107 protein-coding genes and 1 pseudogene (1 of these 108 only partly in view) are annotated in these 115,343 nt (G+C 42.0%); 68 read left to right on the forward strand and 40 right to left on the reverse strand.

What is annotated here, in order from left to right:
• Positions 1-75: 75 nt before the first annotated feature.
• The gene (gene mutS, locus F2B13_RS09070) at positions 76-2,658 is read right to left on the reverse strand and encodes a DNA mismatch repair protein MutS (protein WP_149275442.1); all 2,583 of its coding nucleotides are present in this window, start codon (positions 2,656-2,658) and stop codon (positions 76-78) included.
• 289 nt (positions 2,659-2,947) lie between these two features.
• On the opposite strand from mutS, the gene F2B13_RS09075 reads away from it, so the two are divergent.
• The gene (locus F2B13_RS09075) at positions 2,948-3,484 is read left to right on the forward strand and encodes an RNA methyltransferase (RefSeq protein WP_149274769.1); all 537 of its coding nucleotides are present in this window, start codon (positions 2,948-2,950) and stop codon (positions 3,482-3,484) included.
• A 145-nt stretch (positions 3,485-3,629) separates the two neighbouring features.
• Here the strand turns inward: F2B13_RS09075 and folK are convergent, their stop codons facing one another.
• Positions 3,630-4,775 carry a 2-amino-4-hydroxy-6-hydroxymethyldihydropteridine diphosphokinase gene (folK, locus tag F2B13_RS09080; protein ID WP_149304037.1) on the reverse strand — a complete coding sequence of 382 codons (1,146 nt, stop codon included), beginning with the start codon at positions 4,773-4,775 and terminating at the stop codon, positions 3,630-3,632.
• 362 nt (positions 4,776-5,137) lie between these two features.
• Between folK and sppA the strand changes: the two genes are divergently transcribed.
• From sppA to F2B13_RS09095, 3 genes are all read left to right on the forward strand, one after another.
• Positions 5,138-6,901, forward strand: a complete 1,764-nt coding sequence (sppA, locus tag F2B13_RS09085; protein ID WP_149274771.1) for a signal peptide peptidase SppA — start codon at positions 5,138-5,140, stop codon at positions 6,899-6,901.
• The gene (locus F2B13_RS09090; protein WP_149274772.1) at positions 6,902-7,612 is read left to right on the forward strand and encodes a queuosine precursor transporter; all 711 of its coding nucleotides are present in this window, start codon (positions 6,902-6,904) and stop codon (positions 7,610-7,612) included.
• A gap of 143 nt (positions 7,613-7,755) precedes the next feature.
• Positions 7,756-10,485 carry an AsmA-like C-terminal region-containing protein gene (locus tag F2B13_RS09095; protein WP_149304038.1) on the forward strand — a complete coding sequence of 910 codons (2,730 nt, stop codon included), beginning with the start codon at positions 7,756-7,758 and terminating at the stop codon, positions 10,483-10,485.
• Positions 10,486-10,504: 19 nt separating this feature from the next.
• Here the strand turns inward: F2B13_RS09095 and F2B13_RS09100 are convergent, their stop codons facing one another.
• From F2B13_RS09100 to F2B13_RS09110, 3 genes are all read right to left on the reverse strand, one after another.
• Positions 10,505-11,158: a TVP38/TMEM64 family protein gene (locus tag F2B13_RS09100; protein ID WP_149304039.1), complete on the reverse strand. Its 654-nt coding sequence runs from the start codon at positions 11,156-11,158 to the stop codon at positions 10,505-10,507.
• Between the two features lie 93 nt (positions 11,159-11,251).
• Positions 11,252-12,250, reverse strand: a complete 999-nt coding sequence (locus F2B13_RS09105; RefSeq protein ID WP_149304040.1) for an NADP-dependent oxidoreductase — start codon at positions 12,248-12,250, stop codon at positions 11,252-11,254.
• A gap of 98 nt (positions 12,251-12,348) precedes the next feature.
• The gene (locus tag F2B13_RS09110) at positions 12,349-13,143 is read right to left on the reverse strand and encodes a DUF2797 domain-containing protein (RefSeq protein ID WP_149304041.1); all 795 of its coding nucleotides are present in this window, start codon (positions 13,141-13,143) and stop codon (positions 12,349-12,351) included.
• A 98-nt stretch (positions 13,144-13,241) separates the two neighbouring features.
• Between F2B13_RS09110 and F2B13_RS09115 the strand changes: the two genes are divergently transcribed.
• Both F2B13_RS09115 and F2B13_RS09120 read left to right on the forward strand, forming a co-directional pair.
• Positions 13,242-14,756, forward strand: coding sequence for a GH3 auxin-responsive promoter family protein (locus tag F2B13_RS09115; protein WP_149274776.1), 1,515 nt, complete (start codon positions 13,242-13,244; stop codon positions 14,754-14,756).
• A gap of 72 nt (positions 14,757-14,828) precedes the next feature.
• A complete protein-coding gene (locus F2B13_RS09120) occupies positions 14,829-15,392 on the forward strand; it encodes a dienelactone hydrolase family protein (protein ID WP_149304042.1) in 564 nt (187 codons plus the stop codon).
• Here the strand turns inward: F2B13_RS09120 and clpX are convergent.
• The 7 genes from clpX to F2B13_RS09155 all read right to left on the reverse strand — a co-directional run bounded on the left by clpX (position 15,389) and on the right by F2B13_RS09155 (position 22,573).
• Positions 15,389-16,624, reverse strand: coding sequence for an ATP-dependent Clp protease ATP-binding subunit ClpX (gene clpX / locus F2B13_RS09125; RefSeq protein WP_149274778.1), 1,236 nt, complete (start codon positions 16,622-16,624; stop codon positions 15,389-15,391). The genes F2B13_RS09120 and clpX overlap by 4 nt on opposite strands.
• An 88-nt stretch (positions 16,625-16,712) precedes the next feature.
• Positions 16,713-17,393, reverse strand: coding sequence for an ATP-dependent Clp endopeptidase proteolytic subunit ClpP (gene clpP, locus F2B13_RS09130; protein WP_149274779.1), 681 nt, complete (start codon positions 17,391-17,393; stop codon positions 16,713-16,715).
• A gap of 102 nt (positions 17,394-17,495) precedes the next feature.
• Positions 17,496-18,818, reverse strand: coding sequence for a trigger factor (gene tig / locus F2B13_RS09135; protein ID WP_149274780.1), 1,323 nt, complete (start codon positions 18,816-18,818; stop codon positions 17,496-17,498).
• A gap of 99 nt (positions 18,819-18,917) precedes the next feature.
• Positions 18,918-19,265 carry a phage holin family protein gene (locus F2B13_RS09140; RefSeq protein WP_149274781.1) on the reverse strand — a complete coding sequence of 116 codons (348 nt, stop codon included), beginning with the start codon at positions 19,263-19,265 and terminating at the stop codon, positions 18,918-18,920.
• 79 nt (positions 19,266-19,344) lie between these two features.
• The gene (locus F2B13_RS09145) at positions 19,345-20,958 is read right to left on the reverse strand and encodes an SGNH/GDSL hydrolase family protein (RefSeq protein WP_149304043.1); all 1,614 of its coding nucleotides are present in this window, start codon (positions 20,956-20,958) and stop codon (positions 19,345-19,347) included.
• Between the two features lie 128 nt (positions 20,959-21,086).
• The gene (locus F2B13_RS09150) at positions 21,087-21,860 is read right to left on the reverse strand and encodes an alpha/beta fold hydrolase (protein ID WP_149304044.1); all 774 of its coding nucleotides are present in this window, start codon (positions 21,858-21,860) and stop codon (positions 21,087-21,089) included.
• On the reverse strand, positions 21,857-22,573 hold the full coding sequence (locus tag F2B13_RS09155; protein WP_149274784.1) for a pyridoxine 5'-phosphate synthase: 717 nt from the start codon (positions 22,571-22,573) through the stop codon (positions 21,857-21,859). The genes F2B13_RS09150 and F2B13_RS09155 overlap by 4 nt, the downstream gene beginning before the upstream one ends.
• 92 nt (positions 22,574-22,665) lie before the next feature.
• Here F2B13_RS09155 and F2B13_RS09160 point away from each other — a divergent pair, with 92 nt between their 5' ends.
• From F2B13_RS09160 to F2B13_RS09190, 7 genes are all read left to right on the forward strand, one after another.
• Positions 22,666-23,322, forward strand: a complete 657-nt coding sequence (locus tag F2B13_RS09160) for a CBS domain-containing protein (protein ID WP_149274785.1) — start codon at positions 22,666-22,668, stop codon at positions 23,320-23,322.
• A 95-nt stretch (positions 23,323-23,417) separates the two neighbouring features.
• The gene (locus F2B13_RS09165; protein WP_149304045.1) at positions 23,418-24,299 is read left to right on the forward strand and encodes an NAD kinase; all 882 of its coding nucleotides are present in this window, start codon (positions 23,418-23,420) and stop codon (positions 24,297-24,299) included.
• Between the two features lie 103 nt (positions 24,300-24,402).
• On the forward strand, positions 24,403-25,101 hold the full coding sequence (gene porG / locus F2B13_RS09170; protein ID WP_149304046.1) for a type IX secretion system protein PorG: 699 nt from the start codon (positions 24,403-24,405) through the stop codon (positions 25,099-25,101).
• 51 nt (positions 25,102-25,152) lie between these two features.
• Positions 25,153-25,893: an isoprenyl transferase gene (locus F2B13_RS09175; protein ID WP_149274788.1), complete on the forward strand. Its 741-nt coding sequence runs from the start codon at positions 25,153-25,155 to the stop codon at positions 25,891-25,893.
• 4 nt (positions 25,894-25,897) lie between these two features.
• Positions 25,898-28,522, forward strand: a complete 2,625-nt coding sequence (locus F2B13_RS09180) for a BamA/OMP85 family outer membrane protein (protein WP_149274789.1) — start codon at positions 25,898-25,900, stop codon at positions 28,520-28,522.
• Positions 28,523-28,613: 91 nt separating this feature from the next.
• The gene (locus F2B13_RS09185) at positions 28,614-29,450 is read left to right on the forward strand and encodes an OmpH family outer membrane protein (RefSeq protein ID WP_149274790.1); all 837 of its coding nucleotides are present in this window, start codon (positions 28,614-28,616) and stop codon (positions 29,448-29,450) included.
• Between the two features lie 116 nt (positions 29,451-29,566).
• The gene (locus F2B13_RS09190; RefSeq protein ID WP_149274791.1) at positions 29,567-30,076 is read left to right on the forward strand and encodes an OmpH family outer membrane protein; all 510 of its coding nucleotides are present in this window, start codon (positions 29,567-29,569) and stop codon (positions 30,074-30,076) included.
• A gap of 54 nt (positions 30,077-30,130) precedes the next feature.
• Here F2B13_RS09190 and F2B13_RS09195 read toward each other — a convergent pair whose 3' ends face one another.
• The 4 genes from F2B13_RS09195 to gcvP all read right to left on the reverse strand — a co-directional run bounded on the left by F2B13_RS09195 (position 30,131) and on the right by gcvP (position 35,737).
• Positions 30,131-30,985 carry a glycosyltransferase gene (locus F2B13_RS09195; RefSeq protein ID WP_149304047.1) on the reverse strand — a complete coding sequence of 285 codons (855 nt, stop codon included), beginning with the start codon at positions 30,983-30,985 and terminating at the stop codon, positions 30,131-30,133.
• A 62-nt stretch (positions 30,986-31,047) separates the two neighbouring features.
• Complete coding sequence (locus F2B13_RS09200) at positions 31,048-31,575, reverse strand: class I SAM-dependent methyltransferase (protein ID WP_149304048.1); 528 nt, start codon at positions 31,573-31,575, stop codon at positions 31,048-31,050.
• Positions 31,576-31,663: 88 nt separating this feature from the next.
• Entirely contained in the window at positions 31,664-32,719 is a 1,056-nt protein-coding gene (locus F2B13_RS09205; RefSeq protein WP_149304049.1) for a 3-oxoacyl-ACP synthase III family protein, read from the reverse strand.
• 168 nt (positions 32,720-32,887) lie between these two features.
• Positions 32,888-35,737, reverse strand: coding sequence for an aminomethyl-transferring glycine dehydrogenase (gcvP, locus tag F2B13_RS09210; protein WP_149304050.1), 2,850 nt, complete (start codon positions 35,735-35,737; stop codon positions 32,888-32,890).
• Positions 35,738-35,863: 126 nt separating this feature from the next.
• Between gcvP and F2B13_RS09215 the strand changes: the two genes are divergently transcribed.
• Positions 35,864-36,688, forward strand: coding sequence for a UbiA prenyltransferase family protein (locus tag F2B13_RS09215; protein ID WP_149304051.1), 825 nt, complete (start codon positions 35,864-35,866; stop codon positions 36,686-36,688).
• Between the two features lie 227 nt (positions 36,689-36,915).
• Here F2B13_RS09215 and F2B13_RS09225 read toward each other — a convergent pair whose 3' ends face one another.
• The 5 genes from F2B13_RS09225 to F2B13_RS09245 all read right to left on the reverse strand — a co-directional run bounded on the left by F2B13_RS09225 (position 36,916) and on the right by F2B13_RS09245 (position 42,733).
• Positions 36,916-37,470: a sigma-70 family RNA polymerase sigma factor gene (locus F2B13_RS09225; protein ID WP_149275444.1), complete on the reverse strand. Its 555-nt coding sequence runs from the start codon at positions 37,468-37,470 to the stop codon at positions 36,916-36,918.
• 291 nt (positions 37,471-37,761) lie between these two features.
• Positions 37,762-38,283, reverse strand: a complete 522-nt coding sequence (locus F2B13_RS09230) for a 5' nucleotidase, NT5C type (RefSeq protein WP_149274798.1) — start codon at positions 38,281-38,283, stop codon at positions 37,762-37,764.
• Between the two features lie 265 nt (positions 38,284-38,548).
• Entirely contained in the window at positions 38,549-40,576 is a 2,028-nt protein-coding gene (locus F2B13_RS09235) for a M3 family metallopeptidase (protein WP_149304052.1), read from the reverse strand.
• A 431-nt stretch (positions 40,577-41,007) separates the two neighbouring features.
• Complete coding sequence (gene purE / locus F2B13_RS09240) at positions 41,008-41,499, reverse strand: 5-(carboxyamino)imidazole ribonucleotide mutase (protein ID WP_149304053.1); 492 nt, start codon at positions 41,497-41,499, stop codon at positions 41,008-41,010.
• Between the two features lie 61 nt (positions 41,500-41,560).
• On the reverse strand, positions 41,561-42,733 hold the full coding sequence (locus F2B13_RS09245) for a 5-(carboxyamino)imidazole ribonucleotide synthase (RefSeq protein ID WP_149304054.1): 1,173 nt from the start codon (positions 42,731-42,733) through the stop codon (positions 41,561-41,563).
• A 288-nt stretch (positions 42,734-43,021) separates the two neighbouring features.
• Between F2B13_RS09245 and F2B13_RS09250 the strand changes: the two genes are divergently transcribed.
• The 5 genes from F2B13_RS09250 to F2B13_RS09270 all read left to right on the forward strand — a co-directional run bounded on the left by F2B13_RS09250 (position 43,022) and on the right by F2B13_RS09270 (position 48,054).
• Complete coding sequence (locus F2B13_RS09250) at positions 43,022-44,128, forward strand: adenylate kinase (protein WP_149274802.1); 1,107 nt, start codon at positions 43,022-43,024, stop codon at positions 44,126-44,128.
• An 84-nt stretch (positions 44,129-44,212) separates the two neighbouring features.
• Positions 44,213-45,646: an alkaline phosphatase D family protein gene (locus F2B13_RS09255; RefSeq protein ID WP_149274803.1), complete on the forward strand. Its 1,434-nt coding sequence runs from the start codon at positions 44,213-44,215 to the stop codon at positions 45,644-45,646.
• Positions 45,647-45,736: 90 nt separating this feature from the next.
• Complete coding sequence (gene obgE / locus F2B13_RS09260) at positions 45,737-46,738, forward strand: GTPase ObgE (RefSeq protein ID WP_149274804.1); 1,002 nt, start codon at positions 45,737-45,739, stop codon at positions 46,736-46,738.
• Between the two features lie 193 nt (positions 46,739-46,931).
• The gene (locus F2B13_RS09265; protein ID WP_149274805.1) at positions 46,932-47,450 is read left to right on the forward strand and encodes a DUF4136 domain-containing protein; all 519 of its coding nucleotides are present in this window, start codon (positions 46,932-46,934) and stop codon (positions 47,448-47,450) included.
• 244 nt (positions 47,451-47,694) lie between these two features.
• Positions 47,695-48,054: a hypothetical protein gene (locus F2B13_RS09270; RefSeq protein WP_149274806.1), complete on the forward strand. Its 360-nt coding sequence runs from the start codon at positions 47,695-47,697 to the stop codon at positions 48,052-48,054.
• Between the two features lie 80 nt (positions 48,055-48,134).
• Here F2B13_RS09270 and F2B13_RS09275 read toward each other — a convergent pair whose 3' ends face one another.
• From F2B13_RS09275 to F2B13_RS09295, 5 genes are all read right to left on the reverse strand, one after another.
• Complete coding sequence (locus tag F2B13_RS09275; protein ID WP_149274807.1) at positions 48,135-49,148, reverse strand: transglutaminase domain-containing protein; 1,014 nt, start codon at positions 49,146-49,148, stop codon at positions 48,135-48,137.
• Positions 49,148-49,882: a carboxypeptidase-like regulatory domain-containing protein gene (locus tag F2B13_RS09280; RefSeq protein WP_149274808.1), complete on the reverse strand. Its 735-nt coding sequence runs from the start codon at positions 49,880-49,882 to the stop codon at positions 49,148-49,150. Before F2B13_RS09280 ends, F2B13_RS09275 begins: the two co-directional genes overlap by 1 nt.
• Before the next feature lie 164 nt (positions 49,883-50,046).
• Entirely contained in the window at positions 50,047-56,109 is a 6,063-nt protein-coding gene (locus tag F2B13_RS09285; protein WP_149304055.1) for an alpha-2-macroglobulin family protein, read from the reverse strand.
• A gap of 329 nt (positions 56,110-56,438) precedes the next feature.
• A complete protein-coding gene (locus F2B13_RS09290; RefSeq protein ID WP_149304056.1) occupies positions 56,439-57,224 on the reverse strand; it encodes an SDR family oxidoreductase in 786 nt (261 codons plus the stop codon).
• A 55-nt stretch (positions 57,225-57,279) separates the two neighbouring features.
• Positions 57,280-57,597: a cupin domain-containing protein gene (locus F2B13_RS09295; RefSeq protein ID WP_149274811.1), complete on the reverse strand. Its 318-nt coding sequence runs from the start codon at positions 57,595-57,597 to the stop codon at positions 57,280-57,282.
• Positions 57,598-57,845: 248 nt separating this feature from the next.
• On the opposite strand from F2B13_RS09295, the gene F2B13_RS09300 reads away from it, so the two are divergent.
• The 7 genes from F2B13_RS09300 to F2B13_RS09330 all read left to right on the forward strand — a co-directional run bounded on the left by F2B13_RS09300 (position 57,846) and on the right by F2B13_RS09330 (position 65,351).
• Positions 57,846-59,204: a UDP-N-acetylmuramate--L-alanine ligase gene (locus tag F2B13_RS09300; RefSeq protein ID WP_149274812.1), complete on the forward strand. Its 1,359-nt coding sequence runs from the start codon at positions 57,846-57,848 to the stop codon at positions 59,202-59,204.
• Positions 59,205-59,489: 285 nt separating this feature from the next.
• Positions 59,490-60,188: a RadC family protein gene (gene radC / locus F2B13_RS09305; RefSeq protein ID WP_149304057.1), complete on the forward strand. Its 699-nt coding sequence runs from the start codon at positions 59,490-59,492 to the stop codon at positions 60,186-60,188.
• Positions 60,189-60,306: 118 nt separating this feature from the next.
• Positions 60,307-61,602 (forward strand): polysaccharide deacetylase family protein, encoded by a 1,296-nt coding sequence (locus F2B13_RS09310; RefSeq protein ID WP_149274814.1) that lies wholly within the window; start codon positions 60,307-60,309, stop codon positions 61,600-61,602.
• The gene (locus F2B13_RS09315; protein WP_149274815.1) at positions 61,595-62,284 is read left to right on the forward strand and encodes a YjjG family noncanonical pyrimidine nucleotidase; all 690 of its coding nucleotides are present in this window, start codon (positions 61,595-61,597) and stop codon (positions 62,282-62,284) included. Before F2B13_RS09310 ends, F2B13_RS09315 begins: the two co-directional genes overlap by 8 nt.
• A gap of 101 nt (positions 62,285-62,385) precedes the next feature.
• A complete protein-coding gene (locus tag F2B13_RS09320; protein WP_232622933.1) occupies positions 62,386-62,889 on the forward strand; it encodes a hypothetical protein in 504 nt (167 codons plus the stop codon).
• Positions 62,886-64,316, forward strand: a complete 1,431-nt coding sequence (locus F2B13_RS09325; protein WP_149274817.1) for a DUF5723 family protein — start codon at positions 62,886-62,888, stop codon at positions 64,314-64,316. The genes F2B13_RS09320 and F2B13_RS09325 overlap by 4 nt, the downstream gene beginning before the upstream one ends.
• 84 nt (positions 64,317-64,400) lie before the next feature.
• Entirely contained in the window at positions 64,401-65,351 is a 951-nt protein-coding gene (locus F2B13_RS09330) for a hypothetical protein (RefSeq protein ID WP_149274818.1), read from the forward strand.
• Positions 65,352-65,408: 57 nt separating this feature from the next.
• Here the strand turns inward: F2B13_RS09330 and F2B13_RS09335 are convergent, their stop codons facing one another.
• Positions 65,409-66,683, reverse strand: a complete 1,275-nt coding sequence (locus F2B13_RS09335; protein WP_149274819.1) for a replication-associated recombination protein A — start codon at positions 66,681-66,683, stop codon at positions 65,409-65,411.
• 132 nt (positions 66,684-66,815) lie between these two features.
• On the opposite strand from F2B13_RS09335, the gene F2B13_RS09340 reads away from it, so the two are divergent.
• Entirely contained in the window at positions 66,816-67,562 is a 747-nt protein-coding gene (locus F2B13_RS09340) for a rhomboid family intramembrane serine protease (protein WP_149274820.1), read from the forward strand.
• A gap of 55 nt (positions 67,563-67,617) precedes the next feature.
• Here the strand turns inward: F2B13_RS09340 and rlmB are convergent, their stop codons facing one another.
• The 4 genes from rlmB to F2B13_RS09360 form a co-directional block, all read right to left on the reverse strand.
• Positions 67,618-68,364 carry a 23S rRNA (guanosine(2251)-2'-O)-methyltransferase RlmB gene (gene rlmB, locus F2B13_RS09345; protein WP_149274821.1) on the reverse strand — a complete coding sequence of 249 codons (747 nt, stop codon included), beginning with the start codon at positions 68,362-68,364 and terminating at the stop codon, positions 67,618-67,620.
• A 108-nt stretch (positions 68,365-68,472) separates the two neighbouring features.
• Entirely contained in the window at positions 68,473-69,483 is a 1,011-nt protein-coding gene (locus F2B13_RS09350; protein ID WP_149274822.1) for a DUF3179 domain-containing (seleno)protein, read from the reverse strand.
• A 121-nt stretch (positions 69,484-69,604) separates the two neighbouring features.
• On the reverse strand, positions 69,605-71,029 hold the full coding sequence (locus tag F2B13_RS09355) for a SusD/RagB family nutrient-binding outer membrane lipoprotein (RefSeq protein WP_149274823.1): 1,425 nt from the start codon (positions 71,027-71,029) through the stop codon (positions 69,605-69,607).
• Between the two features lie 10 nt (positions 71,030-71,039).
• Positions 71,040-74,291, reverse strand: a complete 3,252-nt coding sequence (locus F2B13_RS09360) for a SusC/RagA family TonB-linked outer membrane protein (RefSeq protein WP_149274824.1) — start codon at positions 74,289-74,291, stop codon at positions 71,040-71,042.
• Positions 74,292-75,106: 815 nt separating this feature from the next.
• On the opposite strand from F2B13_RS09360, the gene rpsL reads away from it, so the two are divergent.
• The 38 genes and pseudogenes from rpsL to ctlX all read left to right on the forward strand — a co-directional run bounded on the left by rpsL (position 75,107) and on the right by ctlX (position 100,291).
• Entirely contained in the window at positions 75,107-75,481 is a 375-nt protein-coding gene (rpsL, locus tag F2B13_RS09365) for a 30S ribosomal protein S12 (RefSeq protein ID WP_010519393.1), read from the forward strand.
• Between the two features lie 67 nt (positions 75,482-75,548).
• Complete coding sequence (rpsG, locus tag F2B13_RS09370) at positions 75,549-76,025, forward strand: 30S ribosomal protein S7 (RefSeq protein ID WP_149274825.1); 477 nt, start codon at positions 75,549-75,551, stop codon at positions 76,023-76,025.
• A 6-nt stretch (positions 76,026-76,031) separates the two neighbouring features.
• Positions 76,032-78,158 carry an elongation factor G gene (fusA, locus tag F2B13_RS09375; RefSeq protein ID WP_149274826.1) on the forward strand — a complete coding sequence of 709 codons (2,127 nt, stop codon included), beginning with the start codon at positions 76,032-76,034 and terminating at the stop codon, positions 78,156-78,158.
• 13 nt (positions 78,159-78,171) lie between these two features.
• The gene (rpsJ, locus tag F2B13_RS09380; RefSeq protein WP_007094989.1) at positions 78,172-78,477 is read left to right on the forward strand and encodes a 30S ribosomal protein S10; all 306 of its coding nucleotides are present in this window, start codon (positions 78,172-78,174) and stop codon (positions 78,475-78,477) included.
• A gap of 220 nt (positions 78,478-78,697) precedes the next feature.
• Entirely contained in the window at positions 78,698-79,321 is a 624-nt protein-coding gene (rplC, locus tag F2B13_RS09385) for a 50S ribosomal protein L3 (RefSeq protein WP_149274827.1), read from the forward strand.
• A complete protein-coding gene (rplD, locus tag F2B13_RS09390) occupies positions 79,321-79,953 on the forward strand; it encodes a 50S ribosomal protein L4 (protein WP_149274828.1) in 633 nt (210 codons plus the stop codon). The genes rplC and rplD overlap by 1 nt, the downstream gene beginning before the upstream one ends.
• A 3-nt stretch (positions 79,954-79,956) precedes the next feature.
• Positions 79,957-80,247 carry a 50S ribosomal protein L23 gene (gene rplW / locus F2B13_RS09395; RefSeq protein WP_149274829.1) on the forward strand — a complete coding sequence of 97 codons (291 nt, stop codon included), beginning with the start codon at positions 79,957-79,959 and terminating at the stop codon, positions 80,245-80,247.
• Positions 80,248-80,256: 9 nt separating this feature from the next.
• Positions 80,257-81,081, forward strand: a complete 825-nt coding sequence (rplB, locus tag F2B13_RS09400; RefSeq protein WP_149274830.1) for a 50S ribosomal protein L2 — start codon at positions 80,257-80,259, stop codon at positions 81,079-81,081.
• A 13-nt stretch (positions 81,082-81,094) separates the two neighbouring features.
• Positions 81,095-81,373 (forward strand): 30S ribosomal protein S19, encoded by a 279-nt coding sequence (rpsS, locus tag F2B13_RS09405; RefSeq protein ID WP_149274831.1) that lies wholly within the window; start codon positions 81,095-81,097, stop codon positions 81,371-81,373.
• Positions 81,374-81,376: 3 nt separating this feature from the next.
• Positions 81,377-81,784, forward strand: a complete 408-nt coding sequence (gene rplV, locus F2B13_RS09410) for a 50S ribosomal protein L22 (RefSeq protein WP_149274832.1) — start codon at positions 81,377-81,379, stop codon at positions 81,782-81,784.
• A 1-nt stretch (position 81,785) separates the two neighbouring features.
• The gene (rpsC, locus tag F2B13_RS09415; RefSeq protein ID WP_149274833.1) at positions 81,786-82,505 is read left to right on the forward strand and encodes a 30S ribosomal protein S3; all 720 of its coding nucleotides are present in this window, start codon (positions 81,786-81,788) and stop codon (positions 82,503-82,505) included.
• 19 nt (positions 82,506-82,524) lie between these two features.
• Positions 82,525-82,953: a 50S ribosomal protein L16 gene (gene rplP, locus F2B13_RS09420; protein ID WP_149274834.1), complete on the forward strand. Its 429-nt coding sequence runs from the start codon at positions 82,525-82,527 to the stop codon at positions 82,951-82,953.
• An 8-nt stretch (positions 82,954-82,961) separates the two neighbouring features.
• Complete coding sequence (gene rpmC, locus F2B13_RS09425) at positions 82,962-83,153, forward strand: 50S ribosomal protein L29 (protein WP_149274835.1); 192 nt, start codon at positions 82,962-82,964, stop codon at positions 83,151-83,153.
• 13 nt (positions 83,154-83,166) lie between these two features.
• A complete protein-coding gene (gene rpsQ, locus F2B13_RS09430) occupies positions 83,167-83,427 on the forward strand; it encodes a 30S ribosomal protein S17 (protein ID WP_149274836.1) in 261 nt (86 codons plus the stop codon).
• 2 nt (positions 83,428-83,429) lie between these two features.
• Entirely contained in the window at positions 83,430-83,798 is a 369-nt protein-coding gene (gene rplN, locus F2B13_RS09435) for a 50S ribosomal protein L14 (RefSeq protein ID WP_149274837.1), read from the forward strand.
• A gap of 10 nt (positions 83,799-83,808) precedes the next feature.
• Entirely contained in the window at positions 83,809-84,123 is a 315-nt protein-coding gene (gene rplX / locus F2B13_RS09440) for a 50S ribosomal protein L24 (protein WP_149274838.1), read from the forward strand.
• Positions 84,124-84,125: 2 nt separating this feature from the next.
• The gene (gene rplE / locus F2B13_RS09445) at positions 84,126-84,677 is read left to right on the forward strand and encodes a 50S ribosomal protein L5 (RefSeq protein ID WP_149274839.1); all 552 of its coding nucleotides are present in this window, start codon (positions 84,126-84,128) and stop codon (positions 84,675-84,677) included.
• A gap of 1 nt (position 84,678) precedes the next feature.
• A complete protein-coding gene (gene rpsN, locus F2B13_RS09450; protein ID WP_121849999.1) occupies positions 84,679-84,948 on the forward strand; it encodes a 30S ribosomal protein S14 in 270 nt (89 codons plus the stop codon).
• Positions 84,949-84,979: 31 nt separating this feature from the next.
• A complete protein-coding gene (gene rpsH / locus F2B13_RS09455) occupies positions 84,980-85,378 on the forward strand; it encodes a 30S ribosomal protein S8 (RefSeq protein ID WP_149274840.1) in 399 nt (132 codons plus the stop codon).
• 105 nt (positions 85,379-85,483) lie between these two features.
• Positions 85,484-86,026, forward strand: coding sequence for a 50S ribosomal protein L6 (rplF, locus tag F2B13_RS09460; protein WP_149274841.1), 543 nt, complete (start codon positions 85,484-85,486; stop codon positions 86,024-86,026).
• 9 nt (positions 86,027-86,035) lie between these two features.
• The gene (gene rplR, locus F2B13_RS09465) at positions 86,036-86,392 is read left to right on the forward strand and encodes a 50S ribosomal protein L18 (RefSeq protein ID WP_149274842.1); all 357 of its coding nucleotides are present in this window, start codon (positions 86,036-86,038) and stop codon (positions 86,390-86,392) included.
• Positions 86,393-86,400: 8 nt separating this feature from the next.
• The gene (rpsE, locus tag F2B13_RS09470; RefSeq protein WP_149274843.1) at positions 86,401-86,925 is read left to right on the forward strand and encodes a 30S ribosomal protein S5; all 525 of its coding nucleotides are present in this window, start codon (positions 86,401-86,403) and stop codon (positions 86,923-86,925) included.
• A gap of 11 nt (positions 86,926-86,936) precedes the next feature.
• Positions 86,937-87,119 (forward strand): 50S ribosomal protein L30, encoded by a 183-nt coding sequence (gene rpmD / locus F2B13_RS09475; RefSeq protein WP_149274844.1) that lies wholly within the window; start codon positions 86,937-86,939, stop codon positions 87,117-87,119.
• Positions 87,120-87,132: 13 nt separating this feature from the next.
• On the forward strand, positions 87,133-87,585 hold the full coding sequence (rplO, locus tag F2B13_RS09480; protein WP_149274845.1) for a 50S ribosomal protein L15: 453 nt from the start codon (positions 87,133-87,135) through the stop codon (positions 87,583-87,585).
• Between the two features lie 13 nt (positions 87,586-87,598).
• On the forward strand, positions 87,599-88,942 hold the full coding sequence (gene secY, locus F2B13_RS09485; RefSeq protein WP_149274846.1) for a preprotein translocase subunit SecY: 1,344 nt from the start codon (positions 87,599-87,601) through the stop codon (positions 88,940-88,942).
• Position 88,943: 1 nt separating this feature from the next.
• Complete coding sequence (gene infA / locus F2B13_RS09490; protein ID WP_013305172.1) at positions 88,944-89,159, forward strand: translation initiation factor IF-1; 216 nt, start codon at positions 88,944-88,946, stop codon at positions 89,157-89,159.
• A gap of 25 nt (positions 89,160-89,184) precedes the next feature.
• Complete coding sequence (ykgO, locus tag F2B13_RS09495) at positions 89,185-89,301, forward strand: type B 50S ribosomal protein L36 (protein WP_013305171.1); 117 nt, start codon at positions 89,185-89,187, stop codon at positions 89,299-89,301.
• A gap of 2 nt (positions 89,302-89,303) precedes the next feature.
• The gene (gene rpsM / locus F2B13_RS09500) at positions 89,304-89,678 is read left to right on the forward strand and encodes a 30S ribosomal protein S13 (RefSeq protein ID WP_149274847.1); all 375 of its coding nucleotides are present in this window, start codon (positions 89,304-89,306) and stop codon (positions 89,676-89,678) included.
• A gap of 9 nt (positions 89,679-89,687) precedes the next feature.
• A complete protein-coding gene (gene rpsK, locus F2B13_RS09505) occupies positions 89,688-90,092 on the forward strand; it encodes a 30S ribosomal protein S11 (protein WP_149274848.1) in 405 nt (134 codons plus the stop codon).
• Positions 90,093-90,182: 90 nt separating this feature from the next.
• The gene (rpsD, locus tag F2B13_RS09510) at positions 90,183-90,788 is read left to right on the forward strand and encodes a 30S ribosomal protein S4 (RefSeq protein WP_149274849.1); all 606 of its coding nucleotides are present in this window, start codon (positions 90,183-90,185) and stop codon (positions 90,786-90,788) included.
• An 18-nt stretch (positions 90,789-90,806) separates the two neighbouring features.
• Positions 90,807-91,799 carry a DNA-directed RNA polymerase subunit alpha gene (locus F2B13_RS09515; RefSeq protein WP_149304058.1) on the forward strand — a complete coding sequence of 331 codons (993 nt, stop codon included), beginning with the start codon at positions 90,807-90,809 and terminating at the stop codon, positions 91,797-91,799.
• Between the two features lie 61 nt (positions 91,800-91,860).
• Positions 91,861-92,305, forward strand: a pseudogene (rplQ, locus tag F2B13_RS20620) (50S ribosomal protein L17); the annotation flags it as partial.
• Positions 92,306-92,722: 417 nt separating this feature from the next.
• The gene (carA, locus tag F2B13_RS09525) at positions 92,723-93,844 is read left to right on the forward strand and encodes a glutamine-hydrolyzing carbamoyl-phosphate synthase small subunit (RefSeq protein WP_149274852.1); all 1,122 of its coding nucleotides are present in this window, start codon (positions 92,723-92,725) and stop codon (positions 93,842-93,844) included.
• A 116-nt stretch (positions 93,845-93,960) separates the two neighbouring features.
• A complete protein-coding gene (eno, locus tag F2B13_RS09530) occupies positions 93,961-95,253 on the forward strand; it encodes a phosphopyruvate hydratase (RefSeq protein ID WP_149274853.1) in 1,293 nt (430 codons plus the stop codon).
• 122 nt (positions 95,254-95,375) lie between these two features.
• Positions 95,376-96,911 (forward strand): glycogen synthase, encoded by a 1,536-nt coding sequence (locus F2B13_RS09535; protein WP_149274854.1) that lies wholly within the window; start codon positions 95,376-95,378, stop codon positions 96,909-96,911.
• A 118-nt stretch (positions 96,912-97,029) separates the two neighbouring features.
• Positions 97,030-98,316 carry a citrate synthase gene (locus F2B13_RS09540; protein WP_149274855.1) on the forward strand — a complete coding sequence of 429 codons (1,287 nt, stop codon included), beginning with the start codon at positions 97,030-97,032 and terminating at the stop codon, positions 98,314-98,316.
• 117 nt (positions 98,317-98,433) lie between these two features.
• Complete coding sequence (locus F2B13_RS09545) at positions 98,434-99,348, forward strand: dimethylarginine dimethylaminohydrolase family protein (RefSeq protein WP_149304059.1); 915 nt, start codon at positions 98,434-98,436, stop codon at positions 99,346-99,348.
• Positions 99,349-99,361: 13 nt separating this feature from the next.
• Positions 99,362-100,291: a citrulline utilization hydrolase CtlX gene (gene ctlX, locus F2B13_RS09550; RefSeq protein ID WP_149304060.1), complete on the forward strand. Its 930-nt coding sequence runs from the start codon at positions 99,362-99,364 to the stop codon at positions 100,289-100,291.
• Between the two features lie 53 nt (positions 100,292-100,344).
• On the opposite strand, the gene F2B13_RS20390 is transcribed toward ctlX, so the two are convergent.
• The 7 genes from F2B13_RS20390 to F2B13_RS09575 all read right to left on the reverse strand — a co-directional run bounded on the left by F2B13_RS20390 (position 100,345) and on the right by F2B13_RS09575 (position 107,525).
• Positions 100,345-100,497 carry a hypothetical protein gene (locus F2B13_RS20390; protein ID WP_198439729.1) on the reverse strand — a complete coding sequence of 51 codons (153 nt, stop codon included), beginning with the start codon at positions 100,495-100,497 and terminating at the stop codon, positions 100,345-100,347.
• Between the two features lie 195 nt (positions 100,498-100,692).
• Entirely contained in the window at positions 100,693-102,834 is a 2,142-nt protein-coding gene (locus F2B13_RS09555) for a TIM-barrel domain-containing protein (RefSeq protein ID WP_198439730.1), read from the reverse strand.
• Positions 102,835-102,859: 25 nt separating this feature from the next.
• Positions 102,860-102,982 carry a hypothetical protein gene (locus tag F2B13_RS20725; RefSeq protein ID WP_262713820.1) on the reverse strand — a complete coding sequence of 41 codons (123 nt, stop codon included), beginning with the start codon at positions 102,980-102,982 and terminating at the stop codon, positions 102,860-102,862.
• A gap of 156 nt (positions 102,983-103,138) precedes the next feature.
• Positions 103,139-104,617, reverse strand: coding sequence for a BCCT family transporter (locus F2B13_RS09560; protein ID WP_149274859.1), 1,479 nt, complete (start codon positions 104,615-104,617; stop codon positions 103,139-103,141).
• A 43-nt stretch (positions 104,618-104,660) separates the two neighbouring features.
• Entirely contained in the window at positions 104,661-105,614 is a 954-nt protein-coding gene (locus tag F2B13_RS09565; protein WP_149304061.1) for a hypothetical protein, read from the reverse strand.
• Complete coding sequence (locus F2B13_RS09570; protein WP_149274861.1) at positions 105,611-107,038, reverse strand: SDR family oxidoreductase; 1,428 nt, start codon at positions 107,036-107,038, stop codon at positions 105,611-105,613. The genes F2B13_RS09565 and F2B13_RS09570 overlap by 4 nt, the downstream gene beginning before the upstream one ends.
• 61 nt (positions 107,039-107,099) lie before the next feature.
• Entirely contained in the window at positions 107,100-107,525 is a 426-nt protein-coding gene (locus F2B13_RS09575) for a hypothetical protein (RefSeq protein WP_149274862.1), read from the reverse strand.
• Between the two features lie 157 nt (positions 107,526-107,682).
• On the opposite strand from F2B13_RS09575, the gene argS reads away from it, so the two are divergent.
• The 3 genes from argS (at position 107,683) to F2B13_RS09590 (ending at position 112,164) form a co-directional block, all read left to right on the forward strand.
• A complete protein-coding gene (argS, locus tag F2B13_RS09580) occupies positions 107,683-109,482 on the forward strand; it encodes an arginine--tRNA ligase (RefSeq protein ID WP_149274863.1) in 1,800 nt (599 codons plus the stop codon).
• 113 nt (positions 109,483-109,595) lie between these two features.
• Entirely contained in the window at positions 109,596-111,263 is a 1,668-nt protein-coding gene (locus F2B13_RS09585) for an FAD-dependent oxidoreductase (RefSeq protein ID WP_149274864.1), read from the forward strand.
• A gap of 82 nt (positions 111,264-111,345) precedes the next feature.
• A complete protein-coding gene (locus F2B13_RS09590; RefSeq protein ID WP_149274865.1) occupies positions 111,346-112,164 on the forward strand; it encodes a zinc-dependent peptidase in 819 nt (272 codons plus the stop codon).
• Between the two features lie 48 nt (positions 112,165-112,212).
• Here F2B13_RS09590 and F2B13_RS09595 read toward each other — a convergent pair whose 3' ends face one another.
• A complete protein-coding gene (locus F2B13_RS09595; RefSeq protein WP_149274866.1) occupies positions 112,213-113,229 on the reverse strand; it encodes a 2-hydroxyacid dehydrogenase in 1,017 nt (338 codons plus the stop codon).
• Between the two features lie 149 nt (positions 113,230-113,378).
• Positions 113,379-115,343 carry the 3' portion of a TonB-dependent receptor gene (locus F2B13_RS09600; RefSeq protein WP_149274867.1) on the reverse strand. The gene runs 555 nt beyond the window's last position, so only the last 1,965 of its 2,520 coding nucleotides appear in the window; its start codon lies off the right edge, out of view — the gene reads right to left on this strand; it ends in the stop codon at positions 113,379-113,381.

Here is a 115,343-nt window from a genome sequence, read left to right on the forward strand (position 1 = left end):
ACAATTCTATAAAAGACAAAGAAAAATTAATCGAAAAACATTTCCTTAGTTTATAAAGTAAAGGCACCGATAGTCTTACGAAGTCGCTTTTTTATTTTTGGTCAGCAACCTTTTGATTTCGTTCAATTTCATCAAGGCTTCTACTGGGGTGAGCGTGTTGATGTCTAAGTGTATGATTTCTTCCTTGATTTCCTCGAGCAAGGGGTCGTCAAGGTGAAAGAAGCTCAGTTGCATATCGTTCTGGGCCGATTGTAATTTCTCGGTCAGTTCTTCGCTGGAATGGGATTGTTCGAGTTTTTTTAGAATTTTGTTCGCCTTGTGAATCACCTGCTGTGGCATGCCGGCCATTTTCGCCACATGGATACCAAAACTGTGTTCACTGCCGCCCGGGGTCAGTTTTCTCAAAAAGAGCACATTGTCTTTTAATTCCTTGACCGAAACGTTGTAGTTTTTAATACGTTCGAAAGTGACGCTCATTTCATTAAGTTCATGGTAATGCGTGGCAAAAAGCGTCTTGGCACGGGCCGGATGTTCATGTAGGTACTCGGAAATCGCCCAGGCGATCGAAATACCGTCATAGGTACTCGTTCCGCGACCTATTTCGTCGAGCAAGACCAGACTTCGCTCTGAAAGATTGTTCAAAATAGAGGCAGTTTCGTTCATCTCGACCATAAAAGTAGATTCGCCCATTGAGATATTGTCACTGGCGCCCACTCTAGTAAAAATTTTATCGACCACCCCGATCTGGGCAGAGCTCGCAGGAACAAAACTCCCCATTTGGGCCATCAGGACGACCAAGGCGGTCTGCCGCAAAATAGCGGACTTACCGCTCATGTTCGGCCCCGTAATCATAATGATCTGTTGCTCTTCACGGTTGAGGAGAACATCATTGGCAATATATTCCTCCCCTAGGGGCAGTTGCTTTTCAATGACCGGATGGCGCCCGTCTTTAATATTAATTTCGGTGGAATCATTGATTATTGGTTGGGTATAGCGGTTCTCCCTGGCCAACTGGCTAAACCCGCAGAGACTGTCGAGTTGTGCAATCTGTTGGGCGTTGTTTTGTACGGGAGAAATGTACTCTTGCATCCATACGATCAACTGGGAAAAAAGTTGCTGCTCAAGGGTAAGAATACGCTCTTCCGCACCCAATATCTTGGCCTCGTATTCTTTGAGTTCCTGGGTAATGTACCGTTCGGCGCTCACCAAGGTCTGCTTACGGACCCACTCTTCGGGCACCTTGTCTTTATGGGTATTGCGTACCTCGATATAATACCCGAAAACATTGTTCGAGGCTATTTTTAAAGAGGTGATGCCGGTGCGTTCGGTTTCGCGTTCGAGCATTTGGTTGAGGTAGTCCTTTCCTGAAAAGGCGATGTTGCGAAGGTCGTCGAGCTCTTCGGAATAGCCATCGGCAATGGTCTTGCCCTTCAAGATATTTACAGGGGCCTCCTCGCAGATCATTTCTTTGATTTTGGCCCGAAGTTCATCACAGGAGTGCAATCGATCGGCAATGGCCCGCAAGGCCTCGTTGGGGCAATCTGAAATCAATTGCTTGATAGGGAGCAGGGCCTCGAGGGAATTTTTGAGCTGTACGACTTCCTTCGGATTGATCTTTCCGGTGGCTACCTTCGATATCAAGCGTTCGAGATCGCCCATTTGCTTGATATGGTGCTGTATCTTCTTTAGAAGGGGGTCGTTTTCGTATAAATAGGATACGACTTGATGGCGGCGCCTTATTTTCTCCACGTTTTTTAAGGGCAATGCCAACCATCGCTTTAGCATGCGCCCGCCCATGGGGGAGAGCGTTTTGTCGATAATGTCTATGAGGGTAACCGCATTTTGGTGGTTCGAATGGTAGAGTTCGAGGTTTCTGATGGTAAACCGATCCATCCAGACATATTCTTCCTCGGCTATACGTTTGAGGGTGTTGATGTGCTGAAGGCGTCGATGTTGGGTTTCCGAAAGATAATGTAACACCACCCCGGACGCCACGATACCATGAGACAGATGGTCTACGCCAAAACCTTTTAGGGTATTGGTCTTAAAGTGATCTGTAAGGGTTTCACGGGCATAATCGTCTTGAAAGACCCAATCTTCCATGAAAAACGTATGGAACTGGTTGCCGAAAAGCTCTTGAAACTCTTTTCTATGGGTTTTGGACACCAGTACTTCGTTAGGGGCGAAATTTTGCAAAAGCTTATCGATCTGTTCATCGGTACCTTCCGAAACCAAAAACTCGCCGGTGGAAATATCGACGAACGAAATACCCAGAAGGCTACGGCCAAAATGTACGGCGCACAAAAAATTATTCGCTTTGGCATGCAATATATCGTCGTTCATGGCCACCCCGGGCGTAACGAGCTCGGTAACGCCCCGCTTCACGATGGTCTTGGTCATTTTAGGGTCTTCCAACTGGTCACAGATGGCCACGCGCTGCCCGGCCTTCACCAATTTGGGAAGGTAGGTATTCAGCGAATGGTGCGGAAAACCCGCCAACTCGGTTCGGTCGCCACCATTATTTCGGTGGGTCAGGATAATGCCCAATATCTTGGAGGCTTTTACGGCATCTTCCCCAAAAGTTTCATAGAAGTCGCCCACACGAAAAAGCAATAGCGCATCAGGATACTTCGTCTTGATGGTATTGTATTGTTGCATTAAAGGGGTGACCTTCTTTGTTTTATTCTTTTTTCCCAAAGCGATTTGAATGGTTTATTTTTGCACCGACATGTCGTAAAACGAATGTACTATTTTCTCTTGGGAGCATAAATGATTGTTGATATTTTGGGATAAGTTTTACGAGGCCTCTCAACAGTACAACACCCCTTGTGGCACCAAGCGTCGAGAAGATCATGGCATACGGTAGCGGTAGCCTTTCAAAGAGGGCATGGATACGCCCCGAATTGTTAATTGGGGCGTCAATAACCGAATAATCAGTGATTCCTATATGAGAAAACTGAAGAATGAAGAACTTGGGCGATTGGATGTGGCGGCTTTTAAAAAGGCCGACAAAACGCCCCTCGTTCTCGTACTTGACAATATAAGGAGCCTCAATAATATTGGCTCGGTTTTTCGCACGGCGGATGCATTTTTGATTGAAAAAATTTACCTCTGCGGTATCACGGCTACCCCGCCCCACAAGGATATTCGAAAAACTGCCCTTGGAGCGACCGAAAGCGTCGCTTGGGAGTACCATGGCAGTAGCCTTGAAATCGTCAATCGTCTTAAAGATCAAGGCTATCGGGCCATGGCCGTCGAGCAGGCCGAGAGGGCTGTCATGCTTAATGATTTTAAGGCCGCTTCCTCAGCGAAATATGCGCTTATTTTCGGCAATGAGGTCAAAGGAGTGTCTCAAGAAGTGGTCGACGTATGCGACAAAGTCATCGAAATTCCCCAGTCCGGTACCAAGCATTCCCTCAATATTGCGGTAAGCGTTGGGGTCGTGGTTTGGGACTTCTGGTCAAAATTGAAGAGGTTGACCTAAAAAATATGCCCGACCATGTTCAAGAGTAGGCATCATTTGCCCAAAAGTTCTTTCATAATCGTTTTCAAGAGCTCCGATCGAGAGGGCAGCATTTAGGGCACTCGCCAAAATTTTTCGTCAAGACCCGGAACAAAGGTGCTTTAGATTATTTAAAGGGAAGGTGTACGGCAAATTTTACGATTTGGTCGATGATGGCTTCGTAGTCGTCTTGTCGTTCGACGAAATCAAGCTCACCAAGTTCGATGACCAGCTTGTTCTGCTCAGGATATCCCCTTAAGAATTCAAAATACCCCTTGTTGATTTTTTCAAGATATTCGGGTGCGATATTCTGCTCATAATCCCGCCCCCTTTTTTTAATATTTGCCAGCAAACGTTCGGTGGTCTGATAGAGATACACGTATATTTTGGGCTTTTTTACTTCCTTGTACATGAGGTCGAACAACTTACGATAAAGCTTGAACTCTTCTTGCTGCAGGGTAATGCGTGCGAAAATCAACGATTTATAGATGTCGTAATCACTGACCATAAAGTTTTTGAAAAGGTCATATTGAGAAGTATCGTCCGTAAACTGCTGATACCGATCGGCCAAAAAGGACATTTCCAATGGGAAGGCATATCGGGATTGATCTTCGTAGAACTTGGGTAGAAAAGGGTTGTCGGCAAATCGCTCCAATACCAATTTGGCGTTGTAGTGTTCGGCCATTTTATGGGCCAAGGTGGTTTTTCCCGCACCTATGTTCCCCTCGATAGCGATAAAATTGGTTTGCGTAAATAAATCTTCCTTGTTTTTGTAGAGGCGAAAGCCAGTTTTTTCAAGCTTTCCCTTGTCCCTACATTCTTGCAAAAGATTTCGGGTGTCTTTGTTCAACACCGGGTGGTAGTACTGGGGGGCGATGTCCGCCAATGGTCGCAAGACAAATTTTCGATAGGGTAGTTCCGGATGCGGGATGACCAGATGGTCGGAAACAAAGGTTTCCTGCCCGTAATAAAGCAGGTCTATATCTATACATCTCGGTTGATATCCCTCCTCTTCAAATCGCACACGACCTAACTCCTTTTCGATCTTCAAAACCTGCTCCAAAAGCTTTTGGGGTCTTAAATCCGTTTCGAGCGCAATACAAATATTCATAAAATCATCGGACTCAAAGCCCCAGGCCTCTGTCTTGTAGACCGCCGAAATACGCTGAATATCGCCCGCTGTCTTTTGAAGTGCAAAAAGGGCCTCTTGCAGATTGTTCAAGGGGTCTCCCAAATTGCTTCCTAAAGATAGATACGCCGTTTTTCCTTCCATTTTGGCTAAGATAAATTCAGGGTAGTCCGTGCTTCTATGATACCCGTTTGCATCCAATGACTATCGATGATGCTACAACGACAGGGAGCTTTTAAAAAATAAAGGATACTACGGGTGACAATTGGCATATAAAAAGTGGTCGCAAAAGGTTTTGATTTGCCTCTTAAACAAAATACGTAAAAGAATTCGACATTGGTTATCTTTGCTCAAAAATACAAACTCGGTTTTTCATTGAAAAACGCCTTCGTATTTTTTTATTTGGTTTAAACGCTACATGGTGGGTGCCTCCGCGTGAAAAAAATAAGGTGTAACGAACAATGTTTTCCTAGAAGACAAGGCACCAACTTTATAAATCGGTTTTAATGAATTTTTTAAGAAATTTTCTGGCGGCTATTTTGGGGTGTATGGTTGCTTTTGGTATTATGTGTATCATGTTCGTGATCTTTATAGGCCTTATCGGCAGTACCGAAAATGTGGTGGTTGTTAAGAAGAATTCTGTGTTGAAACTACAGCTTCAACGGCCAATAAACGATTATGTCGGTGATAATACCATGGATCCTTTTACCGGTGCCTTTTTCGAACAGGCCCAAGGTCTTGACGAGATAATTCATGCGATATCGGTGGCCAAGACAGATGATGATGTTAACGGTATTAGTATAGACAACAACTTTATCATGGCAGGTCTGGCACAGACCCAGGCGATTCGTAAGGCATTACAGGATTTTAAGGAAAGTGGAAAGTTCATATATACGTATGGTGATTTTTACATGCAGAAGGATTATTACCTGGCAAGCGTGGCCGATTCCGTTTTCCTGAACCCCGTTGGTACACTTGATTTTAGGGGTCTTTCTTCGGAAGTACTTTTTTTTAAGGATTTTCAGGAGAAGACAGGGGTCAAGATGGAAGTCATTCGACATGGTAAATATAAAAGTGCCGTTGAACCTTTTATAGCCAATGAAATGAGCGAGGCCAATAGAACACAGATCAAGACCTTGATCACTTCGCTATGGAATTCTATGGTCGAGGATATTTCGGAAGGTAGGCACATAGCCCCCGATAACCTAAACACTATTGCCGATACCTTGGGGGGGAGAACTCCGGAATACGCCAAGGCATCAGGACTGATAGATGATGTGATTTTTTATGATGAATATGAAAAGAAGCTCAGAAATGCCCTTGGTATTGGTACTGATGATGAATTGAATATCGTCTATCTCGAAGATTATGTATTTCGTTCCAACAAAAAAGTAACTAAAAAAGGAAAGGATAAGATCGGTGTGGTCTTCGCACAAGGTGAAATATTTTACGGTGAAGGCGGTCCCGATATCATTGGCCAGGGCATTATAACCAAAGCGCTTATCAGGGCCCGGGAAGATGATGATGTGAAAGCTATAGTCTTGCGTGTAAATTCCCCTGGCGGTAGCGCATTGACCTCCGATATTATATGGCGGGAAATCGAAATTACAAAGGCCGTTAAGCCTGTTGTTGTATCTATGGGCAACGTGGCCGCTTCTGGAGGCTATTATATCGCCGTGGGGGCCGATAAGATTTATGCCGAACCTACTACCATAACCGGTTCTATAGGAGTCTTCGGAACCGTACCCAATATGGCGGATTTGGCCGATAATTTAGGCATTAATGCAGAGCAGGTCGGCACCAACAAAAATTCGATAGAATATTCCTTTTTCGAACCCATGTCCGATGATTTTAGAAACCTGGTTCAAGAAGGTATCGAGAGTACCTACGAGACGTTTCTAAAGAGAGTTTCCCAAGGACGCAATATTTCGATATCGGAAGCCGACAGCCTGGCTCAAGGCCGGGTATGGAGTGGGGTGGATGCCAAGCGTATCGGCTTGGTAGACGAACTTGGCAATTTGGAAAGTGCTATTGAAGAGGCCGCCCGTATGGCCGGACTCTCTACCTATGGCATTAAAAAATTCCCTAAATATAAATCGGGCTTCGAACGTCTACTCGAGAATATGGGCGGGGCCAGCGCCAAAGCGGGTGAAAAAATCATCAAGGAAGAGATCGGGCAAGATACGTATACCATACTGAAGCAGATCAAATCAGCGATGGAGCAGGAGGGTGTACAGGCCAGAATGCCCTATATCCTTAACATACAATAAATGACCCAAAAAGATAAAAAACTGGCCTACCGAATTTATCTCTATTTAGGGGCACTTTTTATCACTTCCCTGGTTGTTTCAAACCTGATTTTTCAAAAGTTTTTCTATTGGAATCCGTTTGGGGATTTGACCGTGTTTGGGGTCTCCCTATTTGAGATTTCCGTGGGGATCTTGCCTTACCCGATTACCTTTCTGATTACCGATCTGATTTCTGAAATGTATGGTCGAAAAAAGGCCAATCAAATCGTGACGGCCGGTATTTTTGCTTCCTTATTTTCCATGTCGATTATCTTGGTCGCGGAGGCCGCCCCGGCTATTGCATCGTCTCCGATCAACGATGCTACCTTTACGCAGGTTTTTGCGCTATCGCCAATTGCCGTTTTGGCCTCAATGATCGCCTACTTGTTCGCTCAGTATGTCGATATTGCGATTTATCATTTTTGGAAGCATTTGACCAAGGGCAAATACCTATGGTTGCGCAACAATTTTTCTACTTTTCTATCACAGTTTATAGATACGTTTACCGTGGTGGGCCTATTATGCGTTTTTGAGGTACTGCCTTGGAACCTTTTTTTCGGTTTGGTCGTAAGCGGATTTCTTTTCAAGGTATTTATTGCCGCTATGGATACGCCCTTTCTTTATTTTTTTGTCTATATCATGAGAAAACGATTTAAGTTGGCCATAGGGGAAGAAATCGACCTTGATATATAATATTCCTTTCTTTTTTGAGTTGTATCGATACAGCCAAGAATCCGGATAAAAAAGCCAAGAATAGCCCTGCTTTTTTCCTAGTTTTCAACGTACATCTGAAGTGAAAATTTCACCTAAGGTTCGAAATTACTGATGCTAATATTATGAAGAAGAGAATACTTAAGATTGTAGGAATCGTTGTGATACTGGTGATAGCCATATTGGTAGCCATTCCCTTTTTTCTGGAAGCCAAAATTGGCGATCTGATAAAAAACAACGTCAATACTAATGTAAATGCTACTTTGAACTTTGCCGATGCGGATCTAAGCCTTATCAGCCATTTCCCGAATGCGGAGCTGGGCCTTGACGGGGTGGTTTTGACCAACAGGGCACCTTTTGAGGGAGATACGCTTTTCGCTTCTAAAAACGTACGATTGACCATGGGTATAGGTGAACTTTTCAAGGGAGCTGGTGACCCGATTGCCATACGCAACCTCGAGATCGAAGGTGCGAATTTGCACATTATTGTGAACGAAGACGAAATAGCCAATTACGATATCGCAAAAGAGTCGGAAGCTTCCGCTACTACTGAGCCGGAGTCTGAAGGCTTTAGTTTTGACCTTCAATCGTATGAAATTACCGATTCCAAGGTGGCCTACGAAGATAGGGCTGCCAAGGTGTTTTTGACGGTTTCGGATATTCGGCATCGCGGAAATGGCGATTTGTCCGCAACTACATCTGAATTGGATACCAAGACCGAAGCGTTGGTCACCTTTGATTTTGACAGTACCAACTATTTAAACCGAAATCGTGTAAGTCTTGAGGCCCTTATCGGTATAGATCTGAAAGAGAATAAATATACCTTTTTAAAGAATGAGGCGTTAGTGAACCAACTGCCCTTGGTATTCGATGGTTTTGTAAAAGTGAACGAGACCAATCAAGAAATCGATATAAATTTTAAAACCCCTTCATCGGATTTCAAGAATTTTTTAGCGGTCATGCCCGAAGCATATTCCAAAAACGTGGAAGAGGTTCAAACTACGGGAAATTTTACCGTGGTAGGCAGTTTTAACGGGATAGTCGATGAAGCACATATTCCGAAATTTAATATCGACATCAGCTCGGAAAAAGCTTCGTTCAAATACCCTGATTTGCCGAAATCCGTCGAGAATGTGTTTATCGATATAAAAATCAGGAACACCTCTGGTATTGCCGAAGATACGTATGTCGATATCGATCGGCTCTCTTTTATGATCGATCAAGACCGATTCGATATGACGGCCAAGATCAAGGAATTAATGGGGAATACCAAAGTGAACGCCCATATTGATGGAACTATGAACTTGGCCAATATCTCGCAGGCCTATCCCGTGCCAGCCGAGCTCGATCTGAAAGGCATATTGACTGCCGATGTGACTACGCGTTTTGATATGGCCTCCGTTGAGAAAAAGCAATATCAGAATACCCAAACGACCGGAAAAGTTAGCCTTAGGGATTTTGAATACAGGTCATCGGAAATTCTTAATCCGGTCAAATTGCAGACTGCTGCTATGACCTTTGATCAAAAATCCGTACAACTTAATGAGCTTAAAGGCAGCACGGGGAGTACCGATTTTAATGCTACAGGCACCATCGATAATGTATTGGGTTTCATGTTTAATGACGAAAAAGTAAAGGGAAACTTCAATCTCGTTTCAAATACCTTCGCTTTAAATGACTTTATGGTTGAGGAAGGGGTTACCAATTCCGACGACAATGAGGGCAACAAAAATGGTAAACCGGTCTCGAACGAGGGTGCCATTAAGATTCCAGCTTTTTTAGACGCGAATATCAATGCTACCGCTTCTACCGTATTATACGACAATTTATCGCTAGAAAACGTTCAGGGAAACCTTCGTATTCAAGACGAAACGGCAAGACTTACCAATATGACCTCTTCGATTTTCAATGGTAAACTCGCCTTGAACGGTGAGGTTTCCACAAAAAATGAAATCCCCACCTTTGCCATGAAGCTTGGTATGCAACAAGTGGAAATCGATCAGACGTTTAAGGCGCTCGAGCTGTTCGAAGTATTGGCGCCCATTGCCCAGATTTTACGGGGGCAATTGAACTGCGACATAGTGCTATCAGGTAATCTTACCGATAATCTCTTGCCCGATCTGCTTACCCTGAGCGGCAATATAATCGCCGATATCATGACTAGGGACATAAATACTGAAAGTGCCCCTTTGCTTGCTGCCTTGGATAGTAAACTGGACTTTATCGATTTAGAGGATTTGAACCTCAAAGATCTAAAAACCAAACTATCTTTCGATGAAGGCCTGGTCAAGGTCAAGCCCTTTACCCTGAACTATAAGGATATTGCCATCAATGTAGACGGAAGTCATACGTTTGATAGGAAATTGAACTATCAGGCCACTTTTGAAGTTCCGGCCAAGTACCTGGGCAGTGAAATAAATAAATTGATTACGGAAATCGGGGAAGATGATCTGAACGAGTTGACTATTCCGGTAGTCGCAAATATTGGGGGTAATTATTCGAGCCCTTCGGTAACGACCGATCTGACATCCGGTGTTAAGGCCTTAACAAATCAATTGGTAGAAATTCAGAAACAGAAGCTATTGAATAAGGGAAAAGAAAAGGCAAGAGACCTTATTGGCGATGTGCTGAGCAAAAATAAACGGGAAACCGATTCAACGTCGCAAAGGGATACTGAAAAAGAGGATGTAAAAGAAGTATTAGGAGGTATTTTAGGAGCTGGCAAAAAAGACACTATACAAATAAAAAAGGACTCTACGGACGCCCCAACGAGCAATGAGGAGGTCGTCAAGGAGAAAGCCAAGAGTATTTTGGGAGGTCTTCTTGGAGGTAAGAAGAAAGACAGTACCAATTAAGAGTTCAAAATGGGTATAGTTACGTTTGACGTCTCTTGTCCCACCAAACGTAGCCTAAAAAAAGGAGTAAGGAAACGATTGAGCCCCATAACAGACCTGTCTTTAAGCTGTCGGTACTTTTACCCAGAATAGCGATAAAAAGGGTCAACGGTGCGATACCCACAAGTGTGGCTGCGATGAACTTCCAGTAGCCCATTCTTAAAATCCCTCCAACGAAACTTATGGCATCGTTGGAGAGAAAAGGGTTTAGTCGTGTAATAATGACCGCCCAAAAACCATAATCCTCTAGAAATTTAGAAACCTTTTTTTCCGTTTTTTGACCAATAATACGTTCGACGCGGCCCTTCCCTAAAAAGCTGCCTATAAAATAGCCTACAGAGGAGGCGCTGAACACGGACAAAAGTATGATTAGGCTTCCCCATAGCGGTCCATATGCCAATATGGAAACGACCATAAGGGCTATTGTGGGTACAATGATCAAAAACATTTGTGCGACCATGGCAATAACGAGTACGGGTGGGCCCCATGCTCCGAAGTCACTTACCCATGCTTGAATTTTTTGTTGATCTCCACTTGCCAGTACGCGCCATGCTTCATCGAAAAAATGTGCGATACTGGGCACCGTAAAATATCCGATGACACAGATACCTAGTAAGCCCAGGGACAAGAACATGGGCCATCTGCTTTTATTTTGGGAATCTTTCAAGTGTGCTTTAATTTCTTCGATTAAGGCCTAGCGGCCTTTGCAAGGTGCGTTGTTCTGGTTTCAATAAATCTTAACCAACATTTTTCCCTTATTCTTTCCGTCAAATAAATCGATAAATGCCTGAGGTATATTTTCAAAACCTTCTACGATCGTTTCTTCATAGGTAAGACTTCCTTCCTTTAACCAATCGGCTAGTTGCTGTATGGCCGGGCCGAACTTTGAAGCGTGGTCCCGTACTAAAAACCCTTGGATCAATACGGTTTTTCTAATCAGAATACTTTCGTACCTCGGCCCACGGGGCGTCTCCGTTTCATTATAGAGCGATATCGCACCACAGCTGATGACACGGCCATTTTTATTAATGTTGGCCATAGCTGCATCAAGGGTTTCCCCACCTACATTATCGAAATACACGTCAACACCGTTCGCACATAATTCGGAAATGGCCTGTTGCATATTTTGGGTAGTCTTATAATTGATGCCGGCATCAAAGCCGAACTTTTCTTTCATCAAGTTTATTTTCTCATCGCTGCCGGCAATCCCGATAACATGGCACCCTTTTATTTTACCGATTTGCCCCACGGTACTGCCCACGGCTCCAGAAGCTCCGGAAACCAAAAGAGTTTCCCCTTTTTTAAGATGACCTATTTGGTCGAGGCTTATGTAGGCAGTGAGCCCGGTAAGCCCTAAAATACCTAGGTGTGCAGATAGTGGGGCCAGCTCCTCGCTTACCTTGTTCAAGCCACTGCCCGTGGAAACATTAAAGGTCTTCCAGGGTAGCATCCCACTTACAAAATCACCTTCGGCAAAGTTCTTGTTCTTCGATGTGACTACTTCGGCAACTATACCCGATTCTATAGGTTCACCAAGTTTGAAAGGTTCTATGTACGATGGAATATCGCGCATTCTACCTCTTAGATAGGGGTCTACAGACACAAATTTTGTTTTTAGAAGTAGCTCCCCTTCTTTCAGGGTTGCTAATTCTTCCTCCGTAAATTTAAAATCGCCCAGTTGGGGCCTTCCTTCAGGTCTATTTTTAAGTAGTATCGTTTTGTTCATTCTTTGTTTTTTATTTTTTAAGATAAGCGGGTTGTACAAAAATTATTAGCCCAATCCATTTTATTATGGTTGCGGGTTGGCTCAAATCAGAGCGTTTCTTAACGGATCTCCAGCGAAACATAATATCCTTCGTTACCGCGTACATTGAAGACGGTGCCGTCACCGAAAATAAAATATTGCCCTTTTATGCCTTTGAGAATGCCCTCATACGCAGGTTGTTTATCGAGATTTAGACTTTTCACCTTGACCGGATACTCCAATACGGGAAAATCAAGATGGGTCTCGGTACGGTTCCTAATGAAATATTGCTTGGCCTCGGAAGGAATATATTCTTCCAAACGGTTGCGCCACGCGACCAAATCTTCGTCCTTCACATCATTGGTCAACATTTTTCTCCAATTGGTTTTGTCCGAAATATGGTCTTTAAGGGCGACCTCCGTTATTCCGGCCAAATATCGGTTGGGTACTTCGACAATTTCAATAGCTTCGTGCGCACCCTGGTCGATCCAGCGGGTAGGAACCTGTACTTTTCGGGTTACCCCGACTTTTATTGAGCTTGAATTGGCAAGATAAACGATGTGGGGTTGCAGCTGTACTTTTTTTTCATAGTCTAAATCTCTATCTTCTTCGCCTAAATGGGCTTTGCTAAGCTCTGGTCGCATAATCCAATCTCCTGCGGAAGGAATCTCGAAAAAGCAAGTTTTGCAGAATCCTTGTCGATAAATCGGACGGTCTAGACCGCAATTCAGGCATTGGAATTTGATAAAATTGATCTTTAGGTTTTTGTTCAGGGCTTGATTTACGTTCAAAAAATCGTTCTCGAAAACCATATAATACTGTATAGGGTTCCCTATTTCTGTTTTCATTTTTCGTAGTACTCCTTCGTACAGCATATTCGGGTAGGTTTTATGTAGAATTTGAAAATGATGGTTTAATAGGCTATTTTTAGCGGCTAGCTTTATGCAGCCTCAACACCAAAGATATCCAAAAAATGACGATTCCTTTGTTTAATTCGATTGCTTCCTGGTTGCTAAAAAAGCGATATCATCAGATTGAACTTTTTTTGAAATACCCTGCCGAGGTACAGGAGGAAGTGCTGTTTCAATTATTGGAAATTGCCGAGGATACCGAATATGGCAAAAAATACGATTTTACTTCCATAGAGAGCTATGAAGCTTTCCGGCAAAGGATGCCCATAGTGTCCTACGAGGAAATTGAAGGGGATATAGAGCGCACCAGAAGGGGGGAACAAAATGTATTTTGGCCGACCGGTATTAAGTGGTTTGCCAAAAGTAGCGGTACGACCAATGCGAAGAGCAAGTTCATTCCGGTAAGTAGTGAAGCTTTGGAAGATTGCCATTATAAATCGGGAAAAGATTTGCTTTGTCTCTATTTGAATAACAATGAAGATTCACAACTTTTTACCGGTAAAAGCCTCAGATTGGGAGGGAGTAAAGAGTTATATGAAGACAATGGTTCATTTTTCGGAGATCTTTCCGCTATTTTGATCGACAATATGCCTTTATGGGCCGAATTTAGTAGCACGCCAAGTAGCAAAGTTTCCCTGATGAGTGAGTGGGAAAGCAAATTAAGAGCTATCATTAAAGAAAGCACCCAAGAAAATGTGACAAGTCTGGCAGGGGTGCCCTCGTGGATGTTAGTGCTTCTCAATAATGTGATTCAGGAAACCGGTAAGGATAATCTTTTTCAGATATGGGAAAATTTGGAGGTTTACTTTCATGGAGGTGTCAGTTTTAGCCCCTACAAAGAGCAATATCGAAAGTTGCTGCCCCGTAAAAATTTCAGATATTATGAAATTTATAATGCTTCCGAAGGTTTTTTTGCCATACAAGATCGTAACAATGCGGATGATCTTTTGTTGATGCTGGATTATGGAATTTTTTATGAGTTTGTCCCCATGCAGGATTATGGTACCGAGGCGCAGAAAGCCATTCCGTTATGGGAAGTTCAATTGAATATCAATTACGCTATTATTATCACAACGAACTCCGGGCTTTGGCGGTACAAAATTGGGGATACGGTACGCTTTACCTCTATTGACCCCTATCGTATCAAGATTACCGGTAGAACCAAGCATCATATCAACGTATTCGGTGAAGAGCTCATTATAGAAAATGCCGAAGAGGCACTCAAGAATGTTTGTATGAAAACAGGGGCGCAGATAAAAGACTACACGGCCGGCCCCATATTCATGGCAGGTGCGGAAAAAGGGGGGCATGAATGGATTATCGAGTTTCGAAAACCTCCTGAAGACGTCGATTATTTTACCGAATTTTTAGATAATGCGCTCAAATCGCTCAACTCGGATTATGAGGCAAAAAGGTACAACAACATCACTTTGAAACTGCCAAAAGTACATATTGCTAGAGAAAACCTTTTCTACGATTGGCTCAAGGCCAAGGATAAGCTGGGCGGACAACACAAAATTCCTCGATTATCGAATAAAAGGAACTACATCGAAGAATTACTTCACATGAACAAATAATTGTGGGTTTTTCCCGTTTAATTTTCAAATTGGTTCGATAAACTTGACCTGACCCAATTAAATTGTAAAGTTATGGCGGAAAGACTCGTGATTTTATCCGATATGTGGGGATCCAAAAAAGGACTTTGGATAACCTCATACCTAGGGTATCTACAACAATATTTTGACATCACTTTTTATGATTGCCAAGAACTGGGTGATTTAGAGGTTGCCGTGAGTTCTGAAGAAAATATTCATCATGCCTTTGTAAACGGAGGTATTGACACCGCGGTAGCACACCTTCTGAAAAAGGAAAATGAACCGGCGCATTACCTCGGTTTTAGCGTTGGAGGAGCCATAGCCTGGAAAGCTAATAACATGGGGGTTCCCATGAAATCATTGTATGCCGTTTCGGCCACTAGGGTTAGGGTTGAAACTCAAAAGCCCAATTGCCCCATCAGGTTATTGTTCGGTGACCAAGATATCTACAGGCCGAAATCAACATGGTATGAAAAAATGGGCATTGAAAGGGAACTCATCAAAAATTTTGGGCATGAGATGTACACCGATGAAAAGATGATTAAAAAAGTTTGTCTTGATCTTTTGAATCTGGTTACCCAAAAAAACAGATATGGAAGCAAAGAAAAAGCAGTTTAAGAAACTGCTTTTAACTTTTTAATCGTCTCGTAAGACAGCTTATTTTCTGCGTAGGGTTTAGTTACTTTAAACTCGGTTTCCCCATTACTTGGCATTTCGAACATGGCATCCGTAAAGATGGCCTCGCATAACGAACGCAAGCCTCTTGCCCCTAACTTGTACTCAATGGCCTTGTCCACTATGTAATCTAACGCCTGTTCGGTGATGGTAAAACTGATATCATCCATTCCGAACAGTTTTTCATACTGTTTAATGATGGCATTTTTAGGTTCGGTCAAGATGGCACGAAGCGTTTTTTTATCCAAAGGATTCATATGGGTCAAAACCGGAAGCCTTCCTATTATTTCGGGAATGAGACCAAATTCTTTCAAGTCTTTTGGAATGATATATTGCAAAATATTCTTTTGGTCGAGCCCGTCATCTATTTTGGCAGCACTATAACCTATGGCTTGAAGATTCAATCTTTTAGTTATGGCTCGTTCAATACCATCGAAGGCTCCGCCTGCGATAAAGAGAATATTTTCGGTGTTGACCTCAATAAACTTTTGATCAGGATGCTTCCTGCCTCCTTTCGGGGGAACATTAACAACGGTTCCTTCCAATAATTTGAGCAGGCCTTGCTGAACTCCTTCCCCTGAGACGTCCCGGGTTATTGAAGGGTTATCGCTCTTTCGGGCTATTTTGTCAATTTCATCGATAAAGACGATACCGCGTTCTGCCTTTTCGACATTATAGTCTGCCGCTTGCAATAGACGCGTAAGTATACTTTCTACATCTTCACCGACATACCCTGCTTCGGTCAATACGGTCGCATCGACGATGGCCAAGGGAACGTTTAGCATCTTTGCAATGGTTTTGGCAATAAGGGTTTTCCCTGTACCTGTTTGCCCAACCATGATGATATTACTTTTCTGGATTTCGATGTCGTCTTCTTTCGATTTAGGCTGTAAAAGCCTTTTGTAATGATTATAGACGGCGACTGACATTACTTTTTTGGTCCGCTCTTGACCGATTACAAAAGTATCTAGGAAAGCCTTGATATCAAGGGGTTTTTTAAGGGTAAGCTCTGCCGAAAGGTCATTTGATTTGCTCTGTCTTGACTCTTCCGCGACTATACCATGGGCCTGTTCGATACATCGGTCACAAATATGCGCATCCAACCCCGCGATCAATAGATTGGTCTCAGGCTTTTTTCTTCCGCAAAATGAACATTCTAAATTTTCTTTTGGCATCTCATATCTTTTTCATTACTCCTAACGCAGATAGCCGTATTTTATTTATAGGCTATATAGAAACATATTTTTCTTTCATTGGTCGAGATTACTTTTTATCCCTTACCAATAGTTCATCAATCATGCCATACTTGAGAGCTTCCTCAGCTTTCATCCAGTAATCGCGGTCACTATCTTCATTTACCTTTTCTATGGTCTGGCCAGAATGGCTCGCGATGATTTCGTACAGTTCTTGTTTTAATTTCAATATTTCCCGAGCCGTAATTTCTATGTCGCTCGCTTGCCCTTGAGCACCTCCCATGGGCTGGTGGATCATTACCCTTGAATGGGTCAGACCGCTTCGTTTTCCTTTTTCACCCGCACAAAGCAAAACAGCTCCCATAGATGCCGCCATACCTGTACAAATGGTCGCTACGTCGGGTGCAATGAATTGCATAGTGTCGTAAATCCCTAGACCGGCATACACACTACCGCCAGGAGAATTGATATAGATTTGAATATCTTTAGAAGAATCGGTGCTCGCCAAAAATAACAGCTGTGCCTGAACAATATTAGCGACCTGTTCGGTAATTCCCGTACCTAAAAAGATGATACGGTCCATCATCAGTCTTGAAAAGACATCCATAGCGACTGCGTTCATTTGTCTTTCTTCAATGATGTTGGGTGTCAAATTGACGGGATACATACTGCTAACAATGGTGTCGTAATACGTACTGCTGATACCTTGGTCCTTTATCGCGTAATTTTTGAATTCTTTTCCGTAATCCATATGTATATTTTCGAAATTTAAATACCCGAAGGTAAAAGATAAAAAAAAGTGCCGAAAAAACTGTTTTTCGGCACTGTAAAGATACTTATAATTTTTTTTAAACTATCCGTAAACTTCTTTTACAAAATCTTCATAGTTCACCTCTTTCGTCTTCAAGTTCACCTTTTCCTTGTAGAGATTGAGTAACTTTTGGCTCATAAGTTGCTCAGACAAACGCTTGACCTCGTCCTGGTTCCCCAATACTCTTGCGGCAATGTTGTCTAACTCTTCTTCTTTCGGGTTTAATTGCCCATACTGAGCCATTTGCGACTTAATGAAACCTTTGGCAAATTCCTTTAATTCATCGAATTGGATTTCAATGCCGTTCTCTTTTATGATTTTGCCCTCGATCAATTGATAGCGTAAACCTTTTTCAGACTTTTCGTATTCTTCGCTAGCTTGCTCTTCTGACAAAGGCGTTTCCCCGGTCATTTGAATCCACTTAGTAAGAAAATCCGTGGGAAGTTCGAATTTTGTGGTATCGATGAAATATTCTGTAATATCGTTGAGCAGTTTTTGATCGGACTGTTGCTCAAACTGTTTTTCCGAGTCTTCCTTGATTCTCTCTTTCAGCTCTTTTTCGGAACTGACTTCGTCTTTTCCGAAGAGCTTATCGAAAAGTTCTTGATCTAAATTGGCTGGCTGGCGCTCATTGATTTCTTCGATGGTAAAATCGACTTCAATGTCAAGGTTTTCCGCTTTGTCTTGCGAGATTCCCAATACGCTAGAAAGAAGATAATCTTCTTTGAAAAGGCCTTTTGAGTTTAGGTGTACGGTATCGCCAACCTTTTTACCTTTCAAGTCTTTTAAGGCTTGCTTGCTTTCGATTTTGTCAAGCTCCAGAGTGGCTTTGTTATCAACTTCCTCCGTTTCATTCTTAAAGGTTCCAGTAACCTCTTCGTGACCTGAGATTTCATCTTTGCTTACCAGTTTGCCATACTGTTTTTGAATACGCTCTACCTGCTCATTGACCATTTTTTCATCGGCAACGATTTTGTAATGCGTAATCGGCTTTTTGGTTTGTAGCGGTACTTCGAAATCGGGGGCAAGCCCTAGCTCGAATTCGAAAGCTAGTTCTTCTTTGTCCCAATCGAAATTGTCTTGTTGTTTAGGCAAGGGATTGCCGAGCACATCGAGCTTCTCCTCGGTCAGGTATTTATTGAGGTTGTCTTGAAGCAATTTATTCACTTCATCTACCAATACGGCTTTTCCATATTGTTTTTTAATAAGGCCCATAGGTACATGCCCTTTTCTAAAACCGGGTATGTTGGCTTGCTTTCTATAGTCTTTTAAGATACTCTCTACCTTGTCTTGATAATCGTCTTTCGTGATGGCTACTTTGACGACTGCGTTCAAATCGTCGATCTGCTCTTTTGTAATGTTCATCTAAAAATCATTTTTATTTCCCTAAAACAGGGTTGCAAAAATACTACATTAAATATACCCTAGCAAGTTTTTAAACTGTTGAAATTCAAAGAACCGCTACTAACTTTTATCCTCTTTAAGAAGTGAAAATAGAATGGATTGGAGAAAGGAAAGTAATAGGCTGAAAAGTAGAGCCCACCATATTCCATCAACGGTAAAGCCACTTATTAAATGGTCTGCCAGCAAAATGATGATAGCATTGATAATCAATAAGAAAAGTCCGAAAGTGAGTATGGTCACGGGTAAAGTGAGAATAATCAATATGGGCTTGACTATGAAGTTTAACAGGCTTAAAACTAGCGCTACGATGATAGCGGTCAAATAGGTATCGACCGATACATGTGGAAGTATTTTCGATAGAACGACAACTGCTAGAGCGCTCAAAAGAATGCGTAGTAAGAATCTCATGGATCAGAATATAAATGGTTGAACGAAAAAAAGATGCTACACGATGTAACACCCTTTAAAAGTAAGCTTTTTTGAAATATCAATTGATGTAGAGCCCCGTATATTGCAGAGGGTCGACCTTTGGAAGTTCGGCATCATAGGTCTCTTCAATAGCTTTGATAAATTCGTTGGCTACGATAGCGTAACCCCTGGGCGATAGATGGATGCCATCTAGGGAAAATGCACCCCCTACAGCAAATTGAGCCGTTACCGTACTGCCGTTATTAAGTGTAATCCCGTCCGTTGAAACGGTGTTCAAGAGGTTCTTTATATCGACTAGGGCGAGCCCATATTGCTGGGCCAGACTATTTATGGAAGCATTGTAGTTATCGGTTGCCGCAGTAATCAGCATCTGTTCATCCGGGGTGAGCACCCATTGGTCTTCCATAGGGTAGGTAATGCCATTGACTGAAAGCTGCCCGGCATCTGCAGCGGGTAGACCCAACCCCTGTAGCGTTGCAAAAGCGGTTTCATTTATCTCGGCGATTTCGTTCCTTGCAGACAGTACAATAAGGTCGTTTTCATTGGCCTGTCGGGCCTGACCGTACAAGAAACCTACCACGCCCGCTGTACCGGCATCTACACCAAAAGCCATCAGGGTACTCGTTATCTGGGCTGACAGGTCTTCGAGCGATTCGTCTTTTATTACCAAGGCGCTTGCAGCGTCTGTTGCGAATTCTATGGACCTTTCAGGAACCCCCAAAAATGTAAAAACTTGATTCAACTGAGAAAAGGTTGCATTCAACGCGGGTATCTGAGGTGCAAAATCAGGGTTAGTAGGATCTAGAGGGGCATAGGGTACGGTCGTAAAATAGGGAACCTTGGTTACGTCGACCAAATTGGCAACAGCCCCAGTGGCTCCATTGGCCGTAAGCGTTTGTAATAATTGCTCATAGACCAAATGAAATAACCCCGGATCTGTGATATCGTTTGATCCGTAGGCGGCTGCATTAGGGTCGCCTGTGCGATCGACTCCATTGCCGCCCGATATAGCAAAGCTCAGTATGTCATTGCTTCCTATCCAAAGTGAAAAGAAGGTCGGGTTTTGTGCAACGGCATCTCCAATAATCGTAGCCGATGGGGAGGAGGCAAATCTTACATAGTAAGGGTTCGCGGCACCAATGGCCAAGGCGTCTAAGCTACCATATCCCTCAGCTGCCAAATGGTAAATTTTTGCTCCAGGAACCCCCATATTATTAAAAGGCCCTCCCAATAGGTTTGAAACTTCGGTCGTTCCCGTTACCTCCAGGCGCATGGGGCTGGGAACAGAATTCGGATCATTCGGGTCAACGTTCGCAAAGGAGAGAATATACCTGTTCTCAAAACCGGGAAGCAAATTTCCGCCAAGGGTTAAACTTCCTAAATTATCGGCCATAAGGGGTTGGTCGAACGACCCGCCACCAACTTCGGCAAAACTAGTGGCCAACATGTTGGGAAAGGAAGCCAGCTGCCCGTCCATAAAAAGGGCTCCATCCGAGTAACCGGCCGTTAAAGAATTGCCTACGGCTACATAGGTTGAAAAATCAGCAGAGCCACTGGTATAGTTCGTCGGTGTCGGTTCCGAAGGTCCCTGATCATTGGGCGCATTGTCGTCGTTGCTACAGGAAGCAAAAAAGATGCCTGAAAAGGCAAGTAAAATCAATAGCTTTTTCATCAATTTTCTCTGATATAAATAAAGGTTGAGGAGCTGTAAGTACAGCCAAATCAAAATTAACCAAAATTATGGCACCTACAATTAATTGCACCAAAAAATTATGCATGCATAATAAAAAGGGCTCCTTATTAGGAATTCAGAAAAGAGAGGGATTTTTCAAGGAATTGCTCTGGATTTTCAGCGTGCAACCAATGGCCTGCATTAGAGACGGTCTCTAGAATAGCGTGGGGAAAGTGTTTTTTAATCTCAGGAAGATCGCTCTCTACAATATATTCGGAACGGTCGCCCCTTAGAAATAGGGTAGGCCCGGTATAACGGTCCGTCGTATTGATATTTTCACCGATCTCGTTCATTTTTTCGCTCAAAACGTCCAAATTGAAACGTAGGCCGAGCTTTCCTTTTTCAACCCAATACAGGTTTTTTAACAAGAATTGCCTAACCCCCCAATCACTTATGCGCTCCTTAAGGATATCATCGGCCTCGCTCCTCGATTTGATGGTGTCGAAATCCAAAGTGTTCAGTCCATCGATGATCCATTGGTGATGTGGGGGGTAATATTTCGGTGCAATATCGGCTACAATTAATTTTTCTGTTTTTTCCGAAAAACTACAGGCGAACTGCATGGCCGTTTTACCACCCATGGAATGCCCCAATATAATGGCCTTTTCCAAGCTGTGATCGTTCATATAGCCTTCAAGGTCGTTCGACAGAACTCCATAATCGAAATCAGAAGACCAAAAGCTTTTGCCGTGGTTACGTTGATCGATGAGATGTACCTCGAAATTCGATTCCGCATAGGTACTGCCAAGGGTTTTCCAATTGTCAGACATTCCCAGAAATCCGTGTAAGATCAATAGAGGCCGTCCTTTTCCAATTATTTGCGAATGTAGTCGTTCGGTCATTTTAATTTGTTCTTATACATATTAATAACATTGTCCAGGCCAAGATAAAGTGATTCGCAGATTAGGGCATGCCCAATCGAGACTTCGAGTAAATGAGGCACATTTTGTTTAAAGAATGCAATATTGTCAAGGCTGAGGTCATGACCTGCATTTATGCCCAAGCCCAAAGAATGGGCTATCTCGGCCGTTTCTACAAAAGGTTTGACCGCCTCCTGTCGATTTCCACCACCATAGGTCTTTGCGTAGTACTCCGTGTACAGTTCGATACGATCGGTGCCTGTTTCTGCCGCGCCTTCTACCATACGGGCTTCCGGGTCGACAAAAATGGAGCACCGAATGCCCGCCTTTTTAAAAGTTTGGATGACCTCCTTTAAGAAGCCCTTATGCCGTATAGTATCCCAACCCGAATTGGAAGTGATCGCGTCCACTGCATCGGGGACCAAAGTAACCTGTGTAGGTTTAACTTGAAGAACAAGATCGATAAACTTTGGAACCGGGTTGCCCTCTATATTAAATTCGGTGGCAACTATTTTTTTTAGGTCTCGCGCATCTTGATAGCGAATATGCCTTTCGTCGGGTCTAGGATGGATTGTGATGCCTTGAGCACCGAAACTTTCGATATCGGAAGCCATTTTCAATAAATCGGGCACATTGCCCCCTCGGGCATTCCGTAATGTGGCTATCTTGTTAATGTTTACACTGAGCTTTGTCATTGGTCGATAGTATTTGACATTCGGGCAAAAATACAAATTAGGCATGCCTTTTGATATATTTAATTAGTATTTTGCAATAGAACTAAAGAGTTATGCAGATTTATTCCCTTATGGTTTCCGATATTCCCGTTTTTCAAATCACGGATTCGATGACCGATGTCGTAGATTTTTTTAAAGAAAACACCTATTCGCATATTGCAGTACAAGAGAATGAGAGCTTTTTAGGTGTGCTCAGTGAAAATGATCTCGACAGTTTTGATACCCATAAAATCATCGAAGACTATCGGTACGATCTGGATACCTTCTTTGTGAGGAAGGAAACCAGCTGGCTCGATGTGCTAGAGGCCTTTGCAAGAAACGAAGCGAATTTGGTGCCGGTGATCGATGAACAAGCGAGGGTTTTAGGGTACTACGACCTTACCGATATCGTTAGCGTTTTTATCGATACGCCCTTTTTTACGGAACCCGGAGGTATTATTGTTCTGGCAAAAGGAATAAAGGATTACTCCTTTAGTGAAATAGCCCAAATCGTAGAAAGCAACAATACTAAATTGATAGGAGGATTTATCACCGATTCTAAGAATGATGTCATTCAGATAACGATTAAAATTGCCTCTTCTAATCTCAATGAGATTTTGCAGACTTTCAGACGCTATAACTACACTATCCTTTTCGGAAATACGGATGACCAGTTTCTGGAGGATTTAAAAGAACGATCAGATTATCTTGATAAGTACTTGAATGTGTAATACATTGTTCAAAATACACCCCTAACAAATTTTACAATGCTTATTTTTGTTGTCTAGCATAAGGGAAACCATATAAACCTCAACAAGACAAGCAGATGAAAGTAGCCATATACAGTCAAACGTATCACGATGATACCTTGCATTATGTGGTGGAATTGCTTAGCGAGCTAGAAAAAGAACGGGCACAAGTCTCGATAGAAAGGGATTTCCATAGTTATTTGTCCAAGACACATCATGCGGAAAACTTCAAGACCTTCACGGCTACTGAAGGTTTAGATACTTCCTTTGATATGTTGGTTAGCTTCGGCGGTGATGGTACTATTTTGCGTGCTACTACTTTTGTTGGTGATTTAGGAATCCCTATCGTAGGTGTAAATACGGGCCGGTTGGGCTTTCTTTCGACCTTGAATAAAGAAGAGGTGCGTAAGGTGGTCCAAGAATTCGTCAAAGGAAATTATGATATTATAGAACGGAGCTTGATCGAAGTAACTGCCGATTCTAACATTCCTGAATTTTCTGAATTGAATTTTGCATTGAACGAAATTACGGTAAGTCGTAAGGATACCACCTCCATGATTACGGTCGAAACTTTCCTAAATGACGAATATCTTACTTCGTACTGGGCCGATGGGCTTATCATATCGACCCCAACTGGTTCTACTGGGTACTCGCTGAGCTGTGGAGGCCCTGTCATTGTGCCGACGGCGCGATCGCTGGTGCTTACCCCCATTGCCCCGCATAACCTTAATGCGCGTCCTTTGGTCATTTCCGACGATACTAAAATTCGAATTCGGGTTTCCGGAAGAGAAGATTACCATTTGATTTCTTTGGATTCTAGAATTGCCTCTGTTAAAAATGGGCAGGAAATTTATATAAGGAAGGCTGGCTTTTCCATCAAAATGCTAGAATACAGTTCGGAAAGCTTTTTGAAAACACTTCGCAACAAATTGTTATGGGGAGAAGATCGACGCAATTGATCATTTGACAGACAATAAATAATCGTAAATGCTGTTTATCAAGTGAGAACAAGGAATATGTCGGTTGCGCATTATCGTTATATTTTCAAACTTTTAATCTCTTATGAGGTGTTACATTGTCGTAGTTATATTATGTGCCATTGGTAAAATTAGTGCCCAGACCTATGAAGTCGGCCTTTTTGCTGGTGGTGCGAATAACATTGGTGACGTCGGGCGTACCAATTATATATTACCTTCTAACCTTGCCTTTGGAGGGTTGTTCAAATGGAACAAGGCCAAGCGTTATGCATGGCGGGCAAGTGTGATTTATGGTAAGTTTACTGCAGACGATTCCAAATCAAATATTCCATCTCGTCAACAAAGGGGCTATGTTGCAAAGAATTCCATTTTAGAGGCTTCTGCTGGTCTTGAATTTAATTTTGTCGAATACAACTTGCACAAGTTGGGACCGGCTTTTACCCCCTACTTATACACGGGATTAACTTATTTTCGGTACGGGTATAATTATTTTGATGCCGGTCAAATGATCGACGTTGCCCAAAAAGATGGTACTTTTGCGGTGCCGATGACAGTTGGGGCAAAGATGCGCTTAAGTCAATTTTTTATCTTGGGTGCAGAGATAGGGGCACGATATACCTTTACCGACAATCTCGATGCAAGTAATCCTGAAAAATTGAATGTAAGCCAACAGTTGGGCGACCTTCAGTTCGGGAATATTTTTAGCAACGACTGGTATGTTTTCTCCGGATTAACCTTAACTTACACCTTCGGCAGAAAACCTTGTATGGACTGTTTCGAATAATACTATCTTAGCGATCTGCATTTTTCGAAAAATGTTTTTGATCGATTTCCTATGGATTTCTTTGAAGATATAGACAAACAAAACCTTCCCGCCCATATTGCTATTATTATGGATGGTAATGGCCGTTGGGCAAAAGAGCGCGGCAAGCATAGGGTTTTTGGGCACGAGAACGGCGTGCATGCAGTACGCAGTACGGTAGAGAACTGCGTCAAAATTGGGGTGGACTATCTTACCCTGTACACCTTTTCTACCGAAAATTGGAAAAGGCCAAAGCTCGAGGTTGATACCCTTATGAAACTTCTGGTATCCTCTTTAAAAAAGGAACTCGAGACCTTTATCAAGAACAATGTGAAGCTTAATGCTATCGGTGATATCGAATCGCTGCCGAAAAAGGCCAATCATGAACTTAAAGAGGTTATCGAAAAGACCAGGGGCCATACTGGAATGACACTTACTCTTGCCCTAAGTTATGGTTCGCGCGAAGAAATCAAGAATGCCGTAAAACAGATAAGTGCCAAAGTTAAAAATAATATAATTTCAATTGAAAGTATTGATGAAACCATTATAAATACCCATCTTTACACGCACAATTTGCCAGACGTAGATTTGCTTATCCGTACCAGTGGGGAACATCGGATCAGCAATTTTTTGCTTTGGCAGATAGCGTATGCGGAATTATATTTCGTTGATGTATTTTGGCCCGATTTCACAGAGCAATATTTGGCCCAAGCCATTAAAAGTTACCAGAACAGAGAACGAAGATTTGGAAAAACCAGCGAACAACTCAACTAGCGATATGAAAAGGTTCATATCCTTTGAACCTCTAATTACACTCCTACTGCTTTTCACCACCTTATGTACCACCGCACAGGAACTTTCCTTCGATGATGGTAAAAAATATGTGTTGGGCGGGCTCGAGGTCACAGGTCTTGAAACCTACAACGAGCAGACCGTAAAGACGTATACGGGTTTAAGGGTGGGGCAGCCGATTACCATACCAGGTGATGAACTGAGCGAAATTATAAAGAAATTATGGGGTCTCGAGCTTTTTAGGGATATCCAATTTAATTTGGTCGACATTCAAGATGACCAAGTTTTCCTTGAACTTCATATAGTGGAAAGGCCAACCTTGTCCGATGTAAAGGTAAATGGGATTAAATCCCGTAAGGTCGATGATATTCTTGAAGATACCGACCTTAAAAAAGGGAAGAAAATTACGGAGAGCCTTATTGCCAATACCAAGAATTACCTCGAGAACAAATATAAAAAGCAGGGCTATTTGAATGCGAAGGTGGCTATTGCCGTAGCCGAAGATACCTCAGGTACCAATGCAGAACGGATGATGATCAATATCGACAAAGGGGACAAGGTCAAAATCAAGGATATGGTTTTTGTTGGTAACGAACAGTTGTCGGATAGAAAACTCCGCAATGCCTTCAAAAAGACAAAAGAGAAGAGATTTTGGAGATTTTGGAAGAAATCGAAATATATCGAAGAAGACTACGAAAACGACTTGGAGCTTTTGATAGATAAATATGCCGAGAACGGGTATCGAGATGCTCGAATTATATCTGATTCCATTATCCCTGTGGATGAGAATAACATCAAATTGAAATTTGATATAGAGGAAGGGGATAAGTATTATTTCGGGGATATCGATTTTGTAGGAAACAGCGTATATACCGATAGGCAGCTTGCCGCTCAACTGGGAATAAAGAAGGGCGATACCTATAATGGGGTGTTGTTAAGGGAACGCATTGCAGATGATTCCAAACCTGAACCCAATGATGTGACCAGTTTGTATCAAAATTTTGGGTACCTATTTTCGACGATCAATCCCGTAGAAGTTTCGGCCGAAAACGATACCATAAATTTCGAGATTCGAATTATTGAGGGTAAGGAAACGTTCTTGGATCATATCGAGGTGGCAGGTAACGATCGCACCAATGACCATGTTATTTTTAGGGAACTACGTACCCGACCGGGTCAAAAATATAACAAGAGCGATATCATTAGAACGATACGTGAATTACAACAATTGGGGTATTTTGATGCAGAGCAAATTAGCCCCGACATCCTCAATCCAGATCCCAATCAGGGTACTGTAGATATCAAATATAATTTGGTGGAATCGGGCTCGAGCCAGATCGAATTGCAGGGCGGCTATGGGGGAGGTGGTTTTATAGGAACCTTGGGTCTTTCCTTCAATAATTTTTCGATTAAAGACATATTTAAGGGTGAGGCGTACAAGCCGGTACCTATGGGAGATGGACAGACCTTTGCCATGAGGGTTCAGGCGAGTAGGACGTTTAGGGTATATAGTTTGAATTTTTCCGAACCTTGGTTAGGAGGTAAAAAACCAGTACGATTTAGTCTCAACTTATCGAGAACACAACAATTCGGCGTTGATTATGCGAATTCGAGGCGAGGGCGTATCGAAGTGGATAAAAATAGAGGGTTTGCCATTACTGGAATTTCGGCAGGACTTGCAAAAAGGGTACAGTGGCCCGACGATTTCTTTACCATTTCTCATTCTTTAAGTTATCAATTGTACGAGTTCAATAATTACGATATTGGGCTGTTCAATTTTGGAAATGGAAAGTCAAATTCATTTGCATACACCCTGGGGATATCAAGGAATGCCACCGGAGGTGGTCGAATTTTTCCAAGAACCGGTTCCAATTTTGAAATTACGGCAAAGGTTACACCTCCTTATTCACTCTTCAGCAGCAAGGATTTTGAATCGCTGCGCGATCGAAGTGAAGAATTGGCCCGCTTGGAGCTCGAAAGAGCACAAAATGGAGGGTCGCTCACTGCTGCGGAAAACGCTGAGTTAGAACGAATCGATCAAGAACGTTTCCGTTGGTTGGAGTACTATAAAATAAAATTTAAAGGCGATTGGTACACGACCTTGGTCGGCGATTTAGTGCTTCGTACGAATGCTGAATTTGGTTTTTTGGGTAATTATAACAACGATGTGGGCGACGTGCCCTTCGAACGCTTTTTTGTAGGGGGCGATGGACTTGGTAACTTTACGTTGGATGGTCGTGATGTCGTACAGTTGAGAGGGTATGAAAATCAATCCCTAACCCCGGTAAGTGCTTTGACGGGGCAACAAGAGGGTGGTCTTGTTTACAACAAATATTCTATAGAACTTCGGTATCCGTTGACGTTGAAGCCTTCTGCTTCTATTTATGGCCTAGCTTTTCTTGAAGGCGGTAATGCCTTCAACAATTTTCAGGACTTTAATCCGTTTGAAATAAAAAGATCGGCCGGAGTGGGGCTGCGCATCTTTATGCCGGCATTCGGGTTATTAGGTATTGATTTCGGATACGGATTTGACGAAGATCTAAGACCATCGTCTGTTGGAAGGGGACCTAGCGGATGGCAAACACACTTCATTATCGGCCAGCAATTTTAAATTTAGAAATCGTGGCATAAGCTAAATGGTTCATTTTAAAAGTTTTACTAATTTTGGCACGATATTTTCTAAGGTATAAAATGAAAATATAATGAAGGCAAAAACAAAAGTTCTTTTACTGACTGTTGCTGTATTTTTGACGGCATACACCTTTGCTCAGCGTGGTGTGCGAATAGCCTATGTAGATATGGAGTATATCTTGGAAAATGTCGAAGAATATCGGGAGGCCAATGAGCAATTGGCCAACAAGGTTCAAAGATGGAAGGTTGAAATCGAGCAAAAACAAAGTGAGGTCGAACAGATGAAAAAAGATTTGAGGGCCGAGCGGGTACTGCTTACAGACGAACTTATAGCCGAAAGGGAGGAAGATATCCAAGTGCTGGAGAAAGAGATGGTAGAGTATCAGCAAGACCGCTTTGGGCCAGATGGCGATCTCGTGTTACAAAAGCGCCAATTGATACAGCCCATACAAGATCAGGTATTCAATGAAGTGCAGAAAATCGGGGCGAATAAAAAGTATGATTTTATTTTTGATAAATCTGCGGATGTTGTAATGTTGTACTCCGAAAATCGGCATGATATCAGTGATTTAGTACTTCGCGGTATATCAAGAACGAGAAGGATAAGTAAGCCCAAGGAAAAAGCGGAGAGCCGAAGTAGATTGGAAGATTTCGAAGGAGAATCGGCCGAAGATGAGATTAGTGAGGCCCTAAAGGAGCGTCAAGAAAGGGCAGAGCAAGCCCAGGAAGCCCGTGAAAAGACTGCGGAAGAGCGAAGGGCCGAACAGTTGAAATTAAGGGAAGAACGAAAAAAGGCCTATGAGGAGAGAAGACAGAAATTGTTAGAAGAACGTGAGGCAAAAAGAAAAGCGAAATTGGCCGAACGGGAAGAGAATAAGAATGTGGAGGATGAAGACGAAGTAAATTAAAAAGCATGGGATTTACCGGAATCGCAAAAGGTGTGCCCGTCGGATGACGAATATAAATGAACAAAAATTAGAAGTACCAAAATTAACACTCAAATATTTAAACTAGAATTATCATCATGAAACACGTAAAAAAAATAGCAGTTGCCGTACTATTGTTCGTAGCCGCTACTAGTTTTGTCAATGCTCAAAGCAAAGTCGCCCATATCGATGTGACACTTTTGTTGAGTGCCATGCCGGAGATGAAAGCAGCAGAGGCCGAACTCAAAAAACTTTCTGAAACTTACAATGCCGATATCGAAAGTTCTATGACCGAACTTAGAAATAAATATACGCAATACGAAAATGAGGCGGCTTCTAAATCAAAGGAAGAAAATGAGAAAAGAGCTTTAGAATTGCAAGGTGTACGAAATAATATTGGTGAGGCACAGCAAGCGGCTCAAAGAGAGTTGCAGAAAAAGCAACAAGAACTTTTTGCCCCAATCTCTGACAAGGCGAAAGCGGCCATTGAAAAAGTAGCTGCCGAACAGGGCTTTGACTATGTTATCGATGCGCAACCTGGTGGGGGGCTTATCGTTGCTCAGGGAAAAGACCTTTTGGTCGATGTAAAAAAAGAATTGGGCATCTAAGCACTACATTATATTATCACAAAATAGAAGAACGTCCGCTTTTGCGGACGTTCTTTATTGGAATAGTTTTCTCTTTATATCGTTCCATCGGAGCTTTCTGATAAATGTGCCCTCTTCTTTGGTTACGATATAGGGAGTTTGCTCTTTTTGAGCTTCTAAATATCCGTACATATTATCGACAAAGGCCCTTACCTTTCGTTGTTTCACCGCCATTTTAAGAGATGCCAGTACCGATATCCAAAGCCCGTATCTCATTGTATACATCGCTTTGCCTTGCAATAACTTTGCCTTTTGATGATACGCTTTTCCTGTAGGTCGAAGATGTTTGACCCTAAGCACATCGTCGGTAAAAATCTCATAGCCATGATATTGCGCCAAGAGTTCGTCGACTGTATCCCAGCCCATGGCACTCTTAAGGCCTCCTATGGCCTTGAAACACCCTTTAGAGTATGCTTTGAACGCACCGCGCACATGGTTTTTGTTCATGGGGTGATTGAGTTTCCATTCCCCGTCAGTGTCTTTTTCATAAATAAAGCCACCGGCAATGCCAACATTGGGATGTCCTTTAAATATATAGGCTATTTTTTCGAAGTAGTTGTCGGGTAAAACGAGGTCGGCATCTAATTTGACCAGAAAATCATAATCGTCGTCCAATAGATATACACCCTTGTTGAACGCATTGATAACTTTTTTACCGGGCATATGCTCGGCAGACGTCACAATACTCAATTTGTGGATAATAGGACTCAATGATATGTATTCATCGATAATGGCCGCTGTACCATCGGTGGAGTTATCATTAACGACGATAACTTTTTCGGGCTGCAGGCGTTGGCGCAGTACCGAATTAAGGGTGTCTGCCAAAAAGGCCTCTTCGTTATGTGCGGGGATGATTATATAATACTTCATAGTTAAAGGCATTCAAACCTTAAATGCACATGCTTTAAAAATAATCATTTCGATTAGAAGGCCTACTTCAAATTTTTCTCTGCATATACGATATAATATCGAGGGGTAAAGCTTCGTAACAGGGGACGTATCCCTAGTTTTTTTACGGGATTGGTCCATTTAGCACTTTCTACAATCTTCCATCCCGATTTTTCCAATAGCCAGTCGAACTGCCAATCTTCGAATTCATGATAGTGGCGGTCCCAAAGATCGGTTTTGCTCCTATAGGCCGATGCGAACCAAAGATTTAAAGGAATACTGGCAACTAATTTTTTTGCCCGTATCTCTCGTAATACATTAAATGGGGCGAGTAAGTGCTCAAAAATTTCGAAAGCCGTAACTACTTCGGCCTTTGAATTAAGGACTGAAGAGAAATCTACATCTAAATCTTCCCCATTGGTATTTTCTACAGAATAACCATGGGCCGTCATAATCTTTGAAAACGGGTTCTCTACTCCAAGGTCTAAAATGGGTTCCTTCTTCGAAACATGTTTTTGAAGAAAAGAAAGGGTCTGTTCAAAACGTTTACTCGGATAGGTCTTCTCGTACATTCTTTGGTGGCTGTTGTTACAGTTTTCACATTTTAGGTTTCAAGTTACAAGTATAAACCCAAAACCTAACATATCGTCAAAAAGGTTTCTAAACCTTATACACCATGGCGTTGAGGTTCATACCAGCACCAACACTGGCAAAGATAACAACATCTGCCTTTTGTACTCGTTGATTTTCTAAATTTCCATGGCGCACCATATCAAACAGAGTGGGAATGGTAGCCACAGAACTATTGCCCAATTTAGCGATATTCATCGGCATAATATCTTTAGGAGGTAATAGGTCGTACAATTTGTAAAATCGATTGATGATAGCCTCGTCCATTTTTTGATTTGCCTGGTGAATGAATATTTTTTTGACCTCAGTAATCGAAACACCACTCTCATCCAAACATGACTTCATCGCTTTGGGCACATGGGTGACGGCAAATTCATAGATTTTACGGCCATACATTTTAATATATTTGGTAGGGTGCTCACAAGCCCTGTAAGATGTGCCAAAAAAAAGCAAATAGGCTTCCTCATAGGTATGGGTAGCACTGGTATGGGCCAAGATTTCCCCTCTATTTTCCTTGACCTCGATTATTGCTGCCCCTGCACCGTCGGAGTAGATCATAGAGTCCCTGTCAAATGGGTCTACCACCCGCGATAACGTTTCTGCCCCTATGACCAAACATTTTTTTGCCAATCCGCTTTTAATAAAAGCATGGGCCTGAATAACACCTTGAATCCATCCCGGGCAACCAAAAAGGATATCATAGGCCACACATTTTTGATTCTTAATTTGGAGGTGATGCTTAACGCGCGAGGCGAGACTTGGTATGGTATCACCTTGTGATTGGCCATAAGGGACATCCCCAAAATTATGTGCAAAAATGATATAATCGAGTTCTTCCTTATCGATATTGGCATCATCTATGGCCTTTTCAGCGGCAAGAAACGCGATATCGGAAGTGTTTAAGTTGTGCTCTACATAGCGCCTTTCTTCTATACCTGTTATGGCCTTAAATTTTTCGATGATTATTTGGTTGTCATCCGAAAAGGGAATTCCGTCGGTATTTAGAAATTCATGTTTTTCAAAATCGTGATTGGTGATAATTGAGGAAGGTATGTAGCTTCCGGTACCGGTAATTCCGATTGGCATAATGTAAAAGTTAGCGTGGCATCTCCAAGGTACTAAATAGTAAAGCAGCTGCTATGCACGCATAATATGTTTTACGGTGTTCAATAGTCCGTGTTACTTTCTTCTAAAGCGGAAAAAAGTCTTCATCGCTATGGGCGATGTCTTGAAACCCTACGTATAGCGAGTTTGTTATACTTCTGCGTAAGCCTCCATCGGAGCACAGGTACACATTAAATTACGGTCTCCATAGGCATCATCGACCCTTCTGACCGATGGCCAGAATTTATTATCGGTAATGTAGGGCAACGGGAAGGCTGCTTTTTGTCTACTATACGGAAAATCCCAACTATCATGGGTGACCATTTCTAAGGTATGGGGTGAATTCCGCAATACATTGTTCGGCTCTTCAGCCGTAGCGGCGTCTATTTCTTTACGTATGGAGAGCATTGCATCACAGAACCGATCTAATTCCGATAAACTCTCGCTTTCCGTAGGTTCGATCATGACCGTACCTGCCACTGGAAAAGAAACCGTTGGCGCGTGAAAGCCGTAGTCCATCAAACGCTTTGCAATATCGGTTACTTCAATACCGTTTTTCTTGAAAGGCCTACAATCGATAATCATTTCATGGGCGGCACGACCTTTTTCACCCGTGTAAAGCACCTCGTATTTTCCGCTTAGGCGATTCTTGATGTAATTGGCATTTAATATCGCCATTTCGGTGGCACGCCTAAGGCCGTTTTCCCCCAGCATTTTTATGTAGCCATAAGATATTAGGCAGGCCATAGCGCTGCCCCAAGGAGCTCCAGAAATGGCCGTGATCGCTTTGTTGCCTCCAGTCTTTATCAGAGGATTTCCCGGTAAAAATGGAACCAATTGTTCCGCAACGCAAATGGGTCCAACCCCCGGCCCTCCTCCTCCATGGGGTATGGCGAAGGTCTTATGAAGGTTAAGATGACAAACATCGGCTCCGATTATGGCAGGATTGGTCAATCCTACTTGGGCATTCATGTTGGCCCCGTCCATATATACCTGCCCTCCGTGGTCATGTATCAACTGGGTAATATGGCGTATTGAAGACTCAAAAACGCCGTGTGTGGACGGATAGGTTACCATCAAGGCGGCTAGGTTATCGGAATGTTTGCTTACTTTTTCCTCAAGATCGATTACATCGATGTTGCCTTTTTCATCCGTTTTGGTCACGACCACTTGCATACCGGCCATTACGGCCGAGGCCGGGTTCGTGCCATGGGCAGAGGCAGGAATGATACATATATTTCGATGGCTTTCGTTTCGAGATTCATGGTAGGCTCTAATTACCATAAGCCCGGCATATTCGCCTTGGGCGCCAGAATTCGGTTGTAAAGAGGTGGCGGCAAAACCGGTTATAGTTGATAGGTCTTTTGCCAGTTCTTCAAGTACGATTTGATATCCTTCGGCCTGATCTTCAGGTACGAAAGGGTGAACGTTTCCCCAGCGCGCCATACTTAACGGTAACATTTCGGTGGCGGCATTGAGCTTCATAGTACACGAGCCCAAAGAAATCATCGAATGGTTCAGTGACAGGTCTTTGCGCTCCAATTTCTTTATGTAGCGCATTAGTTCGGTTTCGGAATGATAGGTGTTGAAAACCTTGTTTAGTAAAAAGGGTGAATGACGCTGCAAATGTTGTGGTATGGCCGTTGCGTCGAGCAGGCCTTTCAGCTGTTGTGTTTCCTTATGGAGAGCCTCCGAAAAGACGTCAAGAATCTGTTGGGCATCTTTTATTGAGGTGGCCTCATTTACGGCAATTGAAATTGTATGTTCGTCGACATATAGAAAATTGACATGATGTTTTTCTGCAACGGGCTTTACCTTTTGTGAGTCGGCTTTGATGGTAAGGGTATCGAAATATGAACTATTGGTTTGATAAACGCCCATCTTTTCCAATGCATCGACCAGGGTCATAGCAGTGCTATGCACTTTTTTGGCAATATACGTTAAGCCTTTTGGCCCATGGTAGACCGCATACATACCCGCCATTACGGCAAGTAAGACCTGTGCGGTACAGATGTTTGAAGTCGCCTTGTCCCGTTTGATGTGCTGTTCCCTTGTTTGTAGCGCCATACGAAGAGCAGGTTTGCCATCGGTGTCTTTGGTGACTCCTATGATACGCCCTGGAATACTTCTCTTATAGGCCTCCCTGGTGGCGAAAAATGCAGCATGTGGCCCTCCATAGCCAAGGGGAATACCAAAACGTTGGGTGGTACCCACGACCACATCGACCCCCAATTCCCCTGGAGGGGTCAAAAGAACCAAACTCAATACATCGGCTGCCACGGCTACCTTGATGTCGTTTTCCTTCGCTTCCGTGATGAAATTGGAATAGTCGTGAACCTGGCCATATTTACCTGGATACTGAAGAAGTGCCCCAAAGAATTCATTGCCAAAGGAAAAGGTAGTGTGGTTTCCGATGACGATTTCTATACCTAAGGGAAAAGAACGTGTCTTCAAAAGCGAAATTGTCTGCGGTAACACTTCTTCGGAAACGAAAAATTTGACCACATCGCTTTTCTTTTGGTCCCGGCTTCTAAGGTCGAATAACATGGTCATGGCTTCAGCTGCCGCCGTACTCTCATCTAAAAGTGAAGCATTGGCAAGTTCCATGCCAGTGAGGTCGGTTATCACTGTTTGAAAATTGAGCAATGCTTCTAACCGTCCTTGGGCAATTTCGGCCTGATAGGGAGTATACGCTGTGTACCACCCTGGGTTTTCGAGAATATTTCTCTTGATTACTGAGGGGGTTAGGCTCTCGTGATACCCGAGGCCCATATAGGTTCTGAAAACTTTATTTTTCTCAGAGAGTTCTTGCATATGAGCCAAAAACTTGTGTTCGCTCATGGGTTCATCGAGGCTCAGGGGTTGCTCAAGACGGATGTCATCTGGAATCGTCTCGGATATCAATTGTTCCACATTTTCTGTGCCTACCGTCTTCAGCATGTGCTCCAGGTCTTCTTGTTTAATGCCGATATGGCGCGATGCAAATAAATCTGTCCTCATAATAGTAACATGAAAGTTGTGCAAAATTAGGTATTAATTCCCTCAAAAACGTGGGTTTGTACACGAACGCGCCGAAAGTTTTTAACGAAAAGAGAAGGTTATAAACAGTTTGGCTACTTTTGTTCGATGAAGGTCTTTCAGCGTATTTTTGACTTTTATTTAGATGCGAGCATTCATGTAGCTTTAGGAGTCTTTGCCTTGCTGCATATCACGGGTTACACCTTAAATGTTACAATAAACCCCCATCTTGGTGGATTTCTATTCTTTGGAACCATTGCCTGTTACAACTTTGTAAAGTATGGTGTTGAGGCCGAGAAGTATATTTTGATGGTCGATAGGTACCATAAGAGGATACAGTTTGCCAGCTTTATCGCCTTGGCATTAGCTCTTTATAATGGCTATTTTTTGAATCTTGATGTTTGGATTGCTGTGCTCTGCTTGTCATGTTGTATAGGTTTGTATGCACTGCCCGTTTTACCCCATGTAAAAAATTTGAGGAGCTGGGGTGGTCTGAAAATTTTTGTAGTAGCCCTCGTTTGGGCCGGTACCACTGTGATTCTACCTATTTTAGAAAAAAAATACAGCGTGTATTGGGACGTATGGGTCGAGACGGTTCAACGGTTTCTGTTCGTATTGATCGTAATGCTTCCCTTTGAGATTCGGGACCTTGCCTATGACTCTCCCGAACTTAAGACATTACCACAGCAGGTTGGAGTTAAAAGAACTAAGGTTTTTGGGGCCTTTTTGACCTTGCCGTTTTTCTTTCTTATATTTTTTAAGGACGTGGTTTCGCAAGTGGAGGCAATTGCTACCGGAATCATGTTCTTGATTTTAGGAAGCTTGATGTTTATCACTAAACGAAATCAAAAAAAATACTTCGCATCGTTTTGGGTAGAATCATTACCCTTGGTATGGTGGTGCCTTTTAGCCGGGATAACCTGGTATTATTAAAACTTTTCCCGTAATTGGTGTTTCATAAGTGTTTTCTCTTGCTCAGAAAGACCATGAAGATTAGCCTTTTCGCAAAGTGAAGTTAGTTTTTTGTTGTCGGCGGCAAATTTTGAGCAAGTATCGCATAAAATAAGGTGAAGCCTCAATTTCAGCCTTTCGTTGAACGATGCTTCTTTGTATTGGGTCTTGTTGCAAATTACGGATGCTTTTTCGCAAGAGATCATAACTTAAAACCAATTTTTGTTCAGGCAGCCCATCAACGCCGTTCTCGACCTATGAATCATCACCCATAGATTAGACGGATTAATATTTAGCTCATTACAAATATCTTCGGTACTAATACCTTTAATTGTTTTCATGGTAAATACCAAAGCTTGTTTTTTTGGCAATTTTGAGATGCACGACTGTATGGCAAGCCCTAATTCTTCGTTCTCAATGGTGTCATTTTCATAAGAACTGAAAGGGTCGGCAACTTGTTCTTCCAGCCAATCGCCGTCGGCCCCGTCTTCTGAATTATAATTGATATGAACTTCGGCCCTTCCTTTTTTTGAATTGCGCTTCCGATAATGATCGATAACCTTACGTTTTAATATAGCGATAAGCCATGTTCGTTCCGCTGCGTCCCCCTTAAAGTTTTTTGCCGACTTAAGTCCTGAAAAAAAAGTTTCTTGTACCAGATCTTTTGCGGTTTCGGCATCGTTAACACGAACAATGGCGTAGTTGAAAAGATAGTCTGCATAAAGGTCGACCCATTTTTCGGGTTGTAGCTGATGTTCTGACATATTTTTTTCGTGGTCTATAAATGTAATGGAATTTGCCGTAACGCCTTTCATTTTTTGCGTGTAGGATACTTAAATTTGGTCAGCAGCCCGGTAGGCTACCCAAATAAATATATGCCATCAGTATTGACATAACTTCAAAGTAAGGTGAAACCTATCACAAAAAATTCACGAAATAGTCAAGAATCAAAGAAGATCTCGTACAAAATTGACCTAGAAATTCAATGGGCACTTTACAAACGTAGGGTGGCTTGATGGAGTTTGAAGACCGGAATACCTTTAGAGAAACTTGTACTAGAGTAACTTTTCGGCCACCTCTTTCCAATTATTAACACGTTCGAAACCCTGAGTGTGAATATTATGAGGTGAGGTAAACAAAAGCGACCTTCCACGAAATTTTTCGAGATTGTAACTCCTATCGTCAATTAAGATATCACCATTTAATATATGTTTATGGCCACAGAGAATACGGTTTTGCCAAGGTATGAATGGGAAATGTTCATCAAGCCATTCTGATTTTTCTTCTAGGGAATTAGGAAATTGCATGGCCGCCGAGGCAATATAAACTTCATATTGGTCATTGATTTTCTTCAAGACCTCTTGGCTGTCGGGCATAGGGGTCAAATCACGGAAGAACCCTCGGGTTCGAGCGTGGTCACGTACACTGCGTTGTCTTTTCTCGGGTACGTTCTGCCATACCTCGCTGCCCATACAATGATCAATTGTAAGGCATTCCTGAAAATCACGATTGTAAATTTCTACATGCGCGCCGTAAGTGTCGGCCATAACCTCGTCCATATCAACGAAAAGCACCATAGCTATCATTTTTTACAAAGTTTACAAAAAACTATGGAGCAGCGAAAAGTAATGGTGATTTTAGCAAAACCTTAGGTATCGGCTTTTGAATTGTAAAAGCTAAAAAGGGGGCGTCCCCACGCCCCCTTTTCTTGTCAAAAAAATTACTTTTTAGTAATATAACCTTTTTAACCTACTTATGAGAACTAAATATATGGGAAAAAACTTACTTTTCATAGGTTTTTTTACATATTTTTTTAACTCATTGGTAGTGGGTAAAAATCGATTAGCTTGCTTTCTTAATGAGCCCTGCCCTTTCAAGGAGTGCCTCCACTCTGGGTTCGGCCCCTCGAAATCGTTTATAAAGTACCATGGGGTTTTCGGTTCCTCCTTTTGAAAGAATGTTTTCCTTAAACTTAAGTGCAATGTCCCTATCGAAAATACCCTTTTCCTTAAAATAGGCAAAGGCATCCGCGTCGAGTACTTCTGCCCATTTATAACTGTAATAGCCAGAGGAATATCCGCCTTGGAAAATATGGGAAAAAGCAGTGCTCATACAGGTTTCAGGGGTGTCAGGATATAGCTGTGTTCCTTTGAACGCTTCGGTTTCATGTGCTTTGACATTCTCGATGCCCGAAGGATCGATACCGTGCCAAGACATATCGAGCAACCCAAAACTCAATTGGCGTAAGGTTTGAAGCCCCTCTTGAAACGTGGCCGATTCCTTTATTTTTTGAACTAATTTCATGGGTATGGGTTCTCCGGTTTCATAATGGGTGGCAAAAAGTTCGAGGGCTTCTTTTTCATAGCACCAGTTTTCCATGATTTGACTGGGAAGTTCAACAAAATCCCAATATACCGAAGTGCCGGAGAGACTAGGATAGGTGGTATCGGCCAACATGCCATGTAGCCCGTGGCCGAATTCATGAAACAAAGTAGTTACCTCGTTAAAGGTCAAAAGAGATGGCTTGCTAGGGGTAGAACGGGTAAAATTGCAGACATTCGAAATGTGGGGGCGTACATTGGCTCCGTTCAATCGGTACTGCGGTTTATAGGAAGTCATCCATGCCCCACCACGTTTGCCTTTTCGAGGATGAAAATCAGCATAAAAAATGGAGATAAACTTCTTATCGGTATCGTAGACCCTGTATGTTTTTACCTCTTCATGGTATTTCTCAATATCATCGACCTCTTCGAATTGAAGTCCGAAAAGTTTTTCGGCAACTTTAAAAACGCCTGAAATGACATTTTCAAGTTTGAAATAGGGCTTTAACTTTTCATCGTCTAAATCGAAAAGTTTTTGTTTCAATTTTTCGGAATAGTAACTACTGTCCCATTTCTGTAAGCACTCGACACCGTCAAGTTCTTTGGCGAAATTTTCCAGTTGTTCAAATTCACGTTTTGCCGCTGGTTTGGCCTTTTCTAGTAGTTCGTTCAGAAAATCGTGTACTTTTTCGGGCGTTTCGGCCATGCGTTCCTCCAATACATAATGGGCGTGTGTTTTGAAACCCAAAAGTTGGGCTCTTTCAAAGCGAAGATTCGCAATGTTCAAGACATGTTCTTGATTATCGAATTTGTCACCATGAAATCCTTTGCTTCCAAAGGCTAGAGATAGTTTTTTTCGCAAGTTTCTATCCTTGGCATATTTCATGAAGGGGATGTAACTGGGGTAGTCCAAGGTAACAAGCCATCCTTCTTTGTTTTTTGCATGGGCTAGTGCCGAAGCAGCCTCCTTCTCGCCTTCTGGTAGACCTTCAAGATCTTTCTCATCGGTTAGGTGCATTTCAAATTTATTTGTTTCGGCGAGTACGTTTTCCCCGAATTTCAGCTTTAGTTTCGAGAGCTCTGAATCTATTTCACGCAATCGCTTTTTCTTATCTGGGGGCAAATTGGCACCGTTGCGGCTAAAACTCTTGTACTTTTTATCAAGTAAGGTGTCTTGCTCTACGGAAAGGTTCAGATTATCTTTCTGTTCATAAACGGACTTAATCCGTTCAAAAAGCGCTTCGTTCAATGTGATATCGTTACTGAATTCGGAAAGTAAAGGTGATACCTCTTGGGCGATCTTTTGTATTTCTTCGTTGGTTTCTGCAGAATTCAGATTAAAGAATACGCTGGAAATACGATCTAGTTGTTGTCCGGCAAATTCCAAGGCCTCTATGGTATTTTCAAAGGTAGGCGCTTCCTCATTGGCGGTAATGGCATCGATTTCCGCTTTGGCATCATCGATAGCCTGAAGAAAAGCGGGTTTGAAATGTTCGTTTTTTATTTTGGTAAAGGGAGCGGTGTCAAAAGGAGTCAATAAGGGGTTCATTCGTATGTGTTTATTTTTAAGATTATTTTTTCCGGTTCAGCGAAATTTATGTTTTACAATGTCAATGTCCAAAACTACCAAGGTAATAATGAACGAAAAAATGGCGGCTGTCAAAAAGGCAAAATTTCTAGCCGTATCATTCGCATATTTATAGGAAATAGCACGATATTCATCGGTATATTCTTCTAGTTCTATATATCCATTTTTATTTAGATTGCAAGGCTCCACCTGTAATTCTAGATTTTTCTATCTCAACATGACGAAAAGCCAAAATGCTGCGTAGATAAAAAAGACAAACGAGCTGTTCCAAAGGCTTTTAAGGTAAGGTCGGGTAGCCTGTTTTTTTCCAGAGCAAAACGGCTAATTCGGCTAGAGATAGAAACAGCCCGATACTCTTGGGTGAAAGGTTCAAAATATCATCTCTGATTTGTTTAGAAATTGCCTTTTATTTGTTTTGCCCCATCGATTACCTTTGACTTAAGTCCCTCCTTATAAGCAATAACCTTATCAAGTACTTCCGAATTGGAGCTTCCGATAATCTGAGCGGCCAATATACCGGCATTTTTGGCACCGTTCAGGGCGACGGTCGCTACCGGAACGCCACCTGGCATTTGCAAGATCGACAATACAGAATCCCACCCATCTATCGAGTTGCTGCTTTTTACGGGTACACCGATAACAGGTAAGGGAGACATAGAGGCCACCATACCCGGTAAATGCGCCGCACCACCTGCTCCTGCAATGATGACCGAGATCCCTTTTTTATGGGCATTTTTACTGAACTCATATAGTTTGTCGGGAGTTCGATGTGCCGACACAATATCTACATCGACCTCGATATCGAAACTTCTAAGAACATCGACGGCCTCCTGCATCACAGGGAGATCGCTTGTACTTCCCATTACTATGGCTACTTTTGGCATAAATTCCAATATTTAGTTTTCCGTACGCCTTAAAGAAGTGCGGAATTCGTTTCTTTTCAATCTATTTGCTTATTACTTGTATGCGTTCTTTAACTTGTTGGGCAATTTCGCGAGCTCTATTTACATCTTGGTTCACGATGGTCACATGGCCCATTTTTCGAAAAGGGCGTGTTTGCTTTTTTCCGTAAATATGGGGCGTGACCCCATCTAGGCGAAGAATATCAGTGATGTTTTCGTAGACCACGTCGCCCGTATGGCCCTCGGCACCGACCAGATTCACCATAATACCTGCCACCTTACTTTCGGTGTTTCCCAGTGGTAAATCAAGAATCGCACGAATATGTTGCTCAAATTGATTGGTATAGCTGGCTTCAATGCTGTAATGTCCACTGTTGTGAGGCCTTGGGGCCACTTCGTTCACCAAAATCTTGTCGTCTTTGGTCTGGAACATTTCAACGGCCAGAAGACCGACATGCTGTATTTTATCGGAAACTTTTAGTGCGATTTCCTGCGCTTTCTCGGCAACCTTGTGATCAATACGCGCCGGACATATGACATATTCTACCTGATTCGCCTCGGGGTGGAATTCCATTTCAACAACGGGATACGTTTTGACCTCGCCACTTGCGCTTCTCGCAACAATAACAGCGAGCTCATTTTTAAAGTCGATAAGCTCTTCGGTAATACATTCTCCCGCAGGAAGTCCATCTAGATCTTCAGGTTTGCGTATCACTTTCACACCTTGCCCATCATAACCGAATTGGGCGGCTTTCCAAATGAACGGAAAATCCAAGCCCTTGTTTTCGATGCTGTCAGAAATTTCACTTCGATAGGCGAATCTCATAAATTGGGCCGTTGGAATCTCGTGATCCACATAGAACAACTTTTGTGTTGCCTTGTTTTGAATAGTGCGGAGTGCCTTTGTAGGGGGAAATATCCTGTGGCCTTCAGCCTCTAGTTTTTCTAGGGCTTTTACGTTCACGTTTTCGATTTCGATCGTCAAAATATCCACACGTTTGCCCAACTTGTAAACGGATTCAAAATCCATCAAGTCACCTTGAATAAATTCGTTACATGCAATTTTACAGGGCGCTTCGGGGGAAGCATCCATTATGATGGTATGAATATCAAATTTGCGGGTCTCGTATAAAAGCATTTTTCCCAACTGCCCCCCACCAAGAATTCCTAGTTTGAAGGTAGAAGAGAAATAATTCTTTGAATTTTGGTCTGACATGTCTTATTGTATTCCTGCAAAAATACACCGAATACCTTTTTAATCATGATAGCATACCGACAAATTGAATTATTTTAGCAAATTCACTAAATAGCCGATGAACAAGATGTGTAACACTGAATGAATTGATCAGGCCATATCGCTTAGAGGTATCCTATTTTAGTTTAACTGTTAATTTATAGTTTGGAACAGGACAGTAAATAAAACCAATCCTTTTTAAAACAAGAGCCATGAAGTTGAAAAGAAAAATCAAAATGTTATATTTGGCAACTTGCTAGTATTTATACAGTGATAAAACTCCACGATACACATTTCAAGCCCTTTTTGAGCGAGTCCAGAATTCAGGATGCGGTAAAGAAAATTGCCGAAAAGATTGCGCTCGATTATAAAGATCAAATCCCAATTTTTGTTGGGGTACTGAACGGCTCATTCATGTTCGTTTCCGATTTTTTAAAGTATTATCCGTACGATTGTGAAGTTACCTTTGTAAAATTAAGTTCATATCAAGGGCTTACTTCCACGGGCATCGTAGAGACGCTACTCGATGTTTCCGAAGATATTGAGGGCAGAAGTGTTATAATACTTGAAGATATTGTAGATACGGGTCGAACGCTTCAGACCTTGATTCATATGTTCTCCAATATTAAGGTCAAGGAGTTCAAAATTGCGACGCTCTTCTTTAAGTCGGAAATCTATAATGGGGAGTATTCAGTAGATTATGTAGGTATAGAGATACCGAATAAATTTATTGTGGGGTATGGGCTGGACTATAAAGAACTCGGAAGAAATCTAAAAGAAGTATACCAAATAAACCAAACACATATGATCAACCTCGTACTATTCGGGAAACCTGGTGCCGGAAAAGGTACTCAAGCTGAGTTTTTAAAAGAAAAATATAATCTCAAGCATATTTCTACCGGCGATTTGTTTCGGTACAATATGAAAAACGACACAAAACTTGGCCAACTTGCCAAATCATACATTGACAATGGTGATTTGGTACCCGATGAAGTAACCATTAAAATGCTTGAGGACGCCGTTGAGAAAAACCCCGACGCCAGCGGTTTCATATTTGATGGTTTCCCTAGAACTGCCGCGCAGGCCGAAGCTTTAGATAATCTTCTCACGGCAAAAAACATGAAGGTAGATGCGACTATCGCCCTTGAAGCCAATGACGAGGTTTTAATACAGCGTCTCTTGGAACGGGGTAAGGTAAGCGGTCGCTCAGATGATCAAGATGAAGCCAAAATTCGCAATCGTTTTGATGAATACAATACGAAGACGGCTCCTCTTAAAGATTATTACGAGGCCCAGGGAAAATTTCACAGTGTTAACGGTATAGGGGCTATAGATGAAGTGACCCATCGTTTGGGAAAAGTTATCGAAGAGCTTTGAAGGGCGTACTTTAGAAAGACCTTCCGTTTTATAGGAAAGACGTCCGGCCGGTAGAGAGCACAGGCGGTTCAAATTAATTATACCATGGTATACGTAAGAAAGAGGGTCCAATTTACACTTTCTACATTGCTTTTTGCTTTCTTGCAGTGGGGTATGCTATATTCTCAAGGTCATGAAAAGGTCTATTTTACCACAGGCTTAAAGATCGGTGAGGTGACCGATACCAGCGCGGTTATTTTGACTCGCCTTTGCGCAGTGGAAGAGCCAAATCCGATTGTTCATAGACAAAAGGAACCTCCGTTTCGAGAACCGATCAACTTTGACGACACTATGCCCGTTGTACAAATGGATGGGGGAGTACCAGGTGCTTTCGGGGAAGTTAAAATGGAACTGATCTCGAATAGTGACACTATTTCAAGAGGCTGGACGTATGTGTCTTCCTATAAAGACTACACCATTAAAAATGTATTTCATGGTTTAAGGCCTTACACCAAATACAAACTGGTACTTTCTGGACGTAAAAACGAAAATGCCCCGGTAACAAAAATCAGGGGTGAATTTCGAACGGCACCAAAGGCTCAAGAAATCGTTCCCGTATTTTTTACATCGTCTACCTGTCAATATTTTTGGGATTACGACGACCCTCTCAGAGGATTTAAGGTGTATGATCAGATGAGAAATTTAAACCCCGATTTCCATTGCCAGACGGGGGACTATGTCTATTATGACAAACCCGGCCCAATGGCTACTACCGTAAGTTTAGCGCGGCATAAATGGCATGCCATCAATGCATGGTCCTCACTTGTAGATTTTTACGCACATACCCCGTTATTTATTCAAAAAGATGATCACGATGTGACTAAAGATGACGCCACCCCATTTAGTACACCGTTCGGTGAGATTACCTTTGATGACGGTATTGCCATTTGGAAAGAGCAGACCCCTACCTATGAAAATAGGCCGTATAGAACTTTACGTTATGGTCAAGATTTGGAAATTTGGTTCGTTGAAGGACGCCTTTATAGAAATACTGATAACAGCGGCGAACCCCAAGGTTCGATTTGGGGCGATGAACAGAAGAAATGGTTTGTCAAATCCGTAGCGGACTCTGATGCTACATTCAAAATATTGATGTCTCCCACTCCAGTGGTCGGTCCGGACCGTGATGCAAAAAGGGATAACCATGCAAATTCAACATACGAGGAAGAAGGTAGGTGGCTTCGTAATTTCATCGCCGCTCAGAAAAATATGTATATTGTTAATGGCGACAGACACTGGCAATATGTTTCGAAGGACTCGTCAACCGGAGTGCTTGAATTTAGTCAAGGCCCTTCAAGTGATGCACACGCCCAAGGATGGAAAGTGGGCGATGTACGGCCGGAGCATGAATTTTTAAGGGTCATGGGAGGGTTTTTGGCAGTAAAGGTGGAACGCGTGCACGCTATCGCGCAAATCGCTTTTATCCATTATGATGTCAACGGCAATCAAGTGCATAGAAAGGTCATTTTATCTAAATAGGATTGTGCTACAAACCCTTTTAAGAAAGCACCATGCCTATCGTGAATTCCGTACTTTTGTGGTTTAATCTATAGTGTTAAACTCATTTTCATGACCGAAGGTAATTTTGTTGACTATGTTAAAGTACAAGCCCAATCAGGGAATGGCGGTAAGGGCTCGACTCACTTGCACCGTGAGAAGTATGTAGCCAAAGGAGGACCTGATGGTGGCGATGGGGGGCGCGGTGGCCACGTTATCGTTCGGGGAAACGAAAATCTTTGGACCTTGGTGAGTTTTAAGTTCAAAAAACACTTCAAAGCAGGTCATGGAGAGCACGGTGGGAAACAAAGAAGTAGCGGTGCTGACGGTGAGGACGTGTATATGGATGTTCCTCTAGGTACGGTTGTCAAGGATGCCGAAACCAAAGAGACGCTTTTTGAAATTACTGAAAACGGCGAAGAGAAAATCTTGGTAAAAGGAGGTATTGGCGGACGTGGTAACTGGCACTTCAAAAGTAGTACCAATCAGACCCCACGCTATGCCCAACCTGGAATATCGGGCGAGGATATCGAAGTTATTTTAGAATTGAAGGTTTTGGCCGATGTGGGCTTGGTAGGCTTCCCAAATGCGGGAAAGTCAACCCTACTTTCAGTTATAACATCCGCTAAACCCAAAATTGCCGATTATGAGTTTACCACACTAAAGCCCAATTTAGGGATTGTTCAACATCGCGATTTTCAAAGTTTTGTAATGGCCGATATTCCCGGTATTATCGAAGGAGCCGCTGAAGGCAAAGGACTCGGGCATTACTTTTTGCGACATATCGAACGCAATGCGACCCTTTTGTTCCTGATACCGGCCGATAGTAACGATATCAGTAAGGAATATGACATTTTGTTAGATGAGCTTCGTAGATATAATCCTGAACTTTTAGATAAGGAACGTTTGGTTGCAATTTCAAAAAGTGATATGCTCGACGAAGAGCTTATGAACGAAATGAGAACGGAATTGGATGAAGATTTTAAAGATGTTCCTTATATGTTCATCTCTTCCGTGGCTCAACTGGGGATTACCGAACTTAAAGACAGGCTTTGGGCTATGCTAAACAATTGATAAAAAGATATATCGGCTTTAAACGGGCTTTTTTGTGTTTTAATAACACCACTTTTAACCGATGCACTTTCTCCTTCTAAGGCGGTAGTTTCTTTTTTAACATAGCGCATTGTAGTATCGAATACGTAGTCGATGAGTTTCATCCAGATGGAGCTCCAAAATCTGGTTATACAACTGTAATTGAATTGTAGTTATGAGGTATTCAGTAAAGCTCTTCGTACTTTTTACTTTGCTCTCATGTAGTAGCGTTCGCGTTAACTATGATTATGAAGAGGCTGCCGATTTTTCGAATTATCACACATATAATTATTATTCTGATATGAATACTGGCCTTAGTGAACTTGATACAAGGCGTCTACTCACCTCGCTCGACGGGCAAATGAAATTAAAAGGGATACGCTTTTCGGAAGACCCCGATTTCTTGATCAATATCGAAAGTCGATTGATTCCATCCCCGAATAGTACCTCGATCGGATTGGGAGTTGGGGGGACAGGTAGAAACGTTGGGGGTGGTATCTCCGTGGGTATTCCTGTTGGACAGAGCAATATAGAAAGACAAATTTTCTTCGACTTAATAGATAGTCATAGTAATGCCTTGTTCTGGCAGGCGGTCAGCGAGGATTCTTTTAAGGAAAATATATCACCTGAAAAGCGGGAAGAACACCTGCAAGCATTGGTGGCTAAAGTATTCTCTAAATATCCTCCCAAATAAGCTTAGGTATTCAAGCCTTTCCATCTGTTATATACGTAAATTCACCCTCTTTGGTAAGAATACTTCTCTATCGAATAATTTTTATTTGTAGGTACCCCATTATTCAATATTTTCGAACAACCATTGAAGAAAAACCTACATTTCGAGTATTGAAAAGCCTGCTTTCCTTTTTGACTTTTCGGTGCCTACCTTTCTTCTTTGGATATTAATAGCCACTATACAAACCTTTTAAGAAATTGTCTTCATGGCCAGGCGCGCCCTTTATTATGTTGAAAACTATAAGATAGAAGTTATCAAAACTTTTTTTGGAAAGGAAAAAGTACTTCTGAATGGGAAAAAAGTCTCCGAAAAACGCATCGGTACGGGAGTGGAGCATATCTTCTCTATTGACAAGAACAACTATAAGATAGTTCCGCGAGAGGCAACTAGCGCTAAAAGAATGAATGCCTATGAAATTAGAAAGAACGGAAACCCAATGGCCCTGATGAACGCGGTAAGCACTAATTCACTTCAAATGTTTTTACTGATTATTACGATTGGGCTGGGTTGTGGTTTTCTTTTTGGTATGATACTCTATAAAATGTTCTTTCCGGTTTCGGTTTAAAGCTTTTTATCGTTGGATAATTCTTTCTTCAATTTCCATTCTTACCGTTTTTCGAACCAAGGTATGATTCCTGAGCATTGTCAATTTCTTTTTACCCTTACCACGTAGGTTGCTACGATTTTGTTATCGACTTTCAGATGAACGTCATATCGGCCGGTTCGATCAAAAGTATATCTCATAGTGAGGATATTTTTATCTTTTTCTATTGAAGGTTTTACGGTTCGGTTGGCTTTGCCGCTATTTAGAACAAGGTCTATAGTATTCACTTCGAGATGGTCTGGTATATGAAATGAAAAGATCACATTATTATTCTTTGCGGTTTCCAGATGCATCTTTTCCGGGAAAACAGGAATGATAGTGGAGGTAAAGGCTTCTTTATATACCAAGGGACCCTTTATAAATGCATCGAAGGTCGGAGGATGTGGCAAAAAAGTCAGTTCTGTATTCAAAGGATAGTGGTTCTTCACAAACAAAAGGGGATCTGCCAAGAAATAACCATCATGGTACTCGCCTTGAAATTCGGGCGTGTAATCTTCAATCTTTATGGAGCCGGCCGACCATGTGGCATCACACAAATACCATTTATCATTTAAGAATACCGCATTCCAAGAATGATTTGGAGTACTTTGACTATTCAAACGAACCGCAGCGGTACGGCCAAAACCATTGATGATCTTACAATTGATATTCGCGAGCCCTGCCATTTCACGGGTCAAATACGCATAACCCGTACAGGCCGTCTTTCTATGTTCGATCAATTTCTGGAAGACTTTTGGAGTGAAACCATCGTTCCATTGCTTATAGGCATCCCAGTTCTCGGCATATTTTTTACGTTTTTTACTAGTGGTAATATAACCGTGATAGTCGTTTTCGATATTAGTGCATATCCAGGTATATATGGCCCTAAATCTCTCGACCTCGGTGTTGAGTTTTGAGGTGAGGTTATAGGTCAATAAGGGAAGATTTTTGAGGCTTGCTCCCCGATAGACCATGGCGATACTATCCGCTTTTTCAAAATCGACGGTATAGAAATCGGAGCGTTGGCCAAAGGCCATTGCTCCGAATAAAAATATAAGGCAAATGATACCTCTCATTACCTAAAGAGTGCTACAAACTTTTGAAAGATGTTGCGCTTAGATTTATAGGTTCCTTCTACGGAAACCTCGCCCATAAGCTCGATATCACTGCTTTCGAATTTTATAGTAATATCTATGGTGTCATTTTCACTTTGGGCTATCCGATACGATTTTGTATCGTATCCGAGGTAATTGAAAACAAGTATATCTCCTACCTTCAAGGCTTTCGGAAATTCGAACTTTCCCTCCAAATCGGTCGATACACCGATATCAGATCCTTTTAAAACGACAGAAACTCCTGGTAAGGGTAGGTTGTCTTCGTCGATGACTTTTCCCTTAACGATGTACGTCTCATAGAACTGATGTGGAGCAAATTCAATATTTCCAGAAGACGTGACCTGCGCTGGCCATTTTGAAATTATGCTTGGGCTTTCAAGGGCCTGCACAGAAGTAGAAGCACTTATGGTCAAAACCGCAAAGCATAAAGAGCCTATCCGAGTCGGCCAAAAGTTGCTTTCGTTGGTGACTCCTACGGATACATTTGCCGACTCTAATTGATTACGTTTAAAACGGCCACATATAGTATGGGTTTTGCTACTAACTTTCTGGGTTATCATGGTTTTTGACATCATGCTAAAATCTATAACTTCTTTTTGGCATTGGGGACAAAGCCCTCCTTTTTTCGTTCTTTTAAAGGTATCAAATTTTTCAGAACAAGGGTTTTTAATAGTAATACGTACTGCTTTTTCCATAAGGCATCGGTTTATTAGTTAATACCTAAACTATCATTTATCGATGTTTCAAAAAATTTGTATTGAGTGAAGCACCCTTGTCGTTGGGTTACTATGTGGTTTCGATGAGTTTGGCCATGTTTAGAATTTAAAAAAAACCGATGCTCAAGGGAGATTTTCTAAGATCAATTGCCTACCAGTACTTTTTCTCCTTCGGAGTGGCTATTGAATTCAGGGGCATACATGTTTTCGATGGTAGTAATACCATTGCTGAAGGCTCCGGCGTTGTTCACTCGTAGGTCATATTCGAAAACGTAAACCCCTTTAGGCAAATAATCGAAAAAGAAATGGGTGCTGGCATCTTTGGTACTCTCATAATAGCCCAAACCATCTTGCCATTTATATTGCGACAAAACGTTTACCGGTTCAAAGCCTGCCGCTCGCATATCTTTCATATGGATGTATTCCATATCGCGGTCGGAGCGGATTTCGATTCTAACTCTAACCAAATCACCCACTTTTAGTGTGGTACGGGAAGTAATTTCGGTGATTTTTTCGCCGGTATCGGTATTCTTTTTTAAAAAAAGATTTTTCTTCAGTTGTAAGGGTGTTTCTGAGGATGTTATCTTATCCATATCTTCAAAGTATTGCCAATACAGAGCGCCCCATGCCATGCCTTTTCCCTTTTGTGTCAATTGAACGGTAGCCATGGTCGGCTTTATATCTTTCGGTCCCCAAGAGGTTTTAAAATAGCCCGTTCCAGCCTCCACCTTTACATTTTCGAGTTCGGAAGGTTCGATTTTTTTTCCTCCGACCAAAACATCAACAGCTTCGGTAAAGGAGAGCCAGTCGCTTCCTTGAAGCAATAAGGCATAAATCGCTTCGGTGGTCGCTTTGGTAGTTTTCCAATGTGAAGTCTGCTTGTTTTTCAATAGCCAGATTTTAAGGTTATCGATGGTTTCGATGTCGTTTTGTATTTCTCCAAAGGCCTCTATCATTAAGGCTTGCGTCTCGATGGGTGCTTGGTGCCATTGCCAAGATGCCGTGTTTTCTTTCCAGTACATGCCAATTTCATCTGAAATGATACTGTTTTCTTTTAAAGAGCGCAAGATTTTGGTAGCGGTTTCGCGGTCGTTCATTCGATATAAGATCAGGGCCAACATACCTTTGGCATACAGTCCCTTCTTCATCCAGTACGTTTGGGCTTGGTTTTGATAGTATTTGGTAATTTCCTGAACTTTTTCGGAGGTTTTTATGTCCTTGAAAAAGCTACGCATATACAGATAATGGATCTGTGTCTGGCTCAAATGGTCCTCTTCGAGATTCGAACTATATTTTTTCATGCGGTCGTACTCGTTTGTGAATTCGGAGTCCAAGTAGGCTATCGCGTTTTGAATAATTTCTGTTTGGTCGCTAAGCACGGCCGAATTGATATTTAGCTTCTTCAAATGACCCAATCCGGCAACAACATGTTGGGTGATGAACCGATTGTCAGGTCCGCCCTTGAACCAAGCCCAAGCTCCGGAGGGCTTTTGGTTATTTTTTAGACTTAGTAGAGCGGATAGCCTTTCGTTTTTCATCTTGTTGAGGTCAAAAAGTAAGGCTATTCGTTTTTTCTGTTCGGCTTCCGATTCGGCATCGCGCAACCACGGGGTTTCTTGAATAAGCAGCGATTTCAGTTCCTCGTTCTTTTCGAGATTACTTATCAAGGCGTCAGAATTGGCCCATTGTTCAAATACCTGTTGTATTCGCGGGTTTGAATTCGCAATATGGGTTGCCAAAGTATTGCTGTAATACCGTGCAAAGATTTGCTCGTTGCAATCGTAGGGGTACTCCATCAAATAAGGTAGAGCCTGAACCGCGTACCAAGCGGGGTTGGTAGTAATTTCTAAGGTCAATTGGTGATGATTGAGCGTATGTGAAGACATATCTTTCAACTTATCCAACGTAAATGTCTTGGTCTGATCGCTTCGCACCCATATGGGAAGGGTCTCGGTGACCAACATGCGGTTGGTCAACACCGGCAGCAGGTTTTGTTCCCCATCACTGAATTCACCGGCCTTGGCCACTATCTTGTATTGAAGTGCCCTCAGGTCTTTCGGTATGTGCAATCGCCAGGAGACTTGGGTGTTGCCCATGGCATCTATCGAGAATTCTTTTTGGAGACCCTGCCCCGTAATTAGTAGCGCTCCAACATCCTCTCCTGTCAAGCCATTTTCGAGCATCAGTTGGGCGGTGCCTGAAAGGGATTTTGTGGTCAGGTTGCTAATTTTGCTACTGATAGTAATTTCATCGCCTTCCCGTAAGAACCGCGGTACATTCGGTACTATCATCAATTCTTTTTGGGTCACCGAGGTAAACGTAGATACTGCACTTTCGAGACTTTTGGTGTAAGCCAATAATTGTAGTTTCCATTCGGTGAGGGCCTCGGGGGAAGTAAACGTAAATGACACGTTGCCCTCATTATCCGTCATTAGCTTGGGAAAAAAGAAAGCCGTTTCCTGTAGATTTTTTCGAACCTGTATGTCCTCGAAACCGTTTTTATTTTTTAGGGCTTCGGTGCTTTTATCTTCCACTTCCAGAACTTCTACGCCGGCCAGATTACCTTGTAGGCTTTCTTCGGCAACTTCATCTTTGTTGACTTCCATATCCATGGAAGCGGCATTAGCCATGGGTGCGGCTTGTTTTCTTACGAGTCCCGTCGACTGAAAGCGAATGGGCTGTCTTCCAAAATAGAATCCGAACCAATTGAACGAATCATAAAGTTGGGGTTTAATACTATAAGATTCGGGATCTTGATAGGTTCTAAACGATTCGATGCCGAAACTATTTTGGGCATGGCTAAAGAAGCTTGAATAATAGTTTGCCCTGAAAAGGGGTTCGAAACTGTAGACATGCGGGCGAAATGCATCTAATGAAGTGTCGTACATGCTGGCCAATAATTCGGCCGTAACCTTTTCGCCTTTAGGGCCCTTAACCTTGAAGGCCCAGGTTTCCTCCTCACCAGGCCGTAATTTATCGCGAAAGGTCATGGTCTCGATGTGAAGTTTCGATGTAGGGTAGGGGACCGAAATGGACAGCGAGCCCGATTGAAAAGAATTAAAAGCCGAAAAACTATAATGTACGGAGAAACCACCGAGGTCGTTTTCTGTAACTGGAATTTTCAGGGTTTTGACGTTCTCGCTTAGATAAACGATCCGGGCTTCAGTAATCTGTTTATTTTTCTCTGTGATCACGGTGACATACAGGTTTTTGGCGGCAGAAGACAGGGTTACTTCAACCTTATCACCGATATCATAGCGTTCTTTGTCCGTTGTAATTTGAAATAATTGGTTGTCGGCAATTCGGGTGTCGTTATCCCCATATAAGGTGACTAGCGCCTTTTCGATAATCTTTTGGCCGAATTTATCCGCGGTTTCCACTACTATCAAATATTTTCCGGAGTCCCATTTCTTAAGGTTCTGCAATTCGATTTTTGTTGAATTCTGGGTATCGAAATCACGTTGCCATATCAATTTTTCTTTTCCCCAGCTAGCCACGTTATCCTCTTGGTCAAAAGCATCATGAGGGAACAGGGCCTTGAATTCTTTTTCAGGCCACCCTTTATAATCGGGCGAGGGCCATGGTCTTTGACGCAATACATAATCCGGCGCCTTTAGTTTGAACATTTTTAGTGTACCGCGAGCGGGAACAAATTGTCCGTTAAGATTTCTAGTATTGACTTCAACGATATGGCTCGTTTTGGTTTTATCGATCCTGTCCGGTACGTTAATAGACGCCTTTAGTGTATGATAACCCACGTTAATAATAGTGGAGGTACTATGGGTCTCACCATTAATGTCCGTCACATCGGCTATAATTTCATACTGGAATGTCGGTAGATTCTCTTTGGATACACTTTTGTCGGGAATGGCCTTAAAGGTAATTTCATAGCCCCCCGAGTCGTCGGTTTTCGTTTTGCCATAGGCAATTTCTTGGGGACTTCCCTGAAAAGCGGAAGGGCGCCAGTCATACCACCATGGGAAGATAACAACTCTTCTCACGCGGTAGCTGACACTTGCATTGCTTATTGCACTGCCGGCATATCCCATGGCATTTCCATGTTCTGTAATACTATCCCCAATTTTATAGCCTTCCTTAACAGGTTCGAAAGTAGTAGCAAACTTTGGTCTTTTATATTCCTCTACCGAAAAACTGGAATAGCCGTGCAAGGCTAGTTCTTTGGCACTTGCCTGTATTGAAAAGTTCCCGGAAAGACCAGCTCGGGGTACAATAAATTCGCCAGAAAACGACCCATAGGCATTGGTTGTAAATTTTTGGGATGAAATGACCTGTCCGTTAACATCGTGAAGCGCAACAAGTACTTCGGTGTCGTCTAAAATGCTAGAGGTCCTATTTGTTTTCTGAATCGCTATGCCCTTGAAATAAACCGTTTGTCCTGGTCTATATATGCTACGGTCAGTAAACAAAAAACAGGAATATTCGATTTTTGTAGGTGCTTTGTCGTAACGTTGGTTCACATAATAGTTTTCAAAATAAGCGCTTTCATCCCCATTTGATACCTCGACGGAAACATCGCTCCAATTGGCCTCTGGAAGCGGTATGGAAACCTGTCCCATATCATCGGAAATCATTTTTTTGCTTACGTAGGGCTTATTGTAATTTTTGAGATAACTAAAGTTGAGAATCGCACCGGGCACCGGCGCTCCATCTCGACGGTCTACCACTTGAAAATTATAACGTGATTCGGTTTGAGTGGCGATTAGGGCCATATTAGTAACCTGCAATTGGCCGAAAGCAAAGGTATTTGCCGATGCTTTTCCTTTTGTGCTATCTAGTGGTGTGGCCAATATCAGATATTGGCCGTTGGGTAATTTGGGTACCTGAATTTCGGTACGGTGATTTTGATAGTCATTTTCATCTTTTAATTCGGCAGCCCAGTTGGTCACGGTGGGCAGGGTCTCAATAAAGGCCAATTGTTTGGAAGGAGGATAGGTTTTCATCAGTTGTTTCCACTGGTCGGGAGTGATCTCATAGGCTATCAGCTGAAGTTTCGAATGATTCTTGTAACTGACCAGCATACGGGAAACCGTGTTGGTCGGAACAAAATTTTCAACCTTGACTTCTATACTTGGAGCAAGAATTTCCGATTTTAGGGCCATGCATTTATTTGCGGCTCGGCTATTGGGAAATCGTGCTATGACCGATTCGCAAAGCTGCAAGGCTTCTCTTTGTTTCCATTGATTTTGCTCGTTGGTTTGAGGGTCATACGTATTCCCTTGTTGATGAAAAAGTCGTGCAATTTCGTATTCATAGAGTCCCGATACCTCATTGTGCCTCAAATTTTTGGCAGAGTTATGAAGTGTTTCGAGCAATCGATCGTCTTTGTCCTCAAAAACCGCATTTTGATGGGTGTAGTTGAGCCTATCGATATCCACGTCGACAAATGCCTCTAATTGAGGGTCGGAAAAATGAAACTGCAAAAGCTTTTGGTAGGTAAGCAGCGCTTTTGATTGTAGTAGGTTCTCATCTTGGGCAGGAAGATTGAGTTGGATGAAATCGTAGGCTTCACACAAATATTTGGGATCATCGATTTCAAACCTATCGGAAGGCTGGTTGACTGATGTTTCCTCGGTTTTGTAAAAGGTAAGGGCATTATGGGCCAAAATGTCGAACAGGGTAGGGCGGAAGTCTTCCGAATTAGGCTGTTGTGTTAGAATGTTACGGAAACTGTCCAAGTTCTGTTCCTGCAATCTTTTTGGATGGTCCAAAGAAGCCTCGAAATGTTCATTGATTTTATGAAAAAGCGAAGTGAGGTCCCAGGTTCGAAAATCGGCTGAATCGATAAGTGTGGTCGTGGCCGTACGCTGGTAGAATTGATGACGATGCTGTTGGAAGTATTGCCAATACAGATTGGCCAAATAACTTTCCAAAACATTTTTGACAGGAAATTCCGCTTTTTCGATTTCCATCCTAAAATCATGGATAATTTTGAGCTGGGCATCCTCCTCTAAAGTCATGCTATATTTTGATGTATATAGTAAGGCTTTGATCTTTTGTTCAGGGTTCTTTTCGCGATGTGCTTTCTCGGAAATAGTTTGAACAATTTTAAGCGCTGATTTGGTGAGGGCTTCTCGCTCTAACTTTTGAACTTTCTGCCATAAGACCTCATAGGCATCATCATTTTGCTGTGTCAGCGCTACGAGAGGAAAGAGCAGTACCATTAATAGTGTGTGAATTTTTGGCATATTCGTTACTTTACGGAACAAAGATTTACAAAACCTGTGCCATCTCATATTAAAATAGAGGGAACTGTGCTTTTGGATGAGTAAACATAACACATAATCAAGGGTAAATAAACCAGTATCCTTGCTTATTCTTTTGAATCAAAATTTGAATCAATAGAAGCTATCGGGAATTAAAGTAGATTTTATTTTGGCTCCTAATTTCATTCAAAAACCGATAGTATGGAAAGTGGGCCAACCTCGCTTAAATTGACTTTAGTTTTGCTTTTTTTTCTGGTCGCTTTATTGATGATAGCGTCCTATACCGCTTAGATATTTTATAGTCCTGCCCTTTACAGGCTTTTCAAAAGGCCCCCGTCAATGGGAATTTGTGTACCTGTGATATAGGCCGCTTTTTCAGAGGCTAAAAATGCGGTCAAATACCCGTATTCCTCCGGTTTACCGATTCTTTTCACCGGCACTTTAGACTCCATATCGGAACGTACATCTTCTTGGGGAATGCCCAGTTGTTCCGCTTTTTTAGCATTTAATTGAGCTATACGATCGGTATCGAAATAACCGGTCAAAATGCTGTTGACCGTTATTCCTGAGGGGCCTACATCGGTAGCCAGCGATTTGGCCCAAGTAACAACGGCTGCCCTCAAGGTATTCGATAGCGCCAAGTAAGACAATGGCTCTTTTACGGAGACGGATGCCACATTAATAATACGTCCCCATTTATTTTTTATCATTTGATCTAAAGCCAGTTCGGTAGTGCGTACGGTTGTCTTAAAAAGTAGATCAAAAGCTTCTTGGTAATCGACCAACCCTTTTTCAAGTGTATTGCCTGCCGAGGGCCCTTGGGTATTATTCACTAGAATATCGACGGAATTATGCGTGAAATATTCTGTGATACTATCCTGATATGCCCTGAAATCTGAAAAATCGACCACCAAGTATTGGTGTTTTTGGCCCTGATCGGTAGGTAAATAGGAGACAATTTTTTGTAACTTACTGGCACTGTGTGATGTTAGTGTTACGCTGGCACCACTTTCAGCCAACTGTATCGCTACCGCTTTGCCGATACCACCACTACTGCCGCCGACCAATGCTTTTTTCCCTTTTAGGCTTATATTCATTTTTAAGTAAAAAAGATTTAAGTCCTTACAGAAAGGACACTGATTTAATATTCTATTATTTGTAGGCTTCCCTGACTGGACTAAATACGTCCATTAGTTTACAGGCGGTCAAAGCCTTGCCGCTATGTACGGCATGCGGGGGAATAACTACAAGGTCGTTCGCGACATGAATATTTGTATTTCCATTCACGGTAAATTCGAACCTGCCTTTTAATACATGCATTATCTGTTCGTTCATATGGGAATGTTCAGGAACTACGGCTCCTTCTTCGACTTCCCAAAAAGCTATCGACATATGTTCCGCATGAACGAGCTTAGCGTGGTAGCCCGGCATTATTTCTTTTGATGGAATGGAATCAAGGTTAAAATTCATGAAAGCATTTAAAACACTAAGATAGAGATATGATCTCTAAATAAAAAGGTAGAAATAAGCAATGCTTCGAAAACTATCGTCCTTAGTTGGTGAGGGAAGTCTGAATGGATCTATCGATTTTATCAAATCTATAATTCGGATTCCGAGACCGTACACTGATCATGAAAAATGGCATCGTCAGGCTACTTGACTTCATGATTTGAAAAGCTTTCGTAGCAATGTATATCTTTGCTGAAAATACGAACCTGATGCAAATTCATTTTATAGCCATTGGCGGTAGTGCGATGCACAATTTAGCCTTGGCCTTGCAATACAAGGGATATACTATCACTGGAAGTGATGATGTGATCTTTGAGCCTTCACGATCTAGATTGAAGGCTAAAAATCTGTTACCACAGGCTTTCGGATGGTTTCCCGATAAAATTCACACCGGTCTCGATGCCGTGATATTGGGTATGCATGCCAAGCCCGATAACCCCGAGTTATTAAGGGCTCAACACTTAGGGGTGCCCATTTTTTCCTATCCGGAATTCCTTTACGAGCAATCGAAGAATAAAACACGTGTAGTTATTGGCGGTAGCCATGGAAAAACTACGATTACCTCTATGATCTTACATGTATTGAAGTATCATGAGCGTGAGGTCGATTATATGGTAGGGGCACAGCTTGAAGGTTTTGAGAGAATGGTGCATTTGACCGACGACAACGACTTTATTGTACTGGAGGGCGATGAATACTTGTCCTCCGCCATCGATAGAAGGCCCAAGTTTCATCTCTACAGGCCTAATATTGCATTGCTTAGTGGGATTGCATGGGACCATATCAATGTATTCCCAACGTTCGATAATTATTTGGAACAGTTCCGAATTTTTGTAGATGGCATCGTAAAAGGAGGTAGTATCACCTACAATGCCGAAGACCCTAATGTCAAGAAAGTAGTCGAGGCATCTGAGAATCCCATTAGAAAATTGCCCTATGTCACTCCCGAATATGAGATAGTCGATGGCCAAACACTTTTGAAAACCCCGGAAGGCCCAATGCCGATAGAGGTATTCGGGCAACATAATCTAAGCAATCTCGCCGGTGCCAAATGGATTTGTCAGAATATGGGGATCGATGAAGATGATTTTTATGAAGCTATAGCCACATTCAAAGGAGCCTCTAAACGGTTGGAAAAAGTAATCGAAACCAGAGCATCAGTGGCCTATAAAGACTTCGCCCATGCCCCAAGCAAGGTGGCCGCTACCACAAAAGCAGTGAAAGAACAGTATCCGGACAGAAAATTGATTGCATGCCTCGAATTGCATACCTATAGTAGTTTCAACCCTGAATTCCTTAGAGAATACAAGGGAGCGCTTGAGGCTGCGGACGAAGCTGTGGTTTTTTATCTCCCCGAATCGGTGGCTATCAAAAAATTGTCACCGGTCACTGCCGACCAAATCTCAAAAGCTTTTGGCCGTAACGACCTTCAGATTTTTACCGAGGCAAAAACCTTCCATGATTTTATTTTTAACAAAGATTACGATAAATCGGTTTTATTGCTCATGAGTTCGGGTGACTATGGAGGATTGGATTTTGAAAAAATGAAGTTGGAATTGTTCGCTTAGAATCAAAGCACGATCCAAAGGTCCGAGCTTTCAGATTTTAGTGCAATATTTCGATGGAGTGAGTCAATATCTGATTTTTAAAGAAAAATCCGGGTAAGAGCCAATCGCTATACCAATGGCCGGGACCTTCATGGTCATCTGAATGGCAACCCATAGTCGGACGACGTGCGAAAGTAGATGACGAAGTCTAGCTTCCCCTGAAAGGGTATTCCTCTAAAATATCGCTGCCTACAAAATACAGCTCGCCTCCCTTTACCCCCTAAATTTCTTTAGTATCTTTAACATATGTACGAAAAATCAACTTCCTTTTCTATTAAGAATTGGGCCGATGATGATAAGCCCAGGGAAAAATTGGCCCAAAAAGGAAGGTCTGCCCTTAGCGATGCCGAACTCATTGCTATTCTTATAGGGTCTGGAAGCAAGGAAGAAAGCGCAGTAGAATTAGCTAAGCGTATATTGGCATCTGTAGATAATAACCTTAACAGTTTGGGCAGGTTAACGATAAAACAATTAATGCAGTTTAAAGGTATCGGCGAGGCCAAGGCCATTACGATTGCGGCTGCCTTGGAAATGGGACGGAGGCGAAGAGGTGAAGATGTACAGAAAACAACCAAAATAAGCTGTAGCAAAGATGTTTTTGACCTATTGCACCCCAGTATTGGTGAATTAACTCATGAAGAATTCTGGATTATTTATCTAAATAATGCTAACAAGGTCTTGAACAGTGTGCAATTGAGCAAAGGCGGTTTGAGGGGCACCCTTGTCGATGTTCGAATCGTGATGCGTAAGGCACTCGAATTGGGTGCTGTGGGTTTGGTGCTGGCGCACAACCACCCTTCCGGCACATTAAAGCCAAGCCAAGCAGATAAAGAGGTGACCCGAAAGTTGAAAGAGGCAGGCCTGTCTTTAGATATAAAAGTTTTAGACCATTTGATCATAACCCAAAAGGAATATTTTAGTTTTGCCGATAAGGGAATTCTTTGAACCGATTTGAATTTTACAAATGTGTTTAAGATTCGCAAGTCAACGTATGCCTGCCCGATAGGCTTCAACAAAAGCTCGGGTATTGATAACTGTATGTTTTTATTCAACTTTGTTTTCTATGCTACTTATATATACCCATAAAATAACACCGCGTTTTACGTTTACAATGAAGCAAATGTTCACGCGGATTTTGGGTATCGATGTCAGGTTCTGCACCGAAGTGGAAGACTTTATTAAACATTCAGGACCAAAAATAACCTATACCAAACAACCCTTGCAAAATGAGTTTTTTGTAAGAAGCAACGATTTGCTGTTTGAACAGGGAGTTAATGATCTTGAAATTACACCTGCGGACTGGGAAGGTGTTCCCTGTTTTTTTAAGGCCGGGGAGCGTAGTAATTTGCCTTTCGATATTTTTTCGGCCAGCTTTTTTCTTTTGAGTCGTTATGAAGAGTATTTGCCACATGTAAAGGATGAGCATGGAAGGTTTCCTCCCAAAGACAGTTTGGCGTATCGCCATAAATTTCTCAAGCTGCCCGTAGTTGATATTTGGGCCTATAAGCTACTGGACAAACTGAAAGACCGTTTTCCAGATCTCGAAGCCAAATCGAAGAACTATCGCTATACTTCCGTGATAGATGTTACGACCTCGCATAGTTTTGCCCACCGGGGACTGTTCAGGAGCGTGGCAGGGCTTTTCTATGATTTGGCAACCTTAAAATTCAGAAGAGTGGTGCAACGGGTACAGGTTTGGTTCGATTCTAGAAAAGATCCCTACGATAATTTTTCGCACCTTATCGACCTTCATAAAAGATATAAGGTGAATAGCATGTTTTTCTTCCAATTCGCCTCTTATTCTACGTACGATAAGAATGTCTCGACCAATAATAACAAATTCAGATTTCTTATCAAGTCCATTGCCGATTATAGTAAGGTAGCCCTAGCGGCTTCCTACAGTTCTTTTAATGATTTGGAGCTTCTCAAAAAGGAAAAGAAAAAGTTGACGGGTGTAATCAATAGGTCGATCGATTCGGCCCGCATGAGGTACAATCGGGTCGATATTCCGCATACGTATAGAAATCTTATGGATGCCGAGTTTTCATATGATTATAGTATGGGATACACCCATGAAATCGGATTTAGGGCGGGTACATGCACTCCTTTTTATTTCTATGATATTCCCCTTGAAATACAGCAACCAATCCAAATTTCCCCATTTGCCATTCATGATTACGCTTTTCTAAACCATAAAAGTAAAGCTGAAATTGTTCAGATTATCGATGTGTTGTACCAACGAATTAAAGACGTGGAAGGGCAATTTATCACCGTATTTTCGAACGAACTTTTGGGCGGTTCACATAAGGTAGACTGGCAAGATTTGTACACCACGGTTTTAAAGAATTATAATGTTTAAGAATATCGTAAGGGACGTATTTTTTGATTTAGATCATACGCTTTGGGATTTCGAGCGAAATTCGGCGTTGACGTTTGAAAAAATTTTATCGGAGAATGACATAGCTGTCGATCTTCCTGATTTTTTGGAGGTCTACGTCCCCGCCAATCTAGACTTTTGGAAGCGTTACCGCGAGGGAAAGATCACCAAAGAGAAGCTACGCTATCAGCGATTAAAGACTGTTTTCGATGAGTTGGGTTATCCGGTCTCCGATACGGTCATTTTTAAACTTTCCGAAGAATATATCGCCCATCTATCCTCTTACACCCATTTGTTTCCCAATACGGTGGCCATATTGAATTATTTACGACCAAAATACAGGCTTCATATCATCACCAACGGATTCGAAGAAGTACAAAATAGGAAGCTGAAGAACTCGAAGATTCATTCGTATTTCCATCAAATCATCAATTCTGAAATGGCAGGGGTGAAGAAACCAGACCCCAAGATCTTCGAACTGGCGCTCCATATGGCCAAAACCAAACCCGAGCTTTCCCTTATGATAGGCGACAGCCTGGAAGCCGACATTTTGGGTGCCAAAGCAGTTGGTTTTCATACGTTGCATTTCAACGCCCATAATGACCCGCACCACGAATTTTGCCAAATGATTCATGATTTGAACGAAATAAAAACCTATTTATAGAGTTATATAGGTGTTAGCTGTTCCACCATAATTTTAAGGGGAATAAAGGTTTGGGAATGAAAGGAAGGTTTAAATTTCTTATGGGTTTCACTTTGTCTTTCATGATGATTTTATCATGCATAGAAGATCAAGATTTTGGGCAGTATGATGAAATTTCAGTGACGCCTACCGTAGAAGGTAGTATGCTTTACATTGAGGCCCCGGAATATTTGATCAATCAGAGTGATCCTTCGGATGTTATTTCAAGGAATTTTAATTTTGAGGCATTCAGCAACGATCTCTTTGCAGAGCGCGTGATAGATGGTACCATTACTTATATTATAGAAAATACGACCAGTAAGGAATTAAGGGTGATAGCAGAGCTTTTAGATGACAATGGTAATGTTCTTGATACTGAAATATTGCCTGTAGACCCGGCTCCAATGACTGAATATCAAAGAGATATATTTTACGGTAGTTCTGGGAAAAGTATCGATATCATTAAAAACACTTCGAGCATAAGGGTTACGGCTACTAATCTTGGCGACACAACAAGTACCTCCGATCTACCCGAACCAAAGGTTGTTTTAAAATCAAGCGGTAAATTCAGAGTCCGTTTAAAATGAGAATACCCATCATTCTTTTTGCGGTCCTTTTATGGGCAGGTCTCCACGTGCAAGCACAAAATAAGCAATTGCTGTACGATTTTGTGGAAATCCCGCAATCGGGTATGGTCAACCCTGGAGTAGAGACCGATTTTCAATGGTATACAGGCATTCCCATACTTTCTGGTATTTCATTTCAAGCAGCTTCTAGCGGAATTTCTGTCCATGATATTTTTGCTGATGACGGTCGTGATATCAACGATAAGATACGCGAGAAGGCCATTTATGGGATGACGCCTCTAGATGAATTGAGCGGCACCTATCAAATTGAACTCTTGAATATAGGTTTCAGGGGAAAGGATCCGGATTATTTTTACTCGCTCGGAATCTACAATGAAGGAGATGCGATTGGCTATTGGTTTCATGACTATGCAGTGCTGGGCTTTGAAGGTAATGCCGATAAGTTGAACCAAAGATTTCAATTGGATCACTTAAAGACGAGAGGTGAAATGGTCAATGTGTTTCATTTTGGGGTCAATAGACGCCTGAATAATTCTTTAACCGTTGGGGGAAGGGCGAAATTATATTCGAGCATATTTGATTTCAACTCCACAAAAAACAAAGGGTATTTTGTGACAAGGCCAGGGGAAAATAATGTTTACGCAAGCACCTTAGTGGCCGATATGCAGTTGAGAACCTCAGGGTTGGACGAGTTGAACGACGCTATCGATGATGGAACACTAGCGGGTACGATACTAAGAAGGGCATTCTTTGGCGGAAATTTGGGCCTTGGTTTTGATGTAGGCTTTACCTACCATTTAAACGAGCAGACCGTGGTAACCGGAAGTGTGTTAGACCTTGGATTTATTTACCATACGGGCGATGTACATAATTTTACACTGAACGGGGAAGCGACCGTTGAAGGTATAGAGGTTATTTTGCCTGGTGCAGCAAATGATCCAAATACAGATTTTTGGCAAGATTTGGTTGACGATGTAGAAGGATTTTTTCCATTTGAAAGAAATAGGTCCAGTTATATTTCCTTTCGACCTACCAAAGTATACGGATCCTTGAGATACGATTTCGGTGAGCCTTTAAGAAGTAGGGCCAATTGCGACTGTGGCCTCGGCACGACCAGAAACTCGATACGGGCAAAATACACAAATAGTATGGGGGGGCAATTGTATATGATTAACCGCCCCAGGGGTCCTCAAGCTGCCTTAACTGCATTTTATCAGAGAAGGTTTGGGAATTTTATGGCATTGAAATCTACGTATACCGTCGATAAATTTTCATTTACCAATATCGGTCTCGGTCTGAACTTGCAGACGGGCCCTATAAATTTATATGTAATGGCCGACAATCTATTGGGCTACAGCAATCTGGCAGATAGCCATTACACCTCTTTTCAGTTAGGATTAAATATCATATCTTGGGGCAAGAAGTGATGCGCACCCACCTTTGCTACTTTATTTTGGGGTTTGGCACGCTTTTTTCATCTTATATTCCATAAGATTTAAAATTTTAAAATTGTGAAGCATTTTTTTATCGTCCTGATAGTATTGATAGGTTTTAAGGGTATTGCCCAAGATCAATTGAATGATTATAAATATATCATCGTTCCAAAGAAGTTTGAAGAGTTCAAAAGGGTCAATCAATACCAAACCAGCACTTTGGTAAAACATCTTTTCACCAAGTCTGGGTTTACTGCTGTTTATAATGATGAACTTCCATCCGATCTGAACAATAACAGGTGTTTGGGCCTCATGGCCCATTTAGTTGACGATTCGTCACTGTTTACCACCAAAACTACATTGGTTTTGAAAGACTGCACAGGAAAGGAAGTATATGCAACAATGCAGGGAAAGAGTAAGGAGAAAGACTACAAGAATGCCTATAATGAGGCGTTGAGGGATGCTTTTAGCTCGCTAGAGACGGTCAATTATGCGTACAACGGAAAGGCCGGGGATAGCCGGCCGGTTTCGGTCAGCTTTGAAAATGATGTCAAAGACGCGGGCACTACGAATACGGAAGGTGCAGATCTGAAACCTTCAAAAAATCAGAATGCAATGGTAACGCAGCAGGCGACTCCTGAAAATCAAAGTTATGTTGACAAAAGACCAAAGCCGTCCGATTTTAAAAAGGCGGAACCTGGGCAGGTCGTAATAGCGCAACCGGCCATTCAACAAAGTCAGGACAAAACAACGTTGCCGGAATCTAAGGTGGTGGGGCGTCCGATACAAAGATCGAGGTTCAAGAGTGACATGGGTACCTTATATGCTCAAGAACTCGACAATGGGTATCAGTTGGTCGATAGTACTCCGAAAATTCGACTGAAAATATTCAAGAGTTCCAAACCTAATTTTTTTATGGCTGAAGGGGAGGGTCGAAAGGGCGTGCTCTATCAAAAAGACGACAAATGGCTTTTTGAATATTATTCCGGAGATGAACTTATTACCGAAGAGTTGAACATAAAATTTTAGAGTCGATTATAAGACTAAAATTAAATAAGTGAGGCCTGCGGTTGTCTCATCAGGCCGTTATTCATATTTCTTTTTCCATCTATTTTTTAGAAAATCACGTATTGCATTTTCCCTAGGATTATTGCCAGGGTCGTAAAATTTGGTTCCAGAAAGGCTTGCTGGTAAAAATTCCATGGGTGCGAAATTAGTATCAAAGTCATGGGCATACTTGTATTGCTCCCCATAGCCTAAATCTTTCATAAGCTTTGTTGGGGCGTTCCTCAAGGGAAGAGGAACGGCGAGATCTCCTGTTTCCCGAACTTTCTGTTGCGCCTTTTTAATGGCCACGTAGCTTGCATTGCTTTTTGGGGAAGTGGCCAGATATACTGCGCATTGGCTAAGAATGATACTCGCCTCTGGATAACCAATGGTGGTAACGGATTGAAATGTTGAATTGGCGATAACCAAAGCAGTTGGATTGGCAAGGCCAATATCTTCGGATGCCGAAATCAAAAGTCTTCTCGCAATAAATTTAACGTCTTCGCCACCCTCTATCATTCTAGCCAACCAATATACCGCTCCGTTCGGGTCGCTTCCCCTTATAGATTTGATAAAAGCCGAAATGATATCATAGTGTTGTTCTCCGGTTTTATCATAAAGTACCGTGTTTTTCTGCACTTTGGCCAGTACTAATTCATCGGTAATAGTTATGGTATCGCCTTCTTCCGAGTTGACTACAAGTTCAAAAATATTCAATAGTTTTCGCCCATCTCCACCTGAAAGACGCATAAGCGCTTCTGTTTCCTTAAGAGTTATTTCTTTTGATTTTAGAATGGTATCCTGCGCAATAGCCCTTTTTAAGAGGTTTTCAAGATCCTTTTTACCGAAAGAATCAAGTACATATACCTGGCATCGAGATAGCAATGCCGGTATTACCTCAAAACTCGGATTTTCCGTAGTCGCTCCGATAAGGGTAACCCACCCCTTTTCGACCGCTGCCAAAAGAGAATCTTGTTGTGATTTGCTAAAGCGATGTATTTCATCGATGAATAAAATCGGGTTTTTGGAAGTGAACAAACCCCCACTTTGTTTGGCTTTATCAATTACCTCACGAATGTCTTTCACCCCACTATTTATGGCGCTCAAAGTGTAAAAAGGCCTTCCACTTTCATTGGCAATAATATGGGCAAGGGTGGTTTTGCCAGTTCCAGGAGGTCCCCAGAAAATTAAGGAGGGTATAATTCCTTTTTTGATCTGGTGCGTAAGGGAACCATTCTCTCCTACCAAATGATTCTGACTGATGTAGTCTTCTAAGGTTTTGGGTCGTATGCGTTCTGCTAAAGGCTCGTTCATTTCGCAAAAATAGGACAAACAGATCAGATCAAGGCCACTCGAAATACTAACGTCTATCTTTTCACTGAGAAAAGACGTATGACTTTTTTTCAGTCAAGCTGCTATTGGCCAGCTTATTGATATGCTTTAGGCATGTCGGAAAACCAATATTTTAAGTTTACGAATGCGGTCGTGATTGCGCCCTTACTGTCGGTCTTGCTGGTTTGGACCGTCTTTTTGATGGAACTACGCTTTAGGATCAATCTAAACGAATACGGTATTTATCCCATGAGGCTCTCAGGCTTACGAGGTATTTTTTTGAGTCCTTTTATTCATGGTTCTGTAGAGCATCTATATAATAATACAATCCCACTGGCCGTGCTGATGGCCGCCCTTTTTTATTTTTATAGATCTATCGCCCTACGGGTACTTTGCATAGGGATATTGGTTTCAGGTTTTTTCACTTGGATGATAGGAAGACCATCTTATCATATCGGTGCCAGTGGCGTGATTTATTTTTTGGCGAGCTTTATGTTTTTTAAGGGAATTTTCACTAAGCATTATCGGCTGGTCGCGCTTTCATTGATTGTTGTATTTATATATGGAAGCATGTTATGGTATATTTTCCCCATTGAAGACGGTATTTCATGGGAAGGGCATCTAGGCGGATTTTTAACTGGTTTGGGAGTAGCGTTTACCATAAAATCGAAAATTCCGCCTCGACCAAAGTTTGATTGGGAACGGGAAGACTATGACGAGGATGCCGATGCATTTTTAAGACAGTTTGATGCACACGGAAATTTTATAGAACCTCCCCCTGAAGAAACCGAAGAGACCTCCATTAAGATTCACTATCACATTAAAAAGACTCCAGGGAAGCCCGAGCAAAACGATGTTTAGAACGATTGGTAAATCGGTCCGAAGCTTTTTTGACCGACAATCGACCTTGTCTCCTTTATATTTTGCCGATCCTTCGTTGTCGTACGGCCTCGTAAAGGAATACCCCGCAGGCAACGGACACGTTCAACGATTCTATTTCTCCTAAAAGGGGTATTTTGGCAAGCTGGTCCGCGGCTTTGAGTATTGAGGGCGAAATGCCCCTATCCTCTGAGCCCATGACGATGGCGCAAGCTCCAGTAAGTGAAACACTATAGATATCCGTATCCGTTTTTTCGCTAGCCGCCACCACCGAGAAACCACTTGCTTGAAGGTAATACACGGCATCCTTAATGTGGTCTACTTTGGCAATAGGCACTTTGAAAGCTGCTCCGGCCGAAGTTTTAATGGCATCGGAAGTCAAGGGTGCAGACCCTTTCTTTTGTACAATCACCCCATCTACACCAGTGCATTCGGCCGTTCTGATAATTGCTCCAAAATTACGCACATCTGAAAGTTGGTCCAGTAGTAGTAATAAGGGCGCCTCTTTCGATTGTAGTATACTTTCAACAAGTACTTCAAAATCATGAAATTGTACCGGAGAAATAGTAGCGACCACTCCCTGGTGATTGTTGGGGGTCAATCGATTCAACTTCTCGATGGGCACATAGGTGGTATTGATACCCTGTTTCCTTAACAAGCGCTCGAGCTCTTGTGACAATTCGCCTTTAAGTCCCCTTTGAAGAAATACTTTATCGATAGGTTCATTGGCATTTATAGCTTCTATTACAGCCCTAGTGCCATATATTTGTGTCGTTTTTTGCATGAAGTTAAAAGTAGTAAAATGACTTCGGGGGACGTCAAAAATTCCAGAAAAATTTATATAAAGGAGGAGGTCAGCTACTGGCTTTCAATATGTATTAAAAAGAATGCGCTATTCCTCAAAAACGAAATGGTCAAAGAAGTCTTGCCAAGCAAACCAAGCGGCCGTATATGCCCGGGGCGATTGCAATTGTAAGTCTTTGTCGGGGCCTTGTAAGACAAGACCCATGGCATTGTAAACATTGCCTTGATCGTCTATAAATTGATACGGATTTGAAGGATCTACCATATATTTGGTATTGTTATACATAAGATAAGACGATATAAAATTAAGTTTTTTATTGCCGATCACAAGTACACGCTTTCCTGATATAAGCGTAGTTTTTAGTACCAAGCCCTCACCGTCAAAAAGGTCGTAACTAAAAATGTGAACGGTAACATTGTTGATGCCTGAAAGTATGCCATACCTAAAAAAGTCTCTGTTGGTAGGCTCCGATTCAATTATGGTAGTTTCTATAGAGGTTTCTTCGGTTTCCGGGCGATATACTTTCGCATTTGGAAAAAGCGTTCTTACCGTTTTCCAATCCGTTTCTACGGTATTAAAAGTGTCGTGAAAGACATAGTCATATTTTCCCCTTACACCCCTCATCAGCATTTGTGACCAAATGGTGCCCGATTCGATATCGGTAGGCATTAGATTTTCATTGTATAGATATCCCGAGGCTTTTAAAGTAATTGTTGTACTCTCGACCTTTCGATTCCAGCAAATCGTACTTACTGTTTGAGGGCAATGGGTAATGGCATATTCTTTACCGTTGTACTCATTATTGATTACTTCGTAAAGTGCTAGATAGGCGTTTGGATAGGCACGAAGTTCATTGGGTCCGAAACTTATTAGAGCTGTAGAGTGGTTATCCGGATATTGTACCTTGCTTACAGGAACAAAGGAATTTTCGGTAATTAGAGGGAAAGGGGGAAATGAACCCAAAACTTCCGTTTGGGGAATGGACCACGCAGTTTCGTTTGAAACGGGCAGAGGCTGCGGTTCAGAGCCGTTGTCGCTTTTGCTACAACCTACCACACTAAGGAAAATTAGCGGGAATATGTATACTCTTATAGTCATGTATGTGTTATGGGAAACATTTGTTTAGCCTTACTCAAGAACTAAAGCTTACAAAAAAAAGAGCCCGTTCATCAAATTGAACGGGCTCTTTTTCTAAAAATGTTATGATAGGAATGCAATTCTACTCAACATCCCAAAATACTCGTGACGATTTCAGGTCACCTCCCATTGCTGAAGCGGCAGCTTGATAACTTGCTCCATTTCTAGAAGGTTCGTCCACGGGATATGTATATCTTCTTGGCACATCTTCCATTGAAATAGGTGCGGGATTCATCGCAGGGAAACCATATTTTCTATAGGTAGTCCATGCTTCAAAACCTCTATTGAACAAAGCAATCCACTTTTGGGTGGCAATTGTTTCCTGCCAAGATGAAGAAGCGGTGTTATAGGCAACCTCAGGTTTGGTCAGATATGCTTCAACGCCCTCTACGCCCCAATAGTCGAAAGAAGCTTCTATGGCGGCATTGTAATGTGTCTCGGCCTCGGAAGGAGATCCTGCTAAGCCCAATTCAGCTGCTTCAGCCAATAAAAATTCTACTTCCGCGTAATCCATCAAAACGCCTGGGGTGTCTGGTTGGTGAAAAATATCACCTAAATGGGTGTGATCGCCATATGGTGCATTTTGTCCGTATTCACCACCAACGTAATCACCTTCGAGGTTATCGTCATAATACACAGCTCTTCTAGGATCTTCTAAGTCATTCAAGATGTCTACATGTGTGTTGGCGGGAATGAAATCCTGACGACCGCTGAGTACCAAATCTACATACACGGGGTTAGTGTTCGGTGCTCCTTCTAGATAAGCAAAAGTCGCATTATCCTCATTAGACTCAAAAACCCCATCGGCTATGGCTTGCGTGGCCATGGTCGCAGCTTTCCCAGCGTCTACCGATGCAATTCTTACAGCCATTCGTAATTTTAAGGAGTTGGCAAATTTGCTCCATTTGGCCATATCACCGCCATAAATTAAATCGGCGGCACCGAAAGCTTCTTCGCTAGCAGAAATCGAGGCAATAGCCTCATCCAATCGTGTGATTATTGAATTATAAATCGCAGCATCGTCATCATAGGCGGGTAACACATTATCAATATCGAGTGCTTGTGTATATGGCACATCACCAAAAACATCGACTAAAACATGATAGGTGAAAACTTCCATTATGCTTAATACGGCCAATTGGTTATTTCGAACCGCAGTAGTTAAGGTAGGGTCGTCAGACGCCTCAATAATCGTACGAGCCTCGTCTAAATCTTTTAGTACATCTCTATAAGAGAAATCCCAATGGGTTCCGGGTTGATCACGGGTTACAAGATCATAATTAGTCTCATCCGTATAGGTGGTCTCCGTCCAATTCTGTGCGAACAATCGAAAGATATTTCGGTTAACGTTCGTACTTGTCATTAAATCCACAAGGTTTCTTGTGCCATTTGAAAACAAAGTTTCCGGCGGGACCTCTATTGCGGACTTGGAATCCACATTTAAATCCCCAAAATCAGAGCACGAGATAAATGCTATCGTAGTTAAAATTAAAAGATATTTTTTCATAGTTTTTTATTTAAAAGTCAAATCTCACGTTAAATCCATATTCTCTAGCGGTAGGATATGGGCTAGATTGATATCCCTGTAAGTTACCTGAACTGAGTCCCGCTTCAGGGTCGGTATATGGCATGTTCTTATCAATGATCCAAAGGTTCCTCCCAACTAGCGAGAATGTCATGTTGTTAATTGGGATATTTTTAAGCATTTTGTTGGGAAGTTTGTAGGAAAAGGTTACTTCCCTAAGCTTCACAAAGCTGGCATCATAAACATGTAGTGCGTTGGGAGCTCTTGTATAACCCAAAGCATGTGCGTAATAGTCCATACGTGTTCGGGTGGTGTTTGGCGAACCATCAGGGTTGACACCTTCCAATAAAATACCACCACCTTCGTCTACAGGATCTCTTTTTGGATTACCCAACTCGTTCAAACCAGCGGTAACATCATATACACCTGTAGCATAGCCGTACCAAGTATCCAGAGAGAAAACATCTCCGCCTTTTTGTACGTCGATCAAGAAGCTCATCGATAGGTTTTTGTATCGCAAGAGGTTGTTCACCCCACCTTTCCAGTCAGGGTTAAAATCACCAATCGGTTGAGGCGTAGCATCTACCACATACCTTCCTGTATCGGCATCGATAACGCGCTCACCGTTCAAATAGGTAAAGTTCGTTCCCCAAATGCTACCATAAGGCTGTCCAACGGTTGCATTAATGGTGACACCACCTTGGTTTGAAGTAAGCTGAACGTTGTCTACACCATCAAATAATCGAATGACCTCACTTTTATTTTTAAACCATGTAGCATTTACCGTCCACTCGAAATCTTCGGTCTTAACTGGAGATACGAAAAGCGCAACTTCAAAACCTTTGTTTTCGATATCTCCTGAATTCACCACTTTATCGCTATATCCAGTCGCTCTACTCACAGCAACCGGGAAAATTTGATCTACGGTATTGGTCTTGTAATATGAAATATCGAAACCGGCCCGTTTATTTGCAAAATTCATTTCAAGCCCTAATTCGTATGATTTACTCAATTCATTAACCAAATTACTATTATTTGCTTGAAGATCGACAGAGAACAAAGGAACTGATCCAAAGTTAGTAGGGCTAAAATATGCGTTGAACACCCGCTGTGGTACGGTGCTGTTCCCAACCTCTGCGTAGTTTGCTCGTAGCTTACCAAAACTCAACCAATCGGCGTTCAACAACTTTGAGAATACGAAAGACGTAGAAACTGCAGGATAAAAGTATCCGTTGTTAGAATCTGGCAACGTAGAAGAAATATCATATCGCGCGGATAAATCAAGATAAAGTACCCCGTCATATCCAAAAGAAGCGTTTCCAAAAAAGCCATATTGTTTCAATTCTCCTAGATATTCTGTTGGTGCCTCCAATAGATTTTGCGAGTTACTCAATGAGTATAATCTTGGAACGACCAATCCTCCACTGGTTGCGGCACGAATCCATTCAATGCGTTGTTGTCTTGCCGTTGCACCAAGTACCCCATCAAGGGAAAGTTTTTCCGATAAGTCGAAGTCATAATTAAGTAATAGATCATAGTTCAATTCTGTATATGAACGATTATACCTTCGATACCTACTTGGGTAACTTAAGTTTTGTGGTGTGGTTCCTGGAACACTTCCGACGGCATGTCGTTCTTCTTGAAGTTCCGCATAAGTATCCAATGATGTTCGGCCGGTAACACTTAACCAATCGGCAATATCATAGGTTAGGTTAATATTTCCGAACAATCGGTTCCGAGTATCCGTTTGAAAGTTTTCATAAAGGACCCAATACGGGTTATCAAAGAAAATGGGCACTTGACCGTCTTCTGTAAGTGGGTCCCCACTGTAATTCCAAGTAATATTTCTTCTGGTATCAAAATAGGCGTCCTTTTGTGCTTGGAAATCAACGTTTCGTTGGTGCCATTGCCTAAAACTCTGCATCAGGTTATTTCCATCATAACCTGTACCATACCGACCCTTTCCATCAGTTTTGGTAAAAGTTGCTTTTACACCGGCCCTCAGTCTGTCCGAAAGCTCTTGCGATCCATTAAAATCTATAGTATGCCTTTGAATTTGACTATTGGGAACGATACCCGTTTGATCTAAATTGGTGTATCCCAATCGAAAAGATCCCGTTTCGCTTCCTGCAGAAAGGGAGACACTATTATTTAAGGTAACTCCAGTGATGAAAACCGATTCTGGCCCGTTTTTACCTGCCAAATAAGGAGTGGCCGTCAGATAGTTTGAAGATTCTGGATAAAAGGCATCCCATTGATAGACCAATAGATTAGGGTCGAAAGCCGCTCCAAAGGAAGCATCTTCGGTAAATACCGTAGTCAAATCATCAATTCCGTCACCATCGACATCCTGCTCAAAAAAATAACCTCCTGGTCCACTGTAGTAAGCTCCATACCCTGCCCCATATTCGTTTTGATATTTAGGAAAAGTATCTGGGTCATATTTGGCCATGGTAACGCCTGAATTCACGGTTACACCAAGTCCCTGACCTTTCTTACCGGTTTTGGTCGTAATGATAATTACACCATTGGCAGCCCTAGAACCATAGAGGTTGGTAGCGGCAGCACCTTTCAAAACGTTGACTGATTCGATATCCTCTGGGTTAACGTCCATGGCGGCATTTCCGTAATCGTAGCCACCTCTACCCGTAGTTTGTCCAGAGGTGTTAGTATTTGAGTTGCCGATAGGGGTACCATCTACCACAAATAAAGGTTGATTATTCCCGGTAATAGATGTATAACCTCTAATTACGATATTCGAAGATCCTCCTAAAGAACTACTTTTCTTGACATCAAGACCGGCAACTTTACCAGAAAGGGAGTTCATGAAGTTGGTCTCTTTGGCAGTATTCACCTGATCTCCACTTACTTCTGTAGTGGCATATCCCAAGGCTTGCTTTTCCCTTTTGATACCAAGTGCGGTAACCACAACTTCCTCCAGGGCTTCTGCATCTTCTACCATTTGTACATTAATGGTGTTGGAAGCTCCCACCAATCGAGATTCTGTTTTAAACCCCAAATAGGAGAAAGAAAGATTCTGACCTTCACTCGCCCCAATGGAATAGTTTCCGTCAAAATCGGTTTGGGTCCCGGTAGTGGTACCCTGTACAACAATATTGACCCCAGGTAGCGGAAGTCCATCCGCATCGGATACTATACCTGTGATCGTTTTGTCTTGTGCAAATGAAATCTGCACGATTAACGCCACGAAAAGCGCTAACAATCCTTTGTGTTTTGCTCTCATTTTATAATTATTTGAATTAGCTAGCGGCAAAAGTCATAAATTAACGTTAATAATCCAATTTTTTTTGACATTAAATTATGCATGCATAGTTTTTTTGCTGTTAGAAATAAGCGATTTCTTTACACATTCTGTTAAAATTCAACAGAAAATAAGCATGATGTTAAGAAAATGCGACAATTCATCTAGTCCAACTATAAAATGGAGGTATTTTTTGTTAATTTTTTTGGAATTCCTTAAATACTAATTTCCATGGTAATCTGCATGTTTTAGAAGGTTTTAAAACAATAAACAAATGATTAATCATTAATAAAATAAAGAATAAGCCTACATTTTAGAAGATGATTGATCGTTTTAAGTGATTTTTGAAACTCTTTAACTTGAAATTTTGTAAGTATATCTCGGTTTTTAAACCTGTATTTTTTAGGTCTTCGGAATAGTCTTGCTTGTATTAAAATCAGTAAAACGAACCTTTTTGTTTTTGACTCTAGCGGCAAGGGCAGGTAAACTAAATCTTCTTTTGAAGTTGTTCTGGTTTTTGGGTTTCTAAGGATGGCGTCTTTTGCTACTATTCATATATATAAGATAGGTTTGGTTGTATTTTAAAATTAACCGACTTTTTGAGGGGGTGTATTTGCCAAAATAGCGATTCCTTTGCAACCTTATGTTATAGTGGTATTGGGTGTATCCGAAGGGCGAGAAAAGGGGTTGTTCAAAAATGTTTTAAAATTAATGCTGTAGGGTTTGAATTTTTACGAAATAGTCTTACATTTGCCAGCCCTTAAACAAGGGGTTATTTTATACATATATAATATAGTATGCCAACAATTTCACAATTAGTACGAAAAGGAAGGTCCACGATTACTAAGAAGAGTAAATCGGCGGCTTTGGATTCGTGCCCTCAGCGAAGAGGGGTTTGTACGCGTGTATATACCACTACACCTAAGAAACCAAACTCTGCCATGCGTAAGGTGGCCAGGGTTAGGTTGACCAACGGTAAGGAGGTAAACGCTTACATTCCCGGAGAAGGGCACAACCTCCAAGAGCACTCGATAGTATTAGTAAGGGGCGGAAGGGTGAAAGATTTGCCAGGTGTTCGGTACCATATTGTAAGGGGAGCTCTCGATACCGCAGGTGTCGCAGGACGTACCCAGCGAAGGTCCAAATACGGGGCAAAACGACCCAAAAAGTAAATGATTAAAAAGGTTGGGTTGGCTGAATTGTTTTTAAAAGCTCGCCTAAAACCTGAAATTTTTAGAAATGAGAAAAAAACAGGCAAAAAAAAGGCCACTTTTACCAGACCCAAGGTTTAATGACCAGTTGGTGACGCGCTTTGTGAATATGATGATGTGGGATGGTAAGAAATCTGTGGCTTTCGGTGTATTCTACGATGCAATGGATATCGTTGAGGAAAAGAAAACGGATGACGAGAAGTCATCACTCGAGCTTTGGAAAGATGCACTTTCCAATATTATGCCCCATGTTGAAGTACGAAGTAGAAGGGTTGGTGGGGCCACCTTTCAAATACCAATGCAGATTCGGCCCGACCGAAAGATTTCTACGGCAATGAAATGGCTTATCAGTTTTGCGCGGAAAAGAAATGAAAAAGGTATGGCGCAAAAATTAGCGGCAGAGGTACTGGCCGCCGCAAAAGAAGAAGGTGCTGCTGTCAAGAAAAGGGTAGACACGCATAAGATGGCCGAAGCGAACAAAGCATTTTCTCACTTTAGATTCTAATCAGAAATGAAAAGAGATTTAAAATATACAAGAAATATTGGTATCGCGGCACATATCGATGCCGGTAAAACAACGACCACCGAGCGTATCTTATTTTATACAGGTGTGAGCCATAAAATAGGGGAAGTTCACGACGGTGCTGCTACTATGGACTGGATGGAGCAGGAGCAAGAGCGTGGAATTACGATTACTTCAGCGGCAACTACGTGCTCATGGACCTTTCCAATGGAAAACGCGCAGCCGACTCCTGATGCAAAAGATTACCATTTTAATATTATTGATACTCCCGGTCACGTTGATTTTACCGTAGAGGTAAATCGCTCGTTGCGGGTGTTAGATGGTCTGGTATTTCTTTTTAGCGCAGTTGATGGTGTAGAGCCACAGTCTGAAACTAACTGGAGGCTGGCCGACAATTATAAGGTGCCAAGAATTGGTTTTGTAAATAAAATGGACCGACAGGGTGCCAACTTTCTTGAGGTTGGTAAGCAGGTCCGGGAGATGTTGAAGTCCAATGCCGTGCCTATTGTCTTACCTATTGGCGACGAAGCGGATTTTAAAGGTATTGTCGATTTGGTGAAGAACCGAGCCATTGTTTGGCATGAGGAAAACTTCGGGGCTACTTTCGATGTGGTCGATATTCCCGAAGAAATGAAAGATGAGGTCAGGGAGCATAGGGCCACGCTGATAGAAGCGGTAGCCGAATACGATGAGCACCTCATGGAAAAGTTTTTTGAAGACGAAGATTCCATTACCGAGGACGAAGTGCATGCAGCATTAAGGGCGGCTGTTATGGATATGAGTATCATACCTATGATTTGTGGTTCTTCCTTTAAAAATAAAGGAGTTCAGTTCTTGCTGGATGCCGTATGTCGATATTTGCCATCGCCTTTAGATAAAGATGCGATTGTAGGTGTCAACCCTGATACTGAAGAACAAGAGAAGAGAAAGCCTGATTTGAAGGAACCGTTTTCTGCATTGGCGTTTAAGATCGCGACGGATCCATTTGTGGGTAGGTTGGCTTTCTTCAGGGCCTATTCAGGAAAATTGGATGCCGGATCTTATGTATTGAACAATCGATCAGGAAATAAGGAGCGCATCTCGAGAATTTATCAAATGCACTCCAATAAGCAGAATGCCGTAGATTCTATTGGAGCTGGTGATATCGGTGCTGCGGTAGGTTTTAAAGATATTAAGACGGGAGATACCTTGTCGGATGAGAAGCATCCGATTATTTTGGAAAGTATGAATTTCCCGGATCCCGTAATCGGTATTGCAGTTGAGCCAAAAACCAAGGCTGATGTCGATAAATTGGGTATGGCACTGAGTAAGCTGGCAGAGGAAGATCCTACGTTCCAAGTGAAAACGGACGAGGCGTCTGGTCAGACCATTATTTCTGGAATGGGCGAGTTACACCTTGACATTATTGTAGATCGTTTACGACGTGAATTCAAGGTGGAAGTGAATCAGGGTCAACCTCAGGTAGAATACAAAGAAGCGCTTACCAAGGCGGCTGATCATAGGGAGGTTTATAAGAAACAATCTGGTGGTCGCGGTAAGTTCGCCGACATCGTTTTCACCATGGAGCCTGCAGAAGAAGGTAAGGTAGGACTTGAGTTTGTCAATATGATTAAAGGGGGTAATATTCCTAGGGAATTTATCCCATCAGTGGAAAAAGGCTTTAAAGAAGCCATGAAAAACGGACCTTTGGCCGGTTTTGAAATGGACAGTATGAAAGTGACGCTGAAAGATGGTTCTTTCCATGCGGTCGATTCGGATTCACTATCATTCGAATTAGCAGCCAAAATGGGATATAAAGATGCGGCGAAAGCAGCACGTGCCGTGCTGATGGAGCCGATTATGAAAATAGAGGTGTTGACCCCAGAAGAGAACATGGGAGATATAGTAGGCGACCTGAACCGTAGAAGAGGTACTATTTCCAATATGAGCGATAGGGCCGGATCTAAAGTTATCAAAGGTGAGGTGCCATTATCGGAAATGTTCGGGTATGTGACATCTTTGAGAACGTTGTCATCAGGTAGGGCAACTTCAACTATGGAGTTCTCTCATTACGCAGAGACCCCATCGAATATCGCAGAGGAAGTAATTAAGGCTGCAAAAGGAGTAACCGCTTAATTTTTTTAGAAAGATGAGTCAAAAAATCAGGATAAAGTTAAAATCTTACGATCACAATTTGGTAGACAAGTCCGCCGAGAAAATCGTAAAAACGGTAAAAACTACCGGCGCAGTGGTTACGGGACCAATTCCTTTGCCAACGCATAAGAAAATATTTACGGTATTGCGTTCACCCCACGTAAATAAAAAGTCTAGAGAGCAGTTTCAGTTAAGCTCATATAAGCGACTTTTAGATATATATAGCTCTTCATCGAAAACCATCGATGCGCTTATGAAGCTTGAGCTTCCGAGTGGGGTTGAGGTCGAGATTAAGGTCTGATATACCAAACATCGGTCAGTGTGGCCGAAAATGACATGTCCTAAGCTGCGGGCGAGGGAAAAACGGAGAAAAAATTTATTCGGGGTTGAATAATTTTTGACCCTATTTTTTTGTCAAATAGTTAAGAGTAATAAGTAAATTAATAACAACGGACTTTTGGGTTTTCATTTGAAAATCTAAATACCGGTTACAGCCGGAAAGTCCATAATTCAAAATCAGTATGTCTGGGTTAATAGGAAAAAAAGTGGGCATGACCAGCATTTTTGACGAGAACGGGAAGAATGTTCCGTGTACCGTCATCGAGGCCGGGCCATGTGTGGTTACCCAAGTCAGAACCGAGGAAGTTGATGGCTATAGAGCACTTCAGCTAGGTTTCGATGACAAGGCAGAAACACGTGCTAATAAGGCCGAGAGCGGTCACTTCAAAAAAGCAGGTACTACGCCTAAAAAGAAAGTCGTCGAATTTCAAGGTTTTCAGGGAGACTATAAATTGGGAGACACCTTAGGTGTCGACATTTTTGTTGAAGGAGAGTTCGTAGATGTCGTAGGTACATCGAAAGGAAAGGGCTTTCAAGGCGTTGTCAAAAGACATGGCTTTCGGGGAGTAGGTCAATCTACACATGGTCAACATAACAGACTACGTGCTCCGGGGTCGATCGGTGCGGGATCTGATCCTTCACGGGTTTTTAAAGGAATGAAGATGGCCGGAAGAATGGGAGGTGAGCGGGTAACCGTTCAGAACCTACGGGTTTTAAAGGTAGTGCCGGAAAAGAATCTTTTAGTGGTAAAGGGTGCCGTTCCTGGTCATAAAAATGGGTATGTAACTATTCAAAGATGGCAGTAATGAAGGTAGCAGTATTAGATATTAAAGGAAAGGAAACCGGTAGAAAAGCAGAGCTTTCTGACGACGTTTTCGGAATCGAGCCCAATGAACATGCCGTTTATTTGGATGTTAAGCAATATTTGGCTCATCAAAGACAAGGAACGCACAAATCGAAAGAGCGTGCCGAAATCGCAGGTAGTACAAGAAAAATCAAGAAACAAAAGGGAACGGGTACTGCACGTGCGGGTAGTATAAAGTCTCCTATATTTCGCGGTGGAGGTAGAATTTTTGGACCAAGGCCTAAAGATTATTCCCAAAAATTGAATAAAAATTTGAAGCGTTTGGCCCGTAAATCGGCGTTGAGCATCAAGTCAAAGGAAAATGCAATTTTGGTGGTAGAGGACTTCAGTTTTGACACACCAAAAACCAAGGAATTCAAGAATGTTTTATCATCACTTGGATTGGAAAACAAAAAATCCCTCATTGTCTTGGGCGATTCAAATAATAGCGTATATTTGTCTTCGCGAAATTTGAAGGGTTCCGAAGTTATAACATCCTCAGAAATAAGCACTTACAAAATATTGAATGCCAACAATGTCGTGTTGTTGGAAGGTGCTTTGGAAGGATTGGAATCAAACCTAAATAAATTGTAAGCCATGAACGTGTTGATAAAACCAATTATTACGGAAAAAATGACCGCTGACAGCGAGTTGTATAACCGATATGGTTTTTTGGTTGACCCTAGGGCAAACAAGATTCAAATCAAAGATGCGGTCGAAGCGGCTTATGGAGTATCGGTGAAAAAGGTTCGAACCATGAATTATGGTCCGTCGAGAAAAACGCGCTATACCAAAACAGGTGTACAGCACGGTAAGACGAATGCTTTGAAAAAGGCGATCATTGATGTGGTTGAAGGAGATGTCATCGATTTTTACAGTAATCTATAAAGACACGAAATGTCAGTTAGAAAATTAAAACCAGTAACTCCCGGACAGCGTTTTAGAGTGGTAAACGGATTTGATGCAATTACCGCTGATAAGCCGGAGAAGAGCTTGCTCGCTCCGTTAAAAAAGTCTGGAGGTAGAAACAGTCAAGGTAAAATGACCATGCGCCATAAGGGTGGAGGTCATAAAAGAAGATATCGTATTATCGATTTTAAAAGGGATAAGCAAGATGTTGCGGCTACCGTTAAGTCGATTGAATATGATCCAAATAGAACGGCTTTTATTGCTTTGTTGGAATATGCTGATGGCGAAAAGAGATATGTTATTGCTCAAAATGGATTGCAGGTAGGTCAGGAAGTATCTTCCGGGTCTAATGTGGCACCTGAGATAGGTAATGCGCTTCCTTTGAATGAAATCCCTTTGGGAACGATCATTTCTTGTATCGAATTGCGCCCTGGTCAAGGAGCGGTTATGGCAAGGAGTGCTGGAACTTTTGCACAGTTGATGGCCAAGGAGGGAAAGTTCGTTACCGTGAAAATGCCTTCTGGTGAAACGCGATTGATTTTATCGGGGTGTATGGCAACTGTAGGAGCGGTTTCTAATTCAGACCACCAATTATTAGTCTCTGGTAAAGCGGGACGAAGCAGATGGTTGGGAAGAAGGCCTAGAACAAGGCCGGTCGCAATGAACCCTGTTGATCACCCAATGGGTGGTGGTGAAGGTAGGGCTTCAGGAGGACATCCAAGGTCGAGAAATGGAATTCCTGCAAAAGGATACAGAACTCGGCTTCGTACCAAGAAGACAAACAAGTATATTTTAGAACGTAGAAAGAAATAAAAAGTAGAAAGCAATGGCACGTTCATTAAAAAAAGGACCTTACGTTCACTACAGTCTGGAAAAAAAGATTCAGCAAACAGTATCATCAGGTAAGAAGAGCGTCATCAAGACATGGTCTAGGGCATCGATGATTACCCCTGATTTTGTGGGTCTTACGATAGCAGTTCACAATGGTAGGCAGTTCGTACCGGTTTTCATTACGGAGAACATGGTAGGTCACAAATTGGGAGAATTTTCTCCGACACGATCTTTTAGGGGTCATGCCGGAGCCAAGAATAAAGGAAAAAAATAAGCTATGGGAGTTCGAAAAAGACAGATGGCCGAACGAATCAAGGCCGAAAAGAAGCAGATGGCTTTTGCGAAGTTGAACAACTGTCCGACTTCTCCACGAAAAATGCGATTAGTCGCCGATTTGGTTAGAGGTGTTGAGGTTGAAAAGGCTTTGGCTATACTTAGGTTCAATCCGAAGGAAGCTTCCCGTAAATTGGAAAAGTTATTGCTTTCGGCCCTTGCCAACTGGCAAGCCAAAAATGAAGAAGCGAACGTTGAAGAGGCTGGTTTGTTCGTAAAGGAGATAAAGGTGGATAGTGGAAGTATGTTGAAAAGGTTGCGGCCAGCGCCACAAGGTAGGGCACATAGAATAAGAAAGCGTTCGAACCATGTTACATTGGTTTTGGGGTCTAACAATAATATAGAAAGCTAGAATGGGACAGAAAACAAATCCGATAGGAAATCGTCTAGGAATCATCAGAGGATGGGAGTCTAATTGGTATGGTGGAGACGATTATGGTGATAAACTAGCTGAAGACGACAAGATTCGTAAATACATCCATGCGCGTTTGGCCAAGGCCAGCGTATCAAGGGTAATCATTGAACGTACACTTAAATTGATTACCGTTACCGTAACTACGGCAAGACCTGGAATTATTATTGGTAAGGGTGGTCAAGAGGTAGATAAGTTAAAAGAAGAGCTTAAAAAGATTACCAATAAGGAGGTGCAAATCAATATTTACGAGATTAAGCGCCCGGAGCTGGATGCCAATTTGGTGGCTGCGAGTATCGCAAGACAGATTGAAAGTAGAATTTCTTTTAGAAGGGCGATTAAAATGGCTATTGCCGCTGCAATGCGAATGAATGCGGAAGGAATAAAAGTACAGATTTCAGGACGTCTTAACGGGGCTGAAATGGCCCGTTCGGAGTCGTATAAAGAAGGACGCATTCCTTTGTCTACTTTTCGTGCCGATATTGATTATGCGCTACAGGAAGCACAAACTACCTATGGAAAACTGGGTATTAAAGTGTGGATCATGAAAGGTGAGGTTTATGGAAAACGTGATCTTTCACCACTTGTAGGTATGAAGAAGGGTACCGGAGGGAAAAACGATAAACGTGAAGGTGGAAGAAAACCACGTCGTAGAAAGTAATTTTATAAAGAGGTAAACCATGTTACAACCGAAGAGAACCAAGTTTCGAAAGATGCAGAAAGGCCGCATGAAAGGTAATGCGGGTAGAGGGTTTCAATTGTCTAACGGTATGTTCGGCATTAAAACTTTGGATTCGAAATTTATTACATCAAGGCAGATAGAGGCTGCACGTATTGCAGCAACACGCTACATGAAAAGGCAAGGACAGCTTTGGATTAAAATTTTTCCGGATAAGCCTATTACCAAAAAGCCTTTGGAAGTACGTATGGGTAAAGGTAAGGGTGCACCTGAATATTTTGTGGCAGTCGTAAAACCTGGTAGGGTATTATTTGAAGTGGCTGGTGTGCCTATGGACGTTGCCAAGGAGGCCTTACGACTTGCGGCCCAGAAGTTGCCGGTAAGAACTAAGTTTATCGTCGCCCGCGACTATGTTGAAGATATAATTTAAGGTGTACAATGAAAAATAAAGAAATCAAAGAATTGTCGGTCGAAGATCTTAAAGAAAAGATCGCTGAATATAAAAAGCAGCATGCAGACCTTAAAATGGCACATTTTGTTACACCGTTAGAGAATCCGCTTCAAATTAGAAAGGCAAGAAGAACGGTGGCTAGATTGGCAACGGAATTAACTAAAAGGGAAAACCAATAATTGGTTCTGCTTTATGGAAGATAAAAGAAATTTAAGAAAAGAAAGAGTAGGGGTAGTAACGAGCAACAAAATGGAAAAGTCCATTGTTGTAGCCGAGGTGAAGCGCGTAAAGCACCCTATGTACGGTAAGTTCGTTTTAAAAACGAAGAAGTATGTTGCTCACGACGAGAAGAACGATTGTAATGAAGGCGATACCGTGAAGATTATGGAGACCCGCCCCATGAGTAAAACTAAATGTTGGCGATTAGTAGAAATCTTAGAAAGAGCTAAATAATTATGTTACAGCAAGAATCAAGACTAAAAGTAGCGGACAATACTGGGGCAAAGGAGGTTTTGACCATTCGTGTTCTAGGAGGTACTAAGAGGAGATATGCTTCCATTGGTGACAAGATCGTCGTATCCGTAAAGGAGGCTACACCAAACGGTGGTATTAAAAAAGGTGCTGTTTCAACGGCCGTTGTCGTTCGTACCAAAAAAGAGGTTAGAAGACCTGATGGCTCATATATTCGTTTCGATGATAATGCCTGTGTGCTTTTGAACCCGACCGGTGAAATGAGGGGTACGCGTGTTTTCGGTCCAGTGGCACGAGAGCTTCGGGACAAACAGTTTATGAAAATCGTTTCATTGGCCCCCGAGGTCCTATAATAGGAAGAGTATGACAAAGTTGAAAATAAAGACAGGAGATACGGTACGGGTCATAGCAGGTGACCATAAGGGCACTGAAGGAAAAGTGGTACGTGTCGATAAAGAAAAGAACAAAGCTATTGTTGAGGGTGCCAATATGGTTTCAAAACATGAGAAGCCTAGCGCAAAGAATCCTCAAGGTGGCATCGTTAAAAAAGAAGCCCCTATACACATTTCAAACCTTTCGCTTATCGATTCAAAGTCTGGTGAGACTACAAGGGTTGGTTATGAAGTTAGGGATGGAAAAAAAGTAAGGGTTTCCAAAAAATCGAATGAAGTAATATAGGTATGGCTTACATCGCAAGGTTAAAGAACGAATATAAAGAGCGTGTAGTAAAAGCGCTTAAAGAGGAATTCGGTTACAAGAATGTAATGGAAGTTCCCAAGCTGAAGAAAATAGTTGTCAGCAGAGGCGTTGGTGCCGCTGTGGCTGATAAAAAGCTTATCGATCACGCTGTAGACGAACTTACCAATATTACCGGTCAAAAAGCGGTTGCTACTTTTTCCAAAAAAGACGTCGCTGCTTTTAAGTTGCGTAAAGGTATGCCGATAGGTGCGAAGGTTACTCTAAGAGGTGAACGAATGTATGAATTTTTGGATCGTTTAATTACAACGGCTTTGCCAAGGGTTCGCGATTTTCAAGGAATCCGTAGCACAGGTTTTGACGGGCGTGGAAATTATAGTCTTGGCGTTACAGAGCAAATCATTTTTCCAGAGATCAATATTGATAAAATCAATAGGATTAACGGTATGGATATTACCTTTGTTACTTCCGCAGCGACCGATAAAGAGGCAAAGTCTTTACTAACAGAATTGGGGTTACCCTTTAAAAAGAATTAATATGGCTAAAGAATCAATGAAGGCCCGAGAGCGAAAAAGGGCAAAGACGGTAGCAAAGTACGCCGAGAAACGCAAGGCCTTGAAAGAGGCTGGTGATTACGAGGCACTTCAGAAACTCCCACGTAATGCTTCACCGGTAAGAATGCACAACCGTTGCAAATTAACTGGTAGACCAAAAGGATATATGAGAACTTTTGGTATCTCAAGGGTAATGTTCAGGGAAATGGCCAACCAAGGATTGATTCCTGGGGTTAAAAAAGCGAGTTGGTAATAATTGATTACTAGATATTTATTTAAATAAGATGGTTACAGATACTATAGCAGATTATTTAACAAGGGTAAGAAACGCCAGTCGTGCAGGTCACAGGGTAGTTGATATTCCTGCTTCCAAAGTGAAGAAAGAAATAACAAAGATATTGTTCGATCAAGGATATATCTTAAGTTACAAGTTCGAAGAAGATGAGGTTCAGGGTAATATCAAGATTGCCTTGAAATATGACAAGGCTACAAAAGAGCCCGTCATAAAGAAAATACAACGCATTAGTAAGCCGGGTCTACGTAAGTATGCGGGTTCAGACGATTTGCCTAGGGTGTTGAATGGTTTGGGTATTGCCATCGTTTCGACCTCTCACGGGGTAATGACGAGCAAACAGGCTAAGAATGAGAATGTAGGGGGCGAAGTTCTTTGCTACGTTTATTAATAATATTAGAATACTGAGTTATAGGTAAGGTTTACAGCCTATGGTCAAGATTCATGGTAAATGAATAATGACTTACGTTGTACTTAACTATCAAATACTAAAAAAATGTCAAGAATAGGTAACAATCCGGTAGCGATCCCTGAGGGGGTGACTGTTGAAGTAAAGGATAACCAAATTGTCGTAAAAGGGAAATTGGGAGAGCTTACGCAAGAGTTCTCTGCTGTAGTGGTAAAAATAGAAGACAACAACGTTTGGGTAACAAGACCTTCTGATTCAAAGGAGCACAAAGCGAAACATGGGCTTTACCGTTCATTGGTGAAGAATATGATCGAGGGGGTTTCAAAGGGATGGACGAAGGAGTTGGAATTGGTCGGTGTAGGTTACCGTGCCAGTAATCAAGGACAAAAACTAGATCTAGCCCTTGGTTTTTCGCACAATATCGTAATCGATTTGGCGCCTGAGGTAAAAGTCGAGACAGCCTCTGAAAAAGGTAAAAATCCTATTATTAAATTAACGTCCCACGATAAGCAGTTGGTGGGGCAGATTGCTGCTAAAATACGATCCTTCCGCAAGCCGGAGCCTTATAAAGGTAAAGGTATCAAGTTTGTTGGTGAGCAATTGAGAAGAAAAGCAGGTAAATCAGCTTAATAGTATATCATGGCATTATCAAAAACCGAAAGAAAACAAAGAATACGGAGAAGAATCAGAAAAGTATCTTCTGGCACTGCCGAAAGGCCTAGATTGTCTGTATTTAGAAGCAATAACGACATTTATACTCAAGTCATTAATGATGTGGAAGGAGTTACTTTAGTGGCCGTTTCATCAAGAGACAAAGAGTTCGAGAAAGCAGAGGGCACGAAGACAGAAATCGCCAACTTAGTTGGTAAGGCTGTGGCCGAAAAATGTAAAAAGGCCGGTATAGAAACAGTAGCGTTCGATAGAGGAGGTAACCTATACCATGGCAGAGTGAAATCATTGGCCGAAGGTGCCCGAGAAGCAGGACTTAAATTTTAAATAATACTATGTACCAGAAATACAAGAACGTAGAGACCGTTAAACCCGGTGGACTGGAATTGAAAGACAGGTTGGTCGGTATCCAGCGAGTTACCAAAGTGACAAAAGGAGGTAGGGCTTTTGGCTTTTCTGCCATTGTTGTCGTGGGTGACGAAAATGGAGTTGTAGGAAGTGGTCTTGGAAAATCGAAAGAAGTGGCTACGGCAATAGCAAAGGCCGTCGAAGATGCCAAGAAAAACTTGATTCGCATTCCATTGAACAAGGGTACTTTACCCCATGAACAAAAGGGTAAATATGGTGGCGCAAGAGTTTATCTGCAGCCTGCCTCGCATGGTACCGGGGTAATTGCAGGTGGTGCCGTCAGAGCGGTTTTAGAGTCCGTGGGTGTGCAGGATGTACTTTCGAAATCACAAGGTTCATCAAACCCCCACAATGTTGTTAAAGCCACTTTTGATGCGCTTCTACAACTTAGGGATGCCAGTACTGTTGCTAGTCAAAGGGGAGTATCCTTGGAAAAAGTATTTAAGGGATAATCAAAGAAATTATGGCGAAGAAAATACAGGTCAAACAACTTAGAAGCAGTATCAAGAGACCACAGAACCAAAAAAGAACCTTGGTAGCATTGGGTCTAAAGAAAATCGGCCAGGTCGTTGAACATGATGCGACCCCCAATATTCTTGGTATGATAGATAAAGTTAAACATTTAGTGTCCGTACAGGAGGCTTAAATAGCATAGAATAATGAACTTAAATAATCTAAAACCGGCAGAAGGTTCAACGAACAGGACGGGGAAAAGAGTAGGAAGAGGACAAGGTTCCGGCAAGGGTGGTACGGCTACGAGAGGTCACAAGGGTGCCAAGTCGAGATCCGGCTATTCAAAGAAAATCGGTTTCGAAGGGGGGCAAATGCCATTGCAACGCCGTGTGCCTAAATTCGGTTTTACCAATATCAACCGTGTTGAATACAAGGGGGTAAATCTCGATAAACTTCAAGAATTGGTCGATAGTAAAAAGGTCAAGGATACAGTGAGCCATGAAGATTTGGTGGAGAACGGTTTGGCAAAGAAAAAAGATTTAGTTAAAATATTGGGTGGCGGAGAATTAAAGGCCCCCTTAAAAGTTTCCGTGCATAAATTTACGGCAAGTGCCAAGGCGGCAATAGAAGCTGCAGGTGGTGAAGCAATAAATTTATAAGTACATCCGGACCATGAAGAAATTTTTTGAAACCATATCAAATATCTGGAAGATTGAAGAACTAAGAAAGCGCATTTTGCTTACGCTAAGCCTTCTATTGGTGTACCGTTTTGGTTGCCAAATTGTTCTTCCTGGTATAGACTCTTCGCAGTTGGCGGCATTGGCCTCTGGTACTGATACGGGTATTTTCGGTCTTTTGAACGCCTTCACAGGAGGAGCCTTTGCGAATGCTTCTATTTTTGCTTTGGGAATTATGCCTTATATCTCCGCATCTATTGTGGTGCAATTGATGAGTATAGCTATTCCCTATCTTCAGAAATTGGATAAGGAGGGTGAAAGTGGTCGAAAAACAAAAAATCAGATTACGCGATGGTTGACCATCGGTATATGCGTGGTTCAAGCTCCTGCTTATCTCTATGGACTGGAGGCATTTGGGGTTCAAGACAGTGCGTTTTTGTTGGGTAAGGGACTTAATTTTATGGTTCCGGCTGTCATCATATTAGTTACAGGATGTGTTTTTGCCATGTGGTTGGGCGAAAAAATTACCGATAAAGGAATAGGGAATGGTATTTCGCTATTGATCATGATTGGTATTATAGCTACCATGCCACAGTCTTTTGTTCAAGAATTTGTTTCAAGAACAGTTAATAACAATGGTGGTTTAATGTTCATCCTTATTGAAGTCATCCTATGGTTTTTGGTAATTCTTGCCAGTGTCCTCTTAGTAATGGCTACTCGTCAAATTCCAGTACAGTATGCTAGAAGAACGGCTTCTGGAGGGTATGAAAAGAACATTATGGGATCTCGACAGTATATTCCTTTAAAACTGAATGCATCAGGGGTTATGCCGATAATCTTCGCGCAAGCTATTATGTTCGCACCAAGTTTGATCGGTAAAACATTTAATAACACTGCCATAGGTCAATGGATGGAAGTTCAGTTTCAAGATATTTTTGGCTTGGCCTACAACATATTGTTCGGAGTACTTATTATCATATTTACGTATTTCTATACGGCTATAACGGTACCGACCAATAAGATGGCGGATGATTTGAAACGCAGTGGAGGGTTTATTCCTGGAGTGCGCCCTGGGAAGGAAACAGGTGATTTTTTAGACAAAATTATGTCGCTCATTACCCTACCTGGTTCTATATTCTTGGCATTGTTGGCGGTATTGCCTGCTATTGTGGTGAAATTGTTAGATATTCAAGCGGGATGGGCTTTGTTTTATGGTGGAACGTCTCTTTTGATTATGGTCGGCGTGGCCATTGATACCGTACAGCAGGTGAACGCCTATCTATTGAACAGACACTATGATGGATTAATGAAATCTGGAAAAAATAGAAAAGTAGCATAATATGGCTAAACAAGCAGCAATAGAACAAGATGGATCTATAATCGAAGCACTTTCGAATGCAATGTTTCGTGTGGAATTGGAAAATGGCCATGTGGTAACGGCACATATTTCTGGAAAAATGCGTATGCATTACATCAAATTGCTCCCTGGCGATAAGGTCAAATTGGAAATGAGTCCGTATGATCTTACTAAAGCCAGGATCACATATAGATATTAGTAAATTAAGATAGAAAGATAACACGATGAAAGTAAGAGCATCAGTTAAGAAAAGAAGCGCGGACTGCAAGATTGTACGCAGAAAGGGCAGATTGTACGTAATCAATAAAAAGAATCCTAGATTTAAACAAAGACAAGGATAGTTATGGCAAGAATTGCAGGTATTGATATACCAAAACAGAAAAGGGGCGTCATCGCCTTGACCTACATATTTGGTATCGGTAAAAGTAGGGCCAAGGAAATTTTAGAAAGAGCCGAAGTGAATGAAGATACTAAAGTATCCGATTGGAACGATGACGAGATTGGCCGTATTCGAGAGGCGGTTTCTTCTTATACTATCGAGGGGGAATTGCGTTCGGAAACACAATTGAACATCAAGCGCCTAATGGATATTGGTTGCTACCGTGGAATTCGTCATAGATCTGGTCTTCCGCTCAGGGGACAACGTACAAAGAACAATTCTAGGACTAGAAAAGGAAAGCGTAAAACAGTAGCCAACAAGAAAAAAGCTACTAAATAATAAATAGGTATGGCAAAGACAAATACAAAGTCGAGTGCGAAGACCGCTAAAAAGCGTAAGGTAATTGTTGACTCTGTGGGTGAGGCCCACATTGCAGCGTCCTTTAATAATATCATTATATCACTTACCAACAAAAAGGGTGATGTTATTTCATGGTCTTCTGCTGGTAAAATGGGTTTTAGGGGGTCTAAAAAGAATACACCCTATGCAGCTCAGGTGGCGGCCGAGGAATGTGCAAAGATCGCACATGAGGCTGGACTTCGAAAGGTAAAGGTCTACGTTAAGGGGCCGGGCAACGGTCGTGAATCAGCCATTCGTGCCGTACACAATTCAGGAATAGAAGTGACCGAAATTATCGATGTTACGCCAATGCCGCACAACGGTTGCAGACCCCCTAAAAGAAGAAGAGTTTAATTAATCACTATATTATTTCACACAGAGGTGTAGTTAACGATTATCGAAGGATAAGCCTTAATTCATAATCACACTTCTAAACTAAAGAAAATGGCAAGATATACAGGACCAAAAAGTAAAATCGCCCGTAAGTTCGGAGAGGCGATATTCGGGGATGATAAATCGTTCGAGAAAAAGAATTATCCACCGGGACAACATGGCAATACAAGACGTCGGGGTAAAAAGTCTGAATATGCAATTCAGCTTATGGAAAAGCAGAAGGCTAAATATACCTACGGTATTTTAGAAAAGCAATTTAGAAATATTTTTGCCAATGCGAAGCGCAAAGAAGGAGTAACCGGTGAGGTATTACTTCAGCTTTGTGAGTCAAGATTGGATAATGTGGTGTACCGTATGGGGATTTCCCCGTCGAGAAGAGGCGCTAGACAATTGGTTTCCCATAGACATATTACCGTAAATGGTGAGTTGGTCAATATACCTTCTTATTCACTTAAAGCTGGAGACGTCGTAGGTGTTCGGGAAAAATCAAAGTCTTTACAGATCATACAAGATTCGCTTGCCGCAACCAGCAGTGTTTATGAATGGATTACATGGAACTCGGACAAAAAAGAGGGTACTTTCGTATCCGTTCCCGAGAGAATCCAGATTCCTGAGAATATCAAAGAACAATTAATCGTCGAGCTTTACTCTAAATAATTAAGAACACTAATTCCTATGGCATTATTTAATTTTCAGAAACCCGATAAAGTAATAATGATCGATTCCTCGGATTTCGAAGGGAAGTTTGAATTCCGACCTTTGGAACCTGGTTATGGATTGACTGTCGGGAACGCATTACGAAGGGTATTGCTTTCATCTTTGGAAGGCCATGCAATAACTTCCGTCAGAATTGACGGTGTTGAACACGAGTTTTCGGTTATTTCAGGTGTAGTAGAAGATGTTACCGAAATTATATTGAATCTAAAGCAGGTTCGATTCAAAAAACAAATTGATGATTCCGAGGCAGAAGTGGTTTCCATTTCAGTGAGCGGAAAAAATCAACTTACGGCCGGTGACTTTCAGAAATTCATTTCCGGTTATCAAGTGTTGAATCCAGATTTGGTCATCTGTAATATGGATGCCAATGTAAGTATCAACATGGAAATCGTAATCGACAAAGGACGCGGATACGTTCCGGCCGAGGAAAATAAGAAGTCTAACGCGGCTTTGGGTACTATTGCGGTCGATTCTATATTTACACCTATAAAGAATGTAAAGTATAGCATTGAAAATTTCCGAGTAGAGCAAAAGACCGATTACGAAAAATTGGTATTCGAAATAGTTACTGATGGGTCTATTCATCCCAAAGATGCTTTGACCGAAGGCGCTAAGGTTTTGATACATCACTTCATGCTGTTTTCAGATGAACGTATTACATTGGAAGCTGATGAGATCGCACAAACCGAGACGTATGATGAAGAGTCATTGCACATGCGCCAGCTTCTAAAAACCAAATTGGTAGATATGGATCTTTCGGTAAGGGCCTTGAATTGCTTGAAGGCAGCTGAAGTAGATACTTTGGGAGATTTGGTCTCTTTTAATAAGAACGATTTGATGAAGTTTAGAAACTTCGGAAAAAAATCGTTGACCGAACTTGAAGAATTGGTCATCAATAAAGGACTAAGCTTTGGCATGGACCTTTCAAAATACAAATTAGATAAAGATTAACTGTTATTTCTTACAGGAAAGGGATAATCCCTCAGTTGGAGAAATACATTAGAATAAAGAAATGAGACACGGTAAGAAAGTCAATCATTTAGGTAGAAAGACGGCTCACAGAAAGGCAATGTTGGCCAACATGGCTTGTTCGTTGATAGAACACAAGAGAATCAATACCACAGTAGCCAAAGCCAAGGCATTGAAACAGTTCGTTGAGCCCTTGATTACAAAATCGAAGCCTGAGAACAACGTAACGGCAGAAAAGGGAACGCATAATAGACGTATCGCTTTTAAGAATCTTCGTGACAAATATGCAGTCAATGAGTTGTTCAGCGTAGTGGCCGAAAAGGTAGCCGATAGACCAGGAGGATATACCAGGATTATCAAATTGGGTAATCGTTTGGGCGATAATGCCGACATGGCTATGATCGAGCTTGTAGATTTTAATGAACTATACAACGCAGGTAAATCTAAAAAGAAATCTACCCGAAGAAGTAGAAGGAGCAAGGGCAATAAAGAAAATGTTGCCGAGGAGGTAAAAGATACAAAAGCTGAAGAAGTGGCCTCAGAAAGCATTGAGAACCAAGTAGATACGGCTGCTGAGACTGAGACCCAAACTGAGCCTGAAGTAGAAAGTACCCCAAAGCCGGAAGCTGAAGCAGCGACGGAAACTAAGGTCGAAGAAACCGAAACCCCGGAGGTAAAGAATACAACGGAGGACTCTGAAAAAGCAGATGAGGAAAGCACCGATGACAAAAAGGAGTAACGTGTTGATATTTAATAATATTAGGAAAAGGATAAACTTCATGGTTTATCCTTTTTTTATGTTTATTTGTGAAGTACGTCCTTTAATTTTGCATTAGTAATATCGGTGTAAATTAATTATGATAAAAGCAGTTGAGAGATAATCACTAAATCACTATATAAAATCTATGAAATATCAATCGAAAAGAAAGGCATTAGTGTTATTGGCAGATGGTACAATCTTTTATGGAAAATCAGTAGGAAGTAAAGAAGGAACCGCTTTCGGTGAGGTTTGCTTTAATACCGGTATGACAGGATATCAGGAAATTTTTACCGATCCTTCTTATTTTGGGCAGTTAATGGTAACCACCAATGCGCATATCGGAAATTATGGTACCAATGGCGATGAAGTTGAGTCTGAATCGATCAAAATTGCAGGGCTGATCTGTAAGAATTTCAGCTACGAGTATTCAAGATCTTTAGCGGATAAAAGCTTGGAGGCATTTCTCAATGAAAATAATCTTTTTGCCATTTCCGACGTAGATACAAGGGCTTTGGTTAGCTACATTAGGGATAATGGTGCTATGAATGCGGTGATTTCGACAGAGGTTGAGAATATTGAAGATCTTAAGAAACGTTTGGCCGAGGTGCCCAGTATGGAAGGTCTTGAGCTCGCCTCAAAAGTATCGACAAAGATGCCTTATTTTTATGGTGATGAAAGTGCCTCTTTTAAAATTGCAGCGCTCGATATTGGAATCAAAAAGAATATTCTTAGAAATTTGGCCAAGAGGGATGCCTATATCAAGGTATTTCCTTATGATACCTCCTTTGAAGAAATGCAATCTTGGAATCCGAATGCCTATTTTATATCGAATGGTCCTGGAGACCCCGAGCCACTTTCAGATGCCATTGCCGCGGCTAAAGAAATGATTGCAAGCGGGAAACCTGTATTCGGCATTTGTTTGGGGCATCAAATTATCGCCCTGGCCAATGGTGTATCCACGTATAAGATGTACAATGGGCACAGGGGTATCAATCATCCTATTTTGAATCTGTTAACAGGAAAGGGCGAGATTACATCTCAAAATCATGGTTTTGCCGTAAATAGGGAAGAGACCGAAAGTAATCCTGATTTGGAAATCACCCATGTTCATCTAAACGATAAAACGGTGGCGGGAATTCGTATGAAGGAGAAAGATGTGTTTTCCGTACAGTATCATCCTGAGGCAAGCCCCGGGCCCCATGATGCCGATTATCTCTTTGATCAGTTCTTTGATTTAATAATGAAAGATAGGGTAGAGGCCGTTTAAGGTAGGTTATGGGTGTTAATTTTCATTATCTGCCAATTGTCAACGGCTTTCATAACGGGTTTTATATATTTGTAAACAGTTAAATCAATCGTTTTTTTCCAACTAAAAATATCTAAATGAGTATTATACTAAGCGTACATGCAAGACAAATATTAGATTCAAGAGGTAATCCGACCGTTGAAGTCGATGTGATTACCGAGAATGGAGTAATGGGCAGGGCCGCTGTTCCTTCCGGGGCATCGACTGGAGAGCACGAAGCCGTAGAGCTGCGCGATGGGGGAAAGTCCTTCATGGGCAAAGGTGTTGCCAAGGCCGTTGAGAATGTCAATACCTTGATTTCGGAGGAAGTGCTCGGTATGTCCGTATTTGAACAGAACCTTATCGATCAGGTAATGATTGATTTAGACGGTACGCCAAATAAATCAAAACTTGGTGCAAATGCTATTCTTGGGGTCTCTTTAGCCGTGGCCAAAGCTGCTGCTAATGAATTGGGGATGCCGCTGTACAGATATGTAGGAGGTGTAAGTGCCAATACACTTCCCGTACCTATGATGAATATTATCAACGGTGGGTCGCATTCAGATGCCCCTATTGCCTTTCAAGAGTTCATGGTTATGCCGGTAAAGGCCAAAAATTTTACTCAGGCCATGCAAATGGGCACTGAAATTTTTCACAACTTGAAAAAAGTACTCCACGACAGAGGGTTAAGTACTGCGGTCGGTGACGAAGGTGGTTTTGCACCTAATTTAGCAGGAGGTACCGAAGATGCTTTGGATACGATAGGCAAAGCAGTCGATAAGGCTGGCTATAAGTTAGGGGAAGATATTATGATTGCCTTAGACTGCGCTTCTGCCGAGTTCTATGTCGATGGCAAATACGACTATACTAAATTTGAAGGAGACAGTGGTGTAGTGAGAACCTCGGAGGAACAAGCACAATATTTGGCAGAACTGGCAGGAAAATATCCGATTATCTCTATCGAAGATGGTATGGATGAGAACGACTGGGACGGTTGGAAAGCCCTAACCGAGAAAATCGGTGACAAAGTACAGCTGGTAGGTGACGACCTTTTTGTGACCAATGTCGAACGTTTGTCCAAGGGAATCGAAAACGGAATTGCAAATTCTATTTTGATCAAGGTGAATCAAATCGGAACACTCACAGAGACCATAGCGGCCGTTAATATGGCCAAAAATGCAGGCTATACTTCTGTGATGAGCCACCGCTCCGGAGAAACTGAAGACAACACCATTGCCGATTTGGCTGTGGCACTGAATACAGGACAAATAAAAACAGGCTCCGCTTCAAGATCTGATCGTATGGCAAAGTATAACCAGTTACTTCGTATCGAGGAGGAATTAGGGGATACGGCGTATTATCCTCAAGAAAAAGCGTTTAAGCTTAAATAGATATTATCATTTTATCAGTAAAAGGTCTTTCTTTTCGAAACTTTCGGATAAGAAAGACTTTTTTTTTGGTGCCATCGTAAAGTTTACTTACCTTTTTCATCAAACAGAAACTAACGCTACGCATGAATAATTTTCTTTTTGTTGCAGCCGAAAACGATGCTATTCCTGCCTGCAAAGCCGGCGGTATGGGTGATGTGGTTCGTGATGTTCCACGAGAAATCGCCAAGCGCGGGGATCGAGTGCACGTGGTAGTGCCGTCTTATGGCAGGTTGCATCAGAATGGTACATTGAAGTCGTATCTTAACTTTCCGATGAGGGGTACCACGTACTCCGCTGAAATTTATGAAGTGCCTCCAAAAAAGCAAATCGAAAATATTACGCACTATGTAATCCATCATCCGGAAATTATGGAAGGGGGTATCGCCCATATTTATCATGACGACCCTACCGAACCGTTCTTCAATGATTTCATTAAATTTATTATTTTTTGTACTGCGGTCGCAGAAGCAATCAAAAGCGATGTTTTTGATCAGTTAGATGTCGTTCATATGCATGATTGGCATTCAAGTGCCGTACTTTTCTTAAAGAACTACCATCCTGAGTATAGCGATTTGAAGAAGATACGGTACGTCTACAGTATTCATAATCTGGCTATTCAGGGCATTAGACCATTTTATGATAATTATGCGTCGGTGCATAACTGGTTTCCAGAAATCGAGTTGAAGCATGATGAGCTGATGGATCCAAGATATCAAGATTGTATTAATCTGATGGCTGTGGGGATACGTCTTTCCGATGCCGTGCATACGGTTTCTCCCTCCTACAAAGAAGATGTGATGTTACCGAGTAGAAGACCCGAATTCGTGGGTGGTGAAGGTCTGGAGTTGGACTTGCAAAAGGCCAATAATGAAGGAAGGTTGTATGGTATTTTAAATGCATCGAACTATAATAATATAAGGGAGGCCGAGACTGGCTTTTTATATCGAAATACGGTTAAGGCCCTTTTCGGATGGCTTCAAGATGAATCTAAAAAGTATAAGGCAGATTTCTTGGCGCATACCGGGGAGAAAATCATGAAGTATGTTATCGAGCGCCCTAAATTTATTGTTTCAAGTGTGGCGCGATTGACGGAACAAAAATTTTATTTTTTCAAAAGGTCACCAGAGGCACTTGAAGCTATGCTAGAAAGGCTCCATAAAATAGATGGCATTTTTATGCTTTTAGGTACCGGTGATCCTGATTATGAAGAGTTTTTTCGCAGTGTGAGCTACAAATACCAGAATTTTATTTTTACCAATGGGCAGTCGGAAGACCTGATCGATTCTATCTATCTAGAGTCTAATCTCTATTGTATGCCCAGTCTTTTCGAACCCTGTGGTATCAGTCAGATGTTGGCCATGCGTAATGGAAATCCTTGTTTTGTACATCATACCGGGGGCCTTAAGGATACGGTCATACCAATGAAAACTGGTTTTGCCTTTGAAGGTAGTACCTATGAGGAACAGATTGAAAATATGATTAAAAAATTCGATGAGGCTCTTACCGTTTGGGAAACCGACCAGCCTACTTGGAAAAAAATCAAGGCGAACGCAAAAAAGGTACGCTTTACCTGGGAAAAATCGCTTGATGAATACTATGAAAAACTCTATTTGCTATAGTTTTCAATGGCTCTTTGAACAAACCTGTTAATAATTGTCTAAAGCGATTCCCTTAATTGTTAACGTGGTCCATTTTTCTTAATTTTAGCGTTCACTTAAACCTAAGCAATACTAAAAAATGTCAGACAAAGCTACCTTAGAATATAACGGTCAGAAATATGAATTTCCAGTAATAGAGGGTTCTGAAAATGAATTGGCCATCGATATTAAAACTTTGCGCTCTTCGACGGGTGGAATGATTACCATAGACCCGGGATATAAGAATACAGGATCTTGTGAAAGTGCTATTACTTTTTTAGATGGGGAGAAAGGTATTTTAAGGTATCGAGGGTATTCCATAGAAGAACTGGCTGAAAAAGCGGATTTTTTGGAAGTGGCTTACCTTCTCATTTTTGGTGAGCTACCGAATAAAGAACAGCTTGAAAAATTTCACAAAGACATTAAAGACGAGTCGCATATTGATGAGGAGATGAAAAAGATTTTGGATGGCTTTCCGAAGTCTGCCCATCCTATGGGAGTTTTATCTTCTTTGACCAGTGCATTGATTGCTTTTAACCCCTCGACAGTTGATGTTTCTTCGGAAAAAGATATGTACCACGCCATCGTACGCATATTGGCCAAATTTCCCGTTTTGGTCGCGTGGACATTAAGAAAGAAAAAAGGCCTTCCTCTTGATTATGGCGATGATAGTTTGGGGTATGTAGAGAACATACACAAGATGATGTTCAAAAAGCCGAATCAGAATTATCAAACAAACGAAGTTGTAATTGAGGCTCTTGATAAGTTATTGATACTTCATGCCGATCATGAACAGAATTGCTCAACTTCTACGGTGCGTATCGTAGGGTCTTCGCACGCAGGTTTGTTTGCCTCGCTTTCAGCAGGGATTTCCGCATTATGGGGACCATTGCATGGTGGCGCGAATCAAGCGGTATTGGAAATGCTTGAGGCTATTGAGAAAGATGGAGGCGATACGAAGAAATATATGGCCAAAGCTAAAGATAAGAGTGATCCTTTTAGACTGATGGGTTTTGGTCATAGGGTGTATAAGAATTTTGATCCTAGGGCAAAAATTATTAAAAAAGCCGCTGATGACGTTTTAGGTAGTCTGGGTATCGAAGATCCGATTTTGGATATCGCCAAGGGCTTGGAAAAAGAAGCTCTGGAAGACCAATATTTTGTAGATAGAAAATTATACCCCAACGTTGACTTTTACTCAGGCATTATATATCGGGCGCTGGGTATACCGACCGAAATGTTTACAGTAATGTTCGCTCTAGGTAGATTGCCGGGATGGATTGCACAATGGCGTGAAATGCGTTTGCGGGGTGAGCCCATAGGACGTCCTAGGCAAGTTTACATCGGAGAGACATTGAGACCTTTTGTGGAAGTAGGATCGCGATAGCTGTACCACATACAAAGTATTTCGAAAGGCCCGTTTGAAACTTCAAATGGGCCTTTCGTTTAAATGGTATATGTTGCTAAAAGGGCATAACCTATCTTTGTGCAAAAATGGATATACATGTTTAACCTTCATATAGTCGACGAAATCGCTCCGCTCAAGTCTGTAGTTTTGGGTACGGCCAAAAGTAGCGGGCCTGTGCCAAGCCCTGAGGAAGCCTATGACCCCAAATCGCTCGAACATATACTAGCCGGTACTTATCCTGCCGAAGAGGATATGATTTTGGAAATGGAAGCCTTTGCCGAGGTTTTTAGAAAATATGGGGTAGAGGTCTATAGACCTGAGATTATTGAAAATTGTAATCAGATTTTTTCAAGGGATATCGCCTTTGTTATAGATAACAAAATGATTAAGGCTAATATACTGCCTGATCGAGAAGAAGAATTCGAAGCTATATTACATGTTCTTGAGGCGATTGAACCTGAAAATATTCTTTATCCTCCAGAGGAGGTACATGTGGAAGGGGGAGATGTAATGCCTTGGAATGACTATGTTTTTGTAGGAACCTATACAGGTGATGACTATCCCGATTATATTACGGCAAGAACCAATCGAGAGGGTGTTGAATATATCAAAGATATGTTTCCTCACAAAAAGGTAAAATCATTTGAGCTGAGAAAATCGATACGTAATCCTAAGGAGAATGCGTTACATCTTGACTGTTGTTTTCAGCCTATCGGCAAGGGGAAGGCCCTCATTCACAAAAACGGATTTCTCATAGACGAAGAGTATCAATGGCTGGTCGATTTTTTTGGAAGGGAAAATATTTTTGAGATCACCCCAGATGAGATGTACAGGATGTTCAGTAACGTTTTCTCTATTTCGCCGGAGGTCGTAGTCACTGAACGGAATTTTACCCGTTTGAACGAATGGTTACAAAGCCAAGGTTTTACCGTCGAGCAAGTACCCTACTCCGAAGTTTCAAAACAAGGAGGATTATTGCGCTGCAGCACCTTGCCTTTAGTAAGGAAATAGTAAATAGAGAACTATGCAAAGTACCAATAGCATTTTGATGATTCGACCGGTCAGCTTTCGCATGAACGAACAGACCGCCGTCAATAATTATTTCCAAGAAGATATCGATCTAAAAAACGCTACGATCAATCTAAGGGCACAGGAAGAATTCGATGCGATGGTAAGCCTTTTACGAGAGAACGGGGTAACAGTCATCGTGGTCGACGATACCTTGCAACCTGATACCCCTGATGCTATTTTCCCCAATAATTGGATATCTTTCCATGAAGACGGTACGGTAGGCCTATATCCAATGTTCGCCGAGAATCGCAGAAAGGAAAGACGGGATGATATTTTCGATATTCTCGAACAAAAAGGATTTCGAATTGATACTGTAGTAGATTATACTTCAGCAGAGGTAGAAGGCATTTTTTTGGAGGCCACGGGAAGTATAGTATTTGACCGTATCGACAGAAAGGCATATTGCGCCCTTTCCGATAGGGCCCATGAAGACCTATTTATTGAATTTTGTGAGGATTTCGAATACTTTCCTGTGATTTTCACGGCTAACCAGTCAGTAGGCGGTAAGCGAATGCCCATTTATCATACTAACGTGATGATGTGTGTGGCCGATGATTTTTCGATAATTTGTCTTGATGCTATCGATGATAAAAAAGAGCGTAGGAATGTCATCGATCACTTGAAAAAAAGCGGAAAGGAAATACTGTCGATTTCTGAAGCTCAAATGCACCATTTTGCGGGTAATATGCTTCAGGTATTGGGCTTCGGCGACAAAAAATACATGGTTATGAGCTCGGCGGCATATCAAAGCCTAACCAAACAACAAGTCGAGCACATACAGTCCTATTGCGGGATTATACATAGCTCGCTAAAAACCATCGAAACATGCGGAGGGGGCAGTGCCAGATGTATGATGGCGGAAATATTTCTACCAAAGGCCTAGTTTCTCAATATATTCAGATGTACAATTGCGTGGTTTGATCTGTCAAAGCTTATTTAGTGGATAGCTTCTATGGATATTTCTTTTCCCAATGTAGAATCGGCCCATTCGTTCTGATCGGCAGAATGAGTATGTGTTACTTGATATTGGATCAAAGCGGCGATTACGAATCCTGTAAAATACAAAAGGCTCTTAACTTTTTTATTCATGGTATATCTGATTTGATGCTGAAGCTAAAGTAGGGCATTAGTCTTTCAAAAATCCCATGATGTTGTCAATAATGCCCTTTTGGTGGTCAAAGGCTTTCAAACTGTTGAATAACGTTTTCTTTAATCGTATTACTATGCCTTTGGTCGAATCAGACAATAAATGCTGTCCCGATTTCCATAAGAAGCTATCTAGATTTATTGGGCAGTCATAAACTCCCAGGTTATTTTTCCATAGTCGAACTGACCTTTCTTGATTATTTTAGACGTACCCTTAAGTTTTCCGTTGTTTTTATTCGCAACGCTCAACTCCCTTAAGGTAAAGGCACCATTTTCATAATCATAGCTGATGCCGTCATCATTGTATAGGGTAAAGGTATTTTCTTTTGTACCGTAATGTCTCACAAGTATGGGTGGCTTCTCTTCTTTATTGATTTCAATAGTTGCTAACATAGGTATAATAGCCCCATCTTTCACTAAGAGTGGAATTTTTTCCAAGGTTGTTTTGATCGTAATGGTTTCCCCATTACCCCTAAATTCTCCAGAGTAGAAATCGTACCAATTACCTTCTGGTAGTATAATTTGGCGCTCTTTTTGACCTGTAAAAACTGGTGCCACGAGAATAGAGGGGCCCATCATGTATTGATCGGTTGCCTCAATGCGTTTTTTTTCAGCATAGGGGTTTTTGGTGTCGTCCAAGACTCCTTTGGTGTAGCGTTCATTCGATGTATAGCCACTTTCCAAAATCATGGCCCGAAAAGGGGGAATTCCTGTTTGATGGTAGGTATGAAATGCCGTATAGAGATAAGGCAGTAGTCTCATTCTTAACTCGATGGTATTGCGCACGATATCGGTAACTTCGGGAAAGCTCCAGGGTTTGGCTCCCGAAGACCAGGCATTGAGCATCATCAATGGAGAGAAGCATACCGACTGAAAACGTCGTACCCATTCTTCGCTAGAATCGGCACTGCGTATTTCGGGGGTCCATAGAATACCGGCCAGGGAAGAATTTACCAAAGCGGTTATATAGCCTTTATGGTCATAATAATCACTATAGAGCACAAAATTCCTGTTACTTGCCCCGACATAAGAAGATCTTATGAGTCCGTAGGTACGTTGGTTCTTTTCCTTGAAATAACCGTCGAACATGGCTTGCATCATCATACCATATACTTGGCGCATCGCTATCGCATCATGTCCGGAGGGAAAGGTTGCATGATCTGGCCATAACCAAAAATCGTATCCGTCGACTTCATCGAATTTATAGCCGCTGACCCCGATATCAAGATGATTCTTCTTATGGTGTGCAAGCAGTATTTCTTTTGCTTCGGGAATCGTGTAATCGGGTACCTCGCCCAACCACACCGTATGGCTTGCCGTATATGGATGGATGGCTTCGTACATGGTAGAGGTGGGTGCCACATAGGGATTTTCCCAAAGGTTTACCCTAATACCTTTGTCGTTCATTTTTTCTAAGAAACTGGCGGGGTCTGGAAAACGAATAGGGTCCCAATCGAAAGAACACGGATAGGCAAAACTCTGCCATCCCGGTTCGAGACCGATTACGTCCAAAGGAAAGTTATGATGCTCAAAGTCCTTGACTTCCTTTAGTACATCAGCATCGGAACTTTTGGTATCCATACGATGCCAAAAACCAAGCCCCCACTTTGGAGGTAAAACACCGCCGCCTCCGAAGAGATTGTAGCGTTGTACCACTTCAAGCAAGGTCTTTCCTGAAAATACATAAATCTCCATTCCGCCGTGTTCAACACTGGCCTCTATAGCATCCGATAGGGGTCTGGCGGGCCAATTCTTTCCCGTAGTGCGGTCGATGGGCTCTGGCTTTTTACTGTCTTTACGATTTCCGATGCCTACGTGAATTTTTATGCGCTGAGGAGAGTTGATCAATACGCCATACCCTTGACTCGATATGTAAAAAGGAACAGGTGCATGTGTATACCCTTTAATTCCTCCGTAATGGTCCACCTTGAGGGTATACACATTACCTCTTCTATTGATGCCTTCAAATTCAAGGCCAAGACCATATATTTTTTCAGTTTCCCCGAGAGGCAAACGAATACTGGTTCTTGTCGGTGTGAGCAGCCCATAAGTATCTGCCTTTTGAAAGGGAAAAGGCGCTTCACCTAGCGCTTTGATAGCCTGTTCTTTTGGGGCGTTGGCAAATTCTAAAGGGTTTAATTTCAGGGTTCCAACGGACGCCTTCCAAATACCTGGATGTAACTGCTCCCATTGCAAAGTAGTCATGTCTGAAATTAAGGTGTTCTGGCCTTGTGCGTTTATCACCGAGAGTAAGAACAGACCGATAAAAATTTTTTTCATAGTTTTTATTTTAATAGAAGATCGCTTAATTGTCCGGTTTTGGGAACGTTTCAATCTCTTCCTCATTGCCCGTGAGTATCAGATCGGCATAGTCAAGGGATAGTCCAGGATCTATGATATCGGGTATATTATTTAGTTGTTCCTTCAACTGAAATGGATTTATAATCTTTTTAAATCAAGATCAATGATATAATTACCGTTATCGGATATAAAGATATGACCGGTTACGGTCTTTCACAATAATGGCTTTAGTCCTAAAAGTAAGGAGGGAATAACAAAATCACTGTTTTTGGGTCTATACATTTTATTTTTTCAATACATCTTTTAGAAATAGCGTACTCATGACGATCATGTAGAAGGCAAAAGGCAATGAGGTTATGACCAGTAAGAGTTGCACGGCATCCAATACATTAATGTTTTGCTTGGCATTACCTAAGAGTAACAGTGCCATGGTAGCCATTAAGACAAAAATTGACCATAGAAGGCGATGTTTCTTTAGCGGATTTCTTTTGCCTTTATCAGTAAACATACTCAACACAAATACGGCCGAGTCTACCGAGGTAACCAAGAATCCGATTAGCAGAAACAGCGTGGTGAAATTGAGTAGGTTTGCACCAGGTAGGTGTTCAAAGAAAACAAATATGGAAGAGAATACGTTACCAAATTCCTGATTGTAGGCACCCCACGTTTCGATTAATTGAAATGCCGAAGTGCCGAAAACTGAAAACCAAAAAAAAGTACCTAAAGACGGAATAATCAATACCCCGCCAATCAATTGCCTCAAGGTCCTTCCTTTAGAAATCCGTGCGATAAAAATTCCGGTGAAAGGAGCCCAGGCCAACCAAAAAGCCCAGTAATAGAAAGTCCAGTCCGTGAGAAAAGAAATTCCCGGGTTGTAGGATCCCCATGCGAGGCTCATAGGTATAAAATCCATGATATAATATCCTGTCGTTTTGACGAATGCTTGCAAGATAGTCGGCACATCCCCATACAGAAATACAAAGAGCAATATAGCTAGCGTAACCACAATATTTATTTTAGAAATAATTTTAATGCCTTTGTTTAAACCTTGCCAAGCAGAATAGAAAGAAAGGCCTGAAACAAGAGTCGCCAGTAAAAGCATGGTTCCCAAACCAAAATTAGGTCCGAATAGATGGTTTAGCCCTCCGTTGATTTGTGCGGTACCAAGGCCGATTGCAGCGATTAGTCCAAATACTGTAGTGATAATGGTCATGATGTCGATGCTATGTAAGGCTATTTTGTTTTCGACGGCATTCTGCACCGCGGCACTCGCCAGCACCTTTCGTTTTTTAACGAATAGCCCGTAACCGATAACAAGAGCAAAAAGCCCATAAAACGCCCAAGCCGTGAAGCCCCATTGATAAAAAGTAAATTCAAGGGCCAAGGATTCCCTAGAAAGCCCGGAAAGGTACGGTGGGTGTTGTTGCATGAAAACAGGTTCTTGAACGGCGCGTAGTAAAATACCAGCCCCCATTCCGGCACTATATAGCATAGCGGTCCAGGCCCATAATGAGTGTTCCGGCTTTGAATCTTTCTTTCCGAGACGTATTTTTCCTAAAGGGGATAACCCGATACCTATCAAGAAAAGCACACAACCCAGACCCAAATAAAGATAGAAATAGCCAAAATGGTTGCGTACCCAAAACGATGCCGTTTCTATCATGGCGTAGCTTGTTTCCGTGGCGGAAAATACGACTAGGGTAAACGTAAAAACGATACCTATGGAAACGAATAATAAAGGATTTTTGAATAGTTTCCCCATACACTTCAAATTATCGCCTAATTACTTTAGGCGCGTTACCTTTTTACCTTTCGGTATTTATAAGTGTGAAAAATTGACTTTGACCTAAATCGGATTCCAATACAGCCATAAATTCTATCGAGGTTCCCTTGATAATTATAGCAGCCGTATTCGGGCCAACTTCGCCCAGATTTTCGGCATACAAGGTTATGGTGTTCGGACCAGGTTGTAATTCAATATCATAGTATTTCTTTTCCCGTGCTAAGGGCAGTCTCTCTACGATTATCTTATCATTGAGGTAAATCGTCACGCGGTCATGGTCGATATTTCGGTGGTCATATAGGCCTATTTGAACATTTCTTTGTGGGATGGAATAAGTTTGGCCACTATCCATAAGTTTTCTTTCTGCAAGGGGGGTATCAGAACTAAGGGTTGTTTTTTCGGGTGGTGTCTTGATATTCTCCATTTTACCCTTTAGGCTTGAAGGTTGTAAATGGAACCCAATGATTTTTATACTCTTTATGAAATCGGTGGGTATGTTTTGATTATTGACCTTTTGAAGGGCAATGGTCAGGTTCTGATAAGCGTACCTTGGCTTGATTAAAAAAGTGAAATGACCTCTTGCAGTAAAGGAAGGGGGTGGTCTAACCTCAAGTTGCGGGCTTGGGTGGACTGGTTCGATTTCTTCAGAATTGGAAATCAAAGTGTGGTCTGCAGGCTTCGCAAGAAAAAGAGTTATTGGAAAAGAATAGAATCGTGTTGGTACTTGCTTGCCGATGATCCAAAAACTGGCCTCATAGGTAGTACCCGGTTCTAGTTTTCTATTCCATTCATAAGTCTTGACGGACACATACCCGGTAGGAGCCTTTTTGGGAACCGCTAACTCTAGGTACTCAAATTCACTGGTTTTTACCTTTCGACTTTTTTGTTGGCCATTAATCCGTAAACCGTTGAAAAATAACATGTAAGCCACAAGTAGGACATACTTTAATGGTATTTTTTGTAGATAAAAAATCATTCGGTTTTGGCAATGTTGCGTATCATTCCACCAAAAATGAAATAATGAAATGGAAGTATACTATACCAATATAATCGGCCTTTAAGGCCCCTGGGGCGAAATGTCGCTGTTTGATGCAGTATATTGTCCCTATCGATTTTGAATTCAAGCCAAGCTTCACCAGGTAGCTTCATCTCCGCAAAAAGAAGGAGGCGCTTTGACTTTTTGTCGGCCAATAATACACGCCAAAAATCCAAGGCATCGCCTGCGGAGAGCTCAAAAGGATGTGTGCGCCCGCGACGCAAGCCTACCCCACCGAAAACCTTATCCAAAAAGCCCCTTATTTTCCAAAGCCAGTTCCCGTAGTACCAACCTTGGTCTCCACCGATTTTCCAAATATTGCTCAACACTTCCTGCGGGTTGTCAACCTTTAGCTTCTTTTCATCCTTAAGAATTCCGTATTTAGGAACTTGAATAAAGCTTTCTAGGTTTCTTTTGAACCGTCCACTGATCATACTGTCTTTCCAACTGCTGATTACAAGGTTCTGTTCAATTTTTTTGAAAGCCATTTTAATGGCTTCGGTATACGTATGGGTTTGAATTCCTAATATATCTTGTAACCGATGGTCTTTGGCGATTACCTCTACCTTCATGCTGTCGACAAGGTTCAATGCCAATTTGTAAGAGGTCGAGGTCACAAAATATAACCAATAACTGGAAAGTTTAGGCGTCATTACAGGTACGGTTAAGATCCAATTCTTAAACCCCCTTGTTCGGGCATATAATTGCAGCATTTCTTTGTAGCTCAGTATATCTGGCCCCGCAATATCAAAAGAATCATTGTAGGTATCAATGTTTCCCAGCACGCCGGTCAAGAAGTGAATAATATCTCTAATGGCAATGGGCTGCGTTTTGGTCAATACCCATTTTGGGGTTATCATAACGGGTAATTTTTCACAAAGATCCCGAATGATTTCAAATGATGAACTTCCCGAACCTACAATGATTCCGGCTCGGAGTACGGTCAGGTTAAAATTTCCTTTGTAAAGTATCTCCTCTACATTTTTTCGAGACCAGAGGTGCTTTGATAGATTCTCCTCGTTTACGATACCGCTTAAATAAATAACCTGCTTTACCTCGGTCGACTCTAAATAGGCGTTGAAATTTTGGGCGGTTTTTGCTTCCATTTCATCAAAATCCTTGGTGGACGAGCTCATGGAATGTATCAAAAAATAAGCGGCATCAATATCTTTTGGAATTCTACTTTCTTCAACGGGCTTTAAAAAATCTATTTCAATAACATCGATTTGCGATCGGATTTCTTCATCTACGGCAAACCTACCTTCATCGCGTACGGTACAAATTACCTCATGACCAAGATCTAGTAGTTGCGGCAATAATCGCATTCCGATGTAGCCGTTGGCACCTGTAAGAAGAATTCTCATGCTGTTATCTCGATTAAAACTATGTGTGGCAGGTTAAATAAGTATATCTACCATTATTTTTTTACAAATCCTCGATCGATGTGGGTGAATTGTCAGCCTTGTGGTCCAAAAGTTTTTTAAAAAAATTTTGAATGGCTTTGGTGTCCGCTTTTACTTTAATAAAATGGTGGTCCCGATGTATGGAATATACGGCAAGGTCACCTTTGTAAACAACCAGTTTATAATAGGGAATAATTAGGGCGAATGTTTCCAGCAGCGAACGGAACCGAACGATGATTCCTTTGGGCCGTAGTTCTACATTACACTGGTCACGATTGTTGTCGAGAATCAGCAAGTTATGTATCTCAATGCTGGTCTCTGTAATAAATAACCGCGGCGAACCGATACCCCCCATCTTCCACCGATCTTTGAGTAGGTAGGGTTTCCCCACCGCCCGATCTATTTTTTTAGTGATTTCTTTGTTGTTGTACGATACGTTGAGCAACATTCCATTTTCTTTTTCATACCTTCTAAAATACGAGGTTACATTGCTATAAAGTTAATGAAAACCTTATGTATTGAGCCAAAAAACAATAGTCTTATCTGAGATTTAGTTTAAGATAAAAGCTTAAAAAAGATTAGTTTTGCAGCCTTAGCGAAAATCTATGGGTATTGAAGATATTTTAATAAGCGAGGTAAAAAAGGCCGTAACATCAATATACGGGATAGATCTTCCTTCAGTTGAATTTCAGCCGACACGCAAAGATTTTGAGGGTGACATAACCGTTGTGGTCTTTCCCATGCTACGATTTGTCAAGGGGAATCCGGTTCAAATCGGGACGCGCATCGGGGAACATCTAAAGGAGGAACTTGAAGAGGTCGCCGACTTTAATGTGATCAAGGGCTTTTTGAATATTGTAATCAGTGACGCCTACTACCTTGCCTTTTTCAATGCCAGTAGAGAAGACCCATCTTATGGCTTTGTAAAAGAAACGGCACAAGGGGCTATTATGGTAGAGTATTCGTCGCCCAACACCAATAAACCATTGCACCTAGGGCATATTAGAAATAATCTTTTAGGGTATGCCGTTGCGGAAATTTTAAAGGCATCGGGCAAAAAAGTATACAAAACCCAGATTATCAATGATCGCGGCATTCATATCTGTAAAAGTATGCTGGCCTGGCAGCGGTTCGGAAACGGGGCAACGCCTGAGAGCACGGGCCTTAAAGGTGATAAGTTGGTTGGAGATTACTATGTGGCTTTCGATAAGGCCTATAAGCAGGAGATTTCCCAGATGGTAGCGAAGGGAATCGATAAGAAGGTGGCCGAAAAAGAAGCTCCAATATTGTTGGAAACGCAGGAAATGCTTAAAAAATGGGAGGCCGGTGACCCTGAAATCGTGTCACTTTGGAAAATGATGAACGGTTGGGTTTACGAAGGTTTTGATGTGACCTACAAGAACCTGGGCGTTGACTTCGATACCCTTTATTACGAAAGCGATACATATCTATTGGGAAAGGATGTGGTCGCCGAAGGACTGGGCAAAGGCATTTTTTTCAAAAAGGACGATGGCAGTGTTTGGATCGATTTAACCGATGAAGGTCTCGACGAAAAAATAGTGCTCCGTGCCGATGGTACTGCCGTTTATATGACCCAAGATATCGGAACGGCCATTCAACGGGTAAAGGATTATCCTGATATAGGGGGCATGGTCTATACAGTGGCCAACGAACAAGATTACCATTTCAAGGTGCTGTTCCTTATTCTGAAAAAATTGGGCTACGGATGGGCCGACAAGCTACATCATTTAAGCTATGGTATGGTTGATTTGCCCAGCGGAAAAATGAAAAGTCGCGAAGGTACGGTAGTAGATGCCGATGACCTGATGCTAGATATGACCCGTACTGCAGCAGAGATTTCCCAAGAGCTGGGCAAACTGGAAGGATATTCATCGGAGGAGAAGAACCAGTTGTACAAAACCATTGGGCTAGGGGCACTGAAGTACTATATCTTAAAGGTAGACCCGAAAAAGCGAATTCTCTTTGATCCTGAAGAGTCGGTCGATTTCCAAGGCAATACGGGGCCTTTCATTCAATATGCCCACGCCCGAATACAATCGATACTGCGCAAAGTAGATTTTGACAACGACATCACTTTACAGCTCGGCTCCAACCCTGAAAATCAGATTATCGGCTTTCATCCGAAAGAAAAGGAATTGATCAAACAGATTCAGTTATATCCCGAAACCATACAGCAAGCTGCCGAAAATTACAGTCCTGCATTGATTGCCAATTACGTGTATGATTTGGTGAAGGAATTCAATTCGTTCTATCAACAGGTCTCTATTTTGGGGGAGACGGTTCATGGTAAAAAAGTACTGCGGGTACAGCTTTCCGAACAGGTCGCGAAGATAATAAAGTCCGCATTTGAACTTTTGGGTATAACCGTTCCTGAACGTATGTAGGCCGGGCATTACCTAGCTTTTTTAGGCCTCCTCCTTTTTGACCAATTACGTATTTTGGTGACGTACTTGGCCTCCTATTCGAAATGCTTTACATATTTGGTTAAATTTAGGCTATGAAGAAATCCAATTTGTTGTGTTTAGGGTTCGCCATAGTTTTAATCGTTACGGTTAATCTAGTGACCGCCCAAGCTGAAACTGCCGTATCAAAAAAACATGAAACTGCCGATATTATTATCTATGGTGGTACTTCCGCGGCTATCATCGCTGCAGTAGAAGCCAAAAAATCAGGTAAATCGGTTATAGTGGTCTCTCCCGACACACATTTGGGTGGGTTGACATCTGGTGGTTTGGGTTTTACCGACACAGGCGACAAAAGTGTAATCGGTGGTCTTGCCCGTGATTTTTACCATCGTGTATGGCTGCACTACAATACTGAAGAAGCCTGGAATTGGCAGCCGCAATCCGAATATGGAAATAAGGGCCAGGGCACCCCTGCTATGGATGGTGAAAATAGAACCATGTGGATATTCGAACCCCATGTGGCCGAAAAAGTGTATGAAGCGTTGATTGCTGAATATGACATACAAGTTGAACGCGATGCTTGGTTGGATAGGCATAAGGGTGTGGAGTTACAGGATGGGAAGATCATTTCCATCTCAACGTTGAACGGAAAAACATATTTCGGAAAGGTGTTTCTGGATGCTACCTATGAAGGGGATTTAATGGCTGCGGCAGGGGTCAGCTATCATGTAGGAAGGGAATCTTCGGAGGTTTACGGAGAAGAATGGAATGGTGTACAGGTCGGGGTACTGCACCATGATCATTATTTCAAATCGGACATTTCACCCTATATCATTCCCGGTGACCCCTCAAGTGGACTTTTACCAAGGGTGTCAAGTGAACCGCCCGGGAAAAAACACAGTGGAGACGATAAAATACAGGCGTATTGTTTCCGTACCTGTATGACAAACCATGAACCGAACCGGGTGCCTTTTCCGAAACCTGAAGGGTATGACCCCATGCAATATGAACAATTGGCAAGGGTATTGGCCACAGGTCGCAAAGATTGGTTCCAAAAATTTGATGCCATCCCTAATTACAAGACCGATACGAACAACCATGGGCCGGTGAGTAGTGACAATATAGGTATGAATTACGATTACCCCGAGGCTTCGTATGAACGGCGCAAAGAAATCATTGCGGAGCACGAACAGTACCAAAAGGGACTGCTATGGTTTGTATCCAATGATCCTAGGGTTCCTGAAGACATTCAGTCGGAAATGAAAACATGGGGACTCTCAAAAGACGAGTTTATCGATAATGGCCATTGGCCACACCAGATTTATGTGCGTGAAGCACGTAGAATGATCGGGGAGTTTGTAATGACGGAGAATGAACTTCTAAAACGAAGACCCACACCACAATCCGTGGGTATGGGCTCTTACACGATGGATTCCCACAATGTGCAGCGGTATGTAAAAGAAGATGGCTTTGTTCAGAATGAGGGCGACATCGGGGTAAGTACTAAGGGTCCCTATCAGATTGCTTATGGCTCTTTGGTTCCTAAAAAGTCTGAATGCACCAATTTATTGGTTCCGGTCTGTGTTTCTTCAAGCCATATTGCCTTCGGTTCTATTCGAATGGAGCCCGTCTTCATGATTTTAGGGCAATCCGCCGCCGCCGCGGCTGTTCTTTCCATTGACAATAATATGGCCGTTCAAGATGTTCCTTACAGTGACCTGAAGAGAGTTTTACTTCAAAAAGGACAGGTTTTGGATTAGACAGTTGGTACAAGTGCATTGAGGCATTTGATGGCTTCTTTTAAGCGAACAATTTTTTATCAGACCTCTGAGTTTATACTATATGTTAACTGCCGAAGGTTTTGGAACTTTTCTTGTGTTGATCTATATCTCGATCTATCTGTGTTATATGATTTATTATGCCTTCGGGCTTCGCCACTTGAACCCATTGATTCGAATAAAGCCACTTTCGCCCTCCGAGAAGAAATTCTTGGCCTTTTATTTTCCCATTTATCCTCAGCTTTCTGTACCGTTAAAAGCAAAATGCGATGAACGTATTATTTGGTTCAGGAGTAGGAAAAAATTTGTTTTTTATGGAAAGACGCCCAAACAGCACGAGCTAAAGTTGCTATTAAGTGCATCGATGGTCTTAATGACGTTGGGCCTGAACAACTTTAAGATGACGCGGTCTTTGTTACGCATTGTAGTATACCCTTCAAAATACTATTCCCGTGTAAGTCGAAGACACCATTTGGGGGAGTATAACCCGAGGTTTAAAACCGCTATTTTTTCGGCCAATGATATTTGGGAAGGTTTTCGTGTCACCGATGACAACAGGAATTTGGCAGTGCATGAGTTTGCCCATGCCCTGAGTTTCGAAATGGTTCGAAAAAACACTTGGGAGGCCAAAAAGTTTAGAGTGGGATTGAAAAAAATAAAGGAACTTTTTCTTCGCGAAGGCTATGCCCAAAAAGTGGCCGACTCGGCCTATTTTAGAGCTTATGGCATGACCAATCTTCAAGAATTCTTTTCGGTAGCCGTCGAGAATTATGTAGAAACACCGGAGACCTTTTTAAAGGAGTATCCTGAACTTTACCAGATTATTCGAACTATGCTGGGTTTTGATTTTCAACCATATCCAGAAAAGCAATCCTCTGACTAGCTTTCATTTACCTTGGAATGGCCAAGATTAGAACAGAAATCGATTATATCATTTCGATAGTGTCGTCTTCAAATGACTTTGTTGTTGTAGGCGCGGATCTTTTGACTTAATTAAAACAGGCCGGTTTTCTACTATTTCCGCACAGCGCTCCAGTACCTCCTCCTCAAGCCGTTCCATGGCCTCCTTGGTGTAAAATGTCAAATGGGGCAGTAGGATTACATGGTCCATAGCATAGAGTTTTCTTAGCGGATGGTTAATGTTGTTAAGCGGTTCTTGGCTAAAAACGTCGATACCGGCTCCAGCAATTTCTCCAGTTTCGAGCGCCTCTAAAAGTGCAAGCTCATCTATCAATGCTCCACGGGCCGTATTGACAAAGATGGCGGTTTCTTTCATGGCCGAAAACTCTTTTTTCCCTAATAAATGCTTTGTGTCGGAATTAAGCACGGCATGTACCGAAATAAAATCACAGGCTTTAAGAAAATCCGTTAGTTGATCATATTTCTCGATACCCTGTTCAGCCAGCACCTCATGACTTTGATAAGGGTCATAGCCCAAAACTTTCATGCGAAAACCTTGGCCTCCCATTCGGGCCATGCTTTTTCCAATTTTTCCACAACCGATAATGCCCAATGTCTTACCTGCCAGATCGAAGCCCATCCATTTCTGGGTAGGCCAGGCCCATTGGTTACAATTCATCTGGTGATGAAGTGAGGTCAATTTTTTGGCTAGGGCAATAAGTAGCGTGAAGGCCCCTTCTGCTACGGTTTCTTCGGCGTATTCGGGAATGTTCACTACGATAATACCCTTTTCATTGGCAGCCGGAATATCAATGGCATCGATTCCCACTCCGTATTTAATTATTGCTTTCAGGCGATCGGCCTTCTCGAGAACGGTTCTGGTAATCGGGGTGTAGCACATGAGCAAGATGTCGCAATCTTCTAGCTCTTTGGCAAGCTCGCTTTCGGAAACCCCATCTGGTAGTAAGGTCAATGTGTGACCATTGGAGATTAGAGTTTGATCGATAAGGGGGGTTTCGAGTTCTCTATCGGTTCGGACAATCTTCATACTTTTTTGGCAATTTGGAATACAACTATCAAAGTTTGAAAAGTAGTAATAATAAGTGCATCTAAAAAGTCAACGTTATAATTTTTAAACGTATTGACTGCCGGATAAAATGGTCGATTACATTAGTACTATAGCAAATCCGTGAAGCATTAAAATCGCAAACGTAAGCTGGCATTGGGGGTAAGACCAAGCGATACATTTTCGATTTTCTCTATTTCATCGTTCTCGTCAAGTTGGTAAAAGGTATCGAGAATATTGCTTCTACTGGCAAGGTTCAACACTGAAACGCCAAAAGAGGCCTTCATCCTTCTGCCCAGTTCAAATTGGTAGACGGCCGACGCATCGGCACGTAAATATTCGGGTAGTCGATTACTATTGGGTTCCTTGTAGTTGATGCGATAAGGGTAAAAAGTTGTATCAATAGGGTCTGTCCAATCTGGTTCGGTGTACGGCTTTCCAGATCTATAATTCAGGCCAATACCAAACTTGAAACGTTCTAAGGTATAGGTGCCCGCCAAGGTGGCCGTGTGTCTGATATCTAAGTTGTTCGGGAAGTTTGGCGGTACGATGTCCGGAAAGCTATAGTCGTTATTGTTATACGTATAACTGGCCCAAATACTATAAGAGCTGGTTTTGGCATTGATTAAAAATTCAAAACCCTTGACCGTGTATTTACCGATCTCTCCGTTAAACTGGTTTTGGTTCTGAAAGCCTTGGGTCACGGTACTGATGCCCTCTACGTCTTTATAAAAACCTTCAAGACCTACATAGAAATTTTCCTCATCAAAGTGGATGCCAAGGGATCCGTGTTTGCTTTGTGTCACCGGAAGTACGTCTTCATCTGAAACGAGCCACCTTCTTTTTTCTATGCCTAAAAAATCTTGTTCCAAGTCGATGACCTGATTGATGGCCTGACTTTTGAACTCTCCTAGCAGTTGTAATTTTAAGGCCCTTGTGATACTGTAACTTAAGCTTAACCGAGGCTCGACCAAAAACTTCTGAAAAGCATTGGGGTTTTCCAACAGGGTACATCTAAGCCCGCCCCGGGCAAACCATTTTTGGGTGTCCGATCTGTAGCTCATCTCCGAAAATAGTGCATTTTTTTGAATGACGTCGCGTTCATTGCTTTGGTAAGGGGGCTGAGTAACGTCGGTCTTATTGGTAATTCCGGTCTCGCTGAAGGCGTAGCCATTGAGCCACTGTAGTTGGTCATTGATTATATAGTTGGTGTTTAGTTGTAAGGCAGTTTCCTGAACCTGATTGTTCTGAAATAAAATCTGTCTTGAATTTGACGAAATATTACGCGCATCAAGGTTGTATTGGGTATAGTAGGCGTTCAAAAACGTAGAAAGCTTTTCGTTCCAATGACTTCTTAGACTCCCCCCGAAAGAAAGGTTGGTCTGGTCAAGGGCACTTTGTGTTACCCTATTGTCTTCCATATGGCGTTCGGTAAAATCAAGAAGGTTGTTGATGTTTATAAAACTAAACCGAAGCTTATGTTTTTCGTTGAAGTCGTATAATAACTTGCCGGTAAAATCATAGAAATAAAAATTGTTTTCTTGGGTGACATCACTGTTTTCAAATACCCGCTTGAAAAAACGATCATAGGTCGGGGTGGCTATTAAATCCGTTAGGGAACGTCTCGCCGAAAATTGAATGGCCAGTTTATCGTTGAGAGGTACTTGTGCATATGCATCGCCCCCTATCAAATTAAGACCTGCTCCCCCGAAATACTTTTCGGCAATTTTATCTTGAGTACGCATATCGATAATGCCACTCACACCACCACCGTACTGGGCACTGGTTCCGTTTTTAATCAGTGTAACTTGATCGGTCAAATAGGGGTTAAAGGCAGAAATGAGACCGAAAAAGTGCCCTGATTGGTACATTTTGATGCCATCCCATAAGATGAGGTTTTGATCGTTGGTGCCTCCCCGAATATTGATATCGGATACGGTCTCGTCCACACTTTTTATACCGGGTAGGGCTTGTACGGTTTGCAATACATCAGGTTCTATTAACCCGGGAAGGATGCCGAACTTTTCGCTGTTCATCTGTAAACTACCATCAGTTTGTTGGATAAGCCCTTTAGTTAAAAATTCGTAGACGACGAC

The organism is Pareuzebyella sediminis (genome assembly GCF_008367235.1).
Classification (GTDB): Bacteria; Bacteroidota; Bacteroidia; order Flavobacteriales; family Flavobacteriaceae; genus Pareuzebyella; species Pareuzebyella sediminis.

Excerpts from the sequence above, each read along its gene's own strand:
- F2B13_RS09290 (WP_149304056.1), bottom strand. The coding sequence starts at position 57,224 with ATGAATATAAGCCTAAAAGGGAAAAAAGCATTGGTCGGCGGCAGTAGT.
- F2B13_RS09145 (WP_149304043.1), bottom strand. The coding sequence starts at position 20,958 with ATGAAAAAGCTATTGATTTTACTTGCCTTTTCAGGCATCTTTTTTGCT.
- clpX (WP_149274778.1), bottom strand. The coding sequence starts at position 16,624 with ATGCCAAAAGAAAATTTAGAATGTTCATTTTGCGGAAGAAAAAAGCCT.
- F2B13_RS09185 (WP_149274790.1), top strand. The coding sequence starts at position 28,614 with ATGAAGGCAAAAACAAAAGTTCTTTTACTGACTGTTGCTGTATTTTTG.
- F2B13_RS09225 (WP_149275444.1), bottom strand. The coding sequence starts at position 37,470 with ATGTCAGAACATCAGCTACAACCCGAAAAATGGGTCGACCTTTATGCA.
- F2B13_RS09155 (WP_149274784.1), bottom strand. The coding sequence starts at position 22,573 with ATGACAAAGCTCAGTGTAAACATTAACAAGATAGCCACATTACGGAAT.
- porG (WP_149304046.1), top strand. The coding sequence starts at position 24,403 with ATGAGGTGTTACATTGTCGTAGTTATATTATGTGCCATTGGTAAAATT.
- rpsE (WP_149274843.1), top strand. The coding sequence starts at position 86,401 with ATGTACCAGAAATACAAGAACGTAGAGACCGTTAAACCCGGTGGACTG.
- F2B13_RS09360 (WP_149274824.1), bottom strand. The coding sequence starts at position 74,291 with ATGAGAGCAAAACACAAAGGATTGTTAGCGCTTTTCGTGGCGTTAATC.
- F2B13_RS09310 (WP_149274814.1), top strand. The coding sequence starts at position 60,307 with ATGCTACTTATATATACCCATAAAATAACACCGCGTTTTACGTTTACA.
- F2B13_RS09540 (WP_149274855.1), top strand. The coding sequence starts at position 97,030 with ATGTCAGACAAAGCTACCTTAGAATATAACGGTCAGAAATATGAATTT.
- F2B13_RS09175 (WP_149274788.1), top strand. The coding sequence starts at position 25,153 with ATGGATTTCTTTGAAGATATAGACAAACAAAACCTTCCCGCCCATATT.
- F2B13_RS09545 (WP_149304059.1), top strand. The coding sequence starts at position 98,434 with ATGTTTAACCTTCATATAGTCGACGAAATCGCTCCGCTCAAGTCTGTA.
- rplW (WP_149274829.1), top strand. The coding sequence starts at position 79,957 with ATGAACGTGTTGATAAAACCAATTATTACGGAAAAAATGACCGCTGAC.
- rpsL (WP_010519393.1), top strand. The coding sequence starts at position 75,107 with ATGCCAACAATTTCACAATTAGTACGAAAAGGAAGGTCCACGATTACT.
- F2B13_RS09355 (WP_149274823.1), bottom strand. The coding sequence starts at position 71,029 with ATGAAAAAATATCTTTTAATTTTAACTACGATAGCATTTATCTCGTGC.
- rpsN (WP_121849999.1), top strand. The coding sequence starts at position 84,679 with ATGGCTAAAGAATCAATGAAGGCCCGAGAGCGAAAAAGGGCAAAGACG.
- rpsG (WP_149274825.1), top strand. The coding sequence starts at position 75,549 with ATGAGAAAAAAACAGGCAAAAAAAAGGCCACTTTTACCAGACCCAAGG.
- F2B13_RS09575 (WP_149274862.1), bottom strand. The coding sequence starts at position 107,525 with ATGTTGCTCAACGTATCGTACAACAACAAAGAAATCACTAAAAAAATA.
- F2B13_RS09180 (WP_149274789.1), top strand. The coding sequence starts at position 25,898 with ATGAAAAGGTTCATATCCTTTGAACCTCTAATTACACTCCTACTGCTT.
- F2B13_RS09570 (WP_149274861.1), bottom strand. The coding sequence starts at position 107,038 with ATGAGAATTCTTCTTACAGGTGCCAACGGCTACATCGGAATGCGATTA.
- F2B13_RS09195 (WP_149304047.1), bottom strand. The coding sequence starts at position 30,985 with ATGAAGTATTATATAATCATCCCCGCACATAACGAAGAGGCCTTTTTG.
- F2B13_RS09325 (WP_149274817.1), top strand. The coding sequence starts at position 62,886 with ATGAGAATACCCATCATTCTTTTTGCGGTCCTTTTATGGGCAGGTCTC.
- tig (WP_149274780.1), bottom strand. The coding sequence starts at position 18,818 with ATGAACATTACAAAAGAGCAGATCGACGATTTGAACGCAGTCGTCAAA.
- F2B13_RS09120 (WP_149304042.1), top strand. The coding sequence starts at position 14,829 with ATGGCGGAAAGACTCGTGATTTTATCCGATATGTGGGGATCCAAAAAA.
- eno (WP_149274853.1), top strand. The coding sequence starts at position 93,961 with ATGAGTATTATACTAAGCGTACATGCAAGACAAATATTAGATTCAAGA.
- rplV (WP_149274832.1), top strand. The coding sequence starts at position 81,377 with ATGGGAGTTCGAAAAAGACAGATGGCCGAACGAATCAAGGCCGAAAAG.
- F2B13_RS09585 (WP_149274864.1), top strand. The coding sequence starts at position 109,596 with ATGAAGAAATCCAATTTGTTGTGTTTAGGGTTCGCCATAGTTTTAATC.
- folK (WP_149304037.1), bottom strand. The coding sequence starts at position 4,775 with ATGGAAGGAAAAACGGCGTATCTATCTTTAGGAAGCAATTTGGGAGAC.
- F2B13_RS09190 (WP_149274791.1), top strand. The coding sequence starts at position 29,567 with ATGAAACACGTAAAAAAAATAGCAGTTGCCGTACTATTGTTCGTAGCC.
- rlmB (WP_149274821.1), bottom strand. The coding sequence starts at position 68,364 with ATGCAAAAAACGACACAAATATATGGCACTAGGGCTGTAATAGAAGCT.
- fusA (WP_149274826.1), top strand. The coding sequence starts at position 76,032 with ATGAAAAGAGATTTAAAATATACAAGAAATATTGGTATCGCGGCACAT.
- F2B13_RS09270 (WP_149274806.1), top strand. The coding sequence starts at position 47,695 with ATGGCCAGGCGCGCCCTTTATTATGTTGAAAACTATAAGATAGAAGTT.
- rpsS (WP_149274831.1), top strand. The coding sequence starts at position 81,095 with ATGGCACGTTCATTAAAAAAAGGACCTTACGTTCACTACAGTCTGGAA.
- F2B13_RS09350 (WP_149274822.1), bottom strand. The coding sequence starts at position 69,483 with ATGACTATAAGAGTATACATATTCCCGCTAATTTTCCTTAGTGTGGTA.
- purE (WP_149304053.1), bottom strand. The coding sequence starts at position 41,499 with ATGCCAAAAGTAGCCATAGTAATGGGAAGTACAAGCGATCTCCCTGTG.
- F2B13_RS09280 (WP_149274808.1), bottom strand. The coding sequence starts at position 49,882 with ATGGAAAAAGCAGTACGTATTACTATTAAAAACCCTTGTTCTGAAAAA.
- F2B13_RS09160 (WP_149274785.1), top strand. The coding sequence starts at position 22,666 with ATGCAGATTTATTCCCTTATGGTTTCCGATATTCCCGTTTTTCAAATC.
- gcvP (WP_149304050.1), bottom strand. The coding sequence starts at position 35,737 with ATGAGGACAGATTTATTTGCATCGCGCCATATCGGCATTAAACAAGAA.
- F2B13_RS09340 (WP_149274820.1), top strand. The coding sequence starts at position 66,816 with ATGTCGGAAAACCAATATTTTAAGTTTACGAATGCGGTCGTGATTGCG.
- F2B13_RS09295 (WP_149274811.1), bottom strand. The coding sequence starts at position 57,597 with ATGAATTTTAACCTTGATTCCATTCCATCAAAAGAAATAATGCCGGGC.
- F2B13_RS09285 (WP_149304055.1), bottom strand. The coding sequence starts at position 56,109 with ATGCCAAAAATTCACACACTATTAATGGTACTGCTCTTTCCTCTCGTA.
- rplX (WP_149274838.1), top strand. The coding sequence starts at position 83,809 with ATGACAAAGTTGAAAATAAAGACAGGAGATACGGTACGGGTCATAGCA.
- F2B13_RS09265 (WP_149274805.1), top strand. The coding sequence starts at position 46,932 with ATGAGGTATTCAGTAAAGCTCTTCGTACTTTTTACTTTGCTCTCATGT.
- F2B13_RS09320 (WP_232622933.1), top strand. The coding sequence starts at position 62,386 with ATGATGATTTTATCATGCATAGAAGATCAAGATTTTGGGCAGTATGAT.
- F2B13_RS09230 (WP_149274798.1), bottom strand. The coding sequence starts at position 38,283 with ATGGTGCTTTTCGTTGATATGGACGAGGTTATGGCCGACACTTACGGC.
- F2B13_RS09275 (WP_149274807.1), bottom strand. The coding sequence starts at position 49,148 with ATGAGAGGTATCATTTGCCTTATATTTTTATTCGGAGCAATGGCCTTT.
- rpsK (WP_149274848.1), top strand. The coding sequence starts at position 89,688 with ATGGCAAAGACAAATACAAAGTCGAGTGCGAAGACCGCTAAAAAGCGT.
- F2B13_RS09555 (WP_198439730.1), bottom strand. The coding sequence starts at position 102,834 with ATGAAAAAAATTTTTATCGGTCTGTTCTTACTCTCGGTGATAAACGCA.
- argS (WP_149274863.1), top strand. The coding sequence starts at position 107,683 with ATGGGTATTGAAGATATTTTAATAAGCGAGGTAAAAAAGGCCGTAACA.
- rplP (WP_149274834.1), top strand. The coding sequence starts at position 82,525 with ATGTTACAACCGAAGAGAACCAAGTTTCGAAAGATGCAGAAAGGCCGC.
- F2B13_RS09150 (WP_149304044.1), bottom strand. The coding sequence starts at position 21,860 with ATGACCGAACGACTACATTCGCAAATAATTGGAAAAGGACGGCCTCTA.
- rplR (WP_149274842.1), top strand. The coding sequence starts at position 86,036 with ATGGCATTATCAAAAACCGAAAGAAAACAAAGAATACGGAGAAGAATC.
- clpP (WP_149274779.1), bottom strand. The coding sequence starts at position 17,393 with ATGGATTACGGAAAAGAATTCAAAAATTACGCGATAAAGGACCAAGGT.
- F2B13_RS09560 (WP_149274859.1), bottom strand. The coding sequence starts at position 104,617 with ATGGGGAAACTATTCAAAAATCCTTTATTATTCGTTTCCATAGGTATC.
- F2B13_RS09335 (WP_149274819.1), bottom strand. The coding sequence starts at position 66,683 with ATGAACGAGCCTTTAGCAGAACGCATACGACCCAAAACCTTAGAAGAC.
- sppA (WP_149274771.1), top strand. The coding sequence starts at position 5,138 with ATGAATTTTTTAAGAAATTTTCTGGCGGCTATTTTGGGGTGTATGGTT.
- F2B13_RS09095 (WP_149304038.1), top strand. The coding sequence starts at position 7,756 with ATGAAGAAGAGAATACTTAAGATTGTAGGAATCGTTGTGATACTGGTG.
- infA (WP_013305172.1), top strand. The coding sequence starts at position 88,944 with ATGGCTAAACAAGCAGCAATAGAACAAGATGGATCTATAATCGAAGCA.
- F2B13_RS09255 (WP_149274803.1), top strand. The coding sequence starts at position 44,213 with ATGGTATACGTAAGAAAGAGGGTCCAATTTACACTTTCTACATTGCTT.
- F2B13_RS09215 (WP_149304051.1), top strand. The coding sequence starts at position 35,864 with ATGAAGGTCTTTCAGCGTATTTTTGACTTTTATTTAGATGCGAGCATT.
- F2B13_RS09165 (WP_149304045.1), top strand. The coding sequence starts at position 23,418 with ATGAAAGTAGCCATATACAGTCAAACGTATCACGATGATACCTTGCAT.
- F2B13_RS09205 (WP_149304049.1), bottom strand. The coding sequence starts at position 32,719 with ATGCCAATCGGAATTACCGGTACCGGAAGCTACATACCTTCCTCAATT.
- F2B13_RS09075 (WP_149274769.1), top strand. The coding sequence starts at position 2,948 with ATGAGAAAACTGAAGAATGAAGAACTTGGGCGATTGGATGTGGCGGCT.
- F2B13_RS09315 (WP_149274815.1), top strand. The coding sequence starts at position 61,595 with ATGTTTAAGAATATCGTAAGGGACGTATTTTTTGATTTAGATCATACG.
- F2B13_RS09590 (WP_149274865.1), top strand. The coding sequence starts at position 111,346 with ATGTTAACTGCCGAAGGTTTTGGAACTTTTCTTGTGTTGATCTATATC.
- F2B13_RS09235 (WP_149304052.1), bottom strand. The coding sequence starts at position 40,576 with ATGAACCCCTTATTGACTCCTTTTGACACCGCTCCCTTTACCAAAATA.
- F2B13_RS09515 (WP_149304058.1), top strand. The coding sequence starts at position 90,807 with ATGGCATTATTTAATTTTCAGAAACCCGATAAAGTAATAATGATCGAT.
- rplC (WP_149274827.1), top strand. The coding sequence starts at position 78,698 with ATGTCTGGGTTAATAGGAAAAAAAGTGGGCATGACCAGCATTTTTGAC.
- rplD (WP_149274828.1), top strand. The coding sequence starts at position 79,321 with ATGAAGGTAGCAGTATTAGATATTAAAGGAAAGGAAACCGGTAGAAAA.
- rplB (WP_149274830.1), top strand. The coding sequence starts at position 80,257 with ATGTCAGTTAGAAAATTAAAACCAGTAACTCCCGGACAGCGTTTTAGA.
- F2B13_RS09090 (WP_149274772.1), top strand. The coding sequence starts at position 6,902 with ATGACCCAAAAAGATAAAAAACTGGCCTACCGAATTTATCTCTATTTA.
- mutS (WP_149275442.1), bottom strand. The coding sequence starts at position 2,658 with ATGCAACAATACAATACCATCAAGACGAAGTATCCTGATGCGCTATTG.
- rplN (WP_149274837.1), top strand. The coding sequence starts at position 83,430 with ATGTTACAGCAAGAATCAAGACTAAAAGTAGCGGACAATACTGGGGCA.
- ctlX (WP_149304060.1), top strand. The coding sequence starts at position 99,362 with ATGCAAAGTACCAATAGCATTTTGATGATTCGACCGGTCAGCTTTCGC.
- rplO (WP_149274845.1), top strand. The coding sequence starts at position 87,133 with ATGAACTTAAATAATCTAAAACCGGCAGAAGGTTCAACGAACAGGACG.
- rpsD (WP_149274849.1), top strand. The coding sequence starts at position 90,183 with ATGGCAAGATATACAGGACCAAAAAGTAAAATCGCCCGTAAGTTCGGA.
- F2B13_RS09245 (WP_149304054.1), bottom strand. The coding sequence starts at position 42,733 with ATGTCAGACCAAAATTCAAAGAATTATTTCTCTTCTACCTTCAAACTA.
- secY (WP_149274846.1), top strand. The coding sequence starts at position 87,599 with ATGAAGAAATTTTTTGAAACCATATCAAATATCTGGAAGATTGAAGAA.
- ykgO (WP_013305171.1), top strand. The coding sequence starts at position 89,185 with ATGAAAGTAAGAGCATCAGTTAAGAAAAGAAGCGCGGACTGCAAGATT.
- F2B13_RS20390 (WP_198439729.1), bottom strand. The coding sequence starts at position 100,497 with ATGAATAAAAAAGTTAAGAGCCTTTTGTATTTTACAGGATTCGTAATC.
- carA (WP_149274852.1), top strand. The coding sequence starts at position 92,723 with ATGAAATATCAATCGAAAAGAAAGGCATTAGTGTTATTGGCAGATGGT.
- rpsC (WP_149274833.1), top strand. The coding sequence starts at position 81,786 with ATGGGACAGAAAACAAATCCGATAGGAAATCGTCTAGGAATCATCAGA.
- rpmD (WP_149274844.1), top strand. The coding sequence starts at position 86,937 with ATGGCGAAGAAAATACAGGTCAAACAACTTAGAAGCAGTATCAAGAGA.
- rpsQ (WP_149274836.1), top strand. The coding sequence starts at position 83,167 with ATGGAAGATAAAAGAAATTTAAGAAAAGAAAGAGTAGGGGTAGTAACG.
- F2B13_RS09595 (WP_149274866.1), bottom strand. The coding sequence starts at position 113,229 with ATGAAGATTGTCCGAACCGATAGAGAACTCGAAACCCCCCTTATCGAT.
- F2B13_RS09300 (WP_149274812.1), top strand. The coding sequence starts at position 57,846 with ATGCAAATTCATTTTATAGCCATTGGCGGTAGTGCGATGCACAATTTA.
- F2B13_RS09565 (WP_149304061.1), bottom strand. The coding sequence starts at position 105,614 with ATGATTTTTTATCTACAAAAAATACCATTAAAGTATGTCCTACTTGTG.
- obgE (WP_149274804.1), top strand. The coding sequence starts at position 45,737 with ATGACCGAAGGTAATTTTGTTGACTATGTTAAAGTACAAGCCCAATCA.
- F2B13_RS09100 (WP_149304039.1), bottom strand. The coding sequence starts at position 11,158 with ATGTTCTTGTCCCTGGGCTTACTAGGTATCTGTGTCATCGGATATTTT.
- radC (WP_149304057.1), top strand. The coding sequence starts at position 59,490 with ATGTACGAAAAATCAACTTCCTTTTCTATTAAGAATTGGGCCGATGAT.
- rpsH (WP_149274840.1), top strand. The coding sequence starts at position 84,980 with ATGGTTACAGATACTATAGCAGATTATTTAACAAGGGTAAGAAACGCC.
- rplF (WP_149274841.1), top strand. The coding sequence starts at position 85,484 with ATGTCAAGAATAGGTAACAATCCGGTAGCGATCCCTGAGGGGGTGACT.
- rpsJ (WP_007094989.1), top strand. The coding sequence starts at position 78,172 with ATGAGTCAAAAAATCAGGATAAAGTTAAAATCTTACGATCACAATTTG.
- rpmC (WP_149274835.1), top strand. The coding sequence starts at position 82,962 with ATGAAAAATAAAGAAATCAAAGAATTGTCGGTCGAAGATCTTAAAGAA.
- rpsM (WP_149274847.1), top strand. The coding sequence starts at position 89,304 with ATGGCAAGAATTGCAGGTATTGATATACCAAAACAGAAAAGGGGCGTC.
- rplE (WP_149274839.1), top strand. The coding sequence starts at position 84,126 with ATGGCTTACATCGCAAGGTTAAAGAACGAATATAAAGAGCGTGTAGTA.
- F2B13_RS09200 (WP_149304048.1), bottom strand. The coding sequence starts at position 31,575 with ATGTACGAGAAGACCTATCCGAGTAAACGTTTTGAACAGACCCTTTCT.
- F2B13_RS09535 (WP_149274854.1), top strand. The coding sequence starts at position 95,376 with ATGAATAATTTTCTTTTTGTTGCAGCCGAAAACGATGCTATTCCTGCC.
- F2B13_RS09105 (WP_149304040.1), bottom strand. The coding sequence starts at position 12,250 with ATGAACAAAACGATACTACTTAAAAATAGACCTGAAGGAAGGCCCCAA.
- F2B13_RS09140 (WP_149274781.1), bottom strand. The coding sequence starts at position 19,265 with ATGAGATTCTTACTACGCATTCTTTTGAGCGCTCTAGCAGTTGTCGTT.
- F2B13_RS09115 (WP_149274776.1), top strand. The coding sequence starts at position 13,242 with ATGACGATTCCTTTGTTTAATTCGATTGCTTCCTGGTTGCTAAAAAAG.
- F2B13_RS09110 (WP_149304041.1), bottom strand. The coding sequence starts at position 13,143 with ATGCTGTACGAAGGAGTACTACGAAAAATGAAAACAGAAATAGGGAAC.